This is a genomic window from Longispora urticae, assembly GCF_053902585.1.
The window spans coordinates 1-115343 of sequence record NZ_JAQZSH010000023.1; the positions used below are offsets into that span (position 1 = coordinate 1).

General features: G+C 73.7%; 100 protein-coding genes and 1 pseudogene. 47 read left to right on the forward strand and 54 right to left on the reverse strand.

The window, feature by feature from the left end:
* From PT931_RS14025 to PT931_RS14035, 3 genes are all read left to right on the forward strand, one after another.
* A partial coding sequence (locus PT931_RS14025; RefSeq protein WP_456246174.1) for a lanthionine synthetase LanC family protein occupies positions 1-1207 on the forward strand: 1207 nt, incomplete at its 5' end.
* Between the two features lie 24 nt (positions 1208-1231).
* Complete coding sequence (locus PT931_RS14030) at positions 1232-1459, forward strand: hypothetical protein (protein ID WP_456246175.1); 228 nt, start codon at positions 1232-1234, stop codon at positions 1457-1459.
* Between the two features lie 94 nt (positions 1460-1553).
* Positions 1554-4448 (forward strand): AAA family ATPase, encoded by a 2895-nt coding sequence (locus PT931_RS14035; RefSeq protein ID WP_456246176.1) that lies wholly within the window; start codon positions 1554-1556, stop codon positions 4446-4448.
* A 47-nt stretch (positions 4449-4495) separates the two neighbouring features.
* Here the strand turns inward: PT931_RS14035 and PT931_RS14040 are convergent, their stop codons facing one another.
* Together PT931_RS14040 and PT931_RS14045 are read right to left on the reverse strand one after the other, a co-directional pair.
* Positions 4496-4672, reverse strand: a complete 177-nt coding sequence (locus PT931_RS14040; RefSeq protein WP_363723851.1) for a YegP family protein — start codon at positions 4670-4672, stop codon at positions 4496-4498.
* Positions 4673-4717: 45 nt separating this feature from the next.
* On the reverse strand, positions 4718-5479 hold the full coding sequence (locus PT931_RS14045) for a hypothetical protein (RefSeq protein ID WP_456246177.1): 762 nt from the start codon (positions 5477-5479) through the stop codon (positions 4718-4720).
* A 56-nt stretch (positions 5480-5535) separates the two neighbouring features.
* Between PT931_RS14045 and PT931_RS14050 the strand changes: the two genes are divergently transcribed.
* Positions 5536-5985 (forward strand): MarR family winged helix-turn-helix transcriptional regulator, encoded by a 450-nt coding sequence (locus tag PT931_RS14050; protein ID WP_456246178.1) that lies wholly within the window; start codon positions 5536-5538, stop codon positions 5983-5985.
* Positions 5986-6123: 138 nt separating this feature from the next.
* On the opposite strand, the gene PT931_RS14055 is transcribed toward PT931_RS14050, so the two are convergent.
* Positions 6124-7989, reverse strand: a complete 1866-nt coding sequence (locus PT931_RS14055; RefSeq protein WP_456246179.1) for a hypothetical protein — start codon at positions 7987-7989, stop codon at positions 6124-6126.
* A 119-nt stretch (positions 7990-8108) separates the two neighbouring features.
* Positions 8109-9014, reverse strand: a complete 906-nt coding sequence (locus PT931_RS14060) for a LysR family transcriptional regulator (RefSeq protein WP_456246180.1) — start codon at positions 9012-9014, stop codon at positions 8109-8111.
* 88 nt (positions 9015-9102) lie between these two features.
* Here PT931_RS14060 and PT931_RS14065 point away from each other — a divergent pair, with 88 nt between their 5' ends.
* A complete protein-coding gene (locus PT931_RS14065) occupies positions 9103-10320 on the forward strand; it encodes a M64 family metallopeptidase (RefSeq protein WP_456246181.1) in 1218 nt (405 codons plus the stop codon).
* On the opposite strand, the gene PT931_RS14070 is transcribed toward PT931_RS14065, so the two are convergent.
* Positions 10313-11128 (reverse strand): hypothetical protein, encoded by an 816-nt coding sequence (locus PT931_RS14070; protein WP_456246182.1) that lies wholly within the window; start codon positions 11126-11128, stop codon positions 10313-10315. The two genes, PT931_RS14065 and PT931_RS14070, sit on opposite strands and share 8 nt — an antisense overlap.
* A gap of 217 nt (positions 11129-11345) precedes the next feature.
* Here PT931_RS14070 and PT931_RS14075 point away from each other — a divergent pair, with 217 nt between their 5' ends.
* Positions 11346-11522, forward strand: coding sequence for a hypothetical protein (locus PT931_RS14075; RefSeq protein ID WP_456246183.1), 177 nt, complete (start codon positions 11346-11348; stop codon positions 11520-11522).
* Between the two features lie 12 nt (positions 11523-11534).
* Here the strand turns inward: PT931_RS14075 and PT931_RS14080 are convergent, their stop codons facing one another.
* Entirely contained in the window at positions 11535-14306 is a 2772-nt protein-coding gene (locus tag PT931_RS14080; RefSeq protein ID WP_456246184.1) for an ATP-binding protein, read from the reverse strand.
* A 181-nt stretch (positions 14307-14487) separates the two neighbouring features.
* Here PT931_RS14080 and PT931_RS14085 point away from each other — a divergent pair, with 181 nt between their 5' ends.
* From PT931_RS14085 to PT931_RS14095, 3 genes are all read left to right on the forward strand, one after another.
* Positions 14488-15060 (forward strand): hypothetical protein, encoded by a 573-nt coding sequence (locus tag PT931_RS14085; RefSeq protein ID WP_456246185.1) that lies wholly within the window; start codon positions 14488-14490, stop codon positions 15058-15060.
* A gap of 126 nt (positions 15061-15186) precedes the next feature.
* A complete protein-coding gene (locus PT931_RS14090; protein WP_456246186.1) occupies positions 15187-16131 on the forward strand; it encodes a zinc-binding dehydrogenase in 945 nt (314 codons plus the stop codon).
* 10 nt (positions 16132-16141) lie between these two features.
* A complete protein-coding gene (locus PT931_RS14095; protein ID WP_456246187.1) occupies positions 16142-16312 on the forward strand; it encodes a hypothetical protein in 171 nt (56 codons plus the stop codon).
* Here the strand turns inward: PT931_RS14095 and PT931_RS14100 are convergent.
* Positions 16256-16729 (reverse strand): MerR family transcriptional regulator, encoded by a 474-nt coding sequence (locus PT931_RS14100; RefSeq protein WP_456246188.1) that lies wholly within the window; start codon positions 16727-16729, stop codon positions 16256-16258. The two genes, PT931_RS14095 and PT931_RS14100, sit on opposite strands and share 57 nt — an antisense overlap.
* Before the next feature lie 48 nt (positions 16730-16777).
* Between PT931_RS14100 and PT931_RS14105 the strand changes: the two genes are divergently transcribed.
* On the forward strand, positions 16778-17974 hold the full coding sequence (locus PT931_RS14105; protein WP_456246189.1) for a cytochrome P450: 1197 nt from the start codon (positions 16778-16780) through the stop codon (positions 17972-17974).
* A 79-nt stretch (positions 17975-18053) separates the two neighbouring features.
* Here PT931_RS14105 and PT931_RS14110 read toward each other — a convergent pair whose 3' ends face one another.
* From PT931_RS14110 to PT931_RS14125, 4 genes are all read right to left on the reverse strand, one after another.
* A complete protein-coding gene (locus PT931_RS14110; protein ID WP_456246190.1) occupies positions 18054-19169 on the reverse strand; it encodes a hypothetical protein in 1116 nt (371 codons plus the stop codon).
* Positions 19170-19343: 174 nt separating this feature from the next.
* Positions 19344-20465: a sialidase family protein gene (locus tag PT931_RS14115; protein ID WP_456246191.1), complete on the reverse strand. Its 1122-nt coding sequence runs from the start codon at positions 20463-20465 to the stop codon at positions 19344-19346.
* Positions 20466-20601: 136 nt separating this feature from the next.
* Complete coding sequence (gene pepN / locus PT931_RS14120) at positions 20602-23253, reverse strand: aminopeptidase N (RefSeq protein WP_456246192.1); 2652 nt, start codon at positions 23251-23253, stop codon at positions 20602-20604.
* A 111-nt stretch (positions 23254-23364) separates the two neighbouring features.
* Complete coding sequence (locus PT931_RS14125) at positions 23365-24153, reverse strand: potassium channel family protein (protein ID WP_456246193.1); 789 nt, start codon at positions 24151-24153, stop codon at positions 23365-23367.
* A 224-nt stretch (positions 24154-24377) separates the two neighbouring features.
* Here PT931_RS14125 and PT931_RS14130 point away from each other — a divergent pair, with 224 nt between their 5' ends.
* A complete protein-coding gene (locus PT931_RS14130) occupies positions 24378-25877 on the forward strand; it encodes a diguanylate cyclase (protein WP_456246194.1) in 1500 nt (499 codons plus the stop codon).
* 179 nt (positions 25878-26056) lie between these two features.
* Complete coding sequence (locus PT931_RS14135; protein ID WP_456246195.1) at positions 26057-26716, forward strand: CHAP domain-containing protein; 660 nt, start codon at positions 26057-26059, stop codon at positions 26714-26716.
* Positions 26717-26866: 150 nt separating this feature from the next.
* Here PT931_RS14135 and PT931_RS14140 read toward each other — a convergent pair whose 3' ends face one another.
* Positions 26867-29317, reverse strand: coding sequence for a penicillin acylase family protein (locus PT931_RS14140; protein ID WP_456246196.1), 2451 nt, complete (start codon positions 29315-29317; stop codon positions 26867-26869).
* Between the two features lie 95 nt (positions 29318-29412).
* On the opposite strand from PT931_RS14140, the gene PT931_RS14145 reads away from it, so the two are divergent.
* Positions 29413-30309 (forward strand): 5'-3' exonuclease, encoded by an 897-nt coding sequence (locus tag PT931_RS14145; RefSeq protein WP_456246197.1) that lies wholly within the window; start codon positions 29413-29415, stop codon positions 30307-30309.
* Positions 30310-30525: 216 nt separating this feature from the next.
* Here the strand turns inward: PT931_RS14145 and PT931_RS14150 are convergent, their stop codons facing one another.
* Positions 30526-31587, reverse strand: a complete 1062-nt coding sequence (locus PT931_RS14150) for a S1 family peptidase (RefSeq protein WP_456246198.1) — start codon at positions 31585-31587, stop codon at positions 30526-30528.
* A 402-nt stretch (positions 31588-31989) separates the two neighbouring features.
* Positions 31990-34713, reverse strand: a complete 2724-nt coding sequence (locus PT931_RS14155) for a DEAD/DEAH box helicase (RefSeq protein WP_456246199.1) — start codon at positions 34711-34713, stop codon at positions 31990-31992.
* A 307-nt stretch (positions 34714-35020) separates the two neighbouring features.
* Between PT931_RS14155 and PT931_RS14160 the strand changes: the two genes are divergently transcribed.
* Positions 35021-35752 carry an HAD family hydrolase gene (locus tag PT931_RS14160; RefSeq protein WP_456246200.1) on the forward strand — a complete coding sequence of 244 codons (732 nt, stop codon included), beginning with the start codon at positions 35021-35023 and terminating at the stop codon, positions 35750-35752.
* Between the two features lie 210 nt (positions 35753-35962).
* Here the strand turns inward: PT931_RS14160 and PT931_RS14165 are convergent, their stop codons facing one another.
* The 6 genes from PT931_RS14165 to PT931_RS14190 form a co-directional block, all read right to left on the reverse strand.
* The gene (locus PT931_RS14165) at positions 35963-36805 is read right to left on the reverse strand and encodes a diacylglycerol kinase family protein (protein ID WP_456246201.1); all 843 of its coding nucleotides are present in this window, start codon (positions 36803-36805) and stop codon (positions 35963-35965) included.
* 235 nt (positions 36806-37040) lie between these two features.
* Complete coding sequence (gene tatC / locus PT931_RS14170; RefSeq protein WP_456246326.1) at positions 37041-37904, reverse strand: twin-arginine translocase subunit TatC; 864 nt, start codon at positions 37902-37904, stop codon at positions 37041-37043.
* Positions 37905-37976: 72 nt separating this feature from the next.
* Positions 37977-38240: a Sec-independent protein translocase subunit TatA gene (gene tatA / locus PT931_RS14175; RefSeq protein ID WP_456246202.1), complete on the reverse strand. Its 264-nt coding sequence runs from the start codon at positions 38238-38240 to the stop codon at positions 37977-37979.
* A gap of 184 nt (positions 38241-38424) precedes the next feature.
* Positions 38425-38655: a hypothetical protein gene (locus PT931_RS14180; protein ID WP_456246203.1), complete on the reverse strand. Its 231-nt coding sequence runs from the start codon at positions 38653-38655 to the stop codon at positions 38425-38427.
* Between the two features lie 198 nt (positions 38656-38853).
* The gene (locus tag PT931_RS14185; RefSeq protein WP_363723903.1) at positions 38854-39792 is read right to left on the reverse strand and encodes a helix-turn-helix transcriptional regulator; all 939 of its coding nucleotides are present in this window, start codon (positions 39790-39792) and stop codon (positions 38854-38856) included.
* 67 nt (positions 39793-39859) lie between these two features.
* On the reverse strand, positions 39860-40843 hold the full coding sequence (locus PT931_RS14190) for a helix-turn-helix transcriptional regulator (RefSeq protein WP_456246204.1): 984 nt from the start codon (positions 40841-40843) through the stop codon (positions 39860-39862).
* A 30-nt stretch (positions 40844-40873) separates the two neighbouring features.
* On the opposite strand from PT931_RS14190, the gene PT931_RS14195 reads away from it, so the two are divergent.
* Both PT931_RS14195 and PT931_RS14200 read left to right on the forward strand, forming a co-directional pair.
* Complete coding sequence (locus PT931_RS14195; protein WP_456246205.1) at positions 40874-41944, forward strand: DUF3866 family protein; 1071 nt, start codon at positions 40874-40876, stop codon at positions 41942-41944.
* A 128-nt stretch (positions 41945-42072) separates the two neighbouring features.
* The gene (locus PT931_RS14200; protein ID WP_363723908.1) at positions 42073-42762 is read left to right on the forward strand and encodes an HAD family hydrolase; all 690 of its coding nucleotides are present in this window, start codon (positions 42073-42075) and stop codon (positions 42760-42762) included.
* Between the two features lie 132 nt (positions 42763-42894).
* Here the strand turns inward: PT931_RS14200 and PT931_RS14205 are convergent, their stop codons facing one another.
* The 3 genes from PT931_RS14205 to PT931_RS14215 all read right to left on the reverse strand — a co-directional run bounded on the left by PT931_RS14205 (position 42895) and on the right by PT931_RS14215 (position 45172).
* On the reverse strand, positions 42895-43080 hold the full coding sequence (locus tag PT931_RS14205) for a hypothetical protein (RefSeq protein ID WP_456246206.1): 186 nt from the start codon (positions 43078-43080) through the stop codon (positions 42895-42897).
* Positions 43081-43163: 83 nt separating this feature from the next.
* Entirely contained in the window at positions 43164-44522 is a 1359-nt protein-coding gene (gene pafA / locus PT931_RS14210) for a Pup--protein ligase (RefSeq protein WP_363723912.1), read from the reverse strand.
* Between the two features lie 38 nt (positions 44523-44560).
* A complete protein-coding gene (locus PT931_RS14215; protein ID WP_456246207.1) occupies positions 44561-45172 on the reverse strand; it encodes a dTDP-4-dehydrorhamnose 3,5-epimerase family protein in 612 nt (203 codons plus the stop codon).
* Positions 45173-45500: 328 nt separating this feature from the next.
* Here PT931_RS14215 and PT931_RS14220 point away from each other — a divergent pair, with 328 nt between their 5' ends.
* Positions 45501-46277, forward strand: a complete 777-nt coding sequence (locus tag PT931_RS14220; RefSeq protein WP_456246208.1) for a trypsin-like serine peptidase — start codon at positions 45501-45503, stop codon at positions 46275-46277.
* 46 nt (positions 46278-46323) lie between these two features.
* Entirely contained in the window at positions 46324-46671 is a 348-nt protein-coding gene (locus tag PT931_RS14225) for a DUF2304 family protein (RefSeq protein ID WP_456246209.1), read from the forward strand.
* A 24-nt stretch (positions 46672-46695) separates the two neighbouring features.
* Here PT931_RS14225 and PT931_RS14230 read toward each other — a convergent pair whose 3' ends face one another.
* Positions 46696-48282, reverse strand: a complete 1587-nt coding sequence (locus tag PT931_RS14230) for a DUF2142 domain-containing protein (RefSeq protein WP_456246210.1) — start codon at positions 48280-48282, stop codon at positions 46696-46698.
* Complete coding sequence (locus PT931_RS14235; RefSeq protein WP_363723922.1) at positions 48279-48725, reverse strand: GtrA family protein; 447 nt, start codon at positions 48723-48725, stop codon at positions 48279-48281. The genes PT931_RS14230 and PT931_RS14235 overlap by 4 nt, the downstream gene beginning before the upstream one ends.
* Positions 48726-48921: 196 nt before the next feature.
* On the opposite strand from PT931_RS14235, the gene PT931_RS14240 reads away from it, so the two are divergent.
* Positions 48922-49938, forward strand: coding sequence for a glycosyltransferase family 4 protein (locus tag PT931_RS14240; RefSeq protein ID WP_456246211.1), 1017 nt, complete (start codon positions 48922-48924; stop codon positions 49936-49938).
* A gap of 49 nt (positions 49939-49987) precedes the next feature.
* On the opposite strand, the gene PT931_RS14245 is transcribed toward PT931_RS14240, so the two are convergent.
* Complete coding sequence (locus tag PT931_RS14245) at positions 49988-50680, reverse strand: 4'-phosphopantetheinyl transferase family protein (RefSeq protein WP_456246212.1); 693 nt, start codon at positions 50678-50680, stop codon at positions 49988-49990.
* A gap of 114 nt (positions 50681-50794) precedes the next feature.
* On the opposite strand from PT931_RS14245, the gene PT931_RS14250 reads away from it, so the two are divergent.
* Positions 50795-52243, forward strand: coding sequence for a 3-hydroxyacyl-CoA dehydrogenase family protein (locus PT931_RS14250; protein WP_456246213.1), 1449 nt, complete (start codon positions 50795-50797; stop codon positions 52241-52243).
* A 38-nt stretch (positions 52244-52281) separates the two neighbouring features.
* On the opposite strand, the gene PT931_RS14255 is transcribed toward PT931_RS14250, so the two are convergent.
* The 4 genes from PT931_RS14255 to PT931_RS14270 all read right to left on the reverse strand — a co-directional run bounded on the left by PT931_RS14255 (position 52282) and on the right by PT931_RS14270 (position 56284).
* The gene (locus tag PT931_RS14255) at positions 52282-53205 is read right to left on the reverse strand and encodes a penicillin-insensitive murein endopeptidase (protein WP_456246214.1); all 924 of its coding nucleotides are present in this window, start codon (positions 53203-53205) and stop codon (positions 52282-52284) included.
* 1 nt (position 53206) lies between these two features.
* Positions 53207-53953 (reverse strand): D-Ala-D-Ala carboxypeptidase family metallohydrolase, encoded by a 747-nt coding sequence (locus PT931_RS14260; protein ID WP_456246215.1) that lies wholly within the window; start codon positions 53951-53953, stop codon positions 53207-53209.
* A 274-nt stretch (positions 53954-54227) separates the two neighbouring features.
* A complete protein-coding gene (locus PT931_RS14265; protein WP_456246216.1) occupies positions 54228-55577 on the reverse strand; it encodes a serine hydrolase domain-containing protein in 1350 nt (449 codons plus the stop codon).
* 119 nt (positions 55578-55696) lie between these two features.
* Positions 55697-56284: an FMN-dependent NADH-azoreductase gene (locus PT931_RS14270; protein ID WP_456246217.1), complete on the reverse strand. Its 588-nt coding sequence runs from the start codon at positions 56282-56284 to the stop codon at positions 55697-55699.
* Positions 56285-56371: 87 nt separating this feature from the next.
* On the opposite strand from PT931_RS14270, the gene PT931_RS14275 reads away from it, so the two are divergent.
* The 5 genes from PT931_RS14275 (at position 56372) to PT931_RS14295 (ending at position 59752) form a co-directional block, all read left to right on the forward strand.
* Positions 56372-56725 carry a winged helix-turn-helix transcriptional regulator gene (locus tag PT931_RS14275; protein ID WP_456246218.1) on the forward strand — a complete coding sequence of 118 codons (354 nt, stop codon included), beginning with the start codon at positions 56372-56374 and terminating at the stop codon, positions 56723-56725.
* A gap of 151 nt (positions 56726-56876) precedes the next feature.
* A complete protein-coding gene (locus PT931_RS14280; RefSeq protein ID WP_456246219.1) occupies positions 56877-57497 on the forward strand; it encodes an AAA family ATPase in 621 nt (206 codons plus the stop codon).
* A gap of 53 nt (positions 57498-57550) precedes the next feature.
* Positions 57551-58471: a TIGR04222 domain-containing membrane protein gene (locus tag PT931_RS14285; protein WP_456246220.1), complete on the forward strand. Its 921-nt coding sequence runs from the start codon at positions 57551-57553 to the stop codon at positions 58469-58471.
* Positions 58472-58503: 32 nt separating this feature from the next.
* Positions 58504-59304, forward strand: a complete 801-nt coding sequence (locus PT931_RS14290) for a DUF692 domain-containing protein (RefSeq protein ID WP_456246327.1) — start codon at positions 58504-58506, stop codon at positions 59302-59304.
* On the forward strand, positions 59297-59752 hold the full coding sequence (locus tag PT931_RS14295; protein ID WP_456246221.1) for a hypothetical protein: 456 nt from the start codon (positions 59297-59299) through the stop codon (positions 59750-59752). The genes PT931_RS14290 and PT931_RS14295 overlap by 8 nt, the downstream gene beginning before the upstream one ends.
* Here the strand turns inward: PT931_RS14295 and PT931_RS14300 are convergent.
* Positions 59746-60627, reverse strand: a complete 882-nt coding sequence (locus tag PT931_RS14300; protein ID WP_456246222.1) for a S1 family peptidase — start codon at positions 60625-60627, stop codon at positions 59746-59748. The two genes, PT931_RS14295 and PT931_RS14300, sit on opposite strands and share 7 nt — an antisense overlap.
* Positions 60628-60769: 142 nt before the next feature.
* Here PT931_RS14300 and PT931_RS14305 point away from each other — a divergent pair, with 142 nt between their 5' ends.
* From PT931_RS14305 to PT931_RS14315, 3 genes are all read left to right on the forward strand, one after another.
* Positions 60770-60994, forward strand: coding sequence for a hypothetical protein (locus PT931_RS14305; protein WP_363723945.1), 225 nt, complete (start codon positions 60770-60772; stop codon positions 60992-60994).
* A 60-nt stretch (positions 60995-61054) separates the two neighbouring features.
* The gene (locus PT931_RS14310; protein WP_456246223.1) at positions 61055-62962 is read left to right on the forward strand and encodes an MGH1-like glycoside hydrolase domain-containing protein; all 1908 of its coding nucleotides are present in this window, start codon (positions 61055-61057) and stop codon (positions 62960-62962) included.
* A gap of 95 nt (positions 62963-63057) precedes the next feature.
* Positions 63058-63639 (forward strand): DUF6891 domain-containing protein, encoded by a 582-nt coding sequence (locus PT931_RS14315; protein ID WP_456246224.1) that lies wholly within the window; start codon positions 63058-63060, stop codon positions 63637-63639.
* Between the two features lie 146 nt (positions 63640-63785).
* On the opposite strand, the gene PT931_RS14320 is transcribed toward PT931_RS14315, so the two are convergent.
* The 3 genes from PT931_RS14320 to PT931_RS14330 form a co-directional block, all read right to left on the reverse strand.
* Complete coding sequence (locus tag PT931_RS14320) at positions 63786-64553, reverse strand: ABC transporter permease (protein ID WP_456246225.1); 768 nt, start codon at positions 64551-64553, stop codon at positions 63786-63788.
* Positions 64554-64683: 130 nt separating this feature from the next.
* Complete coding sequence (locus PT931_RS14325) at positions 64684-65634, reverse strand: ABC transporter ATP-binding protein (RefSeq protein ID WP_456246226.1); 951 nt, start codon at positions 65632-65634, stop codon at positions 64684-64686.
* Positions 65627-66253 (reverse strand): TetR/AcrR family transcriptional regulator, encoded by a 627-nt coding sequence (locus PT931_RS14330; protein ID WP_456246227.1) that lies wholly within the window; start codon positions 66251-66253, stop codon positions 65627-65629. The genes PT931_RS14325 and PT931_RS14330 overlap by 8 nt, the downstream gene beginning before the upstream one ends.
* 96 nt (positions 66254-66349) lie before the next feature.
* Here PT931_RS14330 and PT931_RS14335 point away from each other — a divergent pair, with 96 nt between their 5' ends.
* From PT931_RS14335 to PT931_RS14350, 4 genes are all read left to right on the forward strand, one after another.
* Positions 66350-67921, forward strand: coding sequence for an MFS transporter (locus PT931_RS14335; protein ID WP_456246228.1), 1572 nt, complete (start codon positions 66350-66352; stop codon positions 67919-67921).
* Between the two features lie 181 nt (positions 67922-68102).
* Positions 68103-68819, forward strand: coding sequence for a hypothetical protein (locus PT931_RS14340; RefSeq protein ID WP_456246229.1), 717 nt, complete (start codon positions 68103-68105; stop codon positions 68817-68819).
* A gap of 129 nt (positions 68820-68948) precedes the next feature.
* Positions 68949-70283: a dihydrolipoyl dehydrogenase family protein gene (locus PT931_RS14345; RefSeq protein WP_456246230.1), complete on the forward strand. Its 1335-nt coding sequence runs from the start codon at positions 68949-68951 to the stop codon at positions 70281-70283.
* 226 nt (positions 70284-70509) lie between these two features.
* Positions 70510-71055, forward strand: a complete 546-nt coding sequence (locus PT931_RS14350; RefSeq protein ID WP_456246231.1) for a TetR family transcriptional regulator — start codon at positions 70510-70512, stop codon at positions 71053-71055.
* A 54-nt stretch (positions 71056-71109) separates the two neighbouring features.
* Here PT931_RS14350 and PT931_RS14355 read toward each other — a convergent pair whose 3' ends face one another.
* A complete protein-coding gene (locus PT931_RS14355; RefSeq protein ID WP_456246232.1) occupies positions 71110-72003 on the reverse strand; it encodes a HemK family protein methyltransferase in 894 nt (297 codons plus the stop codon).
* A 363-nt stretch (positions 72004-72366) separates the two neighbouring features.
* Positions 72367-73086, reverse strand: a complete 720-nt coding sequence (locus tag PT931_RS14360) for an SDR family NAD(P)-dependent oxidoreductase (protein ID WP_456246233.1) — start codon at positions 73084-73086, stop codon at positions 72367-72369.
* Between the two features lie 58 nt (positions 73087-73144).
* Here PT931_RS14360 and PT931_RS14365 point away from each other — a divergent pair, with 58 nt between their 5' ends.
* Positions 73145-73669, forward strand: coding sequence for a MarR family winged helix-turn-helix transcriptional regulator (locus PT931_RS14365; protein ID WP_456246234.1), 525 nt, complete (start codon positions 73145-73147; stop codon positions 73667-73669).
* A 454-nt stretch (positions 73670-74123) separates the two neighbouring features.
* On the opposite strand, the gene PT931_RS14370 is transcribed toward PT931_RS14365, so the two are convergent.
* The 7 genes and pseudogenes from PT931_RS14370 to PT931_RS14400 form a co-directional block, all read right to left on the reverse strand.
* On the reverse strand, positions 74124-75281 hold the full coding sequence (locus tag PT931_RS14370) for an acyl-CoA dehydrogenase family protein (RefSeq protein WP_456246235.1): 1158 nt from the start codon (positions 75279-75281) through the stop codon (positions 74124-74126).
* On the reverse strand, positions 75278-77227 hold the full coding sequence (locus PT931_RS14375; RefSeq protein ID WP_456246236.1) for an ATP-binding protein: 1950 nt from the start codon (positions 77225-77227) through the stop codon (positions 75278-75280). Before PT931_RS14375 ends, PT931_RS14370 begins: the two co-directional genes overlap by 4 nt.
* Positions 77224-78768, reverse strand: a complete 1545-nt coding sequence (locus PT931_RS14380) for an acyl-CoA carboxylase subunit beta (RefSeq protein WP_456246237.1) — start codon at positions 78766-78768, stop codon at positions 77224-77226. The genes PT931_RS14375 and PT931_RS14380 overlap by 4 nt, the downstream gene beginning before the upstream one ends.
* Before the next feature lie 181 nt (positions 78769-78949).
* Positions 78950-80854 (reverse strand): acyclic terpene utilization AtuA family protein, encoded by a 1905-nt coding sequence (locus PT931_RS14385; protein ID WP_456246238.1) that lies wholly within the window; start codon positions 80852-80854, stop codon positions 78950-78952.
* A 218-nt stretch (positions 80855-81072) separates the two neighbouring features.
* Positions 81073-81834, reverse strand: a pseudogene (locus PT931_RS14390) (TIGR03084 family metal-binding protein); the annotation flags it as partial.
* A 102-nt stretch (positions 81835-81936) separates the two neighbouring features.
* Positions 81937-83019 carry a hypothetical protein gene (locus PT931_RS14395; protein ID WP_456246239.1) on the reverse strand — a complete coding sequence of 361 codons (1083 nt, stop codon included), beginning with the start codon at positions 83017-83019 and terminating at the stop codon, positions 81937-81939.
* Positions 83020-83328: 309 nt separating this feature from the next.
* Positions 83329-84249, reverse strand: a complete 921-nt coding sequence (locus PT931_RS14400; RefSeq protein ID WP_456246240.1) for a sporulation protein — start codon at positions 84247-84249, stop codon at positions 83329-83331.
* 180 nt (positions 84250-84429) lie between these two features.
* On the opposite strand from PT931_RS14400, the gene PT931_RS14405 reads away from it, so the two are divergent.
* The 3 genes from PT931_RS14405 to PT931_RS14415 all read left to right on the forward strand — a co-directional run bounded on the left by PT931_RS14405 (position 84430) and on the right by PT931_RS14415 (position 87580).
* The gene (locus PT931_RS14405; RefSeq protein WP_456246241.1) at positions 84430-85161 is read left to right on the forward strand and encodes a hypothetical protein; all 732 of its coding nucleotides are present in this window, start codon (positions 84430-84432) and stop codon (positions 85159-85161) included.
* Positions 85162-85334: 173 nt separating this feature from the next.
* Positions 85335-85946, forward strand: coding sequence for a hypothetical protein (locus tag PT931_RS14410; protein ID WP_456246242.1), 612 nt, complete (start codon positions 85335-85337; stop codon positions 85944-85946).
* A gap of 143 nt (positions 85947-86089) precedes the next feature.
* The gene (locus PT931_RS14415; RefSeq protein WP_456246328.1) at positions 86090-87580 is read left to right on the forward strand and encodes a carbohydrate binding domain-containing protein; all 1491 of its coding nucleotides are present in this window, start codon (positions 86090-86092) and stop codon (positions 87578-87580) included.
* Between the two features lie 138 nt (positions 87581-87718).
* On the opposite strand, the gene PT931_RS14420 is transcribed toward PT931_RS14415, so the two are convergent.
* The 4 genes from PT931_RS14420 to PT931_RS14435 all read right to left on the reverse strand — a co-directional run bounded on the left by PT931_RS14420 (position 87719) and on the right by PT931_RS14435 (position 93581).
* The gene (locus tag PT931_RS14420) at positions 87719-89224 is read right to left on the reverse strand and encodes a diguanylate cyclase domain-containing protein (RefSeq protein ID WP_456246243.1); all 1506 of its coding nucleotides are present in this window, start codon (positions 89222-89224) and stop codon (positions 87719-87721) included.
* Between the two features lie 20 nt (positions 89225-89244).
* Positions 89245-91413, reverse strand: coding sequence for a hypothetical protein (locus PT931_RS14425; protein WP_456246244.1), 2169 nt, complete (start codon positions 91411-91413; stop codon positions 89245-89247).
* The gene (locus PT931_RS14430) at positions 91410-93095 is read right to left on the reverse strand and encodes an FHA domain-containing protein (RefSeq protein WP_456246245.1); all 1686 of its coding nucleotides are present in this window, start codon (positions 93093-93095) and stop codon (positions 91410-91412) included. The genes PT931_RS14425 and PT931_RS14430 overlap by 4 nt, the downstream gene beginning before the upstream one ends.
* A 270-nt stretch (positions 93096-93365) precedes the next feature.
* Positions 93366-93581 (reverse strand): ArsR/SmtB family transcription factor, encoded by a 216-nt coding sequence (locus PT931_RS14435; RefSeq protein ID WP_456246246.1) that lies wholly within the window; start codon positions 93579-93581, stop codon positions 93366-93368.
* A gap of 396 nt (positions 93582-93977) precedes the next feature.
* Here PT931_RS14435 and PT931_RS14440 point away from each other — a divergent pair, with 396 nt between their 5' ends.
* The 8 genes from PT931_RS14440 (at position 93978) to PT931_RS14475 (ending at position 103515) form a co-directional block, all read left to right on the forward strand.
* Positions 93978-94289, forward strand: coding sequence for a serine hydrolase (locus tag PT931_RS14440; protein WP_456246247.1), 312 nt, complete (start codon positions 93978-93980; stop codon positions 94287-94289).
* A 38-nt stretch (positions 94290-94327) separates the two neighbouring features.
* The gene (locus PT931_RS14445; protein WP_456246248.1) at positions 94328-95242 is read left to right on the forward strand and encodes a serine hydrolase domain-containing protein; all 915 of its coding nucleotides are present in this window, start codon (positions 94328-94330) and stop codon (positions 95240-95242) included.
* Between the two features lie 90 nt (positions 95243-95332).
* Positions 95333-98194 carry a glycosyl hydrolase gene (locus PT931_RS14450; RefSeq protein ID WP_456246249.1) on the forward strand — a complete coding sequence of 954 codons (2862 nt, stop codon included), beginning with the start codon at positions 95333-95335 and terminating at the stop codon, positions 98192-98194.
* 11 nt (positions 98195-98205) lie between these two features.
* Positions 98206-99459, forward strand: coding sequence for an ABC transporter substrate-binding protein (locus PT931_RS14455; RefSeq protein WP_456246250.1), 1254 nt, complete (start codon positions 98206-98208; stop codon positions 99457-99459).
* Positions 99459-100373 carry a carbohydrate ABC transporter permease gene (locus tag PT931_RS14460; RefSeq protein ID WP_456246251.1) on the forward strand — a complete coding sequence of 305 codons (915 nt, stop codon included), beginning with the start codon at positions 99459-99461 and terminating at the stop codon, positions 100371-100373. The genes PT931_RS14455 and PT931_RS14460 overlap by 1 nt, the downstream gene beginning before the upstream one ends.
* A complete protein-coding gene (locus tag PT931_RS14465; RefSeq protein ID WP_456246252.1) occupies positions 100370-101176 on the forward strand; it encodes a carbohydrate ABC transporter permease in 807 nt (268 codons plus the stop codon). The genes PT931_RS14460 and PT931_RS14465 overlap by 4 nt, the downstream gene beginning before the upstream one ends.
* On the forward strand, positions 101173-102501 hold the full coding sequence (locus tag PT931_RS14470; RefSeq protein WP_456246253.1) for a GH1 family beta-glucosidase: 1329 nt from the start codon (positions 101173-101175) through the stop codon (positions 102499-102501). The genes PT931_RS14465 and PT931_RS14470 overlap by 4 nt, the downstream gene beginning before the upstream one ends.
* Positions 102502-102504: 3 nt before the next feature.
* On the forward strand, positions 102505-103515 hold the full coding sequence (locus PT931_RS14475) for a LacI family DNA-binding transcriptional regulator (protein ID WP_456246254.1): 1011 nt from the start codon (positions 102505-102507) through the stop codon (positions 103513-103515).
* Between the two features lie 115 nt (positions 103516-103630).
* Here PT931_RS14475 and PT931_RS14480 read toward each other — a convergent pair whose 3' ends face one another.
* From PT931_RS14480 to PT931_RS14495, 4 genes are read right to left on the reverse strand one after another with little or no spacing between them, the layout of a single operon-like run.
* Entirely contained in the window at positions 103631-104698 is a 1068-nt protein-coding gene (locus PT931_RS14480) for an acyltransferase family protein (RefSeq protein WP_456246255.1), read from the reverse strand.
* Positions 104695-105333: a M15 family metallopeptidase gene (locus tag PT931_RS14485; protein WP_363724001.1), complete on the reverse strand. Its 639-nt coding sequence runs from the start codon at positions 105331-105333 to the stop codon at positions 104695-104697. The genes PT931_RS14480 and PT931_RS14485 overlap by 4 nt, the downstream gene beginning before the upstream one ends.
* Complete coding sequence (locus PT931_RS14490) at positions 105330-106436, reverse strand: D-alanine--D-alanine ligase family protein (protein ID WP_456246256.1); 1107 nt, start codon at positions 106434-106436, stop codon at positions 105330-105332. The genes PT931_RS14485 and PT931_RS14490 overlap by 4 nt, the downstream gene beginning before the upstream one ends.
* Positions 106433-107503 carry a threonine ammonia-lyase gene (locus PT931_RS14495; RefSeq protein WP_456246257.1) on the reverse strand — a complete coding sequence of 357 codons (1071 nt, stop codon included), beginning with the start codon at positions 107501-107503 and terminating at the stop codon, positions 106433-106435. Before PT931_RS14495 ends, PT931_RS14490 begins: the two co-directional genes overlap by 4 nt.
* 210 nt (positions 107504-107713) lie before the next feature.
* Here PT931_RS14495 and PT931_RS14500 point away from each other — a divergent pair, with 210 nt between their 5' ends.
* Positions 107714-108238 carry a hypothetical protein gene (locus PT931_RS14500; protein WP_456246258.1) on the forward strand — a complete coding sequence of 175 codons (525 nt, stop codon included), beginning with the start codon at positions 107714-107716 and terminating at the stop codon, positions 108236-108238.
* Between the two features lie 114 nt (positions 108239-108352).
* Here the strand turns inward: PT931_RS14500 and PT931_RS14505 are convergent, their stop codons facing one another.
* Positions 108353-110665, reverse strand: a complete 2313-nt coding sequence (locus PT931_RS14505; protein ID WP_456246259.1) for an SdrD B-like domain-containing protein — start codon at positions 110663-110665, stop codon at positions 108353-108355.
* A gap of 236 nt (positions 110666-110901) precedes the next feature.
* On the opposite strand from PT931_RS14505, the gene PT931_RS14510 reads away from it, so the two are divergent.
* A complete protein-coding gene (locus PT931_RS14510; RefSeq protein ID WP_456246260.1) occupies positions 110902-111261 on the forward strand; it encodes a DUF3224 domain-containing protein in 360 nt (119 codons plus the stop codon).
* Between the two features lie 64 nt (positions 111262-111325).
* Here PT931_RS14510 and PT931_RS14515 read toward each other — a convergent pair whose 3' ends face one another.
* Entirely contained in the window at positions 111326-114358 is a 3033-nt protein-coding gene (locus PT931_RS14515) for a helix-turn-helix transcriptional regulator (RefSeq protein WP_456246261.1), read from the reverse strand.
* Entirely contained in the window at positions 114349-114549 is a 201-nt protein-coding gene (locus tag PT931_RS14520; RefSeq protein WP_456246262.1) for a hypothetical protein, read from the reverse strand. The genes PT931_RS14515 and PT931_RS14520 overlap by 10 nt, the downstream gene beginning before the upstream one ends.
* 339 nt (positions 114550-114888) lie before the next feature.
* Between PT931_RS14520 and PT931_RS14525 the strand changes: the two genes are divergently transcribed.
* Entirely contained in the window at positions 114889-115248 is a 360-nt protein-coding gene (locus tag PT931_RS14525) for a hypothetical protein (RefSeq protein WP_456246263.1), read from the forward strand.
* The last annotated feature ends 95 nt before the right edge of the window (positions 115249-115343 follow it).

Sequence of the window (115343 nt, forward strand, 5' to 3'; positions counted from 1 at the left end):
GGCGGCGAGGCTGACCCGGGGCGCGCGCCCCGAACACGCCGTGGGCCCGGCGACCCTGGACCAGGCGCCGTCGGCCACCCCGGACCCCGACCGGCTGCTCGCCGCCGCGCGCCGGGTCGCCGACCAGCTGGTGGGGACGGCGTACCAGGGGGACGGCCGGACGAACTGGCTCGGCCTGGAGCCGCTCGACGGGCTGCACTGGGAGATCCAGCCGCTCGGCGCGGGCCTGGCCAGCGGGTACTGCGGCCCCGCCCTGTTCCTCGCCGAACTCGCCACCCTGACCCGCACCGAGCGGTACGCCGAACTCGCCCGGCAGGCCGTCCGCCCGCTGCCGGCGATCCTCGGCGCGCTCGGCGAGCACCCGCGGCACGCGGCGCTGATCGGGCCGGGCGGGTTCGCCGGCTTCGGCGGCATGGCGTACGCGCTGAGCCGGCTGGCCACCCTCCTCGACGACCCCGAACTGCTCGGCTGGGCGGACCAGGCCGTGCACCTGACCGCGAGCGCCGTCGCCGACGGGATCGACCCGGGGGTGTACACGGGCGTGGCCGGCGGGCTCGCGGCGATGGTCGCCGTGCACCGGATCACCGGGTCCGACGCGGCGTGGAAGACGGCCGGGATCTGCGCGGACTGGCTGCTTGCCCAGCGGGTGCCGACGGAGGGCGGGTTCGCGGCCGGCACGACCGGGATCGGCTGGGCGCTGCTGCGGTACGCGGCGGCCGGCGGCGGCGTCGGGTACGAAGAGGCGGGGCTCGCGGCTCTGCGCACCGCCATGGACGCGTTCCCCGAGGACGGCGCCCCGCCGCCGGACCCGTCGCACTGCCACGGGATCACCGGGCTCGGCATCGCCGCCGCGGAGGCCCTCGCAACGGTCGAGGATCCGACACTTCGGGCCACGGTCCGCCGGGCGGTGGCCGCCGTCGCCGACTACGGCCCGCTGCCCAACCACAGCCTGTGCCACGGTGAGCTGGGGATTCTCGAACTGCTGGCCGCCGCGGCGGACCTGGGGCACCCGTGGGCGGCGGCGTTGCGGGTCCGCCGCGCCGGGGCACTTCTGGCGTCTTTGGACCGTTCCGGCCCGCGATGCGGTACCCCTGAAGGGATTGCCACGCCGGGGCTACTGGCGGGACTCGCCGGAATCGGGCATGGTGTACTTCGCCTCGGCTTCGCTGACAAGGTCCCGTCCGCGTCGCTCCTCCGGCCGAGGTGAACGGGGTCCCAGAAAGGCACTGCCATGCTCAACGCCGAGCTGATCCGCTCCTGGAAAGACCCATTGTCCCGGGTCACGGGGACGGATCACCCAGCGGGGACGATCACGCTGGACGACGCTCCGCCGGCCGGGCTGCGCGCCCGCATCCTGGCGGGCAAGGCCTCCTCCGAGCAGAACCCGTTCACGCTCTCCCTCGGAAACTGCTGCCGTGATATCGCGGACTCCGGCGACGACGAGTGGTGGGACTGGTAACAACCACCGCAAGTCCGACCTCGTGCGGTGCGTGTCGGGTGATCGCACCGTTCACGAGCCGGCAAAAGTCGCCCAAGCTGGGTAGCCTGCGGACATGCAGATCAGTTCGCCGGTGGTCGTGGGGCGTGACCGCGAGTTCACGCATCTGACCACCGGCCTTCAGAAGGCTGCCCTGGGCGTCGGACAGGCCATCTTCCTGATCGGCGACGCGGGTCTGGGCAAGACCCGGCTGGTGAACGAGGCCACCTTCCGCGCCTTCGGTTCCGGCATGGCCGTTCTTCGTGGCCGAGGTGCCACGACGGGGACGGCGATGCCGCTGCGCCCGCTCAAGGAGGCGCTGGCCTCCTGGCTACGCAACAGCGAGCCCCCCTCACACCCGGAACTGGTGCCCTACCGGGCCGCACTCTCCTCGTTCATTCCGCAGTGGCGCGAGCCGGCCGCCCCACCCCACCAGCACAGCCTGTTCGAGGTGGCCGAGGCGTTGCTCCGCCTGCTGGGCTCGATCGGCGAGAACCGCGGCTGCCTGCTGGCTCTGGAGGACCTGCACGACGCCGACCCGGAGAGCCTCGCCGTCGTGGACTATCTCGTGGACAATCTGGCCCAGTTGCCGGTCCTGCTCGTGAGCACCGTCCGCCCCCAGCCCAGTGCCGGGTTCACCCTCGCGCAGGCGGCTGTGCAGCGCCGCGCCGCGACCGCGCTGCAACCCGCGCCACTGACTCCCGCCCAGGTGCAGCTCATGGCGGCAGCCTGCCTGGACACGGCACCGGCACGGGTGCCGGATCCCGTCCTGGACCGGCTGGCCCGCGACGCGGACGGCAACCCGTTCGTCATCGAGGAACTCCTGGCCGCGATGGTCACGTCGGGCGCGCTGCGCCGGCACGGCCAGGACTGGCAGCTGGACGGCTCCCTGGACGCGCGCATCCCGAGCACCGTGGTCCGGAGCGTGGCCGACCGGGTGGACCGGCTCGGAGCCCAGGCCAGGGACCTGCTGCACATCGCCGCGGTGCTGGGGCACCGTTTCCCGCTGTCCGTGCTGGAGAAGGTCGCCGGCCTGGAACACCGGGTGCTGCTCGGTCAGCTGCGGGCCGCCACGGACGCCCAGCTGATCGTTCCGGACGGTGCCGCCTCGGACTGGTACGCGTTCCGGCACGCCCTGACCGCCGACGCCCTCCTCGCCGAGTTGCTGCCCACCGAGCGGGCGACCATCGCCCGGCTGACGGCCGACGCCCTGGAACGGTCGCCGGGCGAGGACGACTGGACGCCACTCGTCGCGGAGATGCGGCTCGTCGCGGGACAGCACGCCGATGCCGCCCGGCTGCTGGCCGACTCCGGTCGGCGCGCGCTCGCGGCGGGGTCGGGCACCTCGGCCCTGGCGCTCCTGGACCGCGCGTTCGCGCTGGACACCGGCACCGAGACCCAGGAGTCCCTGGTCTACGCGCTCGCCGCGACAGGTCTGCTCGACCGCGCGCTGGAGACGGCCGACCGACTCCCCGTCGTCGGCGGTGACCCCGCCGGCATCGAACAGCGCGCCGGCCTGCACAGCAAGCTCGCCTGGGCGGCCATCATGGCGCAACGCCTCGACGAGGCCGTCGGCCAGGTGGCGACGGCCCGCCGGCTCCTCGGCGAGGACGCCGCGCCCGAGCACGTCGCCCAGTTGGACATCGTGGAGGCCCGGCTGGTGTTCATCAGCCCCGGCGACCGGGACGACCGGATCGCGGTGGCCGACCGGTTGGCCCGCCGGGCGGCGGAGGTGGCAGAGCGGGTGCCGCTGCCGGAGGTCGCCTGCCAGGCGTGGCAGCTGCTGTCGGGGCTGGCCCGCGCCAACGGGTACGAGGCGGCCGACGTGTGGCTGGAACGCATCGTCACCGTGGCCGAGAAGTACCAGCTGCCCGCCTGGCGCATCGACGCGCTGCTGAGGCTCGGGGTCAACGAGTTCATGCGGACCGGCGAACTCTCCCGCCTCCTCCAGGCGCGGGAGGCGGCCCAGCAGCTGGGTTCGATCGTCCTGGGACTGTCCAGCGAGGTGAACCTGGGGCTGCCCTATGTGATGCGGGGCGACTACGCGGCGGCCGCCGACGTCCTGGAACGCAGTGAGAAGTCGACCGCCCGGATGCAGAACCTCGGGGAACTGCAGACCGTGTTGTTCGCCAAGTCCGTTCTCGCCGCCCACCAGGGGCAGCGCAAGGCGATGGACCGCGGACTCACCGAACTCGCGCAGCACGAGAACGGGATCTCGCCCCAACGCGCCCTGGTGTTGGGGTTGTGCCGGGCGGTCTGCGCGCTACTGGAGGAGGACCCCGGACTCGCCCGGGACGAGTTGGACGCGGCCCGGGCGTGGGAGAGCGAGAACCCGACGGTGTTCTACCTGACCGGGCGGTACGGGCTGCGGTTGCTCGTCGAGGTGGCCGGCGGGCGGGCCGGCTGGGAGGCGCACGACGAGGTCACCGGGGCTCCGACGTCCACGCTGCGGTGGAACCAGCAGTTCGTGTTGTTCGCGCGGGCGATCCTGCACGGCCGGTCCGGGCGACCCGAGGAGGCCGTCGCGGCGTTCGAGGAGGCCGTGGAGGCGGCGGCGGTGTTCCCGATGGCCGCGCACCTGGGTCGGCGGCTCGTCGCGGAGGCGGCCATCGTGGACGGCTGGGGCGAGCCGGCGGTGTGGCTGCGGGCGGCGGAGGAGTACTTCCACACGGCCGAGGTGCCGGCGGTGGCCAGTGCCTGCCGGGCGCTGCTGCGGCGGGCCGGGGCGAGTGCCGTGCAGCGCCGGGCCGGGCGGGACCAGATCCCGGCGGAGCTGCGGGCGTGCGGGGTGACGGTGCGGGAGTACGAGGTGTTCGAGCTGCTCGCCGACCATCCCGGCAACCAGGGGATCGCGAAGAGGTTGTACATCTCGCCGCGGACCGTCGAGAAGCACGTCGCGAGTCTGCTGGCCAAGACGGGGCATCCGGACCGGGCGGCCCTCAGCGGCTTCGCCCGCCAGCTCCTGGCCTGAGAGGTGCGGAGGGCCCCGCGCGCGGCGGGGCCTTCCGTCACGCCGGTCTAGAGTTCGACGACCGCCGCGCCCGCCGCGTTGTTCTTGACGGACTCGACGCCCTTCAACGCGCTGGCCTTGGTCTCGTAGGCCTCGCCGACCGCGATGATCTCCCCGTTGCCGGCCTTGAGCCGGAACCGGTACTTGCCCGCCTTGTCCTCGTACACCTCGAACTTGCCAGCCACCACGACACCCCCGACAAACCGTAACAACCCTACGAAAACCTCACTTTACGCGAGTACTGCGAGGAGCACGGCGAAACTGGCGACGAGGTACCCGGCGGAGGCGACCGTCACGAGCCGGTGCCGGACGGACTCGCGCCACCGCGTGCCCGACAGCAGCCAGACGAGGGCGGGCAGCATGAGCACGGCGTGCATGGTGATCGCGTGCGCGGGCCTGAGGCCACCCGCCGTCGTGTACGCCAGCTGCGGGTTCCCCGCGTAGACCGCCGTGACGCCCCGGACGATCATCGCGGCGCCGATGCCGAGGGCGGCCATCAGCAGGACCAGTCCGACCCGGACCGCGAGGCGGGTGGACCGCGACACCGCCGGGTGGGGCCGGAACGACACGACGGTCAGGGTGCCGAAGATCGCGACCAGGACGGCGCCGCCCACCGCGAGGGTCTGCGAGACGACCGTGTTCAGCGGGGTCTCCACGTTGAAGTGCGAGGGCACGTGCCGCCAGGCCTGGAGGGACACCAGGGTCACCTCCACGACGCAGGCGACGGTGAGCGCGCCGAGGATCCGGCGTCGGGCGCGCTCGCCGAGCGGGAGCATGGTGGCCACCCACGCGGTGCTGATCAGGGTGAGGCCGAAGGACAGGCCGAACGTGGTCGGCTTGCGCCAGGACAGCGGGCCCTCCCACGGCCGGTCGTCGAGGAGGTGCACGAGGACGTGCAGCGCGCCCGCGAGCATGAGGGCCGCGCCGACCAGGTAGCAGAGCCGCTCGATCGGGCGGCCGTCGGTCCAGTACCGCCGGAGGGGTCTGGTCATGTCGCTCATGTAATCGTTTATATCATGTAACGATTTCTGGATGGTAACCTTTTCGGGTGACGTCCGCCTTCCTGCTGGCCCAGCTCGGCGCGTTCGCGGCCGGGCGGTTCGCCGAACGCATCGGCGAGCTGGGCCTGACCCCGCCCCTGACCGGCATGCTCCGGGCCATCGCCGCCACCCCGGGCATGAGCCAGCAGGAGCTGGCCCGGCACCTGGGGATGCCGCCGAGCCGGCTGGTCGCGTTCCTGGACGATCTGGAGGGCCGGGAGCTGATCGAGCGCCGGCAGAACCCGGCCGACCGCCGGCTGTCCGCGCTGCACGTCACGGAGCACGGCACGGGCACCCTGCGGCGGATCGGCGGGGTCGGCCGGGCGCACGACGCGGACATCACCGCGCCGCTGGACCCGGCCGAGCGCGAACAGCTCGCGGTGTTGCTCGGCCGGCTCGCGGAACACCACGGGCTGACAGCGGGCGTGCACCCGGGCTACCGGACCGTCCGGCACTGACCGGTGGTGCCGGACGGCGCCGACGGCTGTTGACCGCCGCCCCACACCGACCCGTGCCGACCGCCGTCCGCGAGCGTCCCCGGCCCCCGGTCACGGTTCGCACCGGGCCACGACCACGCCCGGCGTCCGGGCCGGTGGCTACGGGCGGGACACCGGCCCACCGGCCGCCGGGGCGAACAGCAACCGCGTCGCCAGCAGCGTCAACCCCCGGTCCAGCCGGCGGAAGTGGGTCGCCCGGCTGTGGTGCAACCGCTGCGCGACCCGGTCGTGCCGGACGGCCCCGGCCCGGCCGTAACACGCCTCCAGGGTTCGGCCGGCCTCCGCGTCCAGCCGGTCGTCCGCGCAGGTCAGGGCGGTGACCGCCGCCCGGAGCCAGTCGTGCAGCGCCTCGGCGGTGGTCGAGCCGGTGGCCGCGAGCAGCGGGCTGCGGGCCAGGGCCACCGGGTCGTGCAGGCCCTCGAGGGCGGCGCGCAGGTGGCGGCGCAGCCGGGCGACGTCCCCGCCGAGGGGGGTGGGTACGCCCCGGGAGACGAGGTCGTCGAGCCAGCCGGCGACGCGGTCGGGGGCGAAGCTGTGGGTGTAGACCTCGCAGGGCCGGCCGCAGCCGTACACGTCGTCGGCGGCGGCGCCCCGGTACGCGAAGCCGAGCCGGCGGACGAGCTGCTGGTACTCGGGCCACATCGTGGACACCACGACCCCGCCGTGCGCGAACGCCGGCCGGAGGATCGCCCGGAGCAGCAGGGCGTGCACCTGCGGTTCCCGGTCCTCGCAGAACGCCAGCCCCACGAACACGCCCCGGCCGTCGGCGGGGAGCTCCCCGGTCCGGGTGACGGTCTCGGTGTGCTGTTGCAGGACGGGTTCCATGCTGGCGATCGAGCGTTCGGTGATCGGCGGCACGTTGGCGACCCCGACCGCCCGGCCGTCGGGCGTGCGCGCCACCAGGAAGCCCTCGGGGATCGACCGCAGCCAGCCGTCGAGGATCCGTCCGGTGGACCGGAGGTCGAGGCTGCCGCGCCGGGCCCACCGGTGCACCAGGCGTTCGATGTCGTCGAAATCGGCGGCGGTGGCCGGCTCGACCACGGCGCGCGGGGCGCCCGCCGGGAACAGGTTGTCCCGGACCACCCGGTCGCCGGTGAGGAACCAGGACCGGAAGACCAGGCGGTGGCGGCTGCCGGTGTCCCGGGTGGTCTCCAGGAGGTGCCGGGCGTGGCCCGTCGCGCGGGTCAGGGCGACCTGGTGGGCGACGGGTTCCCGCCACCGGAACGCCTCGTCGAGCAGGGTCCGGAACGGCTCGGCCACGGCGAGGCCGCCCTCGGTGCGCACGGTCGCGCTCAGCCGGTCCAGGGCGTCGAAGGGGGTGTCGGTGAGCTGGCGGACCAGGTCTGCGTCGGCCTCGCCGACGGCGGCGAGCACGGCCAGCGCGGTCCCGGGGACGGCAGTCGGTGCGGCGGACCGGCGATCGGCGGGTCCGGGAGCCGCGACGCCGGGGGCGGCGGGGTCGACGCCGGCACCCGCGACCCCTGTCTCCGACCCGAGGCGGTCGAGGACCGCGGCGACGGCGTGGTCGGCCACGGCGCCCGGCACCTCGGCCGGCGCTCCGGCGTGCAGCGCCCGACACAGGGACACCACGAGGAGGGGTACGCCGCCGGACAGCTGGCGGACCAGGTCGAGCCCGGGCCCGGGGTGGACGTGGTGGGTGGCGGCGAGCCGGGTGACGTCCTCCTCGGACCAGGCCGGCACGTCGATCGTGACCAGGGCCCCGGCGGCCGACCAGCCGGGCAGGGACCGCAGCGGGATCCGGCCGGCCACGACCAGCGGCCCAGCCCGGCCGGCGAGCGCCTCCCCCGCCTCGGCGGTGTCCACGCCGTCGACCACGACGGGCCCGGCCAGGTCCGCCAGGAGGGTGGTCTTGCCGCCACCCAGGGGGCCGACGAGGTTCACCACCGCCGTCGGGTCCGCCCCGAAAGCGTCCTCGATCGCCCGGATGATGTCCCCGTTGCCCATGTCGCCCCCTCCCGTCCACTGACAGTCCATCGTGGTAGGACGGGGCGTCGGGGGCCATCGCCACTTCGGCCATTCCCCGGGAGCCGTCCCGGAACACCCCATATTTCCGGGTACCGGGGTCAGCGGGCCAGGCGGCGCAGGCTGGCCGCGTACACCTCGGCGGCCCAGCGGGGCAGCTGTTCGGCGTGTTCGGCGAGCGGGCCGTGCCGGTTCCACGCGACCAGGTGCCGCATCCGCAGCGGCTCCCCCGCGAGCGGCCGGACCACCACCCCGGCGACCGGCTCGAACGTGGCCTGGCAGGGCGAGAGGGCCAGGCCCCGGGCGAGCAGTTCCTGGAGGGGGCGCATCGCCCCGATCTCGTGCGGTACCCGGGGCGTGAAGCCGAGCCCGTGGCACACGTGGTGGAAGTACTCCGGCCAGCCGGCCCCGTCCGGGGGCGACAGCACCCAGGGCTCCGCGCCCAGGTCGGCCAGGGCCAGTTCGGGGCGGGCGGCCAGGGGGTGGTCCGCGCCGAGGGCCACGTGCACCGGCTCGTCGGCCACGATCCGCCAGTCGACGCCCGGGGTGGGCTGGAGCTCGTACCCGGGGTAGTCGACGACGGCGGCCAGGTCGAGCCGGCCCATGCCGACGAGGTCGACGAGCAGCCGGGGCGAGTACTCCGCGTGCAGTTCGACCTCCACCCCGGACAGCGCCGCGCCGAGCCGGTCGGCGAGCCCGACGAGGATCGGCCCGGACACGCCCCCGAGCCGCACCGCGCGCCGGCCGAACCCCGCCGGGCCGTGCCGCAGCCGGTCGGTGTCCGCGAGGATCGAACGCGCCCTGACCAGCACGTACTCCCCGTAGGCGGTGACCGTGCAGCCGGACCGGCCCCGGGCGAACACGGGGCCGCCGAGGAGGCGTTCGATCCGCTGCAACTGGGCGGACAGGGCCGGCTGGGTGGTGCCGAGGACGGCCGCCGCCCGGGTCAGGCTGCCGGCCTCGCTGATGGCGCACAGCGCCCGAAGGTGACGGAGCTCGAGATCCATACCGTGAAGCTTATGGATATCTGGGATGGGCGCACAGCGCGAGAGGGGTCCATAGTAGGTCAACCTTCACCCCTCAAGGAGGCCCCTCATGAGACGCGTCGCGGCTCTGCTCCTCAGTACCACCCTGCTGGCTCTCGCCGTCGGCAGTCAGCCGGCACTCGCGGCACCCTCCTCCGGCACCCGGCTCGAAACCCGCGAGGTCTTCAGCCCGGACGGCACGATCAGCCGGACCACGATCCGGGTGCCCAGGGTCGAACAGTCCGCCCCGTCACTGGCCGTGGCGGCCGCCACCGTCGTGCCCGTCGAGGTCAACGGCCCCAGCGAGAGCCGGTTCGACCTCGTGTTCGTCGGCGACGGCTACACCAGCGCGCAGATGGACCTCTACACCCAGCACGTGAAGTCGAAGTGGGCGGAGATCGCCGCGTTCGAGCCGTTCAAGAGCCACCGGACCCAGTTCAACGTGTGGCAGGTCAACGTCGTGTCCACCCAGTCGGGCGTGGACAACGACCCCACCAACGGGGTGCAGAAGAGCACGGCCATGGACATGGGCTTCTGGTGCGGCGGCACCGAGCGGCTGCTGTGCGTGAACCAGACCAAGGCCAACCAGTACGCGCGCTCGGCCCGCGACGTCGACCAGGTGCTCGCCCTGGGCAACAGCACCAAGTACGGCGGGGCCGGCGGCGGCGTGGCCACGGCCTCGGGCGGCAACGCGCAGGCCGGCCAGATCGCGATCCACGAACTCGGGCACTCCGTCGGCGGGCTGGCCGACGAGTACACCTACGGCAGCGGCGACTGCTACCCGTACGCCGAGCCGTCCGAGTCCAACGTGTCCAAGCTGACCGTCGCGCAGATGCAGTCCCAGCAGAAGAAGTGGTGGCGTTGGCTCGGCCAGGCGTCCCCGGACGGCGGCACGGTCGGCGCGTACGTCGGCGGGCGGTACTACACCCGGTGCATCAACCGGCCCACCGACAACTCGATCATGCGGTCGCTGGGCCGGCAGTTCAACCTGCCCGGCAGGGAGGCCATGGTCGCCGCGTTCTACCGCGAGAACGGCGTCATCCAGGCCCAGTCGCCCGCCGGCCCCGACCTGTGGGTCACGCCGGTCGGCAACGCGAAGGTGACGTGGACCGTGGACGGCGGGTCCGTCGAGGCCCTCGGCGCGGGCAGCACCGCGCTCAGCGTGCGGGGCCTCGCCCGGGGCACGCACACCGTCACCGCCACGGTCGCCGACCCGACCGACTGGGTCCGCGACCCGGAGCTGCGCAAGTTCCTGACCGCGACCGTCACCTGGCAGGTCACTACCTGACCTGGGCGTGCACCTTCGCCGCCGCCGCGCCCGCGGCGGCGGCGAGGTTCTTGCGCACCCCGGCCTTGTCCGCGACCACCGAGCGCACGGTGACCTCCACCGACAGGTAGATGTCCCCGTCGGCGATCAGCACCAGTTCGTGCACCCGGGGCGCGTCGTCGCCGCACCGGAGCGCGTACGGGAACCCCGGCACCGGGGCCGGCTCCTCCACGCACGACGACACGGCCTGCGCGTCCACCGCGTCCCGGGCCCGCTGCTCGGCCGTCAGCCCCGCGATCCCGGACGACCGCCCGTACGTGACCCGCAGCGTGCCCGACGGGTTGCCCGCGATGGCCAGGGTGCCGCGCATCGTGCAGTCCGCGAACGGCGCGCCGTCGGCCACCGGGGCGGCGGTCGGGTTCGTCTTGGCCCGGACGAAGACGTCGCCCAGCTTGTCCAGCGTCCGGTCGCACGGCGGGACCGGACGCGCCCCCGTCGCGGCGGTGCGGCTCGGGGTGATCGGGGCGGAGGCCGGCCGGTCGGGCTCCGTCGCGGGGGCCGGCCACGGTGGGTAGATGAACGCCGCGAGGAGGCCCGCGCCGACCAGGGCGAGGGCGGTGCTGGCCCCGGCGGACAGTTTCCGGGTACCGGCCTCGGTGACCTGCCCGGGCTCCTCCTCGTCCTCGTCGTCCTCGTCGTCGTCGAGGACGCTGCGGCGGACCGGGACGGGCGGGGGTTCGGTGGGTTCGTCCGCCGCGGAAGCCTCGCCGGGGCCTGTCTCGTCGGGGTCCCGGGTCGTGCCGTCCGCCGGGTCACCGTCACGCGCCACGCCGCGCACCTCCTGAGTCGCGCCCCTCCCCCCGAGGGACAGGCCGGGACCATCAGAGCATGTCCGAAGTGGACTCCGCGTGCGAGGTGTCGGAAATCCAGCAGAACGCCGCCCCGGAACCGGGCGGGGCCGACGTGTCCCCATGGTGGCCGGGAGTGTTTCGGCGGCGGCCGTCCAGGGCACTACCAGGGGAATCGACGAGCCGTTGGAGGAAGAGATGACCAGTCCCGAGCACCGCGAGCCGGAACCCGGCGTCGGCACCGACGAACTCTACCGCGAGGAGGATCTGACGGGTACGGACGCCGCGCGCAAGGCGGGGGAGGACGGCGTCGAGGAGGCCGAGCCGATGATCCTGGGCGACCGGCCGGACCCGCGGGACGGCAGTACCCCCTAAGAGACCCTTTTGTCAGCTCAGGTCTCTTTCCAACCTCGCTTCGGGGACCTCCAGGGCCTCGAAGAGGGCGTGCGCCTCGGCCCGGAGGCAGCGGCGCTCGGCCGGGTCCGCCGCGAGGGCGCCGAGGGCGGCGAGGGCCCGGGCGCGTTCGTAGCGGTCGCCGGTCCGGTCGGCGAGGGTCAGGGCGCTCCGGTGCGCCTCCCCGGCCGCGTCCGGGTCACCTCCCGGGGCTCCGGGGTCGGCGAGGGCCGCGCCGAGGTCGTTCAGCGCGGCGGCCTCCAGGTCGGCCTCACCCAGTTCCCGGGCCACCGCCACCGCCTGCCGCAGCAGGTCGAGGGCCACCCCGGACCGCCCCGCCCGGTGGTGCGCCACACCCAGGTGGTGCAGGCAGTTGCCCTCGCCGGCGCGGTAGCCGACCTCGCGGCACAGGGCCAGCGCCCGCTCGTTGTGGTCGACGGCGTCGGCGTACCGGCCCAGGAACCGGTAGGCCTCGCCCACGTTGGCCAGGGCGATGCCCTCCCCGGTGCGGTACCCGAGGTCGCGGCAGATCTCCAGGGCGCGCAGGTGGTTGTCCAGCGCCTCGGAGCTCCGGCCGACCCGCAGGTACACGATGCCCAGGTTGCCGAGCACCCCGGCCTCCCGCCGCCGGTCCCCCGCCGCCCGGTGCACGGCGAGCGAGCGGGAGTAGTGCGCGATGGCCGCCGCGTGGTCGCCGAGCCGGCGGTGCACGATGCCGAGGTTGCCGAGCACGCTGCCCTCGCCGACCCGGTCACCGGCCTCCCGGTACCGGACCAGGGCCTCGCCCAGGTGTTCCAGGGCCTGCGGGTAGCGGCCCAGTCGCCAGTAGACGACGCCGGCGCCGTGCAGGGCGCGGCCCTCGCCCGGCCGGTCGCCGAGGTCCCGGTACGCCGCGCGGGCCGCGTCGAGGTGCGCGAGGGCCTCCGGGTAGTCGCCGAGCCGGCGGTGCACCGCCCCGAGCTGGGCCAGGGCGGCGGCCTCGGCGGGCCGGTCGCGGCTGGTCCGGGCCGCGTCGCGGGCGAGGGCGTGCAGGGTGAGGGCGTCGGGGTAGCGGGAGCGGGCGTCCAGGTGGGCGGACAGGGCCGTGGCCAGGCCGAGGGTGTGGGCGGGCCAGCCGGGGGTGGCGGCCGAGGCGAGCAGGTTGGGCAGCTCGGCGTCGAGCCAGGCGCGGGCGGCGGCGGGCGACAGGGGTCCCGGAGTGACGGCCGGGTCGGAGGACCCGCCGGGGACGAGGGCGGCCGTCGCGCGTCGGGTGGCCGTCAGGTAGTGGTCGAACAGGCGGGTCAGGGCCCCTTCGCGCTCGGCGGCGGCGAGTTCGGCCGCGTACACCCGGAGCAGGTCGTGCATGCCGAACCGGCGGCCGGTGGTCGGCTCCACCAGGTGCGCGCGGGCCAGCGGGTCGAGCAGCCGGCGGGCCGCCGCCCGGTCCACGCCGGTGAGCGCGGCCACCGCGTCGAGGTCCACGTCGCCGCCGGGATGCGTGCCGAGCAGTCGGAACGCGCGGGCCACGTCCGGGTCGAGGTGCCGGTAGGACCAGGAGAACACGGCGCGCACGGCGGTGTGCCCGTCGTCGCCGGCCGCGAGCAGGTCGAGCCGGTCGCGTTCGTCGGACAGCTCCTCGACCAGTTCGGCGAGCGTCGACGCCGGCCGGGAGGCGGCCAGCTCGGCGGCGATCCGCAGCGCCAGCGGCAACCGGGCGCAGCTACGGACCAGCTCGGCGGCCTGCTCCGGTTCCGCCGCGACCAGCGGTCCGATCAGGATCCGCAGCAGGGTGCCCGCCTCGGCCGCCGTCAGCAGGTCCAGGTCCACCCGGACCGCGCCGTGCCGGGCCACGAGGGCCGGCAGCCGGTCCCGGCTGGTCACCACAACCACACATTCGGGGGTACCGGGCAGCAGGTCGCGCACCTGGTCCGACGAGTGCGCGTTGTCCAGCACGACGAGGACCCGCCGCCCGGCGAGCAGGGTCCGGTACCGGGCCGCGCGTTCGGCCACCGTGTGCGGGACCGCCGCGTCCCCGCAGCCCAGTTCGCGGAGGAACGCGGCGAGCGCCTCGGCCGGGGTCACGGGGCGGTCGTGGTCGTACCCGCGCAGGTCGATGTAGATCTGGCCGTCGGGGAACTGGTCGGCGACCCGGTGCGCCCAGTGCACGGCCAGCGCGGTCTTCCCGACGCCCGCGGTGCCGGACACGGCCGCGACCAGCACGGTCGGGGTGCCCACCCGGGACGCGGCGAGCAGCAGGTCGAGGGCCGCGAGCTGGTCGGACCGACCGGTGAACCCGGCGACATCGGCGGGCAGGTCCCGGGGCACGGGAACGGTCCCGGTCGGCGCATCGTGGCCGGAGTCGCCCGGCGTGGCCCCGGGCGAACCGTCCGGCCCGTCGGGCTGGCGCGGCGTCCCCGTGCGCGGCGGGGCCGCACCAGTCGGAAGTTCCGCCCCGTCGGCGCCCCCCGGCTGCACTGTCGCTGGCTTCCCGTCACCCGCCCGGCCCGCGCGCCGCCCGGAGTGTTCGGAGCGGGTCGCGGCCAGCCACAGGGCGCGGAACTCCTCCGGGTCCCCGGCCAGGGTCTCCACGATCAGTTCGAGCAGCCCCCACCGGGGCACCCGGGTACCGGACATCGCCACCGAGATCGTCGTGTGGCTGCACCCCACCTCGCGGGCCATGTCCCGCAGGCTCGGCCAGCCGGCCCGGTGGTGCAGCGCGTGCAGCCGGTCGAACAGGGTCCGGACCGGACCGTCCGGCAGCGTCGACTGCGGCAGCGCCCCCATGGCGACCTCCCTCGCGAACCCCTCCAGGCTCGCCCCCGCCGGCCCCGCTGTCCAGCGCGTTACCGTCCCGGCCACGCGCCGGAGGGCGCACCCGGCCAGTTCTGTCAGGATCCGTCAACCGGTTCCGGGACGGCCGGACACTTCGGAGAACGACAATGGCACACCATTCCGGGGGTACGACATGTCCGACACCATCGCACTGACCCGGTCCGCGTTCGTGGACCTCATCGAGGCCGTGGCCACCCCGGCCGGCTACGGTACCTGGCCCACCCCCGAATGGGACCCCGTCCGGGGCGTCTGGGTCCTGGTCTGGGAGAACCCGCAGCCAGCCAGGCAGGGCCCGGCCCCGCAGCCGGACTGGGCGCGGCTCGTGACCCGGGCCGTCGTGGACCGCGCGGTCACCCAGCTCCGGCTCGCCGAGTCCGCCGGGGACGCCGACGTCGCGACGGCCGTCCGGTCCGCGCGGAGCGACCTCGACCAGTTCGTGGCCGCGTTCTGCGGGGCGACCCCGCAGTGGTCGCTGCCGTGGCCCGCGCCGGGGACGTTCCGCTGGTGGCCGGACAGCCGGCTCGGCCGGGACGAACTGCCGGCCGGGGACCTGCTGACGGCGGCGGCCCAGTTCCACGCGGCGGCCGGGGACCTGGCCGGGCACCCCCTCGCCGACGGGTTCGCGGCGGCCGCCGACCGGCTGATCCAGGCGGGACTGTCCCGCCTGGCGGACGCGCGGTTCCACCACGGGTCGCCCACCGCGTGACCGCCGCGCCCGTGCCGCGCGGGACGCGTACCCGTCGAGGTGGTGGGGTTCCGGGGTTGACCTCAAGTGTGGTTGAGCCTGTTGACTGGGCCCCGGAACAGGCGGGGAACGTCGAGAGGACGAAACATGCGCGCGGTGTGGTTGCGGGAGTTCGGCGGGCCCGAGGTGCTGGTCGCGGGGGACGCGCCCGAACCGGTGCCCGGTCCCGGACAGGTGCTGGTCGAGGTGGCGTTCGCGAACATCACCTTCGTGGAGACCCAGTTCCGGGCGACCGGGGCGGGGCCCTACCGGCCCGTGCTGCCGATGATCCCGGGCAACGGGGTCGGCGGACTCGTCGCGGCCGTGGGCGCCGGCGTCGACCCGGGGCTGGTCGGCACGCGGGTGGTGACCAGCCTCGGCGGCTCCGGCGGGTACGCCGAACGGGCCACCGTCGACGCCGCACAGCTCGTCCCGGTGCCCGACGAGGTCCCGCTGGACACGGCCGTGGCGCTGCTCGCCGACGGGCGGACCGCGACGGCCCTGGTCCGGGCCGCGGGCCTGCGCCCCGGGGAGCGGGTCCTGGTCGAGGCGGCGGCCGGCGGGGTCGGCACCCTGCTCGTCCAGCTGGCCCGGGCAGCAGGGGCCACGGTCGTCGCGGCGGTCGGCGGCCCGCGCAAGGCCCAGGTGGCCCGCGACCTGGGCGCCGAGACGGTCGTGGACTACACGGCGCCCGGCTGGACCGACGCGGCCGGCGCGGTGGACGTCGTCTTCGACGGGGTCGGCGGCGAGATCGGCCGGGCGGCGTTCGGGCTGCTCGGCAGGGGCGGGCGGATGTTCACCTACGGGCTGGCCAGCGGGGCGTGGACCGACATTCCGGCGGCGGAGGCCTCCGGGCGGGGCGTGACCGTGCACGCCGGCTCGCTGGGCACCCCGGCGGAGCTGCGGGCGTTCACCCTCGACGCGCTCGGCGAGGCGGCGGCCGGGCGGCTGCGGCCGGTGATCGGGCAGCGGTTCCCGTTGGAGAAGGCGGCCGACGCGCACGCCGCGATGGGAGCACGGGCCACGGTCGGGAAGACGCTGCTGGAGATCTAGGGTCGGGAGGGTGAAAAAGTACCTCCTCCTCGATCACGACGGCGTTCTCGTCGACACCGAACTCTGGTACTACAGGGCCGGGGAACGCGCCCTGGCCGACATCGGCACCCGGGCACAGGACTTCTCACAGGCCAGACACCGGATCGACACCCTGGTCGAACTGCTGGACATCATCCTCTGACGGCTCCTCGTCGTACCAGGGACTCGTCCCGCCGTCGCGCACCGCCGCCTGGAAGCCGGGGCAGTGCAGGATGTTCTCGTGCCCGCACCGCAGCGCGTGGTGCAGCAGGTCGCGGGCGTGGTCGAGCTCCGTGAGCCGGCGCTGCACGTCCGCGAGCTTGTCCGTCACCAGCCGCCGCCACTCGAACGGCTCGTCGTGCCGCTCCCGCTTCATCCGGCCGATCTCCGCGAGGGTGAACCCGGCCGCCTGGCACAGCCGCAGCACGGCGACCCGCTGCACGTCGTCGGGGGTGTACCGGCGCTGCCCGCCCTGCCGGGTGGTCGGCACGATCAGGTCGCGGCGCTCCCAGAACCGGATCGTCGAGTCGGGCACTCCGGTGGCGGCGGAGAGCTCCCCGATCGTCATCAACTCCGTCATCGCTCCCCCATTGACTTGAACCATGGTTCAAGTCCCAGCCTGAGGCACATGAGCACACTCGACAACCTCGATCTCAAGGTTCTCGCCGACCCCGCCGTGCGCCGCGACCCCTACCCGCTGTTCGCGGCGCTGCGCGGGGCCACGCCGTTCACGGCGCTCGACGACCAGCTCGTCGTCGTGGCCGGGCACGCCGACTGCCACCGGCTGCTGCGCGACCCCGTGCTGAGCAGCGCGCGCACCCGGGCCCGGCAGGTCTCCGACGACACCACCGGGCTGCCGACCTCGTTCCTGTTCCTCGACCCGCCGGACCACACCCGGCTGCGCGGCCTGGTCTCCAAGGCGTTCACGCCCCGGGTCGTCGCCCGGCTCCGGCCCCGGATCACCGCCCTGACCGGGGAGCTGGTCGCGGCCGCCGACCCGGCCGGGTTCGAGGTGGTCGCGGGCCTGTCCCACCCGTTGCCGGTACGGGTGATCAGCGAGCTGCTCGGCGTCCCCGGGTCCGACCACGCGCTGTTCGCCGACTGGTCCAACCGGCTCGCCCGGGGACTGGACGCCGAGTTCCGGTCCGTCGAGCCCGAGGTGTTCGCCGACGCGCTGGCCGCCCGGCACGAGTTCGCCGCGTACTTCGCCGAGCTGATCGCCGCGCGGCGCGGCCGGGACGGCACCGACCTGCTCTCGCACCTGATCCGGGCCGAGGAGGGCGGCGACCAGCTCAGTACCCCCGAACTGATCGTCACCACCACGCTGCTGCTCGTCGCCGGGCACGAGACGACCACGAACCTGATCGCCAACGCCGTCCTCGCCCTGGTCCGCAATCCGGCACAGCTCGCCCTGCTGCGGGCCGACCCCACGCTGATCGACGGGGCCGTGGAGGAGTCGCTGCGGTACGACCCGGCCGTGCAGTTCACCAGCCGGCAGGTCCTCGGCGAGCCCTACCGGATCGGCGACGTCGAGGTCCCCGACGGCGCGACGGTCGCCCTGCTGCTCGCCGCCGCGAACCGCGACCCGGCCGTGTTCGCCGACCCGGACGTCTTCGACATCCGCCGACCGAACGCCGCCCAGCACCTGTCGTTCGCGGCCGGCGCGCACTTCTGCCTCGGGGCCGGGCTGGCGCGGCTGGAGGCGGCCGTCGCGGTGGGGACGCTCGCGGGGCGGTTGGGCTCGGCGGAGGTGGTCGAGCTGGAGTACAAGGAGAACATCAACCTGCGGGGGCCGCAGAGGATGGTGGTGCGGTTCGACGGGTGACCGGCTCGGCGGGGGCGGGGCGCGGGCAGCCGGGGAGGTTCGGCCGCCCGCCGTCGCGTCGGGTCGGACGGGGCCGGGGTCAGCGCGTCGGAGGCCTGAGGGTGCGCCAGGTCCGCAGATCGTCGGAGACCGCCAGAGAGTCGAGGCCGAACTCGTCGAGCACGTCTGTCGACGCGTAGCCCCCGCCGGGCAGCGGCACGAACCCGAACGCGTCCCGGGGGAAGTCCCGCACCGGAAGCGCCGTGAACGTCCGGCCGCCGTCCCGGCTGACATGGAACCGCTGGTCGTACAGGTACTCGCTCGCCACCACCAGCGTGCCGTCCGGCGGCGTCGCCACCGCGAACAGCTCCCGGCCGAAGCCCAGGCCCGTCGGGGCGAGCGACTCCCAGCTCCGACCGCCGTCGGCGCTCCGGGCCAGCAGCGGCTCGCCCTGGGGCGTCCGGGTGGCGACCGCGTACACGGTCCCGTCGGGGGCCACCGCCGCCGCCGGGCAGATGTCCGGACCGTCCGTCCACGGCACGACCACCCGGGTGGACGCGCCCCGGTCGTCGCTCACGAGCAGCAGATTCGGGTACTTCCTGCTGCCCGACAGCCACAGCCACCGGTCGTAGGCGCCGGCCGGCGACACGGTCGGACTGAGCGAACGGACCGGCAACAGCGCGGTGGCGCCCGTGGCCGGGTCACCCAGCGGGAGCGCGGGGACCTCCGCGCCGATCCGGGGTGACTCCGCCCGGCGTTCGAGCGGCACCCAGCCCGGCGGCACCGACCGCACCGTGGGCAACCCGGCGGGCGCCGCCTGCCAGGTCGCGCCCGCGTCGGTGCTCCACCAGGCGGGACCGGGCTGCGCGGCCGGCCACCACAGGCGCAGGATCGCCGGGCCGAGCACGGACAGCCGGAAGTTCGTCGCACGCCGGTCCGGCCCGTCCGCGCCGACGGTGTCCAACGGCAGCGGACGCCGCGCCCAGGTCCGGCCCCCGTCCCCGGTGGCGGCGAGGGTGAACGCGCACCGGCCCTCATCGCAGGCCAGGAATGTCGTGTACACGTGGGCCGCGTCCCAGACCGCCACCCGGGAGGCCCGGTCGCGGGCCTGGCGGAGTTCGCGGGTTTCGTCGGACCGCTCCCCGTTGTCGCTGTCGGCGACCAGAAGTGCGGCCATCAGCGCCGCCACCGAGAACAGCCGTCCACCGCGTGCCATCCGTGCTCCCCCGTGTCCCCGCCGACCCGGCGGACGCTCCATGCAGGAGGACACTAGGCGGCGCGCACGGGGTCGGCCGTCTCAGAACCGTCCCATTCCGGAGGGGCCGCGCTCAGCGCTCCGGCAGTCCGCGCCGATCCGGCTCCCGCCCGGCGGGCAGCGGCGGCGCCGGGCTCAGCGCGTCGGTGGCCGGAGGACGCGCCAGGTCCGCAGGTCGTCGGAGACCGCCAGCGTGTCGACATCGACCTCCCCGATCAGGTTCCGCGTCACGTACCCGCCGCCGGGCAGCGGCACGAACCCGGACGCGTACCGGGGAAAACCCTTCGCCGGAAGCACCGTGAACGTCCGGCCGCCGTCCTGACTGACGTGGAACCGTTCGGCGGTCGCGAAGTCCCCGCTCGCCACCACCAGCCCGCCGTCCGGCAGGACCGCGACGCAACGCACCAGGCTCACCATTCCCTGACCGGTCGGAGCGATCGACGCCCAGGTCACACCGCCGTCGGAACTGCGGGCCAAGAGGAGCACGGCCTTCGACATCTGCGACGCGGCCAGGTACACCGTCCCGTCGCGGGCGACGGTCATCTGGGGAAACGTGACGTCCCGCCCGTCCGGCCACGGCGGAACGACCTTGCTGAAGGTCGCACCCCGGTCTGGGCTCACCCGCAGGCCGCTCTCCTGCCCGCCGACCGACAGCCAGATACCCCGATCGACGGGGGCGTCCGGGGAGAGGAGGTCGCCGGAGCGCGCGGGGACCGCGAGCAGGGCCGCCGAGCCGGTGGCCGGATCGCCGACCGGCAGCCGGTGCTCGCCCTCGGGCTCGTCGTCCACCCGGATGCCGAGCGGAACCCAGCCCGGCGGCACGGACCGCACCACGGGCAGCGCGGCGGGAACCGACCGCCAGGTCGCGCCCGCGTCGGTGCTCCACCAGGCCGGTCCGGGCGCCCACTCCGGCGACCACAGGCGCAGGACATCAGGGGCGAGTACGGACAGCCGGAAGTACATCCCGCGCAGGCTCGGGCGGTCGTCGCTGACCTCGTCCAACGGCAGTGGACGCCGGGCCCAGGTCCGCCCGCCGTCACCGGTGGCCGCCAGCGTGAAGGCGCACCGGCCGTCACGGCAGGCCAGAAACGTCGTGTACACGTGTGCCGTGTCCCAGGCCGCCACCCTGGAGGCCTTGTACCGGGCGAGCTGGAGGAACGAGGTCTCCTTCGTCCGGCGGCCGTCGTCGGCAACCACCAGCCCGGCCACGAGCGCCGCCACCGCCACCGCCGCGACCAGCCGCGTGCCTCGTCCCATCCACGCACCCCCCGTATCCCGCCGACCGGCGGACGCTCCATGCAGGACGACAATAGGCGCTGCCCGCCACCGGCCGCCTGCCAGCGCCCGGCTGCCTGAGCGTCGCCGCCTGGTGACACCGGCCACGTTCCGGCCGTCACTCCCCGCTGAACCGCTCCCGGACCCGCACCGCCCGGCGCAGGTCGTCGAGCTGGTCGGCCAGCGCCCGGCGTAGCACCGGGGTCGCGTCCTCCGCCTCGTCCGCCGCCGCCAGGCATGCCTCGGCCGCGCGCATGGTGTCCGGGGTGGAGTGTCCGGCCGGGAACAGCCGACCGCCCAGCACCGAGGCCACCGAGTCCCCGCGCGCGCCCACGCCCGGCACCTCGGCGAAGTACCGCCGCAGGTACTCCCGGTGCAGGTCCTCGCCCCCCGACTGCCAGAAGCCCTGCGCGGTGGCCGTGATCAGGTACGTGGACAGCTCGCCGTCGGTGAACAGCCCCCGCCAGGCCCGTTCCTTGGCCGCGGGGTCGGGCAGCGCGGCCCGGGCCCGGGCCGCCCCCTGGTGCGCGCTGCTGCTCGGGTCGGTGGCCAGTTCGGCGAGGAGGCGGCCGTCGGTGACCGCGCCGAGGGCCGCCAACCGGGCGAGCGCGGCCCAGCGCAGGTCGCTGCTCAGCGGAGGGACCGCGGGGCCGCCGAGCGTCTCCGCAGCCGGGGCCGCCGAAGGCCGGTCACCGGCCGCCGTGGGCGGGCCCGCCGGGGCCGCCACAGAACCGGCACCGCGGGGCCGACCGTCCGGGGCCGTCGCCGGCCGGTCGGCCGGGCCGGTCGCCAGCCACGACTCCAGTTCGGCCGGGTCGGTCGCGTTGTCGATCGCCGCGCCCAGTGCGGCCAGCCGCAGCCCCGGGTCCGCGTCGGGGACGGCGAGGAGCCGGCGGGCGACCCCGGCCAGCAGGGCGTGCCCGGCGGGGCGGCGGTCCGGGGCGAGGTAGTGGCCGACGACCTTGGACCCGGCGAAGGTGAGCACGGACTGCACGATCGAGTCGGTCCGCTCGGCGGGCAGGTGCGCGGCGACCAGGTCCAGGTAGGCCGCCGGGGACAGCTCCGCGTCGCGGACCAGGTCCCGGGCGGCGGCCCAGAGCACGGCGCGGGTCAGGGGCTCGTCGATCGCGGACAGCGACCCGGTGACCGTCCGCCACGAGTCGGCGTCGAGCCGGATCTTCGCCCAGGTGAGGTCGCCGTGGTTGGGCAGCACCAGCGCGGTGCCGGGTCCCTGGCCGATCGGGGCCGCCGGCTCGGCGGGGGTGACCGCGGCCGGGGCGTCCCGCAGCCGGGCCCGGCCGCCCGGTCCCACCTCGACCTCCACCCGGCTCGTCAGCACCGGCGGTCGGCCCTCGAACACCCCGACCCCGACCAGGTGCGGCCGGCTCCCGTCGGCGACCAGTTCGGTGGCGCCGTCCGCCGACCGCTCGACCCGCAGGGTGTCCACGCCGCTGGTGCGCAACCAGAGCGAGGCCCAGCCGGGTACGTCCCGGCCGCTCGCCGTGGCCAGCGCGTCCAGCAGGTCGGCGAGGTCCGCGTTGCCGAACCGGTGCCGGGCGAGGTGCGCGTTGACGCCCTCGAAGAACGCGTCGTCGCCCAGCCACGCGACGAGTTGCCGGAGCGCCGCGGCCCCCTTGGCGTAGGAGATGCCGTCGAAGTTGGCCATCGCCTCCGCCAGGCTCTCGATGCCGCTGGCCGCGATCGGATGGGTACTGGGGCGCTGGTCGGCGTCGTAGCCCCAGCCCTTGCGCAGGGTGGCGAAGTGGGTCCAGGCGTCGGTGAACCGGGTGTTCTCGACCGCGACCCGGTAGCCCAGGTACTCGGCGAAGGACTCGTTGAGCCACAGGTCGTCCCACCAGCGCATCGTGGCCAGGTCGCCGAACCACATGTGCGCCATCTCGTGCGCGATGACGACGGCCCGGTTCGCGCGGTCCGCCTCGGTGGGGGCCGAGTGGAACAGGGACTCCTCGGCGAACACGACACAGCCCGGGTTCTCCATCGCGCCCCAGTTCAGTTCGGGGACGAACGCCTGGTCGTACCGGCCGAAGGCGTACCGGTCGGCGAAGAGTTCGTGCAGCCGGTCGAACGACGCAGCCGTGACCTCGAACAGCTCGTCGGCCTCCCGGTCGAGGTCGGCCGCGAGGGAGCGGCGGCTGTGCAGGCCGAGGGGGATGCCGTCGTGCTCGGCGTGCACCGAGTGCAGCGGACCGGCGACGACCACGGCCAGGTACGTGCTGATCGGCGGGGTGGGCGCGAACTCCCAGCGCCCGGCGGCGACCTGCTCCCCGGCCGCGTTGCCCAGGACCGTCCAGCCGGCGGGCGCGGTGACGGCCAGGACGAACGGCGCCTTGAGGTCGGGCTGGTCGAAGCACGCGAACAGGAGCGGGGCGAGGTCCGGGGCGCAGGAGGAGTGCAGGTAGGTCTCGCCGTCGAGCGGGTCGGTGAACCGGTGCAGGCCCTCGCCGGTGCGCGAGTAGGCCATGTCGGCCTCGATCAGCAGCTCGTTGTCGGCGGCCAGGTCCGCGAGGGGGAACCGGTGGTCGGCCAGGTCGGCGGGGTCGAGGACGCGGCCGTTGAGCACCACGCGGCGCAGGGCGGCGGGGCGCAGGTCCAGGAAGGTCCCGGCCCCGGGGCGGGCGCAGCCGAACCGGATCACCGTCGTGCAGCCGAAGACGTCGCCGGGCCGGGTGAGGTCGAGGTCCAGCTCGTACCGGTGGACCTCGATCAGGTCGGCGCGGACGCGCGCCTCCGTGCGCTGGAGTGGGGGCATCCCCTCATCGTGCCCGGGGCGGCCCGCTCCCGTCAGCCCCGTCCGCTGCGGGCGGAACCCCCTGGTCGGCGACCCTCCGGAGGGCCCCGGAGCCGGGCTGGGGCGGCCCGGTCAGTTCCCGGCGGCCGCCGGCGGCGGGGCCACGGGCGGCACCGTCCCGGCCCGCAGTTCCGCCACCTCCGCGCGGAGTTCCCGCACCTCGGCGAGCAACTGCGCCAGGTCGTCGCGGGCCTCCTCCGAGCCCTGTTCGACGGCGTTGAACCGCTCCACGAACCAGGACGCGAGCGAGGCGGTGATGAAGCCCAGCAGGGAGATCCCGCAGAACATCAGGGCCACGGCCACGAACCGGCCGGTGTTCGTCGTGGGGTACTGGTCGCCGTACCCCACGGTGGTGATCGTGGTGAACGACCACCACAGCGCGTCGGCGAACCCGGTGATGTTGGCGTCCGGGTTGGACCGTTCGGCGTCGAGGGTGGCGAGGCTGGCCACGAACACGAGCAGGCCGGTGGCGGCCGCGACGTAGACGCCCAGCCGGACCCGGGTGACCGCGTGCACCCGGCGGTGCGCGACGGTGACCAGCATGACCAGGCGCAGCACCCGGACGGAGCGGAGCATGGGCAGGACGAGGACGCACAGGTCGAGCAGGTGCCGGCGGACGAACCGGAGCCGGTCGGCGGCGATCGTGAACCGGTACACGTAGTCGGCGCCGAGCAGCGCCCAGATGGTGATGTCGGCGACGTCGCACGCGGTCAGCAGGGGTGCGGGCAGGTCCGGGCCGAGGATCGGGGTGGCGTAGGAGACGAGGAAGAGCACCGCCAGCGCGGTGGCCGCCGCGCCGGTCCGCCGTTCCCAGCGGGACAGTCCCGACCCCGGGTCGTCGTCCGGGTGTACTGCGGTCACGGCGCGCTCCAGGGTCGGGCCCCGGCGAGGGTCTTCGGAGCTGAGCCCGCATTGTAGGGGGCCGGGACCAGCACTTTCACCGGCGGAACCAGCCCCGTTTCCGCCGGTCGGGCACGAATCCCACGAACCCGGGCGGGTACCTGACGGGCATCTGACGGACGGGCGGGCCGCGGTGTGGCCACAGTACACATAAAGTCATGTTTTGATTGCGTAGAGTAGTTCGAGTGTCGGGCGGGAGCGAGAAGGACCTGATCGCCGTCGAGTGGGCGGCGTTCCGGGGGCTGATGGGCGACGGCCACCTCGTCGAGGTCATCGCCCTGGCCGAGCGGGTCGCGGCGGAGTCCACCGACCCGCACCGCACCGCCCAGGCGCTCAACCAGCAGCTCGCCGCCTACCTCAACCTCGGCCGGTCCGCCGGCCACGGACCGCTGCTCGACCGGGTGCACGACGCGCTGTCGGCGGCCCCGGACCCGCGCCTCGTCGGGCAGTACCACCTGCTGGCCGGCATGGTCGCGCACGAGCAGGGCTCGGTGGCCTCGGCGGTGACCCACGTCGTGCAGTCCGAACGCGCGCTGCGCCGGATGACCGAGGTCAGCCTGGGCGCGGTGGACGCCTGGCACGACCTGTGCGTGGTCTACACGGCCGTGAACTTCTACCCCGAGGCCCTGGAGGCGATGCGCCAGGCGGCCAGGGTCTGCGCCGCCGCCGGACTGGGACCGGCGCACGCGGCGTGCACGGCCTCGCAGGTCGCCGCCGCGATCGACCTCGACCACCACGGCGACACGGAGGGCTGCGTGCGCGGCCTGCGCGCCCTGGTCGCGTCGAGCCGGCCGTTCGTCGCGGAGATCCAGGGCTTCGAACGCGTCTTCCTGTTGTACGCGGCCCGCCGGCTCGGCGCGCTCGGCCACCCCACCGACGTCCCGGTCCCCCGCGAGAACTTCGCCTCCTCCAGCGACCGCAACGTGCTGGACTCGGTGGCGGTGTGCGAGGCGATCGGGGCCGGCGACCCGACCCTGGCCCTGGAGCTGCTCGACCGGCACCCGCACCTCTCGGACACGATGGGCGTCGCCGAACCGCTCCGGCTGCGGTCCCTGGCACTGTCGCTGGCCGGGGACCACGCGGGCGCGCTGGAGGTCGAGCGGGCCAGCATGCGGATGGTCGCCCCCGAGGACCGCCAGGTGCGCAACCTGTTCGCGGACAGCATCGGGGCCCGGCTGGACCAGGAGCGGCTGCGCCGGATGGCCGCCCAGTACGCGAACGCCGCCTCCACCGACCCGCTGACCGGCCTGCCCAACCGCCGCCGGATCGCCGCGTTCGTGGCCGGGCTGGGCCGGCGGGGCGTGGGCGCGATGATCGGCGCCCTCGACCTCGACGGGTTCAAGGCCGTCAACGACACCCACGGCCACCCGGCCGGCGACCTGGTCCTGCAACGGGTCGCCGGCATCTTCGCCGGGGCGGTGCGGCAGGGCGACCTGCTGGCCCGGCACGGCGGGGACGAGTTCGTGGTGATCCTGCCGGCCGCGTCGGCGGCGGAGGCCGTCGAGATCGGGGACCGGATCCGGACGGCCGTGGACTCCGAGGACTGGGGGGCGCTGGTGCCCGGGACGCCGGTGTCGGTGAGCGTCGGCTGGGCGCCGCTGGGGGCGGACGGGGAGGCCGCGCTGCGGGCCGCCGACGAGGCGCTCTACCGGGTGAAACGGGGCCGGACCGGGGTGGCCGGCTAGGCCGGCCCCGACCCGGCTCAGGCGCCGGACCGGCGCAGGTCCCAGCCCGGTGTGGCCCGGCCCGGTGTCCGGATGGCCCGGGGAGGTGTCCGGGACTGTCCCGGCCGGCCGACCACCTTCCGGCCCACCCCCCGACCACGGTCTCCTTCATCGACAACCCCACCGTCGTTGGAGGAATCGTGTTCATCAAGAAGGCAGCGGCACTCGCACTCGGCCTGGCCCTCGCCGCGGGGGGCGTGGTCGCGCTCAGCGTCACGGCCAGCGCCGCGCCCACCGGAACGGAGTCGACCGGCGAGGCGTTCACCGGCCCCGCCGAGGAGCCGACCCTTGACGCGGGCGGGCCGGGACCGGTCAACCTGATCCGGTACAACCTGGCCAAGGCGGCGGTGGCCGAGTACAACCTGAAGATCACCGAGGCGAACCGCAAGTGCGACAAGTACCTCACCAAGAGCGAGGGGAAGAACTGCGCGAAGACCGCGTGGTGCGGGGCGTTCACCCGCTACATCTGGCAGAAGAACGCCACCTCGAAGGCCCGGATCCCCGGCGGTCCGCTGTGGGCGACCAACTGGGGCTTCGCCGGCAACAACGCGCCGCTGTTCCAGCTCCGGGGCTCCGGCAAGGGCGGCACCCCGAACCTCGGTGACGTCGTCGTCTACGGCAGGCCCGGGGTGAGCGGCCACGTCTCGATCGTGGTGAAGGTGCACGCCAACGGCAACATCGACACCGTGGACGGCAACGCGTCGAACAAGGTGAACTACAAGAAGAACCTCGATCCGCGCACGGCCGTGGCCGGGGAGAGCGGCAACCAGCACATCTGGGGGTACCGCAAGCCGGCGTAACCGACACCGCGCCGGCCACGACGGCCGGGCGGTCACAGCCGAGCAGTCACGGCCGGGCCACGGTGGCCCGGCCGTCCGGTCACCCGGGTCTCGGATCCCATCGTCAGGTGACGGCCCCGGGCCTCATCGGCCGTCACGGGCGGGCCGGGGTCAGGGGCGCAGCACCTGGGTGGAGGCCGACTCCCTGCGGATCGTGGCCTCGTTCCACCGCATCGGCAGGTCCTTCCCCACCTGCCACAGCGGGAACTGGTCGTCGTAGTGGTCGTCGAACGCGTGCCCGGAGTTGCCGGTCAGCTGGATCCACCTCGAGGCGTCCAGGTCGGACATGTCCACGATCATGCGCATCGACGGCACGGCGGTGACCTCGTACCCCTCGGAGGCGTCCCAGCCGTTGGCGTTGACGATGCCGCCGCCCCCGGCGACCGGGAACGGCCCCCGGTTGAACAGCCACTCCACCGGCCCGATCCCGGACTTGCCGAACGTCTGGTTCGTCAGGGTCAGGGTGTGCAGGTCGCCCCACTTCCACACCTTCGGGTCGGACCCCAGTCGGGAGCGCAGTTCGCGCTCGGCGTCGGCCAGCGCGGCGGCCAGGATGTCCTGCTGGCTCTCGACCTTCGGGGTCCGCTTGTCGTCCCACCAGGTGGATGCCGGGTCCGCGAGGAGGTTGCGGGTCACCTCGAAGAACCGTTCACCGCCGTTGGCCGGGTGGTCCTTGCCCAGCTCGTCGAACAGCCGCGCCATCAGGGCCCGCCAGGTGGCGTTGTAGAACGCGGCCGGCGCGGAGTCGGCCGGCTGCTGGAAGTCCCACCCCTTGAGCAGGTCCCGCGCCGGGCTCGACCCGGGCACGGCCAGCAGCGCCGGCACCAGGGCCTCCGCCCCGCCGTTGCGGTTGTCGAACTGGATCCGGCCGATCGCCGCCGCGTCGAGCTTGCCGGAGCCGACCAGCAGGTCCGTGATCCGCTGCGACCGGTAGCCGAAGGCCCAGTCCCGGGTGAGCAGCCGGGGGTAGGCCGCCCCAACCACGGCCTGGTTGGCGGTGACGACATAACCCCGTTCCGGGTTGTACTCGTTCGGCAGCTCCGCGAACGGGATGAACGCCTTCCAGTCGTACCCGGAATCCCAGCCCGGGGCCGGGTAGCGCCCGTCGCCCTTGCCCCGCACCGGCACCCGCCCGGGCGCCTGGTAGCCGATGTTGCCGTCCACGTCGGCGTAGACGATGTTCTGCGAGGGCACCTCGAACCTGGCCGCCGCCGCCCGGAACGACTCCCAGTCCCCGGCCCGGTTGATCGCGAACACCGCGTCGATCGTGTGCCCCGGATCCAGCGCGGTCCACCGCAGCGCCATGCCGTACTGGCCGCCGGCCTTCGCCATCTCCTTCGACGTGTCCGACATCAACGGCCCGTGCTTCGTGCTCCGCACCGTGATCGTGACCGGCTCGCCGCCGGCCACCTCGAGCACCTCGGTCCGCTTGTCCAGGTCCAGCCACGCGCCGTCCACCTGGTACCGGTCGCCGTCGAGTTTCTCCAGGTAGAGGTCCGTGACGTCCGGGTCCAGGTTCGTGAAGCCCCAGGCGATCCGCGCGTTGTGCCCGATCACGACCCCGGGCACCCCGGAGAACGTGAAGCCCGCGACGTCGATGCCGCAGGACGAGCAGTGCAGCCCCATCTGGTACCAGATGCCCGGCATCGAGGGGCTCAGGTGCGGGTCGTTGGCGAGGAACGGCTTGCCCGTGGTGGTGCGGCCGCCCGCGACCACCCACGAGTTGGAGCCGATCCCGTCGACGCCGAGCCCGGTGGCCCTCGTCGCGGCGGCGACCTTCTCGACGCCCTCCGCGACACCCCGGATCAGCGACCCGGGCACCACGGGCGGTGGCACGCCGGTGTACTTCCCGTCGGCCACCGTGCCGGGCGTCGGCACGATCGGGGTGTGCCGGGCCTCCGGGTAGGTCGGGTACAGCTCCTCGACCCGGGCGCGGTCCATGCCGTCGGCCAGCAGCTGCGCCCGGGTCAGCTCGTCGTCCATGTTGCCGCGCAGGTCCCACGCCATCGCCTTGAGCCAGGCGAGGCTGTCCACCGGGCTCCACTTCTCGATCTCGTAGTCGCCGTTCTGGAGCCCCAGCACCGAGTACTCCAGGCTGGCCGCGCCGCCGTCGTGGTCGGCGAGCCACGCGTTGACCCCGGCGGCGTACGCGTCGAGGAAGGTCCGGGTCTCGGGGGTGGCGGCCGCGTACTCCGCCTCGGCCACCCGCCGCCAACCCATCGTGCGCAGGTACTTGTCCGTGTCCAGCTGTCCCGCCCCGAACAGCTCCGACAGCCGCCCGGCGGTGACGTGCCGGCGGAAGTCCATCTCCCAGAACCGCTCCGAGGCGTGCAGGTAGCCCTGCGCCCGGAACAGGTCCCCGGCGGACGCGGCGTAGACCTGCGGGATGCCGTGCGCGTCCCACCGCACGGTCACCGGGGCGCTCAGCCCGGCCAGCTCCAGGTCCCCGGAGCGCTCCGCCAGCGGCCGGCGCACGGTCCACGTCCCGTAGCCGGCACCGGCGAGCACGAGCACCAGGAGCGCGACCAGCGACCACAGCAGCACTCTGCGAAGCTTCCTCATGTCGCCGGATCGTACGCGCCCGGACCCCCCACCGGGACCCACGATCCGGTGCGGTCCGCCCGCCCGTGTCACACCCGGGGCCTAGGCTGGGGCACATGGCATCTCCGCTGCTGGCCCTGGACGCCCCGAGCCTCTACTACCGGGCGTACTTCGGCGTTCCCGAGTCCATCACCGCCCCCGACGGCACCCCCGTCAACGCCGTGCGCGGCTTCCTCGACGCGATGAGCACCCTGATCCGGGGTCGCAACCCGGACAGGCTGGTCTGCGCGCTGGACTACGACTGGCGGCCGGCGTGGCGGGTGGCCCTGCTCCCGTCGTACAAGGCGCACCGGGTCGTCGACGAGGAGGCCAACGCGGAGGCCACCCCCGACACGCTGTCCCCGCAGGTGCCGATCCTGCTGGACATCCTCGCCGCGCTCGGGATCCCGGCGATCGGCTCGACCGGCTTCGAGGCCGACGACGTGCTCGGCACCCTGGCGGCGCGGGGTCCCGCCCCGGTCGAGGTGGTCACCGGCGACCGCGACCTGTTCCAGCTGATCGACGACGGCGTCTCCGTGCTGTACGTGGGCCGGGGCGTCGCCAACCTGGAGGTCCTCGACGACGCGGCGGTCCGCGCGAAGTACGGGGTGCCGGCCGCCGGCTACGCGGACTTCGCGGTGCTGCGCGGCGACCCGAGCGACGGGCTGCCCGGGGTGGCCGGGGTGGGCGACAAGACGGCCGCCAAGCTGATCGCCGCGTACGGGGACCTCGACGGGCTGCTGGCGCACGTGCACGAGCAGCCGAAGGGGCTGCAGGCCAAGCTGACGGCCGCCGCCGACTACCTGAAGGTCGCGCCGGAGGTGGTGCGGGTGGCCACCGACGTGGCGCTGCCGGAGTTCGACCCGGCGCTGCCGAAGGAGCCGGTCGATCCGGACGGGCTCGCGGCGCTGGCCGAGCGGTGGGGCGTGACCGGGGCGGTCGGCCGGCTGACCACGGCCATGGCCCGGAACTGACGGGCGCGGCCCGGAGCGAGCGGCTCGGAACTGACGGGCGCGGCCCGGAGCGGAGCGGCCCGGAGCGGCCGGGGCTTCCGGAGCGGCCAGCCCCTGGCCGAGCAGCGGGACTACGGCCGGGCCGCGCGGGCCGCGTACCCCTCGGAACGGGGTTGATCGGGAACGGAGCTGAGCCGCCGGGGAGGGGACCGGCGGCTCAGCGGTTACCGGTGACCGTTACGGGATGGTCGCGCCGTAGACGCTCAACACCTCGGGCACCGGCTGGAAGAACGTGGTCCCGCCGGAGGAGCAGTTGCCGCTGCCGCCGGAGGTGAGGCCCAGCGCGACGGAGCCGGCGAACATCGAGCCGCCGGAGTCGCCGCCCTCGGCGCAGACGTTGGTCTTGATCATCTGGTAGACGGAGCCCTGGGCGTAGTTGACGGTCTGGTTGAGCGCCGTCACCGAACCGCTGCGGACCTGGGTGGTGCTGCCACTGCGCCGGACGGCCTGCCCGACGAACGCGTTACCCGCGGAGGTGATGTTCTGGCTGCCGCTGTACAGGTAGACGCTGCTGGGGTGCGCGACCGTGGACGTGTAGCGCACGATGCCGTAGTCGTTGGTCGGGAAGCTGGTGCCGACCCGGGTGCCGAGCGTGGCGGTGTGCCCCGAGTTGGACCAGAACGTGGTGCCGAGGTTGGTGCAGTGCCCGGCGGTGATGAAGTGTGCCTGGCCGCCGCGGGTCACGTTGAACCCGAGCGAACAGCGGGAGTTGCCCATGTAGATCGCCTGGCCACCGGCGATGAACGGCGTGAAGGTGCTCTTGTCGAACTCCAGGCGGGCCGCGCCGTCGAGCTTGCCGATGACCGACTTGAGCTGGTCGAGCTTCGCGCCGGTGACGGTGCTGTCGGCGGTGACGACGACCTGGTTGGTCGCGGGGTCGGTGCCCCACGCCGTGCCGGGGATCGTCGCCGAACGGGTCAGCTCGGCGGTGGCGGCGGCCAGCTGGCCCGCGCCCCGGCTGACGATCTGGGGAACGGCGCCGGCCCGGTAGACCGCCGAGGCGGCTTCCGCGTCGGTGACCGTGACGACCATCCGGCCGAGGCTGACGTCCAGGTAGGTGCCGGCCGACTTGTCGCCGAGGGACCGGGACAGGTCCGCCGAGGCGTCCGCGCCGATGCCGACCTTGATGCCCGCCTCGGCGGACAGCGCGACGGGGCCGGGCGTGGCCTGGGCGATGGTGGGGATGAGGAGGGCACCGGCGACGAGACCGGTGGCCGCGAGCAGTTTCGTGACTCTCACACGTGCCTCCCAGAGAGGGGGGTGGACGCGCCCGGGATGGCGCGCCCGACTTGGAGGCGCATCGGATTCCGCACGGCACGAGGTGCATCCGCGACAATTGCCTAATCCGATGCTGAACCGTGATGGGGATGTTTCCATGCCGCAATGTCATCAACAAGCGGCACACCAGGATCAGGGCAACACTGTGGACACCTGGACCCACAAGCTGGCCCGGCGTGACATGAGTGTGAATGTTCGGGATTCAAAACCATCAATTTCGATGGGTACGGCGACCCGCCGGCCCGGCCCCTGTCGGGCCGGGCCGTGGGGCTCACACCCGGGGTCGGGCCGGGCCTGTCCCGAGGGTCGGGCCGGGTCGGCCCGGGGGTCGGCCGAGGCCGTCCCGGGGGGCGCGCCGGCGGCTCACGCCATCGACGAGTACGCCAGCACCCCGCGCCGCATGTCGTCCATCGCCTGCCGCGCCGTGTCCCGCAGCGGCGTGTCCCCCGAGGCCTCCGCCAGCTGCCCCAGCAGGTCGATCACCTGCCGGCACCAGCGCACGAAGTCGCCGGCCGGCATCTCCGTGTCCAGGCCGTGCACACTGGACAGCACCTTGGGCAGGGCCTCGCCGCGCGCCCAGCGGTACACCGGCCAGACGAAGCCCAGGTCCGGTTCGCGGGTCAGCTGCAGGCCGCGGGCCGCCTCGTCGGACTCCACCTCGCCCCACAGCCGCAGGGTCTCCTCCACCGCGTCGCCGACCGGGCCCCGGGGCACGGAGGCCCGGTCGTCGGTGTCGCGGCGCGCCTCGTACACCAGGACGGAGGCCGCGGCGGCCAGCTCCGACGGGGACAGCCCGTCCCACACGCCCCGGCGCAGGCACTCGGCGACCAGCAGGTCGGTCTCCGCCCAGATCCGCGACAGCGTCCGCCCGGCCTTGGTGACCTGGCCGTCCGCGCTCAGGTAGCCCCGGTCGGTGAGCAGCCCGCACACCTTGTCGAACGTGCGGGTCAGCGAGCCGGTCCGGTTCTCCACCTTGTCGCGCAGGGTCTGGGTCTCCTTGTTCAGCCGCTCGCGCCGCTCCGCCCACCGGGCGTGGTCCTCGCGCTCCGGGCACTCGTGGCACGGGTGCCGGCGCATCGCGCGGCGCAGCTCGTCGAGCTGCCGGTCGTCGGCCGCCCCGGACCGGGCCCGGCGCGCGCCCCGCCGGGCGGACTGCGAGATCTCGACGTTGCGCAGGCTCGACACCAGGTCGCGACGGTCCTGAGGGGACCGGGGGTTGAAGTTCTTGGGCACCCGGAGGTGGCCGAGCGGCTCCACCGGGCTGGTGAAGTCCGTGGCCGGGATCCGGCCGGCCCAGCGGTCCTCGGTGACGATCAGCGGCCGGGGGTCGCCGAAGCCGCCCACGCCCGGGTCGATCACGATGGCCAGCCCGGAGCGCTTGCCGGTCGGTACCTTGATGATGTCGCCGGCCTTGAGGCGGGCCACCGAGGCGGCCGCGTTGGCCCGCCGGGTACTGGCCGACTCGCGGGCCAGGCCGCGTTCCCGGTCGGCGATGGCGACCCGGAGCGCGTAGTACTCCGCGAAGTCGCCGAGGTGGCACTCCATGTCGACGTCCATCGCCGCCAGGCCCTCCTCGTTGCGCACCACCTGGCGGGACGCGCCCACCACGGACCGGTCCGCCTGGAACTGCGCGAACGACGACGCCAGCAGCTCCCGGGCCCGCGCGGGGCCGACGCTGGCCACGAGGTTGACGGCCATGTTGTAGGAGGGCCGGAAACTCGACTTCAACGGGTACGTCCGGGTCGACGCCAGGCCGGCCACGTGCCGCGGGTCGGTCTCCGGGGACCACAGCACGACGGCGTGGCCCTCCACGTCGATCCCGCGCCGCCCCGCCCGCCCGGTCAGCTGGGTGTACTCCCCCGGGGTCAGGTCGACGTGCGCCTCCCCGTTGAACTTGACCAGCTTCTCCAGCACCACCGAACGGGCCGGCATGTTGATGCCCAGCGCCAGGGTCTCGGTCGCGAACACAGCCTTGACCAGGCCCCGGACGAACAGCTCCTCCACGATCTCCTTGAAGACGGGCAGCATGCCGGCGTGGTGGGCGGCGAGGCCGCGTTCGAGGCCCTCGAGGAACTCGTAGTACCCCAGGACGTTGAGGTCCTCGTGCGGCAGCGCCGCCGTGCGGCTCTCCACGATCCGGCGGATCTCGCGCCGGTCCTCGGGGTCGGTCAGCTTCAGCCCCGAGCGCAGGCACTGCTGGACGGCCGCGTCGCAGCCCGCCCGGCTGAAGATGAACACGATCGCGGGCAGCAGGCCCTCGCGGTCCAGGCGTTCGATGACGTCGACCCGGCCCGCGATCAGGTCCCGGCCGGAGCGGCCCCGCCGGCCCCGGTCGTCCCAGCCGATCTGGCGCAGCAGGTCCCGGGTGCGCCGGAGCAGCTCCGGGTGCACCTCGTGCTTGCTGGCCGCCTCCTGGTCGTGGAACAGGTCGAACATCCGCTTACCGACCAGCATGTGCTGCCACAGGGGTACGGGCCGGTGCTCGCTGACCACGATCTTCGTCTCGCCGCGCACCGTGACCAGCCAGTCGGCGAACTCCTCCGCGTTGGAGACGGTGGCCGACAGCGAGATCAGCGACACCGACGGCGGCAGGTGGATGATCACCTCCTCCCAGACCGCGCCCCGGAACCGGTCGGCGAGGTAGTGCACCTCGTCCATGACCACATACGACAGCGTATCGAGGGTCTGCGACCGCGCGTAGAGCATGTTGCGGAGCACCTCGGTGGTCATCACGACCACGGGCGCGTCGCCGTTGATGGCGTTGTCCCCGGTGAGCAGGCCGACCTTGTCCGCCCCGTGCACCGCGACCAGATCGTTGAACTTCTGGTTGGACAGCGCCTTGATCGGCGTCGTGTAGAAGCACTTGCGGCCCTCGCGGAGCGCCTGGAACACGGCGAACTCGCCCACCACGGTCTTGCCGGCCCCCGTGGGCGCGCACACCAGCACGCCGGTGCCCCGTTCCACCGCCTCGCAGGCCTCGATCTGGAAATCGTCCAGTTCGAAGTCGAGGCCCCGCAGGAAGTCGTTCAGGGCCGGGTAGGCGGCCCGCCTGCGGAAGTCACCGTACCGGTCGGCGGGGCTTGTCATGCTCTCTAGGCTAAGCCATGGTCAACTCTGTTTCGTCGCGGCGCGAACGCGGATCCCTTTCCTGACTTGCTCCTGACCGGTCCGGCGGGCACGCCGGTGGTCGTCGACCGGCGCCCGTTCCGTCGGCCGCCGGCACCCGGCGCGCCACCCGCCGGACCCGCGCCCGCCCCGTTCCGGTCATGTGGCGAGGTCAGCGCGTAGCTGTCGTGCCGTCCCGCGTCCGCTCACCGGTCACTTTCCCGTGTGCACACCCCCGAAACCGCACAGGGGACCCCCTGCCTCCGCAGTCTCGCTGCCGGGAGTCGGTATGGTGCAGAGCGTGACGCAGACAGAGCACCCCCCGAGTCCGCGCCGCCCGGTGGAGGCGGTTCTCGTCGACTTCCACGGCACGCTCGCCCAGGTGGAGGACGCCCCCCTGTGGCTCGCCGCGGCCGTCGAGGCGTGTGGCACCACCCTGGAGGGGCCCCGGGCCACCATCCTGCTCGACCGGCTGCTCACCGCGGGCCGCGCCGGTGGGCCCGCCCCCGCCAGGATCCCGCCGCAGCTCGCGGAGGTGTGGGCCGAGCGCGACCTGTACCCGCACGCCCACCGGGCCGCCTACGCCGGTCTGGCCGCCACCGTGCAGTCCCCGATCGAGGGCCTCGCCGACGCCCTCTACGACCGGGTGCTGCTCGCCGACGGCTGGGTCCCGTACGCCGACACGGTCACCGTGCTCAGCGCCCTCAAGGACGCCGGCATCCCGACCGCGCTGGTGTCGAACATCGGCTTCGACATCCGGCCGATCTGCGAGGCGCTCGGCTTCGGCCACCTGATCACCGAGTGGGTGCTGTCCTACGAACTCGGCCGGTGCAAGCCGGAGAAGGCCGTGTTCACCCACGCGTGCTCGCTGCTCGGCGTGCCCGAGGACCGGGCGCTGATGGTGGGCGACAGCGCGGCGGACGGGGCGGCCGTCGTGGCGGGCCTCCAGACGCTGCTGCTGCCCGCCTCGCCGCCCGGGGCGGTGCACGGCCTGTCCGCGATCCTGGACTTCGTGTCCTGACCTACCGGGGCCGGGACACCCTGGCGCCGCTGAGACCGGGGCCGGGACACGGGAACCCGGGCACCGCTGAGACCGGGGCCGGGACACGGGAACCCGCCCGCCGCCGGGGCCGGGGCGGGCGAATCCGCGCTCCGCGCGCGTGGGATCACGCCCGTTCGGCGGCAACAGGCACGGGCCGGGCGCGGCGACCGCGTACCCGGATGATGGTTTCTAGTGCAGCAGGGTCAGCGCGCCCGGCTCGCAGGTGACCGTCACCGGCAGCGGGCCGAGCCGCTCCCCGTCGGCGTAGCAGTGCAGGTCGGGGCCCGCGATCTCCAGCGTCCGGGCCCGCAGGGTGCGCACCGCCGGGTGCGTGACGTGCGTGCCGCCGCGCACCTTCGGCTTCAGGGTCGCCAGGGCCAGCCGCCCCGCCACGCCCAGCGTCACGTCGAGCAGCCCGTCGGCCGGATCGGCGCCCGGGCAGATCCGCATCCCGCCGCCGTAGGACGTCGTGTTGCCCACCGCGAGGAGCACCGAGTCCAGCTCCGCCGGTTCGCCGTCGATCACCAGCCGGTACCGCAGCGGGCGCAGCCGGGCCATCTCCGCGAAGATCGCCAGGTCGTACCGCAGGGGCCCGCGCGGCCAGCGCATCCGGTTCGCCCGCTCGTTGACCAGCGCGTCGAACCCCGCCGCGAGCACGCTGCCGTACCAGGACGTGCCGTGCGCCCCGTCCACCCGGGCCAGATCCACCTGACGGGTACGCCCCGCCCGGACCGCCGCCACGGCCGCCCCCGGGTCGGCGGGCAGCCCCAGTCCGGTCGCCAGGTCGTTGCCGGTGCCCAGCGGGACGATGCCCAGGGGGACGCCGGTCCCGGCGAGCGCCTGGAGGGCCAGGTGCGCCGTGCCGTCCCCGCCCATGGCCACCACGGCGGAGGCTCCCCCGGCGACGGCGGCCCGGATCGCGCCGGCCCCCTCGGGGAGCAGCTCGTGCGGGCCGAGCTGGGCGAGCAGGGCGGGCAGCAGGGCGGCGTGGCGGCCCTTGCCGGCGGTGGGGTTGGCGACGACGGCGATCACCGGGGAAACGTAGCGGGTCTCCCGGAGAACCGGAAGACCCGTCGGTAACTTACGTGCCGGTGGGCCTCGCCGAGCCGCCCGGCGGGCGTGCCGGTCGAGGCGTCTGGCGAGCGTGCCGGTCGAGGCGTCTGGCGAGCGTGCCGGTCGAGGCGCCCGGCGGGCGTCCCGCGAGCCGTACGCGACGTCCCGCGCGGACGGCGTGCGCCCCGGTGTCCCGGGAGCGCCCGCCGGCCCGCTAGATGCTGTCGTCGAACCTGCTGCGCCGGTCGAGCTTCTCCGGCTCGGCCACCGGCTCCGGTTCGGCGACCGGCTCGGGCTTGTAGTCCAGCGGCGCGGCCTCGTCGTCGGCCAGGTCCGCGTACTCGGCGGCACCGCTCTTGCGCCTGCGCCGCCGGTCGTTGAGCCACGCGATGCCGATCGCGATGAAATACATCAGGCTCAGGGCCAGCGCCAGCCCCGTCATGACGAACGGGTCGGGCGTGGGCGTGGCGATCGCGGCGAAGATGAAGAACAGGAAGACGACGGTGCGCCACCAGCTCAGCATCTTCTTCGCGCTGACCAGGCCGGCGAAGTTGAGCATCACCGCCAGCAGCGGGAACTCGAACGCCACCCCGAAGATCAGCATGAAGTTGGTGACCCAGCTGACGTACCGGGTGAGCTCGAGCGAGTTGGTCAGGTGCTCCTCCTGCGCGGGCAGCAGGAACTCCAGCCCCTTGCCGACCACCAGGTACGCCAGGAACGCGCCCGTCAGGAACAACGGCGTGGCGGCGGCCACGAACGCGTACGCCCAGCGGCGTTCCCGCTTGTGCAGGCCCGGGGCGACGAACGCCCAGATCTGGTACAGCCAGACGGGGGCCGCGACCACGAGGCCGGCCCACATGGCGACCTTGAGCTTGAGCAGGAAGACGTCGCCGACGCCCAACTGCAGCATGTCCGGGGCCTGGCCCTCGGGGAACAGCTCGCGGTACGGCTCCTGCAGGCGTTCCAGGATCTCCGTGTGCAGCTTGAACACGTAGATCGCGATGAAGCCGACGAGGATACCGAGGAACGCCTTGAACAGGCGGTTCCGCAGTTCGCGGAGGTGCTCCATGAGCGGCATGGAGCCGTCGGCGGCCGGCTTCGACCGCGCCGCCGACCGTTTACGCAGGACGGGGCTCACGAACTTCCGTCGTTAGATGCTGGTGTCGCGCGGCGGGGCGGCCGGCGGCTGCACGGCCGGGGGCGCCGGCTGCACGGCGGGCGCGGGCGGGGCGGCCGGCGGAGGCGTCTGGGCCTGCGCGGCGTTGCCGTCCTCGGCGAGACCCTTGGTCTCCGCCTTGATGATCCGCATCGACTTGCCCAGCGAACGGGCTGCGTCGGGGAGCCGCTTGGACCCGAAGAGCAAGACCACCGCAATGATGATCACAGCCCAGTGCCACGGCTGCAAACTACCCATCAGGAACCTCCAAGGCTTGTCAACGCAGTTCCATGGTACGCGTCCGCCGTCCCGGTATCGGGAGTGCGGCGACGTCGTCCCGCCGGGCAAGTGTTGCCAACTGACGAGAAAACGTCAACCTCGCGCAGGTATACGCACGGTAACCGCAGCAAGTTGTTACGTTGCCGGCGGCGTTTTATAACAGTTAAGAAGGTTTACGGTGCATCGCGGCCGCCTCGGCCTTCGCGCTGACGGCCTCGACCGTGCTCTGGAGCTGCTCGATCTTCGCCTGCAGCGCCAACGCGTCGCCCTGGCGCGCCTCCAACCGGGCCGCCGCCAGCCGCAGGGGCCGCAGCCGCCGCACCAGGGGCAGGCAGGCGAGCACGAGCAGCACGACGCCGACCACGAACCCGGCACCCAGAATCCACCACACCACGCCCAGACCCTACCCCGCACCCCCGACAGTTTCCGCCCGCCACCCGTGGCGAAACCCGACACCCGCTATCGGGGTACCGGACGGCACGCCCCTTCCCACCGCTCCGGCTCCGCACGCCGACCGGTGAGGGCGAACCCACCGTCGATGCGCCGCGCGCCGGTATCCGCAGCCGGGTGCGGCCGGGCCAGCGGCTGACGCTCAGTCGGTCGCGTACGCCAGCAGGGCCGAGCGGGCCGCGTCGCCGATCGACGCCACCAGCTCCGGCGGGGCCACCGCGCTCGCCCGCCCGCCCAGCCCGAGGATCAGCCGGTGCGCCCAGCCCAGGTCCGCCGCGCGCAGGGTCACGATCCAGTCCCCATCGGGCTGGGGCGTGACCGACTCGCAGGGGTAGTACTCCGTCACCCAGCGGGCCTCACGGGCGATCCGCAGCGTCACCAGGGGCAGTTCCGGGGTCGGCCGGAACACGCCCTGCGCGACGTCGGTCGGCACGGCCCAGGGCGGCGGGGCGCTGGGCTCCTCCAACTCGGCGAGCGCGTCGATCCGGTCGGCCCGGAACAGCCGGACGGAACAGGCGGACCGGCACCACGCCTCCAGGTACGTCCGGCCGTCGGCCAGCAGGAGGCGCATCGGGTCCACGACGCGCTCGGTGGAGGCGTCGCGGCGGGCCGTGTAGTACGTGATCCGCAGGGCGCGGCCCCGGTCCATCGCGCCGCGCAGCTCCTCGACCCGTTCGGGCTGGTCGGGCATGCGGACCGCGAACCCCTCGGCCGCCGCCACCTTCTCGATCTTCGCGAGGGTGCGGTGCACGACGTCGCGGTCCATCGCGCCCGGCGACTCGGCGAGCAGCCGCAGCGCGACGTGCAGGGCCAGGGCCTCGTCCGGGGTGAGGCGCAGCGGGCGGTCGATCCCGGCGTCGTAGGTGATGGTGACGCTGTCCTCGTCGACGGCCATGTCGATCAGGTCGCCGGGCCCGTACCCGGGCAGGCCGCACATCCAGAGGAGTTCGAGGTCCTCGCGGAGCTGGCGCTCGGTGACCCCGAGGTCGGCGGCGGCGTCGGCGATCAGGATGCCGGGGCGGGCCAGCAGGTAGGGCACCAGGTTGAGCAGCCGGCCGAGCCGGTCGGCGGACGGGGTCACGCGGCCACCTCCCGGAGGGCGCGGCGGGCCGGCGGCAGGCCCGGGCCGGACACGGTCATGGCGTCGGTCATGCCGCCACCTCCGCCGGCGAGTGCAGCCCCGCGAGCACCCGGAGCTGGTGGATCACCGCGTCGCGCACCTCGGGCGGATCGAGGACCAGCACGTCGGCCCCGTACCCGACGAGGAACTCGGCGAGCCGGTCGGCGTCGGCGTACGCCAACGTGGCCACGTCGCCCTCCAGCCGGTCCGCGCGCCGCCGGATCCCGTCGGCCCGCCCGGGGGCCAGCCGCACGGTCGCCCGCCCGGTCCGCTCGGGGGCGGGGCCGCCGGAGAACCGGGCCACCTGGGAGATCAGGTCCACCCCGTCCGGCGTCGTGTACGCCCCCGGCTCGCCCGTCGCGCGCACCGTGCCGACGATCCGGGACAGCCGGAAACACCGGGTGGCGCCGCGGTCGAGGTCGTGGCCCACCACGTACCACCGGCCGCGCCAGCAGACCGCGCCCCACGGCTGGAGCCGGCGGCGGCGCGCGGCGTCCTCGGTCGGGATCCGGTAGTCGAAGGTGATCACCCGGCGGTCGCGGACGGCGGCCGTGACGGGTTCGAAGGAGGGCTCGACGCCCAGGGTCGGCTCGACGCCGAGGGTGGCGTGCGGGTCGACGTCGATGCCGGCCGCGCGCAGTTTCGTCAGGCCGGAGGAGGCGGCGGCGGCCAGGCCGTGGTCGCGCCACAGTTTGGCGGCGATGCCGACGGTGGCGGCCTCGTCGGGTTCGAGCTGGACCTCGGGGAGGGCGTAGTCGCGCTGGGCGATCCGGTAGCCGGGTTCGGCGTCGAAGACGCTCGATGTGCCGGTCTCCAGGGGGACGCCCAACTCGCGGAGTTCGGCCTTGTCCCGTTCGAACTTGCGCTGGAACGCCTCGTGGTCCTTGCTCACCGACGGGTCATGCTCATAACCTGGGACAGTCTGCGCGATCTGGGCGGCGGTGAGGAACCGGCGGGTCGACAGCAGACAGATCACCAGGTTGACGAGGCGCTCTGTGCGGGTGCGGGACACCTGTCGACGTTAGCAGGGTAGGTTGCGGGGGTGCTGCGCTGGCGATCCGGAACCGTGCTGACCGTCCGTCGTTCCTGGAAGGGCGCCGTCGAGCTCGACGTCACCGTTGACACCAGAAACCCGGAAGATCCTCCTTTGGTACGCGCGCTGGCGTACCCCGCGATGGTCGGCGACCCGGTGCCCGGCGACCGGGTGCTGCTGAACACCAACGCGCTGAGCCTGGGCCTGGGCACCGGCGGGTACGCGCTGGTGGTCGCCCTCCCCGACCGGCTCCCCCCGGACTCCGACGCGCCGGGGCACGTGATGAAGGCGCGGTACACCCCGCAGCAGGTCACCGTCCTGGCCGCCGACGAGGAGGCGTCACCCTTCCGGGCGGTGCTGGCCGACGCCGACGACCTCGGTGGGCTCCCGGTCCTGGTGGCCGACCTGCACTCGGCGCTGCCCGCCCTGCTCGCCGGGATCCTCGCCGACTCCCCCACGGCCCGGGTCGCGTACGTGATGACCGACGGGGGCGCGCTGCCCGCCTGGTTCTCCCGGAACCTCGACGCGCTGTCGGGGCTGCTCGCCGGGGTGGTCACGGTCGGCCAGTCCTTCGGCGGGGACCTGGAGGCCACCAACACCCACACCGGCCTCCTCGCGGCCCGGCACGCGCTCGGCGCGGACGTCGCGATCGTGACGCAGGGGCCGGGCAACCTGGGCACCGGTACCCCGTGGGGCTTCTCCGGGGTGTCCACCGGCGAGGCGGTGAACGCGGCGGCGACCCTGGGCGGCCGGCCGGTCGGCTCGGTGCGGCTGTCGACGGCCGACGGGCGCGCCCGGCACCGGGGCGTGTCCCACCACAGCCTCACCGCCTACGGCCGGGTCGCACTGGCCCCCGCCGACCTCGTCCTGCCCACCGGCTGCGACCCGGCCTACGTCGAGCAGCTGGCCCCGCTGGCGGCCCGGCACCGGATCGTCCGGGTGGACCCGACGGGCCTCGACGAGGCGTTGCGCGCCCTGCCGGTGACACTGTCCACGATGGGCCGCGGCCTGGACGCCGAACACGACTACTTCCTCGCGGCGGCGGCGGCGGGCCGCCACGCGGCAGCCCTGGCCGGCTGACCCCCGGCCACCAGCCCGTTCCCCGGTCGGCCGGTGCGCCGGGCGCGCGGCAGCCTCGCGCCCCAGCGTTCACCGGCCGGACAGACTCCGGCGGGAACGGGTTCACCGGCCCGCGTCACCCTCGACGCGTGACGCTGATCCGGGGCATTCTGCTGGACCTCGAAGACACCCTGTACCCCCGTTCCCAGTTCCTCGACCAGGCCTGGCAGCGGGTGTGCGCCGTCGGTTCGACCGCCGGCCTCGATCCGGCCCGGTTGCGCCCCGCCCTCGACCGCGCGGCGGCGGGCGGCAGCGACCGGCCCGGCCTGATCGACGAGGCGATCCGCTCGATCGGCGCGGACCTGGCCCTCGTCCCCCGCCTGGTGTACGCCTTCCGGGAGTACTGGCCGACGACCCTGGTGCCCTACCCGGGCGTCGAGGAGCGGTTGGACGAGCTGTCCGCCCGGCTGCCGCTGGTGCTCGTCACCGACGGCAACCCCGCGCAGCAGCGGGCCAAGGTCGAGGCGACCGGCCTGGTGCGGCACTTCCGCGCGGTGGTGTGCACCGACGAGGGCGGCGGGCGGGACTTCCGCAAGCCGCACGGTTCGGGGTTCCGCCGGGGGCTGTCCGCGCTGGCGTGCCCGGCCGACGCCGCGATCATGATCGGTGACCGGCCGGACCGGGACGTGGCGGGCGCGAGTTCGATGGGGATCCGGTCGGTGCGGGTCCGCACCGGGGAGCACGCGGGGCTGCCCGACCACCCGGCGACGTGGCGGACGGCGGACAGCACGGTGGAGGCGCTCGACCTGGTGCTGGGGCTGACCGTCGCGGAGGTCTGACCTCCACGGCCCGGAAACACCCCAACTCGTAACCATAAAAAGCTTTTGGGGTGTACTCGACCCGAAAGGGCCTTTTCCTCGCCCGCCGGGACTCCGGGGCCGCCCGATGATCGGCGCGGCGCGCGGGTCGGGCTACGGGAGCAGGATCAGGGCCAGCCAGCCGACGAGGACGAGGGCGAGGATCGCCGCCAGGACCCAGGTGGGGATCTTGTGCCCGCCCGCCCGGTTCCGGCTGATCTCTTCGGCGATCTTGGCACGGCGCTTCTGCACCCGGCTCGTGATGAAGTCGGGGCGGCCGTTCTTCTGCTGGTCACTCATGGCGGTTCCGAGACTACCGGCACCCGGAGGGCCGCATCAAGGCGCGATCCGTGGGGCGTCGCGGTGACGCCCCACGGAACCGGTCACATGCTCGCGATCAGCTTGTCGACGCGCTCGTCGTGCGCCCGGAACGGGTCCTTGCACAGGACGGTGCGCTGGGCCTGGTCGTTGAGCTTGAGGTGCACCCAGTCGACGGTGAAGTCGCGGCGCTTCTCCTGGGCCTGGCGGATGAACTCGCCACGCAGCCGGGCCCGGGTGGTCTGCGGCGGGGTCTCCTTCGCCTCGAACACCTGGAGCTCGTTGACCACCCGGTCGACGTTGTCGCGCTTCTCGAGCAGGGCGTGCAGGCCCCGCCCGCGCCGGATGTCGTGGTAGGCCAGGTCGAGCTGGGCGACCCGGGGGCTGGACAGGGCGAGGTCGTGGCGGTTCTGGTACCGCTCGATGAGCTTGAGCTTGGCCACCCAGTCGATCTCGCGCTCGATCGCGCCGAGGTTGCCGCTCTCCACCGAGTCGAGGACCCGGCCCCACAGTTCGAGCACGCGGGTGAGGTTGGCGTCGTCGCCGCGCTTGGCGAGGAACTCGACGGCCTTGGTGTAGTACTCCCGCTGGATCTCCAGCGCGCTCGCGTCCTTGCCGTTGGCGAGCTTGATCGGGCGCCGGCCGGTGACGTCGTGCGACACCTCGCGGATCGCCCGGATCGGGTTCTCCAGGGTCAGGTCGCGCAGCACCACGCCGGCCTCGATCATGCGGAGCACGATGTCGGCGGTGCCGACCTTGAGGAGGGTCGTCACCTCGTTCATGTTGGAGTCGCCCACGATGACGTGCAGGCGCCGGTACCGCTCGGCGTCGGCGTGCGGCTCGTCGCGGGTGTTGATGATCGGCCGGGACCGGGTCGTCGCGCTGGAGACGCCCTCCCAGATGTGCTCGGCACGCTGGGACAGGCAGTAGACCGCGCCGCGCGGGGTCTGCAGCACCTTGCCGGCCCCGCAGATCAGCTGCCGGGTGACCAGGAACGGGATCAGGACGTCGGCGAGTCGGCCGAACTCGCCGTGCCGGCTGACGAGATAGTTCTCGTGGCAGCCGTAGGAGTTGCCGGCCGAGTCGGTGTTGTTCTTGAACAGGTAGATGTCGCCCGCGATGCCCTCGTCGTGCAACCGCTTCTCCGCGTCGACGAGCAGACCTTCGAGAATCCGCTCACCGGCCCGGTCGTGAGCCACCAACTCCGACACCGAATCGCACTCGGGTGTCGCGTATTCGGGGTGGGAACCGACGTCGAGGTAGAGCCGTGCGCCGTTGCGGAGGAAAACGTTACTCGAACGCCCCCACGACACCACACGGCGGAACAGGTAGCGCGCCACCTCGTCCGGGGACAGCCTGCGCTGTCCGTGGAACGTGCAGGTGACCCCGTACTCCGTCTCAATTCCGAAGATGCGCCGATCCATGAACAGACCTTACCGGTACCCACCGACAAAGTAACCGCTCAGACACCTTCCGTTTTGAGTTTGGAGTACCAGCGCACGCAGGAAGCGTATTCCGGGAGCAGTCCGGCCGCCGCCTGTTCGGCCAGGGTGGGGGCCGCCGCGTCCTTATCGGACAGGATCAGGTCGCCCCGGTCGAAGGGCAGGTCGAGCGCCAGGTCCGGGTCGAGCGGGGAGATGCCGTGCTCGGCGGCCGGGTCGTAGTGCTCGGAACACAGGTACAGGAGCGTGCTGTCGTCCTCCAGGGCGCAGATGGCGTGCCCGAGGCCCTCGGCGACGTACACGCCCCGCCGGTCCACGTCGTCGAGCCGGACGACCCGGTGCTGGCCGAAGGTGGGCGAGCCGACCCGGACGTCGATCACGAAGTCGAGCAGCGAGCCGCGCAGGCACGTGACGTACTTGGCCTGGCCCGGCGGCGTGTCGGCGAAGTGCACCCCGCGCACCGTGCCGCGGGCCGACACCGAGGTGTTCGCCTGCTCCAGGCGCACCGGGTGGCCGGTGACCCGGGTGAACAGGTCGGCGCGGTACCACTCCAGGAAGCGGCCCCTGCTGTCCGGGTGCTGGACCGGCGTCATCGTGTACGCGCCCTCGATCCCCAGCGGCTCGATCCTCACAGCCCCTCCTCCACGGGCCCGCCCGGGCGACCCGCGTCGACGTCCCGGCGGGCGGGTCCCACCCGGGGAAGCCTAGGACACCTCGCTGCCAGCGACTGACCACAACCGGACAGTCACGGACGGTCCCGGTCGCCTATGCTCGGCGCCGCCCGCCGCCCGCCGCCCGCCGCCCGCCGCACCGGCACCGGCACCGGCACCGGCACCGGCACCACCCGACCCGCCGCCGGCAGCCCAAGCCGGCCGGCCTCCGGCGCGCCGTGGCGAGCCTCTCGGAACATTCCGGGCCCGGACCCTGCCCCGGCCGCCCGCCCGGCAATAGGATCGGGCCGTGGTCCAACGGCACAAACGTCCCACCCGGCTGTCCCGAGCACGGTTCGCCCTGGTCGCAGCCGCGGTGCTGGTGTCGGCCGCCGCGGCCTGGGCCGTGTTCCCGCGCTCCGCCGTCCCGACCGCGGCCCCGCCGCCGCCCGGGCCGCCGGGCGTGGTCACGCCGATGCCGCAGGGCGAGCCGGCGGTCGGCGCGCTGTTCGGGGCGTCCGGGGAGCGGGGCTGCACGGCGAGCGTGGTGCACAGCCCGGGGCGCAACCTGGTCCTGACCGCCGCGCACTGCGTGACCGGCGACGACATGTTCTTCGCGCCCGGCTACCACGACGGGCAGCGGCCGTCGGGCACGTGGCAGGTCGTCGACCGGTTCCTGGACGACCGGTGGGACTCCGACGGCGACCCGGACTTCGACCTCGCGTTCCTGCTGGTCCGCGACGCCGACGGCGACCGGCTCGTGGAGGACGTGGCCGGGGCGCACGAGCTGGCCACCGAGGGCCCGTTCGACCAGCCGGTCCGGATGACGGGCTACCCGGCCGACCTGGACCACCCGATCAGCTGCGACGGCCTCAGCCAGCGCTGGGAGGACACCCAGTTGCGGATCGCCTGCGCGGGCTTCACGGACGGGACGAGCGGCGGCCCGTGGGTGACGGCGTCGGGCGCCGTGGTCGGCCTGATCGGCGGGTACGAACAGGGCGGCGGGACGGCCGACATCTCCTACAGCCCGTACTTCGGCGAGGGCGTGGCGGCGCTGTACCGACGGGCGACCGGCGGCGCGCGCTGATAGGGTTCGCCCCGCGCCCGCAACCTCTGGTGGAGACGGAATTCTCATGAAACTCACGATCGTCACCGCGACGACGGGGCTCATCCTGGTGGCCGTCATCGTCGAGTTGCTGCGCCGCCGGCAGCTCCGCGAGAAGTACGGCATGCTGTGGCTGGCCGTCGGCCTCGTCGTGGTGCCGTCCGCGTTGTTCCCGGGCACGCTGGACCGGTTCGCCCGGACGATCGGGATCGCGTCCGGAATCAGTCTGGTGCTGTTCCTCGCGGTGTCGTTCCTGCTGCTGGTCTGCATCCACCTGTCGTGGGAGGTCAGCCGGCTGGAGGAGGAGACCCGGGTGCTGTCCGAGGAGGTCGCGTTGATCCACGCCAGGTTGGGCGCGGACGAGGAACAGCGCTGACCCCCCACTGGGGACCGTGACCGGTCAGCGCCCCGCCCCGACCGGCTCGGCCGACGCCCGGGGCCGCAGCACACCGGCCACGATGGTCGGCTCCGTCAGGTCGGGCCACGCCGCCGCCCGCCGCGGCGCCCGCCAGGTCAACCACCCGAGCAGCGCGAGACCGAGCACCATCGCCAGCAGCGGCAGTTCGGGGCCGAGCGGCGGCGTCCACGCCCCGCCGAACGGGTTGAGGTCGGCGATCCCCGGCCGGTTCACCTTGATGCCGCGCTGCCAGCGGATCATCGTGAACCACAGGAACACCAGGTGGATCGGCAGCAGGACGACGGCGACCATCCGGGTGAGCTTGCGGGCCACGTCGGCCCCGACGCCGCGCCGTTCGATGACGAAGGCGCCGAGCAGGGGCACCGCGACGAGCAGCGGCATCATGTACCGGGCCTGGGTGATGAACCCGTAGCTGTTGACGTTGACGACCTGGATCAGGGACAGCAGCCCGCCGCCCCCGGCGACGAGCGCGAGGATCCGCAGCCGGTCGGCCCGGGTGCCGAGCGCGAACCCGGCCAGCACCAGCCCGCCGGCGACGCAGGTCCACACGGCGTAGAACGGGCCGGGGATCTCGGTGTCGAGCCAGCCGGTGACGCCGACCAGCTGGTCGAGGTAGTGCTGCCAGCGGGTGATCTCCGCCCACAGCGCCTGGGTGGGCCGCAGGGGGGTGGCCGCCTTCAGGGGGACCAGCACGGAGGACTTCATGACCACGATCCACGCGACGGACAGCAGGGCGGCCGCGCCGATCGCGAGGCCGCACCACCGCAGCAGGGGTGTGCGCCACAGGGTGACGATCCGGCGCCAGCCCAGGGGCATCAGCAGCGTGACGAGCGCGATCGCGCCGAACAGCGGGCCCATGGAACGCAGGGTGACGAGCAGGATCGCACTGATCCCGATCAGCCAGACCAGGGGCCGGGCCGGGCCGCGCGCCGGGCCGAGGAACAGCGGGATGCCGGCGGAGAACAGGGCGATGCCGGCGGAGATCTCCAGGCCGCTCGGGTTGATCGCGCCGGACATGTGTCCGACGATCGGGCTGGTGACCGCGATCAGGCCGCCGAGCATCAGCCCGTACCGGGACCAGCGGGCCAGGACCGTGAACGCGCCGGCCAGCAGCGCGGCGGACAGGGCGGCGCTGATCAGCCGGGCGAGGATCAGGCCGGGCCAGCCGGGCCACAGGCGCAGCGGGCCGCCGACGAGCGCGTAGTACAGCGGGTTGTAGCGGCCGGCGCTGGTCGGCTTGGACACGAGTTCGCGGTCGGCGGTGGGCGCGAGCGCGCAGGCGGCGGGCAGGGCGGGCTGGCCGTGGTACCAGCAGCCGGTCTCCAGGGTGCCCCGGATCCCCTTCGGCACCCTCTGGAACGCCCCGGTGCCGGCGAACGCGTCGGCGGGCTCGGGCATCACGTCGCCCCCGGCCACCCCGGCGGCGCGGACGGAGTGCGCGGGCTCGTCGGGCGCCCCGTCGTACGGCGCGGCCACGGCCCAGGAGCCGATCAGCAGGAAGAAGCCGACGAACGCCAGCAGCCACAGCCGGCGGCCACTCGGGCGGGCGGTCGTTTCGGGGGAGGTCACGGTGACGCCTTCACTTCCGTGCGATCGGGACGGGCGGCCGGGGTGGTGTAGATCCACCGGCGGGAGACCAGGTAGTTCATGACGAACAGGCTCGCGGTGACGACGGCCTTGGCGTAGCGGTAGTCCAGGCCCAGTTTGCTGATCCACGGCACGAGGACGACGGTGAGGCCGAGGTTGACGAGCACGAGGCATACGTACCGGGCGAAGTGCCGGACCGCGCCGCCGCCGGTGGCCGAGAAGACCCAGATCCGGTTGAGGAGGAAGTTCGCCAGGAACGCCGCCCCGTAGGCCAGGGCGGAGGCCAGGGAGAGCCACAGGCCCGCGACGCCGTGCAGGAGGATCAGGATCGCCTCGTCGAGCAGGAAACACGCGCCACCCACTAGCGCGAACCGGACTCCCGAGGTGCGGGCGAGGATCCCGATCCGGTCTGGAATATCCACCACGGACGAGTCCCTTCCGGTCAACCCACGAGAGGCCCCCGAAAGTGTAAACGGTGTTTCGCACCACACCGCATAGGGGTGTCGGACAACTCCCCCTTATGTGGATCACAGATAAATGCCTTGTTTGTTCATAAAAGTACTGTGAGGATCCGCGCCACGCTATCCTTTGTGGGTATTTGTCCAGTTCTAGGGGGCGCAGATGCGGATCGTGATCATTGCCACGCGGGATCCGCGCAACCAGATCGCGGGTTCCGCCGAGCGGTACACCCACGAGATCGCGCGCCGGTGGGCCGCCGGGGGCCACGAGGTCCGGATGTTCGCCCAGGCGGTGCCGGGTCGGCCACCCGAGGAGGACCACGAGGGGGTACGGGTGGAGCGCGCCGGCACCCCGCACACGGTACGCCGCGAGGCCCGCCGCTGGTACGCCGAGACCCGTCCCACCCCCGACCTCGTCCTCGACCTGCTCGGCCCGCGCCCGTTCGGCTGCCCGGCCTGGGTGACCGACGCCCCGGTGGTCGCCCTGGCCCTGGGCGTGCGCCGGTTGCACGGCATCCGGCTCCCGCTCGTCGCGCGCTGGCGGCTGCGCGGCTACCGGGCGGTGCCCACGCTGACCGTGTCCGCCTCCGCCGGCGCCACCCTGCGCGCGCACGGCCTGACCGACGTGGCCGTGGTCCCCGCCGGGGTCGAGCCGGTGCTGCTCCCCGCCACGCGCCGCGAACCGGCCCCCACCGTCGTGTACGCCGGCCGCCTGGCGGGCCCCGGCCCCCGCGAGGCGCTCCGCGCCCACCAGCTGCTCCGGGCCCGGATCCGCGACGCCCAGCTCTGGTTCGTCGGCGCGGGCCCCGACGCGGCCCGGCTGACCGGCCCCGGGGTGCGGGTGCACGAGCCGGCCCGGCGCGCGGAGCTCACGGCCCGGGCGCACGCGCAGGTGCTCACGGCGGCGGTCGAGGACTGGCCGTTGGCCGTGGACGAGGCGGCGGCCCTGGGCACCCCCACCATCGGGTACGACCGGCCGGGGCTGCGCGACGCCATCCCGGCCGCGCGGGGTGTCCTGACCGCGCCCACCCCGGAGGCCCTGGCCGGCGGGCTGCTGCTGCACCTGCCGGGCTGGACGGTGCGGCCGGCGGCCGGGGGCTGGGCCGGCGGGGCGCTGGCGTGGGACGCGGTGGCCGAGGCGGTCCTGCACGCCGCGACCCGGCCCCGGGCGACGGCGTGACGGATCGGGCCGGCACCGGGGCGGAGACCCCAGGGCGGCGCGGGCGGCCTCAGGCCCCGAGCAGCGGCCCCGCGTCGTGTTCGGTGACCCCGGTCAGCGGGCCGAGTACGGTCAGCGCCGCCGCGTACCCCGCGCCCGGGTCCAGGTCGATCATCGCGGCGTCCAGGGCCACGCCGCCCGGGTACTCCAGCAGCCGGGGCGCCTCGCTCGGCGGGGAGACGTGCAGCTCGGCCATCGGCGCGTACAGCCCGTCGCCGGTCGCCTTGACCACGGACTCCTTCCGCGTCCAGTACGTGTAGAAGGCGCCCTCGCGGTCCGCCTCGGGCAGCGCGCGCCAGGCGGCCAGCTCGGCCGGGGTGAGCACCGCGTCGGCGACCCCGTCCCGGTCGCGGCCCTCGGCCCGCTCGACGTCGAGGCCGAGCTCGACCCCCGTGGCGAAGGCGACGCCGATCCGGTCGCCGGAGTGCGACACCGAGAAGCGCAGGTCGCTGCCGACGAGCCGGGGCTTGCCGTGCGGGCCGGCGCACCGGGTGCACTCCCGGTCCAGCTCGATCTTCTCCGGCGGGGTGCCGGTGAGCTGGGACAACACCAGGCGGACGATCGCGCAGCCGACCGTGAACTGCTCGCGTGCCGAGGCGACCCGGAACCGGTCGTGCCGGTCGCGCTCGACGTCGCTGAACAGCTCGACGTGCGCCGGCCTCGCCTGGTCGGCCCGGCCCCACCACACCTGTACGTCCGTCACGGGCCCAGCTTACTGCGGCGGACATCACAGGCGGCCCGGGTGGCTCGCTGTACACAATGGACGGTCGACAAGATCGAAAGGATTGCCACTATGACCGCCCAAAGTACTACCAGAGTGGGAATCATCGGCGCCGGGGCCATGGGCACCGGCATCGCACTGAGTTACGCCCTCGCCGGCCGCGACGTCCTGGTGCACGCCCGGAGCGCCGCCGGGGCGACCGCCGCGACCGCCACCGTCGGCCGGCTGGTCGACCAGCTCGTCCGGCTCGGCCAGCTCCCCGGGCACCGCGCCGACGGGGTCCGCCGCCGGATCAGGGCCGTCACCGGGCTCGGCGGGGTCGCCGAGGCCGACCACGTGGTCGAGGCGGTCCCCGAGGACCTGGCCACGAAGCGCGACCTGTTCGCCGAGCTGGACCTGCTGGCCCGCCCCGGGGTGCTGCTCGCCTCCACCACCACCGCGCTGCCGGTCACCGGGATCGCGGCCCGATGTCGTCGCCCAGAGCGGGTGCTGGCGACCCATTTCTACCTCCCGGCCCACCTCGTACCCCTCGTGGATGTCGTGCCCGGGGAACGCACCGACCCGGCGGCGCTGGCGGCGGCCGGCGACCTGCTGACCGCGATCGGCAAGACCCCGGTGCTGTTCGGCTCGGACGCGCCCGGCACGGTCGGGCCCCGGTTGCAGACGGCGCTGCTCGGCGAGGCGTTCCGGATCGTCGGCGAGGGGGTGGCCACCCCGGAGATGGTGGACCGGATCCTCACCCACGGCATCGGCCGCAGATACGGGGCGACCGGGATCTTCGACCGGCTCGACCTCGCCGGCCTCGACACCGTCGTCGCGATCCTGGAGGGCCAGGGGAAGCCGGTGCCGGGCGCGTTGCGCGCGCTGGTGGACGCCGGCCGGTTCGGGGTGAAGAGCGGGCACGGGTTCTACGACTGGACGGGCGGCCGCGCGGAGGCGGCCGAGGAGGAACTGGCCCGGCACCTGGTGGCGGCCCTGCCCACCCCGGTGCCGTCCCGGTCGGTCGTGCTGGGGGCGGGGGTGCTGGAGCCGTTCCTGGCCGCGGCGGCCGAGGAGTACGCGGCGTGCACGCCCGAGTACCCGCCGTCGTGCTTCGCGGTGCTCGTCGGCCGGGACACCGGGGAGGAGTACGTGGTGGAGCGGGTCGTGTTCGGCCGCAACGTCCGCGACATCGACGAGGTGGCGACGGAGGAGTACGCGGAGACCATCGTGCCCTGTTTCGGCGCCGCGTACGCCAACGCCCGGCGCGGGTTCTGGTGCGACGCCAAGGACCTGCTCCGGATCAGCCGGGACGCCGACGACGACGGCCTGGACCTGCTCGGCTCCGTGCACCTGCACCCCGACTGGCACCGGATCGGCCCGGAGGGCGAGCGCGGCCTGGCGATCAGCGAACGACCCACCCCGATGGACGGGTACGTGCTGGGCCAGACCGGCTGGCCGGTGAACCTGATCTGCTACCTGGACCGACCGGCGGACCAGCTGCGCTACACCCTGGGCGCGTGGTCGCCGGAGGGGTCGGCCCTGACGCTGCGCCAGGCGCTCTGACCAGGGGGCGGGCCCGGCCACCCGGGCCCGCCGGCCGCTCAGTGGTACCGGATGTGCAGGTGGTTGTCGTGGTTCGGGTACTGGGTGGTCAGCCCCTCGGCGATCAGCGTCGGGTCGTTGAAGTACACCAGGGTCACGTGCCCCGGGGCGGCCGCCCGCAGGGCCTGGACCAGCTGGCGGGTGGCCGCCCGGTCGTAGGTCGCCGACTGCCAGGTGATCCGGCCGGCCGTGCACTGCGCCGAGTCGGTCCGGACCGGCCACACGTCGATGTCGAGCCCGACCTCGTGGCTGGCGTGGCCGGGGATGTCCCCGCCGTGTTCGAACGAGGCGTCCCCGAGCGGCACCCGGCCCTGCCCGGTGGCCGCGAAGGACCGGGCCGCGGCCTCCAGCTGGCCGATCGCGCCGCCGGTGGCCCAGTTGGCGGTGCCGTTGCCGTCCGGGTCCTGGTCGCACAGGTCGCCGAACGCCGGGTAGGCGTAGTGCCAGAGCAGGTTCTTCCAGGTGGTGGCCCCGACGACCCCGTCGGCCGCGATGCCCATGTGGCCCTGGAGGGTGCGGACCGCGCTGTCGGTGCCCGCGCCGAACACCCCGTCGACGGCGAGGGCCAGCCGGCGCTTCTTGTTCAGTTGCGCCTGGAGCGCCTTCACGGCCGCGCCCGAGGAGCCGGACCGCACCGTGACCACGAGCGCGCCCCAGGTGGCGGCCCCGACGACGCCGTCGGCGGCCAGACCCTTGCCGGCCTGGAAGGACTTTACCGCGTTCTGGGTACTGGCCCCGAAGTTCCCGTCGGCGGGCGCGCCGTACCCGTGCTGTTGCAGCAGGTACTGCACCGCGAGGGTGTCCACGCCCAGGTTGCCCCGGCTCTGGAGCGGGTACGCCGCGCTCGGGTGCGCGACGGCCGGCGCCGCCAGTCCGGTGACCACGAGCGCGACGGTGGCGACGAGCACGGTCAGCCGGCGCACGTCACACCCCGCAGTTCGGCGCGGACCAGGACCGGCCCGGGCGGATGTCGACGTGCACGTGGTCGTTGTGGTCGGGGTACCCGGGGCCGAAGATGCCGTTGAAGCCGGCGTACCGGGCGCGCTGGGCGATCTGGCACAGGGTCACGCCGCTGCCCACCAGGTCCAGGGCCGTGCCGTACGTGTGCTGCCCGGTGCCGGAGCCGCCGACCGAGGAGTCGCACGCCCTGCTCCGGAACCCCGAGGTCACCGTCAGCGGGTGGTCGCCGAGCTGGTGGCGGAGCGCCTCGGCCTTCCACATGGCGCGCAGCAGGTTCGCCTGCACGGTCGCCGCGGACACGCTGCCGCCCGCGTAGCCGCCGGCCCCGCAGCCGCCGTCGACCTCGGACCACGCGAAGTGCAGGGGGGTGCAGTCGTTGTCCTGGAGTTCGTACAGCTTGGCGAACGTGGCGGGGCCGGCCACCCCGTCGGCCCCGAGCCCGTACGCGGCCTGGAAGCGCTTCACGGCGGCGGCGGTCGCGGCCCCGTACGCCCCGTCGACCGCGATCACCTCGCCGTAGCCGCCCCAGCCGGCGACCCGGATCTGGAGGGTGGTGACGTCGCCGCCGGACATGCCCTGCGAGAGGGTGCGGTTCCAGGTGTAGCAGGCGTCGGCGTGCGCGGGCGCGGCGGTGCCGAGGCTGACCGCGCACACGGCCGCGAGACTCAGGGCGAGGGAGACGAACGTGCGGAATACCTTGTGGAGGGACATGGCGCTCCTTGTCCTAGCAGGACCCCGAATGCGCACATCGTGGCCGCACGGATCCAGCTAGGTCAATGGCCTTGATCGATTCTTCACGAACCGGACGCCCGGGGGACAGCACGGCGCCCCGCCTCCTGCGAGGTGGGGCGCCCGGGGTTGGCGGGCCCGATGGCGGGTTGCGGCCGGTACCACCTCCGAGCCCCGGACAACCGTAGATCGATCCGGCCGCAACTCCAAACCGTAGAGCCGTCGTGTACAGATAGTGACAGAACTGTGGGACGAATCAGGGCAAGTCCACAGTGCCCGCACCCCAACCCTCCCCGGGGTACGGCTCCCGCGTGAACCGGAACGTGCCCAGTTCCAACACCTCCGGCGACCCGTCCGCGCCCCGGACGACGGTGAGCGTCTCGCCCGCGAAGTAGCCCTCCAGCCCCGTCCAGCCGCCCGCGTCGTCCGGCCGCAACCGGGTGCCCCGGCCCGCCGCGCCCAGCGGGGCCAGCTCGAACGTCCGGTCCGGGCCGAGGCGCAGCGTGTGCGGGGTGGGCCCCCAGTACCAGGTGCCGGTCAGCGCGACCAGCGACGGGTCGGCGGCCGGGTCGGGCGCCCAGGCGGGCAGCGGCGGCTCGTGTTCGGCGAGGAGATCCAGCAGGTCCGTGGCCAGGCCCGGCATGGCGGCGTTCGTGGCGTTGGCGGCCACCGCCACGCCGGTCCGTTCGGCCGGGTCCGCCCACACGACGGCGACGAAGCCCGGCATCGAACCGGTGTGCCCGGCGAGCCGGCGGCCGTCGCGGCGGGCGAGCTGCGGGCCGAGGCCGTGCCCGATCAGCCAGTGCGGGCCGTCGTCGACGCCGATCGGTTCGCGCATCTCCGCGAGGGTGTCGGCGGACAGCACTCCCCCGGTGTCCCCGGCGAAGAACGCCGCCCAGCGGGCCAGGTCGGGCAGCGTGGACCAGAGCTGGCCGGCGGGGGCCATCGCGCCGCTGTCGTGCGCGGGCTCGGGCAGCAGGACGTCCGCCCACGGGTGGGTGGCCCAGCCCCGGGCGTGCCCCGGCCGGGGCAGGTAGCTGGTGCCGGTGAGCCCGAGGGGGCGGAGGATCTCGGCGTCGACCGCCTCCGACCAGGTCACACCGCGCAGCCGGGCGACGAGGTGGCCGAGCAGCGCGTACCCGGTGTTGGAGTAGTGGAACCGGCGGCCCGGCCGGAACGGCGCCCTGTCCGGGCCGAGCATGGCGAGCAGGGCGGCGGTGTCGAAGCCCGGCGCGCGTTCCCACCAGTCGCCGTCGGGCTCGGCGCGCAGGCCGGCGGTGTGCGACAGCAGCTGGCCGACCGTGACGTGTCCCACGGCGGTACCCGGGACGTGCCTGTCCAGGGGGTCGTTCAGGTCGAGCCGGCCCTCGTCGCGCAGCCGCAGGACGAGGACCGCGACGAAGGTCTTGGTGATCGACCCGATCCGGTACTGGGTCTCCCCCGTCGGCGCCGCCCCGTCCACCAGGCCGCGCGCCCCGGACCACACGGTCACCCCGTCCCGGACCAGCGCGCCGACCAGGGACGGCACCCGGGCGTCGGCCTGGGCGGTCGCGAGCCGGGTGAGCAGGGCGCGGGCGGTGCCCGGGAGCACGGTGTCAGGCGTCATACCCCGGAAACTACCGGCCCGACGGGTACGGAACGACGAGGTTTCGTACCCGGCGGGCCGGGGTCAACTCCGGGGCGGCCGTCGGGCTCGCGGGCGGCGTGGGCCGGGCGCGCGGACGGTCAGGCGGCGACCAGGGCGTCGAGGGCCTCCCGCTCGCGGTGCGCGCCCGCCATCTGCCCGGTGGCGTCGAGCACCCGGACGTTGTGGATGCCGAGGAAGCCGAGGAAGTGCCGGACGTACCCGGTGAGGAAGTCCACCGGCGAGTCCAGCGGCACCCCGTTGCTGCTCACCGCGACGTACGCCTCGCGGATGTTGTCGACCAGGCCCACCGGGCCCGCCTCGGAGTAGCTGAAGGTGACGCCGGCCTGGGCGACCTGGTCGAAGTACGCCTTGAGGGAGGCCGGGACCGAGAAGTTGTACATCGGGGCGCCGATCACCAGGTAGTCGGCGGACCGCAGCTCACTGATCAGGTGCCGCGAGCTGGACAGCAGCTGGCGGTGGGCGTGGGTCCGGTCACCCTCCGGGGTGTAGATGGCCTCGATCTGGCCCTCGCTGACGAACGGCACGCCCTGGGCGACGTCGCGGTCGACCACCTCGGCGTCCGGGTGCCGGCGCAGCAGGTCGGCCACGACGGCCTCGGTGAGGCGGCGGCTGCTCGCGTCGGCGTACCGGGCACTAGAGTTGATCTTGAGAATGCGGACGGACACTGGTGCCTCCGGGCTCGGGGGTTAGACTACTTACGAAAGATAAGCACTTACGGAAGATAAGTGCAAGGGGGAGCTAGAATTTTGGACGTGACCCAGGCGACAGGACCGGACTTCTCGGCGGGCTACTGTCCGCAGGTCCAGTTCGCCGCCGAACTCATCGGGCGACGCTGGACCGCGGCGATCATCGCCGTGCTCAACGAGCTCGGCCACGCCCGCTTCAAGGACATCCGCTGCCGGGTGCCCGGCCTGTCCGACCGGCTGCTCGCCGACCGGCTGGAGGAGCTGGAGTCGGTGGGCGTCGTCGCCCAGTGCCCCGAGTCCATCGGATACTCGATCACCGCCAAGGGCCGCGAGCTCGGCCCGATCCTCAACGAGCTCGGCGCCTGGTCGGACCGGTGGTGCGCGGAGCTGGGCGACCGCCCCGGCCGCCGGGCGTCCTGAGCCGCCCCGGAGCCGTGCCCCTTCGGGCAGTCCTCACCGTTTCGGCCGACCGGCCGCCGGCCCCACGTTCGATAAACTGCGCGCGCCGGGTACCGGCACCCGGCGGCCGACCCGCCGCCGCCCCACCCCCGCACCGACAGGGAGCCCAGCCGTGAGCACGCACGACCTGCGCGGTCCCGGCGAGCCGACGACTCTGCACTACCCGGCCGGCACGGTCGTCGTGGTCGCCGGCATCCCCGGCGCGGGCAAGACGACGCTGCTCCGCCGGCTCTTCGGCCTCACCGGCCAGGAGACCGGGCCGGTCGCGCTGCCCGGAGGGGCATGGCTGCTCGACTCGGAGCAGGCCCGCAACCGGTGGCGGGGCCGGCTGGGCGACCGGGTGCCGTACGCGGCGTACCGGCCGCTGGTGCACCTGACCCACTACCTCGCCGTGTACCGGGCGGTCCGCGCCGGCCGGGGCGTCGTCCTGCACGACTGCGGCACCCGGCGCGCCCTGCTGCGGTTCCTCACCGGGGACCGGGCGCACCTGGTCGCCCTGGACGTGTCGGCGGCCGACGCGCGGGCCGGCCAGTACGCCCGGGGCCGGCGGGTGCGGGGCCGGTCCTTCCGCCGGCACGACCGGGCCTGGCGGTTCCCCGCCGACGGCGGACTGCCCCCGGTCGCCGAGGGTTACCGCAGCCTGGTGGTGCTGGACCGGGTCGCCGCTGACCGGATCGCGGCAATCGTCCTGGGCGGCCCGATCAACTCTCCGACAGCGGCTATCGTGCTGTAGCTTCCTGCCCCCACAATGAGGTCCACCGTAGCCACACCACCCGGGGGCCCTCGATGGCGGACGACACACTCGTGTTCGCGTTTATCCTCTCGGGGGCGGCCCTGCTCGCCCTCTCCGTCGTGGTGCGCGGCCGGCTGTTCGCCGGCGGCGGAGGACACCACCTGCCGGTCGACCCGATCGACGTCGCCGCGCTCAAGGGCGGTCCCGCGCTCGCCGAGTTCGCCGCGCTCGCGGCCCTGCGCGCGTCCGGGGCACTCGGCGCCAACGGCGCGCCCGGCCCGCTGCCCGCCGGCCTGCCCCGGCTCGCGCAGGTCGCCCACCAGGGCATGCTCCGGGGCTCGAACCCGTGGGAGGCCCTGCGCCTGCCCGACGCCCGCGCCGCCCAGGCCCAGATCCGCGCCAAGCTGGAACGCCAGGGCCTGCTGACCAGCCGGGGGCAGCGCGCCGGCGCCCGGATCCTCCCGCTGGTCCTGCTGTGCGCGGCGGCCGTCGGGATCGCGCTGGCCACCCGTTCGGCGGCCGACGAGCACACGGTCGCGTTCGTGCTGGGCTCCGCCGTCCTCGCGATCGTCGGCGTCCTGTCGCTGCGCGCCCCGCGCCTGACCCGGGCGGGTCGGATGATCCTGCGCGACCAGTTCCGGCGCAACGGTCACCTGCACCCGCGCAACCGGCCGTCGTGGGCGACGTACGGGCCCGCGGGGGCGGCGCTGAGCGTGGGGCTGTTCGGGACGGCCGCGTGGTGGGCGTCGGACCCGGAGTACGCCCAGTACCTCGGGCTGGGGCGCGCCGCCCTGGTCTCCTCCGGCGGGTACTACACGTCGAGCAGCTCGTGCGGCAGTTCCTCGTCGACGTCCGGGTGCTCCAGCTCCAGTTCCAGCGACAACAGCTCCTCGTGTTCCTCGTCGTCGTCGTCGAGTTGCAGCTCCGGGTCCAGTTGCGGGTCGAGCTGCGGGGGCGGCGGAGGCGGGGATTGACCGGCGGCGCGGCGACCGACGGGCTCGGGCGGATCGCCGGGGTCGGGATCGGGTGGCGGCCCGAGATCGCCGGGTTCGTCGCCGGGCTCGCCGGGCTGCGGTTCTGCGAGGTGATCGCCGAGACGATCGGCCCGGCCGTGCCGGAGGCCCTCGCCGGGCTGCGCGACCGGGGGGTCGCCGTCGTCCCGCACGGGGTGGCGCTGTCCCTCGGCGGCGCGGACCCGGTCGAACCCGCCCGGGTGGCCCGGCTCGCCCGGTGCGCCGCGCTGTTCGACGCGCCGCTGGTCAGCGAGCACATCGCGTTCGTCCGGGCCGGCGGGGTGGAGGCCGGGCACCTGCTGCCCGTGCCGCGCAGCCGGGAGGCCCTGGCGGCGCTCGCGGCCAACGTCCGGCGGACCCAGGGCGAACTGCCCGTGCCGCTGGCCCTGGAACCGATCGCGACCCTGTTCGACTGGCCGGACGACGAGCTGACCGAGGCGCAGTTCCTCACCGAACTCCTCGACGCGACCGGCGCGCTGCTGCTCCTCGACATCGCCAACGTGTACGCCAACGCGCGCAACCGGGGCCACGACCCGCTCGCCCTGCTCGACGCGCTGCCCCTCGACCGGGTCGCCTACGTGCACGTGGCCGGCGGGTCCGCGCACGCCGGGCTCTACCACGACACGCACGCCCATCCGGTACCCGTCGAGGTGTTCGACCTGGTCCGGGAGTTGTGCGCCCGGCACCGGCCACCGGGCCTCCTCCTCGAACGCGACGACCGCTACCCGCCGGCCACCGAACTCCGCGCCGAACTCGACGCGATCGCCGACGCCTCGGGGCATCCCCGTGTCTGAGCCGGTCCCCACGCCCCCGCCCGCCGGCCCGCCGCCGCCCCGGCCCGGGCTCGCGGAACGGCAGGCCGCGCTCGTGGCGGCGCTGGTCGGCGGGGCCGGGCCGCCGGACGGTTTCGACCCCGAACTGCTCGCGGCCACCACGGCCGGGCTGCTCGCCAAGCGTGCCGGCGACGTCGCCCGGGCCTGGCCGGAACTCGCCCGGAGCCTCGGGCCCGACTGGCGGCGGTGGTTCGCCGGGTGGGCGGCCGGTCGACCGCCCGGCGGGTCGTACGCCGACGGGCTCGCCGCCGCGCGGGACCGGGCCGCCGCCGGTGAGCTGGTCGGGGCGGCGGCCGTGGAGCTGGCGGTCCGCGAGGTCGGGCGGCTGCCGTGGTGGGCGGTGCGCTGGGACCGGGCCACCCGGGTGCTGCGGGTGGCCGGCCGCACGTTCGTCCTGGCCGCTCAGTAGACGGTGACGCCGTACAGGGACTGGGCCCGGGTGACCGAGGCGTAGAAGGTGGTGCCGCCCGAGGAGCAGTTCCCGGAGCCCCCGGACAGGATGCCGATCGCGACCGACCCCGCGTACAGCGGACCGCCGCTGTCCCCCGGCTCGGCGCAGATGTTCGTGCGGATCAGACCGACGACCGACCCGCCGCCCGGGTAGTTGACCGTGGCGTTGAGGCCCGTGATCGACCCCGCGCGCACCCCGGTGGTCGGGCCGCTGCGCCGGACGGCCTGCCCGACGGAGCCCGAGGCTGCTGAGGCGATGTCCTGGACCCCGGCGCCGTACAGGGTGACGTCGCCGGGGTGCGGGATCGCCGGGTTGGTGTAGCGGACCAGCGCGAGGTCGTAGCCGGTGTTGACGGACGTGACGACGCCGAGGACGACGGTGAGGGCCGGGTCGGCGTACACCGTGCCGCCGACCTTGGGGACGCAGTGCGCGGCGGTGAGGAAGGAGTAGGTGGTGCCGGAGCGGACGTTGAACGCGACGGCGCACCGGCCCGGGTAGAACGGCTCGCCGCCCCGCAGCCGGGGGGCGAACAGGCCCGGTTCGCGGACCAGGGTCGCGCCCGCCCGGTACGCGGCGGCGGCCACGGTGGACAGGTCGGCGCCGGTGACCGAGTCGTCGGCGGCCGCGACCAGCCGGCCGGTCGCGGGGTCGGTCCACCAGGCGGTGCCGGGGACGCGGGGCGAGCGGGCCAGCTCGGCGTACCCGTCGAAGGTCGTGGATCGTGCCGGATCGGCGGCGGCGGGTTCGGGTGTCGGGGCCGCGAAGGCCACGGAAGGGCTGGTCAGGGCCGTGAGGAGGAGGGCGAGGACGGTGAGGGAGCGGGCGGTGCGCACGGAGGGGCCTCCCGGAACATATCGATGGACGTCAGTCAATTGCAGCGGCCCCGGCCCCGGGTGACAAGGGACGCACCATGCCGTCATGCGGGTTCCCCATATTGGCGTCATACTGGGTCGACAAATCCGTCAGATGCGTATGATGACGACGCCGAAGCCCGGTGACCTGCTGGTTCTCGACCGCGACGCCTCGCCCCAGTTCGCCGGGCGGCCGCTGACCGTCCGGGTGATCCGGATGACGGATCGACGGTCCTCCGTGGGCGGCTGGGGGTGGGCCGAGGTGTACGTGCTGGACCCGGGGGGTAACGCGACCGGCAAGCGCGAGGTCTTCCTCCACCTCGCGGGGCTCCGTCCACGGGTGAGCTAACCGAACCCGAATGATATTTTACGTTCGTTCATGATCGGCGATAAATGTACGGGGGGCGCGGTGGACGAGTTCGCCAACGTGCTGAACCTCGTCGGCGTGCCCGCGCGGGCCCGGCCGGCCGACCGCAACCCGCTGACCGTGTTCGCCGATCTGGGCGCCTGGCACGGGTACGGGCTGCCGGACGCCGGGCACGCGGGCGGCTTCACCGGGCCGCTGTACGTCGCCGAGGAGTACCCCTGGTGGCTGGCGGCGGTCTTCAGCCGGCTCGGCCTGACCGACCTGGACACCGGCGAGCCCGTCGACCTGGCCCTGGACAGTGCCGACGCGCTCCCGGGCCGGCTGCGGCAGGTGTGCGTGGGCGGCGGGCTGACCGTGACGCTGGGCCTCTGGTACACCTCGCACCGGGGTGCCGTGGTCGAGGCCCGGGTCCGGCACGACGGGGACGGCCCCCGGCGGCTGGCGGTGTCCTGGACGGGCGCGCTGCTGCCGCACGAGTACGCGCCGACCCTGCGCGGCACCGACACCGGGGTGGCCGCCGACTTCCGGGAGGTCCGCGACCGGCACGCGTTCCTGTCCACGACGGACGCCCGCTTCGAGGTCCGCCATGACGCCCCCGTGATCACCGTCGTCACCGGCGGGAGCTACCGCACCGACCGGGTCGCCCCGCTCGTCGTGCACGGCGAGGTCCGGCTGACCTGGCAGGAGAGCTACACGTTCACGGCCGGTGAACGCGACCGGCTCGCGGCCCGCACCGAACCGCCGGACGCCCGGTGGGCCCGCTACCTGGCCCGGGCCCTCGACGGGGTGGCTCCCGAGCGCCGCCGGCTCGCCGTCAAGGCCGTCACCACCCTCGTCACCAACTGGCGCAGCCCGGCCGGCGCCCTCCGCCGGGACGGCGTCACCCCGTCGCTGAGCTCGGCCGCGCACAACGGCTTCTGGTCCTGGGACTCGTGGAAGCACGCCGCGGGCGTGGCCGCGTTCGACCCCGCGCTCGCGGCTTCGGTGATCGAGTCCGTGTTCGACCACCAGCGCGACGACGGCATGGTGCCCGACGCCGTGTTCTACAACCGCGACGGCGCGAACTGGAACGAACGCAACACCAAACCGCCCCTGGCCGCCTGGGCCGTGTGGCAGGTGTACCACGCGGGCCGCGACCTGGCCTTCCTCCGCCGGCTGTACCCGCGCCTGGTCGCCTACCACCGGTGGTGGTACGACGCGCGGGACCGGTGCGGCTTCGGGATCTGCTCCTACGGGGCCACCCTGGACCCGGCCAACGACACCGACAAGGCCGTCGCGGAGGCCGCCTCGTGGGAGTCGGGCACGGACTCGGCGCCCCGGTTCGACGACGTGACCGTGCTGCCGGGCCGGACCGGGTTCACGATCGACCAGGAGTCGGTGTGCCTGAACGCGTACCTGGCCGCCGAGAAGGACCACCTGACCCTGATCGCGCGCGCCGTGGGGGCCTCCGACACGTTCCCGTCCAAGCAGGTGGCCAGCTACGTCCGCGACCGGATGTACGACGCCGGCACCGGCTGGTTCTACGACACGATCGACGGCCAGCCGCTGGTGGAACGCGGCAAGGGCGTCGAGGGCGTCATCCCGCTGTGGGCCGGGATCGCGACCCTGCCGCAGACCGTGGCGGTCCGGGCCGCGCTGCTCGACCCGGGGCGGTTCGGGACGCCGGTGCCGTGTCCGTCGGTGGCGGCCGACAGCCCGGCGTTCGCGCCCGAGCGGCAATGGCGGGGGCCGGTCTGGCTGGACCAGCTCGCCTTCGCCGTGGAGGGGCTGCGGCGGGCCGGGTTCTCCTGGGAGGCCGACGCGCTGACGGAGAAGTTGTTCGCCAACGCCGACGGGCTGGCCGGGGACGCGCCGCTGCACGAGAACTACCACCCGCTGACGGGGGCGCGGCAGGGGGCGCCGAACTTCAGCTGGTCGGCGGCGGCGGTGCTGCTCCTGCTCCGGGGCTGAGAAGACCCTTTTCCTGGTACCGGAGCGCGGGGCTGTTCGCCGGTGGGGCGGGCACTGTGGAGAGGCGTGTCGCACCCGGGTTGTAGGGTGCCCGGATGATCGACGAAGAACTGGCCGAGGACCTGCGCGAGTACATCCGCACCGCCGTGCGCTCCGGATACGACGACCCCGCCGAGATCCCCGAGGAAGCCGCCGAGAACGTGGACTCCGAGGACGATCCGGAGGTGCTCGACCTCGCCGAGCGGATCCTCGCGGAGGAGTCGGCCGCGCTCGCCGCCGAGCAGGCCGGCTGGCCGGCGGTCACCGACTGCGACCGGATCGACGCCGCGTTCGCCGCCCTCGACGCGGCCGGTGTCGTGGCCCGCGCGCACTTCACCTGCTGCGGCACCTGCGCGAACGCAGAGATCGGCGCGGAACTGGCCGGGCACCCCGCGCCCCGGGGCTTCGTCTACCACCACGTCCAGGACACCGACCACGCCGTCGCCGGCGGCGGCCTGATGCTCGGCTACGGGTCGGTGGCCGACGGCGAGGAGGCGGTGACGGCGATCGGTGACGAGGTGGTGGCCGCGCTGCGCGCCCAGGGCTTCGAGCCGAAGTGGAACGGGTCCGCCCAGACCCGGATCGAGGTGCCGATGGTCTGGCAGCGCCGGGTTCCGGCCGGGTCGCCCACCGGCTGACCTGCCGGGCGGCGTGGACCGCTGTTCCGGGCTGCGCGGCTCGGTGTCCCGGGCGGCGTGGCTCGGTGCCTCGAGGCGGGGCGGCGCGCTGTCCCGGGGCGGCCGGAGCGGGATGCCCGCCCTCGTCGGCGTGCGGAGCGGCCCGGTCAGTCGATGGCGCGGCGGTGGAAGCCCTTCAGGCCGGTGGCGGTGAGCACCGTCCCCGACAGGACCAGCACCGACAGGCACAGACACGGGGGCAGGTGCGGCACGTCGGGGACGAGGGCGGCGCGGACCCCCTCGGACAGGTACGTCAGCGGGTTGAACGCCGTCACCCACTGGAACCAGGGCAACGTGTCGAGCGACTTCCACGGGTACTGCGTCGCGCCCGTGAACATCAGCGGGGTCAGGATCACGGCGAACCCGACGCTGATCCGGTTCGGCGGCATCCAGGTGCCCACGTTCATGCCGAGCGCGCCGCCGACCCAGCCGCCGAGCAGCAGCGCCACGAGCAGCAACGGCAGCCCGGCGGTGCGCCACGGGGCGTGGCCGAGGACCAGCGCCCCGATCGGGAACATCAGCACGGCGGCCACCATGGACCGGATCACGGCCATGCACAGCTTCTCCACGGCGACGAGCGCGATCGGCAGCGGGGCCAGCAGCCGGTCCTCGATCTCCCGGGTGAACGAGAACTCCATGACCAGCGGGAACGCCACGCTCTGCAGCGCGGTGAGGAACGCGGTCAGCGCCACCATGCCGGGCAGCAGCAGCCGGCCGAAGTCGGCGGAGACGTAGCCGGCCGCGCCGAGCACCTTGGCGAACACGAACAGCATGAACAGCGGTTGCAGGGCCACCTGGAGGAGGAAGACCCAGAACTCCTTGCCCGTGACGAACAGGTCCCGCCACAGGATCGCGAAGAACGCCGTCCGGGTCACCGGGGTCCCCTTCCGGTCGGTGACGGCGGCACCGCGGGGCCGCAGCCGGTCGGGGGGAACGTCGCCGCGGGGCCGCTGGTCGGGGGGAGCGTCGCCGCGGGGCCGCCGGTCGGGGGGAGCGTCGCGCGGTTCACCGCAGTCCCCTGCCGGTCAGGTTGATGAACACGTCCTCCAGGCTCGGCTCGCCGAGGTGCACGTCCGACAGGCCGGCGTCGTGCGCGCCCAGCAGGGTGGCCACGGGGGCGAGGAGGTCGGGGCCGGGCCTCGTCAGGTACAACCGGAGTCTCTGGTCCTTGATCTTCTCGACCCGGTCCACGCCGTCGAGGTCGGCGACGAGGCCGATCAGCGCCGGGTCGTCCCGGGTGACCGTGAGCTCCAGGACCGACTGCCCGGACAGGCTGTGGGTGAGGGCCGCCGGGGTGTCCAGGGCCAGCAGGGCGCCGTGGTCGATGATGCCGACCCGGTCGCTCATCTCGGCCGCCTCGTCCATGTCGTGCGTGGTGAGCACGATGGTGGTGCCCCGGTCGCGCAGCTCGCGGACCCGGTCCCAGAGGAACAGCCGGGACTGCGGGTCGAGCCCGGCGGTCGGCTCGTCGAGGAACAGCACCTCGGGCTCGTGCATCAGGGCCCGGGCGATCATGACCCGCTGGACCATGCCCCCGGAGTACTGCTCGATCTTGTCGTCCGCCCGGTCGGCCAGCCCGAACTCCGCCAGCAGCGCCGCCGCCCGCGCGCGCCGCTCGGCCCGCGGCACCCCGTGGTAGGCGGCGTGGAAGGTCAGGTTCTGCCGGGGGGTGAGCGAGCGGTCCAGGTTGCCGCGCTGGGGCACGACGGCGAGCTTGGTCCGCGCCAGCACCGGGTTGCCGATCACGTCGACCCCGCCGACGCTCGCGGTGCCGCCGGTGGCCCGGACCCGGGTGGTGAGCACGCCGATCGTGGTGGACTTGCCGGCGCCGTTCGGCCCGAGCAGGCCGAAGATCTCGCCCCGGCGCACCTCGAAGCTGAGGCCGTCGACGGCGTTGACGTCCCGCTTCGGGTAGCGCTTGACCAGGTCGGTGACGACCACTGTGGCGTCAGCCATCCGCGTCGCTCCGGGCGGGGTAGTTGACCCCCGCCGCGAGCAGCAGGAACGCCCGGTCGAGGCAGTCGGACAGCGGCACGGACCGGTCCCGCTCGTGCCAGGTCATCGCGACCTGCACCGTGGTGACGGCCACCGACGCCGCGAGGTAGGCCCGGGGGTCGTCGTCGGCCACGCCCATCCTGCCCGCCAGGCAGCCCGCCAGCTCGTCCGTCCGCGCGGAGCTGAAGGCGCGGCACCGGGCGGCCAGCGCCGGGCTCGCCGCCATCAGGCTCTGCATGCAGGACACCTTCTCCGGGTCGAAACCGTGCGTGCCCTGCTCGGCGGCGCGGACCACCTCGACGGCGGCGTGCCGGACGACGTCGAGCACGGCCTCGCCGGCCGGCCGGGCGCGGATCAGGTCGAAGAGGAGCTCGAACTGCTGCTCCTGGATGGTGAGGAGGAGGTCGTCCTTGCCCTCGAAGTACCGGAAGAAGGTGCGGGCGGAGACCTCGACGGAGTCGGCGATCTCGTCGACCGTGGTCGCCTCGAAGCCCTTGCGCTGGAACAGGCCGAACGCGGCGTCGACCAGCGCCTCCCTGGTGCGCTGCTTCTTCCGCTCGCGCAGGCTCGCCGTCTCCATGCGCCGAAGTGTATCCCATGGTCAGTTGATGACTAATGTCACAGCTCAACCTTTGTCAGTTGACAGCAGATGTCAGCCGCTGACAAATTACTCGGCATGACACTCACGCTCGACGCCCCGGCCCCCGCGGCCCCACGACGCGGCAGCGCCAACCCCTGGCTCACCCTGGCCGCCGTCGCGATCGGCATCGCGATGGTCGGCCTCGACGCGACCGTCGTCGCCATCGCCAACCCCGCCATCGCCCGCGACCTCGACGCCGGGCTGTCCGGCCTGCAATGGGTCACGAACGGCTACCTGCTCGCCCTCGCCGTCTCCCTGATCATCGCCGGCCGGCTCGCCGACCGGTTCGGCCGCAAGAGGCTCTTCCTGCTCGGCGTCGTCGGCTTCGCGGTCGCCTCGGTGGCGATCGGGTTCTCCGACAGCATCGGCGCCGTGATCTTCTGGCGGGTCGTCCAGGGCCTCGCCGGGGCGCTGCTCCAACCGGCCAGCCTCGCGATCCTGCGCAACGCCTTCCCCGCCGAGAAGCTCAACATGGCCATCGGCATCTGGGGCGGCACCTCGGCGCTGTCCATCGCCAGCGGCCCGATCGTCGCCGGCCTGCTCGTCGAGAACGTCGACTGGCAGAGCGTGTTCTTCCTCAACGCGCCCCTGGCGGTCCTCGCCGTCCTGCTCGGCTGGTTCGTGATCCGCGAGTCCCGGGACCCGGGCGCCGCCGGCTCGTTCGACCTGCCCGGGGTGGTGCTGCTCTCCGGGGCGTTGTTCTCCCTGGTCTGGGGCCTGATCAAAGCCCAGGAGCACGGCTTCGGCGACGCGTTGCCCCTCGGGTTCATCCTCGGCGCCCTCGTGCTGCTCGCCGGGTTCGTCGTCCGGGAGTCGAGGACGCGGCACCCGCTGCTGCCGCTGAGCCTGTTCCGCAACGTCTCGCTGTCGGCCGGTACCGCGCTGGTGACCCTCGCCTTCTTCTCCCTGTTCGGCGCGTTCTTCTTCCTCACCCTGTACCTGCAGCAGGTGCACGGCATGGGACCCGTCGAGGCCGGCGTGCGGCTGCTCCCCCTGACCGCCACGTTCATGTTCTCCGCCCCCGCCGCCGGGGCCCTGACCGCGCGGTTCGGGCCGCGCCTGCCGCTGGCGGCCGGCATGACGCTCACGGCCGTGGCGCTGTTCGGGCTGTCGCTGGCCGAGGTCGACGCCGCGTACCTGACCCTGTGGCCGTGGTTCGTCCTGCTCGGCCTGGGCTTCGGCCTGGTCATCGTCGCCGGCACCGAGGCGATCGTCGGCAACGCGCCCGTGGAGCTGTCCGGGGTGGCCGGCGGTCTCCAGCAGACCGGCGCGCAGCTCGGCGGGGTACTCGGCACGACCGTGTTCAGCACCATCATCGCCAGCCGGGTCGGGGACCAGCTCGTGCCGAGGCTGGTCGAGTCCGGGGTACCCGCCGAGCTGGCGCCCCGGTTCCAGGAGGCGGAGCAGTACGTGGCGCAGGGGGTCGCGCCGGTGCCGCCGGGGACCCCCGGACCGCTGGCGCGGGCCATCACGGACGGGGCGCACCTGGCGTTCATGGACGGGTTCCACACGACGCTGACCGTGGGGGCGGTGGTGGCGCTGGTCGGGGCCGTGGTGGCGCTCGTGGTGCGCAGGGGGGAGAACGCGGGGGCCGGGGTGGCGTTGTAGACCCCCGGGGGCGCTCCCTCGCGGGGCTCCGGGACGACCAGGTGCGGGCCGGTACCCGGAGAGTGGGGTTCGGGGTTTCGCGCCACAAGCGGCGTCGAATATGGACAAGACGCCGTGCAATGGTTACCGTCGATGCACCTTTAGTAAAGTTTCCTAAAGGTCACTTGATGGAGGACCCCTCATGAAGAAGCTCATCAGACACGGATGGGTCGCCGGCCTCCTCGCCGGCGCCCTGTTCATGCTCGGGCTCGGCGTCACCGGCAACTCCGCCACCGCGACCACGGCGGTCGGGCCCGGGACGTCGAGCACCGTCGTCGGCGGCCCCGACACGTTCACCCAGGTCCAGCCCACCGGGGCACCGTCGGAGTACAACAAGCCCCTCGAACGGTGCGCCAACGGCACGAGCCACCCGATCTCCGGACCGAACCCGATCCTGTCCGAGCCGGCCACCACGAAGTTCACCAGCAACCTCCCGCTGACCCTCAGCGTGCGGACCAGCGGTGACATCTGGTGGGGCCAGACCGCCCTGGTGTTCACGAACCGGTCGAGCACCGCGTTCCACATCGACTGCGCCGTGATCACCTTCGTCGCCCCCTCCGGCTCCGGTGACCACAACTTCCAGAACACGGTCACCTTCGGCCACCCGCAGCAGGACTACGTCGAGGTCCCCAAGGGCGGCGGCAACTCGTACTACATCATCCGGCTCGGCTTCCACGACGTGCCGCTCGCGCAGCGGATCGCGCAGCCGGGCAAGCCGTTCGAGTACCAGCTCAACGGGCCGGGCAGCTCCATCACCCGCGAGGCCATCCGGGACTCGGTCCGCTTCGTCGGCGACCTGGACCTCAAGGCCAACGACGCGCTGGTGAAGAAGTACGGCACCGACCGCCTGACCAACTGACCGTCGGCGGGTAGCGGAGGTGGCGTGCCGGGTGGAGCGGCACGGCACCCGCACCCTTGTTGGTCCGGGGCGGCGCACTTCATTCCCGGTCGCTCCGCGCCGGACGGAGCGGCGCGGCACACTGGTCGGATGGACATCATCGTGATCGGACTGGGCGTCGGCGGCGAAGAAGTGGCCGGCCGGCTGGCCGCGTCGGGGCTGGACGTGCTCGGCATCGAGAACCGCCTGGTCGGCGGCGAGTGCCCCTACTGGGGCTGCATCCCCAGCAAGATGATGATCAGAGCGGCCAACGCCGTCGCGGAGGCCCGCCGGGTGCCGACGTTCGCCGGGGACGCGACGGTCCGCCCCGACTGGGGTCCGGTGCACGCCCGGATCCGCGACGAGGCCACCGACAACTGGAACGACCAGGTCGCCGTCGACCGGTTCACGGGCAAGGGCGGCACGTTCCTCCGGGGGCGCGGCCGGCTGACGGCCCCCGGCCGGGTCCGGGTCGGCTCCGAGGAGTACGAGGCCACGAAGGGCGTCGTCATCGCCACCGGGACCACCCCGGCCATCCCCCCGATCCCCGGCCTCGCCGACAGCCCGTACTGGACCAACCGCGACGCCATCGAGGCCGCCGAACTGCCCCGCTCCCTCACCGTGCTCGGCGGCGGGGCCATCGGCCTGGAACTCTCCCAGGTCTTCGCCCGGTTCGGCGTCGCCGTCACCGTCGTGGAGGCCTCCGACCGGATCCTCGCCCTGGAGGAACCCGAGTCCTCGAAGGTCGCCCGCGAGGCGCTGACCGGCGACGGCGTGACCGTGCACGTGGGCCGCAGGGCCGTCAAGGTCGACGGCACCACCGTGTACCTCGACGACGGCACCGAGGTCACCTCCGACCGGATCCTCGTCGCCACCGGCCGCCGGGTCGACCTCGCCGGCCTCGGCCTGGACACCCTGGGGCTGGACCCCGGCGCGCGCAACCTCGACGTCGACGAGTGGATGCGGGCCGGCGAACGCCTGTGGGCCGTCGGCGACGTCACCGGGCGCGGCGCGTTCACCCACATCGCGATGTACCAGGCTGACATCGCCGTTCGCGACATCCTCGGCCAGGGCGGTCCGGCGGCCGACTACAAGGCGCTCCCCCGGGTCACGTTCACCGACCCGGAGATCGGGGCGGTCGGGCTCACCGAGGCCCAGGCGCGCGAGCGGGGGCTGACGGTCGGCACCGGGTACTCCCCTCTGGGGTCCTCGACCCGGGGTTGGATCCACGGGGTCGGTGACGAGGGGTTCATCAAACTCGTCGTGGACACCGACCGGGGGGTGCTCGTCGGGGCGACCTCCGCCGGGCCGGCCGGGGGCGAGGTGCTGGCCGGGCTGGCCGTGGCCGTGCACGCGGAGGTGCCGGTGGAGACGCTGCGCAGCATGATCTACGCGTACCCGACGTTCCATCGCGCGATCTCCGAGGCGGTGCGGGCGATCCATTAGTGTAGGGGGTGTGACGGGTGCCGGAGGTGTGGGGAGTGCCGGGGGCGCGGCGGGTGCCGTGGGGGCGGCCGGGGGCGCTCCGGCTGTGGCCGGGTCTGCTCCGGGCGTGGCCGGGGACGCTCCAGGCGTGGCCGGGGGTGTGACGGGTGCCGCGGGTGCGGCCGGGTCCGGGGGTGTGACCGGGCGGCGGGAGCAGGAACGCAGTCGGCAGACACGGCTGCGGCTCATGCGGGCCACCGCCGAGTGCCTCGTCGAGCTGGGCTGGTCCGGCACCACCACGACGGCGGTGTCCGAGCGCGCCGGCGTGTCCCGGGGCGCCCAGCTGCACCACTACCCGACCCGCGCCGAACTGGTCGTGGCCGCCGTCGAACACGTCGCCGTCGCGCGCACCGAGGAACTGCTCCGCACCGCCGACACGCTGCCCGGCGACGAGCGGCGGACCCTGGCGGTGCTGGAACTGCTCGCGGAGCTGTACACGGGGCCGTTGTTCGAGGCGGCCGTCGAACTGTGGGTCGCGGCGCGCACCGATCCGCAGTTGCACGCCGTGGTGGCACCGTTGGAGGACCGGCTCGGTCGGGAGGGGTACCGGCTGGCACTGGAACTGCTCGGCGTGGACGACGCGCGGCCGGAGATCCGGGACGCGGTGGGCGCGACGCTGGATCTGGTGCGGGGGTTCGGGCTGGCCAACCTGCTCAGTGACGACCGGTCGCGGCGGAGTCGGTTGCTGCGGCAGTGGGCGGCGATGCTCGACACGGTCCTCGCGGGTCCGTAGCCGCGGTGGCCGGGCGGTCACGGGTGCCGTGGTGGCCGGGCGGGTGCCGGGCGGTCACGGGTGCCGCGGTGGCCGGGCGGCCGGGCGGGTGCCGATCACCACGGTCGCGGACAGCTCGTCGCAGGTGACGATCCGGGAGTCCAGGCCGTGGCGGGTGAACAGTTCCAGGGTGGCCGGGGCCTGGTGCTCGCCCGTCTCGACCAGCAGGTGCCCGCCCGGGGCCAGCCAGCGCGCCGCCCCGGCGGCCACCCTGCGCTGCACGTCGAGCCCGTCGGAGCCGCCGTCGAGGGTGACGTGCGGTTCGTACAGCCGGGCCTCCGGGGGCATCAGGTCGATGGCGTCCGTCGGCACGTACGGCGCGTTGGCGACCAGTACGTCGACCCGGCCGCGCAGGGTGCCGGGCAGCGGGGCGTAGAGGTCACCCTCGTGGACGGTGCCGCGCGCGCCCAGGTTGCGGCGGGCGCACCGCACCGCGGCGGGTTCGATGTCGGCGGCATGCAGCTCGACAACACCCGACCGTGCGGGCTCCGGTCCGGTGCTGGCGGCGGAGGGCGCGGTGGCAGTACCCGGCGGATGGTTGTCGCCAGCCGTGTCGGCGGCCCTTTCCTGTGGGAGGGCCGCGAGGAGGGCCGCGCCGACCGCGCCGGAGCCGCAGCACAGGTCGACGACGACGGCCCGCCCGTGGCTGGTCAGCGCGGCACGAGTCAGGGCGATCGCCCGGTCGGCGAGGAAGGCGGTGCGGCGGCGGGGCACGAACACCCCGGGGTCCACGGCGATCCGCAGGCCGTGGAACTCCGCCCAGCCCAGGACGTGTTCGAGCGGCAGGCCGGCGACGCGGCGGTCCACGAGGGCGGCGAGTTCCGCCGGGGTACGTGCGGCGGAGACGAGCAGGCGTGCCTCGTCCTCGGCGAAGACACAGCCGACGGCGCGCAGGCGGGAGACGATCATGGATTCGGAGTGCGGTGACAGCGACATGCGAGAGCCTTTCGGGGGTACCGACGGGCGCTCACCCGGTCGACTACGTCCGGCGGACCGCGCGGCCGTACGAGGGGAGCACCCGGCCTGGACCAGCAGTCATGGGTTCCCACCTCCTCGATATGTCCAGCTCCGACGCAGGTGACGTTACATGATCCACAGGACCCGGCACAAACACCGCACCCGGCTCACCGGCCATCGGTCCACTGCCGCCCCGGGCGCGATCCGTGCGGCGAGCAGGTCCCGCCACACGCCGGCCCGAGAACCGAGCCGTGTCTACCCGGGGCGACACGAGCGCGACCCCCTCCTGCGTACCCGACGAAGGGTTTTCGCTGTTCAGCGGCCCAGGTACGCACCGCCGTTGACGTGCACGACCTGGCCGGTCAGGTGACCGGCGGCCGGCGAGGCGAGGAAGTCCACGGTCGCGGCGACGTCGGCGGTGGTACCGGGCCGGCCGTTGCGGGTGGCGGCGACCCGCTGGGCGACCCCCTCCTCGGTCATCCGGTCGCGGAAGAACTCGGTGGCCACGATCAGGCCCGGGGACACGACGTTCGCGGTGATGCCGCGCGGGCCGAGCTGGCTGGCGAGCGACGCGGTCCACGCCTCGACGGCGGCCTTGGCCGCGCCGTAGGAGTTGGCGCCCAGTCGCGCGGCGATCGACCCGATCGTGACGATCCGGGCGTCGTCGGCGAACCGGGGGGTCAGCGCGGTGGTGACGAGGACGGCGGACAGCAGGTTCGCGTCCAGGTTGGCCCGCCAGTTCGCGGCGAGCGCGGCCAGGTCGTCCCCGTCGTCGGGCCGGTCGAAGTCGGTGTTGCCGCCGGCGTTGTTGACCAGCACGTCGATCCGGTCCGGCAGCAGGGACAGCGCGGCGGTGACGGCGGCCGGGTCAGCGGCGTCGAACGGTACGGCGGTGGCCCCGAGCCGGGCGGCGGCCTCCTTCAGCGGCGTCTCGCGGCGGCCGGTGACCACGACGCGGTCGCCCGCGCGGGTGAAGGACTCCGCGACCGCGTACCCGATCCCGGTCGCGCCCCCGGTGACGACGACAGTGCGCATCCCAAACTCCTTTAGACCTAAAGTAGTATCCGTGGCACGTTAACACGAGGAGAGCCGCATGGACGACGCCGTCGACCTGATCCAGTCCGCCTGGGCCCGCGAGCGCCCTGGCACCCCGGTGGCGTCGATCGGCGTGATCACTAGGGTCTGGCGGATCGGCAAGCTGCTGTCCGACGAGCGGCGGCGGACACTGACCCGCCTCGGCATCGACGCGGCGACCCTCGACCTGCTCAGCACGCTGCGCCGCGCCGGGGTTCCGTACCAATTGCCGCCGGGCGAGCTGGCCCGGTTGTCCCTGGTCAGCGCTGGAGCGATCTCGCAGCGGGTCGCCCGGGCCGAGTCGGAGGGGCTGGTCCGCCGGGAGAAGACCGGCCCCGACGGTCGGTCCGTACTGGTCACCCTCACCGACCACGGGCACCAGCTGCTGGACCGGTCCGTGGACGACCTGCTCCGGCATGAACAGAGTCTGCTCGGCTCGCTCACCGAGGCTCAGTGTGAGCAGCTGTCGGACCTGCTCCGGGTACTGCTCGCGGGCCTGGGTGGCCTTCGCGACCGGGAGGCGCCGGAGCCAACCGCGCTGTGACTGAGCCGCACGGCCACCGACGGACGGCCACCCGGCCCACCTGGCTCGGGGTGACCCGGGCCTGCACGGTTGGCGTGACGGCCCGCCCGGCCCGGCGCGCCCGTGCCGACTCGGCACGCCCGAGCCGGGCGGGGTGGCCGAGGCGGCACGGGGTGGCCGAGGCGGCACGGCACGCCCGAGCCGGGCGGGGTGGGGTGGCCAAGGCAGCACGGCTGACGCGACCGAGCCGGCACGGCTGACGTGACCGGGCCCGGCACGGCTCGGCGTAACCGACCCTCCCGGCCCGGCGTGACCCGTACCGACACGACTCCGCGTGACCCGGGCCGGCACGACTCGACGTGACCCAGGCCCACCCGCCTCGGCGTGCCGGGCTGGACGGCATCAGCATCAGCCGGCAGGGAGTGCCGCACGGCCGGCGTCAGCCGTGAGGCCCTGGCACCCGGAACGGATCGGGTCAGTAGGAGCGGGGAAGTCCCAGCGTGTGCTGGGCGACGTAGTTGAGGATCATCTCGCGGCTGACCGGCGCGACCCGGGCCACCCGGGAGGCGACCAGCAGGGCCGCGATCCCGTAGTCCAGGGACAGCCCGTTGCCGCCGAGGGTCTGGATCGACTGGTCGACGATGCGCGCGGCGGCCTCGGCGGCGGCGTACTTGGCCATGTTCGCCGCCTCACCCGCCCCCTCGTCGTCCCCGGCGTCGTACAGCCACGCGGCCTTCTGGGTCAGCAGCCGGGCCTGTTCGAGTTCGATCGCGCACACGGCGAGGGGGTGCGCGATGCCCTGGTGCGCGCCGATCGGCCCCTGCCAGACGGTGCGGGTCTTGGCGTAGTCCACGGCGGTGTCGAGGGCCTGGCGGGCCATGCCGAGGCTGAACGCGGCGACCATGATCCGCTCGGGGTTGAGGCCGGCGAACAGTTGCAGCAGCCCGGCGTCCTCGTCGCCCACCAGCGCGTCGGCGGGCAGGGCCACGTCGTCGAGGAACAGCGCGAACTGCTTCTCCGGCGCCACCAGTTCCATCTCGATCGGCTGCCAGGTGAACCCGGGCGCGTCGGTGGGCACGATGAACAGCGCGGGCTTCAGCTTTCCGGTGCGCGCGTCGGCGCTGCGGCCGACGACCAGCACGGCGTCGGCCTGGTCCACGCCGGAGATGAAGACCTTACGACCGTTGAGAACCCACCCGTCGTCGGTGCGGGTACCCGTCGTGGTCAGGTTGTGGCTGTTCGAGCCGGCCTCGGGTTCGGTGATGCCGAACGCCATCGTCACCGTGCCGTCGGCGATCCCGGGCAGCCACCGACCCTTCTGGGCCTCCGTGCCGAACCGGGCGATGATCGAGCCGCAGATCGCCGGGGACACGACCATCAGCAACAGCGGACAGCCGGCCGCACCGAGTTCCTCGCACACCGCCGCGAGATCCGCGATGCCGCCACCCCCGCCGCCGTACTCGGCCGGGATGTTGACGCCCAGGTAGCCGTAGCGGCCGGCCTCCTCCCACAGCTCCGTCGCCCGTTCGTTGGTGCGGACCTTGTCGCGCATGTACCGGTGCCCGTACCGCTTGCCGAGTTCGGCCACCGCCGCCCGCAGGGCGCGACGCTCGTCCGTTTCGTGGAAGTTCACTGTGCCTCCAGGACCGCGAGTGGGGTGTCGGTGTCGACCTGGTCGCCCACCGTGACGTGCAGGGACGTGAGGGCGCCGTCGACGCCGGCCGTGACCGGGTAGCGCATCTTCATGGCCTCGAGTTCGAGCAGGAGGGCGCCGGCGGCCACCCGTTGCCCCTCGGTGACGTGCACCGCGACGACTGTGCCCGGCATCGGGGCGAGCAGGGAGCCGGCGGCCAGGTCCGGCCGGGGCAGGGGGAACCTCTCGACGGGGACGAGGGACACCGCACCGAGCGGAGAGTCCACGCACACGAGGCCGGGGTACGTGGACACCTCGAAGGTGTGCCGGAGGCCGTTGCGGGTGAGCACCACCCGGTCGGGGGTCGCCGAGACCAGGCGCACGCCTGCCAGGTCGGGGCCGGGGTGCGCCGCGAGGCTGGGCCCGGGGTGACCGGAATCGGGGCGGTGGGTGGCTTCCAGGGTGTCGCGGGTCAGGTGGTAGGTGACCTCGTGCCCCACGAACGCTCTGACCTGTCGGGTGGAGGGCACGTTGCGCCAGCCGGACGGGATACCGCCCAACACCGGGGCCTCCGCCCGGTTGCGCGCGGCGACGGCCAGGGCGGCGGCCAGCACCGACAGCGGGTCGGCCTCCGGCGCCGCGGTCAGGTCGTGCCGGCCGAAGAAGCCGGTGTCGGTGGCCCCGGCCAGGAACTCCGGGTGCCGCAGCGTACGGACCAGCAGGTCCCGGTTCGTGGTCAGGCCGTGCACCGCCGCGCCGGCCAGTGCCGAGGCCAGCCGACGGGCCGCCTCCTCCCGGGACGGGGCCCAGGCCACGACCTTCGCGAGCATCGGATCGTAGTGGACACTGACCTGGTCCGCGCCGCCGTCGTCGACCCGGAGACCGAAACCGACGGGTACCGCGAACCGGGCGTCGATCCCCGGGAACTCGCACCGGTACAGAGCGCCCGCCTGGGGCAGCCAGTCCCGGGCCGGATCCTCGGCGTACAGCCGGGCCTCGATCGCGTGGCCCGTCCGGACCGGTGGCTCCGGGGGCAGTGCGGCGCCCTCGGCGATCCGGAGCTGCCAGGCGACCAGGTCCAGCCCCGTCACGCACTCGGTCACCGGGTGCTCGACCTGGAGCCGGGTGTTCATCTCCAGGAACCAGAACTCGCCGGACGGTGCGACGAGGAACTCGACGGTGCCGGCGCCCACGTACCCGATGGCCTCGCAGATCCGGACCGACGCGGCACAGAGCCGGTCGCGCAGCGCGGCGTCGACGAACGGGGAGGGAGTCTCCTCGACCACCTTCTGGTGCCGGCGTTGCAGGGAGCACTCGCGCTCACCCAGGGTCCAGACGGTGCCGTGGGTGTCGGCGAGCACCTGGACCTCGATGTGGCGGCCGTCGGCGACGTAGGGCTCGACGAAGACCTCCGCGTCGCCGAACGCGGCGGCGGCCTCGGCGCGGGCGGTGACCAGTTCTGCGTCGAGTCGGGCCGGGTCGCGCACGATCCGCATGCCCCGGCCGCCACCGCCCGCGTCGGCTTTGATGAGGACCGGGAACGTCGCACCCGACAGGACCGGGACATCCGCGTCCGTGGCGAGTTTCTTCGCCGCCAGTTTGGAGCCCATCGCCGCGATCATCTCCGCCGGCGGCCCGACCCAGGTCAGACCGGCATCGTGTACCCGCAGCGCGAACTCCGCGTTCTCCGACAGGAAGCCGTAGCCGGGGTGCACGGCGTCCGCGCCCGCCCCGAGCGCCGCCGCGATGACCAGGTCCCCGCGCAGGTACGTGTCGGCCGGTGTGACCCCCGGCAGCCCCACCGCCAGGTCGGCCTCCGCCACGAACGGTGCGGCGGCGTCGGCCTCGGAGTACACCGCCACTGTCTCGATGCCCAGGTCGCGGCAGGTCCGGAAGATCCGGCGCGCGATCTCACCCCGGTTGGCGACCAGCAGTCTGGTGATCACGGTCGGAACACCCCGTACCCGTCGGTGCCCTTGACCGGGGCGGAGTGGATGGCGGACAGGCAGATGCCGAGGACCGTGCGGGTGTCGCGCGGGTCGATCACCCCGTCGTCGTAGAGCCGCCCGGACAGGAACAGCGGTAGGGACTCCGCCTCGATCTGGGCCTCGACGGCGGCGCGCATCATGGCGTCGCGGCCCTCGTCGTACCGGTCGCCGGCCGCCTGGCGCGCGATGATCGACAGGACCCCCGCGAGCTGTTGCGGACCCATGACCGCGGCCTTGGCGCTGGGCCAGGCGAACAGGAAGCGGGGGTCGTACGCCCGGCCGCACATGCCGTAGTGGCCCGCGCCGTACGAGGCTCCCATCAGGACGGACAGGTGCGGCACCCGACTGTTGGATACCGCGTTGATCATCATGGCACCGTACTTGATGATGCCGCCCCGTTCGTATTCCGCGCCGACCATGTACCCGGTCGTGTTGTGCAGGAAGACCAACGGGGTGTCGGAGGAGTTCGCCAGCTGGATGAACTGCGCCGCCTTCTGGGACTCCTCCGCGAACAGCACGCCGCGCGCGTTGGCCAGGATGCCCACCGGGTAGCCGTGCAGCCGTGCCCAGCCGGTGACCAGACTCGGCCCGTACAGCGGCTTGACCTCGTCGAACTCCGAGCCGTCCACGATCCGCGCGATCACCTCACGCGGATCGAACGGGGTCTTCAGGTCCTCCGGGATCAGGTCGAGCAGATCGTCGGCGTCCAACAGCGGCGGTCTGCTCTCCCGCGGCGGCGGCCCCTGTTTGCGCCAGTTCAACCGGGCCACGATCCTGCGCCCGATCCGGATCGCGTCCCGCTCGTCCTCCGCCAGGTGGTCGGCCAGGCCCGACACCCGCGCGTGCATCAGCGCCCCGCCCAGCGACTCGTCGTCGGACTCCTCGCCGGTGGCCATCTTCACCAGCGGCGGGCCGGCCAGGAACACCTTCGACCTGTCCCTGATCATCACCACGTGGTCGGACATCCCCGGGATGTACGCCCCACCGGCCGTCGAGTTGCCGAACACCAGGGCGATCGTGGGCAGGCCGGCCGCCGACGCGCGGGTCAGGTCGCGGAAGACCCGGCCGCCCGGGATGAAGATCTCCTTCTGGCTCGGCAGGTCCGCGCCGCCCGACTCGACCAGGTTGATCAGCGGGAGGCGGTTCTCCATCGCGATGTCGGCCGCCCGGAACGTCTTCTTCAACGTCCACGGGTTGCTCGCCCCGCCCCGGACCGTCGGGTCGTTGGCGATGATGACGCACTCCACGCCCTCGACCACCCCGATGCCGGTGACGACGCTGGCGCCGACCGGATACTCGCTCCCCCAGCCCGCGAGGGGCGACAACTCCAGGAACGGTGAGTCCTCGTCGACGAGGAGCTCGATCCGCTCCCGGGGCAGCAGCTTGCCCCGGCCGTGGTGCCTGTCGGTGTACTTCGCGCCGCCACCCGCCACGGCCTTGGCGTGTTCCGCGTCGAGCTCGGCGAGCTTGGTGAGCATGGCCGTCCGGTTACCGGTCATGGGGTAGTCCTGTTCGCGGTGGGTGGGTGGGACTGGGCTGCGTTCCAGGATGGCTCCGGTCGCGCCGGGGGTGACAGTGCCGTTCGGCACCCCTGCGGGCGGGGTCCGGGGAGTTCGACCGTGCCGTTCGGCACTGGGCGGGCGGGGTGGCCGGCCGGCACTGTGGAGGGACCGACGGCGGTCACAGGAGGTCCTCCGGAATGTCCACGAGACGCGAACGCAGCCACTCCCCGACCGCCTTGCCCTGTGGGTCGAACCGGGCGCCCTCCGCGACCCCGCTGCCGAGCAGCCCGTCGATGACGAACAGTGCCGCGTGCAGGTTGGGGAGCAGGTGCCGCGTGATCGGGTGCACGGCGGTTTCGGGGAGGAGGTCGCGGAGCCGGTCGGTGGTGAGGGTCGCGGTGAGCCAGGGCCAGGCGCGCGGGTCACGGACCCAGACGCCGAGGGTGACCGCGCCGCCCTTGTCCCCGGAGCGGGCCCCGACCAGGGTGCCCAGCGGCAATCGTCGGGTCGGGGCGAACTCCGCTGTCCGATCCGCGCCGTCGCTGGTCCCTTTCTCACCGATGTCCCACGGAGTCCTCTCCGGAACGACGGGCCCTCCCTCAGAGGTCTCGACCGGCGCTCCGAGCACTCCCGGGGCGACACCGGCGAACGGCTCGGTGTCCGGCCGTGGTGGCGTGCCAGCTCCCTGGTCCGATCCACCATTCAGACCGCTCGAAACCGCCCCCAAATCAGGCCGACCCGTCGGAGGAACCATGACGACCGGAACGACCGGAACGACCGGAGCGGCTGGGGCGGCCGGGGCGGCCGGGGCGGCCGGAACGATCGGGGCGATCAGATGACGGGTCGCGTCCGGGAGAACCAGCACCTGCTCGACGGCGGACGCGGGGATGAACTCCGCGCGGTAGTCCCCATAGGGCACCGCCTCACCCGGCAGGGACGCCAGATGGAAGCCCGGGACGCTGCCCAGGGCGAGTTCCACGACGCGGGCGCTGAAGGCCTTCCCGACCAGTTTCGGGTCCGGCCCGCGCACCACGCACCGGAGCAGCGCGCTGGCCTCCTCCTGCACGTCGGCGTCGGCGCGGTCGGTGCGGGCCAGGGTCCAGCGGGCCTCGGGCAGGTCCAGCTGCGACCGGACCAGCGCGGCCTTGGCCTCGACGTCCAGGCCGGTCAGGACGAAGAGCGCCTCGTTGCGGTACCCGCCGACGGAGGTCACCGCCACCTTCAGCGTCCCGGGCGGCGGCTCGCCGCGCACGCCGCTCATCAGCACCCGGTCGGAGCCGTCGGCGGTGAGCGCGGTCGTGTCGAAGTGGGTGGTCACGTCGGGGCCGGCGTAGCGGGGGCCGGTGATCTCGTACAGCAGTTGGGCACGGACGGTGTCGACCGTGACCGCGCCGTCCGTGCCCGGATGTTTGGTGATCAGGGCCGAGCCGTCGGCGCGCACCTCCGCGATCGGGAAGCCCGGGTGGCGGAGGGCAGGAAGCTCGGTGAAGAAGGCGTAGTTGCCGCCGGTGGCCTGGGTGCCGCACTCCAGGATGTGCCCGGCGACGGTGGCCCCGGCGAGGACGTCCCAGTCGTCGCGCGCCCAGCCGAAGTGCGCGGCCGCCGGGCCGACCACGAGCGAGGCGTCGGTGACCCGGCCGGTGACCACGATGTCCGCACCGGCGGCGAGCCCCTCCGCGATCCCCCACGCGCCGAGGTAGGCGTTCGCGGTCAGCGCCCCCGGGAACCCGCCCCGGACGTCGTCGCCCTCGACATGCGCCACGGAGACCGTCACGCCCAGGGTCTCCGCGAGGGTCCGCAGCGCCGCGGCGAGCCCCGCCGGGTTGAGGCCGCCCGCGTTGGTGACGATCCGAACCCCCTGGTCGACGGCCAGGCCCAGGCACTCCTCCATCTGGCTGAGAAACGTGCGGGCGTACCCGAGGGACGGGTCACGCAGCTGGTCACGGCCCAGGATGAGCATGGTCAGTTCGGCCAGGTAGTCGCCGGTCAGCACGTCGAGGTCGCCCCCGGTGAGCATCTCGCGGACGGCCGAGCGCCGGTCACCGTAGAAGCCCGACGCGTTCCCGATCCGCAGCACCGTCACCGGGCACCCCCTGCCGGACCCGGCATGTGTTCCCCACCCTGGCCCGGCATGTGCTCCGCACCCGGACCCGGCGCAGGTTCCCCGCCCAGGACCGGCGCAGGTTCCCCACCCTGGCCCAGCGCGTGCTCCCCACCCTGGCCCGGTGCGTGCTCCGCTCCCAGGCCCGGTGTGGGTTCCCAACCCCGACCCGGCGCGCGCTCCCCACCCAGCCCCCGGGGGCGGCCCGGGCCAGGGGGCCCGGCGAAGGCCTGGGCGATGTCCAGCCAGCGGTCGGCCCCCGCCCCCTCGGCGCGCACCGCCACGTCCGCACGATGCCGACGCTGGGTGACCAGCAGGCAGAAGTCGAGGGCCGGTCCGGTGACCCGGTCGGCGGCGTCGGACGGGCCCCAGGTCCACAGGTCGCCGTCCGGGGCGGTCAGTTCGACGCGGGGCTCGGCGGGCGGTGGTTCGAGGCCACGGACGGCGAACCCGAATGACCGGGTACGGACACCCAGGTGGGCGATGTGCCGCAGCCGGCCGGTGGGTGGACGTGACACGCCCAGCGCGTCGGCGACGTCCTCGCCGTGCGCCCAGGTCTCCATGATCCGGGCGGTGGCCATGGAGGTGCCGCTCATGGGCGGGCCGTACCAGGGGAATCGGGTGTTCAGGGTCCCGGCCAGCGCTTCGGCGAGCCGGGCGCGGGTGGCGCGCCAGCGGCTGAGGAGCGTGGCGGGGGCGAGGAGGGCGCCGGCGTCCGCGCCCTCGTCGACGAACCGGGCCGGGTCGACGGTCGCCAGTTCGGCCAGGAAGCCGTCCGGGTCCGTCACCGCGAGCAGGGCCCGTTCGTCGGTCCAGGCGAGGTGCGCGACCTGGTGGGCGACGGTCCAGCCGGGTGCCGGGGTCGGGCGGCGCCAGGTGGCGGCGTCGAGCGGTGCGACCAGGGCGTCGAGGCTCTCGCTCTCGTGGCGCAGGTCAGTCAGGACGTCCGCGAGCTCGACCATGGCGTCTCCACTGTGCCCGTGGGGCTACGACCTCTCGACCATCCCATTCTCGTAGCCGAAAAACAAGCTGCTCTGATTGTTTTTTGCGTTCACGGCCGACCGTCAGCGTCCCGAGGGACCGTTCGGGCGCGGGGCGGGCCACAGCGGGCGGCCGTCGGGGGGCGGGTCGATCGCGCCCCGCAGCCGCGGCCCGAGGCGGGTGAACCACGCCCGCAGCCGCTCGGCGACCACCACCAGCAGACCGAAGCCCAGGCCGATCCACACGGCGACCAGGCTGGTGACCGCGTCCTCGTCCGCGGCGTTGACCAGCGGGTTGCCGGCGAGCGCGGTGAACAGGTCGGCGAGTTGGAAGCCGTACATCGAGAGGAGGAACAGGACGACGAACACGACCGGGAAGACCACCCCCAGGACGAGCGCGAGGCCCGCGTAGGCCAGCCAGCCCACCGGAGCCGGCCGGTCATGCGCCAGGGCCACGAACGCCGCGAGCAGTACGCCCGCGAGGACGAGGACCTCGGGCATCCGGTCCCCCGGCGGCAGGAACCGCAGGTACGTCACGGCTCCCGCGGCGGCCAGGGTCACGACGACGGCGGACAGCACCCGGCCCCGGGTCCGCGACGGGGCGGCCGCGACCGCCAGCGCCACCGCGAGGACCGCCGCCAGGACGCCCACCCCCAACGACATCCAGGTGAGCCCCGCCTCGGTGTCCGTCGGGGATTCGATGGTCGCGACGATCGGGACCAGCGACGCGGGCACGGAACCGGCGATCAGGAGCGGCGCGCGTTCGGCCCCGGTCGAGTACCGCCCGGAGATCTCCCGGAGGCCCACGACGGCCACGGCGGTGACGAGGACGACCACCAGCACAGCGGTCACGGCCGCCGCCACCGGACCCTCCACGTCGAACCGGTCCAGCGCGATGTCCACACCGAACCAGGCGACGCCGCCGCACGTCGCGAACGCGGCCCAGCGCCGGTCGCCCCGGAACGCCAGGACCAGACCCGCGACCACCAGCGGAATCGCCGCCCAGCGCAGGTCACGCGCCCAGTACGTGTTGTTCTCCCCGGACAGGTCGTGCCAGGGTTTGTCAGGCTCCGTCAGCGGTTGCAGGAGTGTCAGGTCGACCGACCACAGCACCACGCCGCCCCACGCGCCCAGCAGTCCGACGATCGTCCTCCACCAGCTCAGCATCGGGCGAAGGTATCCGACGATCCGGACATCGCCAAGGCCCGACGATCCGGCCTCCGACCCGGCGGACACAACACGGAGCCCTGGCCACACCGCCAGGGGCGGACACAAGACCGAGCCCCGGCCACACCGCCAGGGCCGATCACAATCACCGAGCCTCCGGCCACACGGCCAAGGCCGGGCACAAGACCGAGCCCCGGCCACACGGCCAAGGCCGGGCACAAGACCGAGCCCCGGCCACACCTCCAGGGCCGAGCACAAACACTGAGCCCCCGGCCACACGGCCAGGGGCTCAGCACACATCAGTCCGGACTAGTCGAAGATCTCGCCGAGGATGCCCCCGCCGCCACGCCGCCCGTGCCGGTACCCGTGGCCGCCGCCGTGCCCGTAGTTCGGCTGCTGGTGGCCGTAGTTCGGCTGCTGCGGGTAGTGCGGCTGCTGGAAGTGCTGCTGGTGCGGGCGGCGCGACGCGGCCTGCCGGACCCAGCCGTCCACCACGGCGGCCCAGTCGGTGGAGTCCACCGAGCGGTAGTCCACCTGGTAGGTGTTGATCACGTCGGTGCCGCTGGTGAACAGCCCGCCGCGCTTGTCGAACTCGAGGACGACGGCCATGCCCTGCGGGTTCGCCAGGAAGGTGACCTCGGCGGAGTTGATCCCCTGGTACTGCCCCGGCGGGTAGAACTCGATCTCCTGGTAGAACGGCAGGTGCTGCTGCACGCCCCGGATGTGGCCGCGCTCGCAGTCGGCGCCCTTGAACCGGAAACCGAGCCGCGCGAACGCCTCGATGATCCGCTCCTGGGCCGGCAGCGGGAACACGTTGACCTGGTCGACGTCGCCCTTGTCCACGGCGCCCGCGACGGCCAGCTCGGTGCGCAGGCCCAGCGTCATCCCGTGCAGCCGCTGGCCGCCCTGGACGTTGGTCAGCGGGGTCTCCCACGGCATCGGGAACTGGAACGGGATCGAGATCGGCTGACCCGGCCCGACCTGGAACCGGCCGGCGACGTTGAGCTTGTGGAACTCCGTCAGCTGGTTGTACTCGCTGTCGCCGCTCTCCACCTCGATCTTGGTGATGAGGCCCAGCGACACGTACTCGATGTCCACCAGGTGGTCGCCACCGGTGATGTTCACCCGACCCTCGAGGTTCAGGCCGGGCCGGGTGTTCGGGTTGGTCAGGACCGTGTCCACGGTCGGACCGCCCACACCGAACGCACGCATCATCTTCTTGAAGACCACCGGTGACTCCTCCTGTCGAACAACTCCCCCGAGGTTAGCCGAGCCACGCCAGGATTCCAGCAGGCCCGAGGCCCGTGCTGGGGCTTTCGGGCACGATTGCCCCGCTGCAGAAATGCGTCAGGAATCCGACGGTGCACGACGGGGCAGCGGGAATACCACCCGGCCCCTACGGTGTGCGACATGTCCCTCGCACGCGTCCGGGTGATCTACGCCGTTTTCCCGCCCCAGGGGTGGTTGTTCCTGCTCGGGTGGTCGGCCACCGTCGTCGTCAAGTTTCTCGCGCTGCGGGTGCTGCCCGAGACGCCGACGAGCGACTTCGCCTACATCGCGCGGGCGCTGGGCTCCCTGGCCCTGATGGTCGGGGTCATCGTGCTGTACGCGGCGCGGGCGCGCGCCACCACCCCCGCCCGGTTCGTCGCGCGCGGGGGCGCGTTCGTCGCGGGGCCCGCCACACACGTCAAGGCCGTTCCCGCGTTCGGCCTGGCGCTCTGGTGGGGGTACGCGTTCGACGCCCTGCCCATGACGGGCATGTGGCTGGGCGTGCTCGGCGCGGCCCTGCTCGCCGCGACGGTGGTGACCTTCGTGCCCCGTCCGGCGGTCGTGCTCACGCCCGTCGGGGTCGAGTTCCGGAGGCTGTGGAAGGTCCGGCGGGCCGCCTGGGACGAGCTCACGGCGGTCGAGTTCCCGCTCGCGGTCCGGGTCGGGCCGGCGACGTGGTGGCGGCTCCGCGAGTCCCTGCTGCGGGTCCACCCGGGCTACACCGCCGACGCCATCGGGTACTACGGCCTGCACCCCGAACACCGCCCCGCGATCGGTACCGAGGCCGAACAGGTCCGCCTGCACGGCGCGCTGTCCCACATCTGGCTCCGCCGGTTCCACGGCCTCGGCGGACGCGGTCCGGGCCAGGCCTGAGACACGGCCCAGGCCGGGCCTGAGACACGGCCCAGGCCGGCCTGGGACACGGCCCGGGGCCAAGCGCGAGGCACGGCCCAGGCCGAGCGCGAGTTGCGAACCAGGCCAAGTGTGAACACGAGGAACTGTCATACCTGACGGCTACGGTGCGGGTGAATCCTGGAGGAGGAACCATGCACAGCCTGCCCCTGTCCGACCCCGACCGGCCCCACGCCCGGATCCGCTGGCTCGATCTGCCCGGCGACGACGAGCGCCCGGTGCGGGTGTTCGTGCCCGGCGCGGGGGTCGGGGACGGCGCGGTCGACCACGTGGAATCCGCCCTGCACCCGGCGCTGGTCGGCCACCGCACCCTCCTGGTGGACCTGCCCGCCCCCGACCGGGCCACGGCGGCGGACCCGGCCGGCACGGCGCGGACCCCGGCGTCCAGGTCCGCCGGGGCGCTCGGCGCGCTCCTCGACCACCTCGGCCTCACCGCCGTCGAGGTCATCGCGCACGGCTCGGCGGCCCCGGCCGCCATCGTGCTCGCCGAGCTCCGCCCGGAGCTCGTCAGCCGGCTCGTCGCCGCCGCGCCGGACCTGACCGGCCACGGCGGGACGTTCGCGAACCTGAAGTGCCCCCGGGCGTTCGTGGTGGGTGGCCGCAACCGGCCGGCGCCCGAGGAGGAGCTGGTCAGGGCCGCCGGGGTGCCGATCGTGGAGGTGCTCGACGCAGGCCGTGACCTGGTCGGCGACAACCCGGCCGGCTACCCGGAGTCCATCGCGGCGGCCCTGCTCGTGGCCCGCTGAACCGCCGGCCGACCGGCCCCCACCGCCCACAGGGATCGACTGCCGTTGTCGGCCCGACTCCTTGACCCGGGGTCGGGCTGGCGATAGATTGCCCTCACTGTTTATTTAGGAAACCTATCTATTTATTAACAGTGAGGCCCCTCATGCAGCTCCGTACCCCTCTGCTCGCAGCCGTGGGTGCGGCGGTCGTCTCCGTCGGCGCGATCCTCGCCGTCTCGACCCCCGCCCAGGCCGCGAATCTCGTGACCAATCCCGACTTCGAAACCGGGAACCTCTCCGGCTGGTCCTGTTCGAACGGATCCGTCGTCTCCAGCCCCGTGCACGGCGGGTCCAAGGCCCTCCAGGGCGGCGCGAGCGCGTCCGACATCGGGAAGTGCACGCAGACCGTCAACGTCGCGCCCAACACGGCGTACACGCTCTCCGCCTGGGTCCGGGGTAGTTATGTCTACCTCGGAGTGACCGGCGGGGCGTCGACGTGGACCCCCTCGGCCACCTCCTACTCGAAGCTCACGATCGCGTTCACCACGACCGCGAGCCAGAGCAGCGTCCAGATCTACCTGCACGGCTGGTACGCGCAGGGCGCCTACAACGCCGACGACATCGCGCTCGACGGCCCGGGCACCCCGCCCACCACGGCACCGCCGACCACGCCGAACACCAGCCCGAAGCCGACGACCCCGCCGCCGACCACGGCACCGCCGACCACCCGGCCGCCGACGACGGCTCCTCCGACGACGACGCCGCCGGGGAACTGGCACGAGGCCGCGCCGTACCTGTACTTCGGCTGGGGCGAGCCGCCGGCACCGTCCACGGTGATGACCGCGACCGGGATCAAGCACTTCACCCTCGCGTTCATGCTCTCCGGCGGCGGCTGCGTGCCGAAGTGGGACAGCCAGCGCCCGCTGACCGGGGGCGTCGACCAGCAGAACATCAACGCGATCCGCGCCGCGGGCGGGGACATCGAGATCTCGTTCGGCGGCTGGAGCGGTAACAAGCTCGGCCCGAACTGCTCGAGCGCGGCGGCCCTGGCGGACGCGTACCAGCAGGTCATCAACGCGTACAGCCTCAAGGTGATCGACATCGACATCGAGAACACCGACGAGTTCGAGAACTACACGGTGCAGGACCGGATCCTGGGCGCGCTGAAGATCATCAAGGCGAACAACCCGGGCATCAAGACGGTCGTCACGTTCGGCACGGCGACCTCCGGCCCGACGGAGCACGGCGTGCGCCTGATCAACCAGGCCAAGGCGTTGAACGCGAACATCGACGTGTACACGATCATGCCGTTCGACTTCGGCAACGCCAGCACCAACATGTACACCGCGACGGTCAGCGCGTCGGAGGGGCTGAAGAACCAGCTCAAGTCGACGTTCGGCTGGTCGGACGCCGTGGCGTACAGCAAGATGGGCATCTCCGGGATGAACGGCCTCAGCGACACCAACGAGACCACCTCGGTCGCGCAGTGGACGCAGATCCGGGACTGGGCGAACTCCAAGCACCTCGCCCGGCTGGCCTTCTGGTCGGTGAACCGGGACCGGCCGTGCCCCGGCGGCGGCCTCCAGGAGACCTGCTCGGGCATCGCCCAGCAGAACTGGGAGTTCACGAAGATCTCCGCCGGCTTCACCGGCTGACGGAACAGGTGGGGCGGCCACTCGCGGGGCCGCTCCACCGCCCGTCCGCCCCACCCGGGCGCCCCGGGCAGGACACCGACACCTTGAGAGAACACACAAAATCGACAGCACGCGACGGGTACCGTCCACAGAGAGCGGTCAGGCCGCCCGCGACCCGTTCCGCGCCCGCTTGATCCGGTAGAGCGCCTCGTCGGCCGCCCGCAGCGCCGCGTCCGCGTCCTCCCCCAGCACCGCCCAGCCGATGCTCACCGACACCGGTGTCCCGGGCACCAGCGCCGACCAGTCCTCGGCGTCGACCGCCGCCCGGATCCGGTCCCCGATCTCGGTGGCCTCCTCGGCCGACGTGCTCGGCAGGATCACCACGAACTCGTCCCCGCCGTGCCGGGCCAGCAGGTCGCCCTGCCGCACCGCCCGGGCGAAGATCCCCGCGATCCGTTGCAGGACCAGGTCCCCGGACGGGTGGCCGTGGGTGTCGTTGACGGCCTTGAACCCGTCGAGGTCCAGTACCCCGAACATGGCGCTGACCCCGCGTCGGCCGAGTCCGGCGACGAACGCCGCGATCCGCCGCCGGTTGGGCAGGCCCGTCAGCGGGTCCGTGGAGGCCGCGCCCGCGTACTGGGCCGCGACCCGGCGGAGTTTGTCCTGGTCGAGCCGGGCCCCGATGCTGTCGGTGAACAGTTCCCGCAGCTGGCGGTCCTCGGCGGTCATCATCCGGACCCCGGCCCGCTCGGCGGCCAGCGCGCCCTCGTGGTCCCCGGCCACGGTCAGCGCGATGGACCGCAGCCGCAGCGGTTCGACCATGCCGAGGGCGTCGCCCGCGTGCGGGGCGGAGTCGAGCAGCCGCAGCGCCCGGGGCGGGTCGCCGGCCGCGATGGCCTCGCACACCTCGGCCAGGTCGTTGACGTGCTGGAGGATCAGGTCGATGTCGGGGTCCGTGTCGTGGATGACCTCGAGGTCGACGGGGTGGCCGAGGGCCGCGAGCCGCTTGACCGCGTACCGCAGGTAGACCCGCTCCATCACCACCAGTTCGCCCATCTGGGCGCCCGAGGCGACGAGCGCGCGGAGTTCCCGGATACTGCCGTCGGTGTCGCCGCGCTGGTCGAGGAAGATCGCGGCCTGCACCTGGGTGGACATGTTCGCCGAGAACGACATGGGCAGGCCGGCCGCCGCGCAGATCCTGGCCCCCTGGCGCATGGCCGCGATGGCCTCGACGTGGAACCCGAGCCAGGAGTACGCCATGGACAGGTCGTGCCAGGTGTCCACGGCCGCGAGGTTGACCTCGGTCATCCGGCGCAGGGACCGCTCGGAGTGCACGAGGTGCGTCATCGCGGTGCCCAGCGAGCCCTGCTCGTACGCGATCAGGCCGGCCATGGTGTGGAACTCCCCGACCAGGCGGGGGTCCGGGGCGCGGCGCAGGGTCGCGTAGATGTCGTCCAGCAGCGGGCCGAGGCCCGACGTGTGGCCCAGGTTCATGTAGGCGACGAGCTTCTCGATCAGCGCCTGGGCGACCCGGCGGGTGTCGCGGGACTCCGCGATGATGCGCTCGGCGAGGGTGATCACCTCGGCCGAGCGGCCCGCGCCTGTCAGGTCCCGGAACACCACCCATTCGGCGGCGACCGGGTCCTCTTCATTCCCGTGCGACATAGGCAACTACTCTACGCAACCTAACGACAACTGTACGTGAACTCCCCCGCCGCCTCCGTCGGGTTCGGCCCGAGGATCCGGAGGGTGGCCTTGGCCTGGTACTCGCCCTTTCCGCTGAACTTCCAGTGCAGGTGCAGCGGGACCGACTTCGTGCCCGACGGCACGCTCTGGCTCAGTTCCTGGGTGGCCTCGCCGTCACTGCGCAGCCACTGGTACGTGATCGTGCCGGGCCGGCCGTTCGTGGTGACCGTGCCGACCACGTCGACCGTGACGTCGCACGCCGTACCCGGGGCGGTCGCGGGGGCCACCTGGGCGGCGGTCACCTTCAACGGGTGCGCGTTGTACCACCAGAAGTAGCCCACCACCCCGCCGATGATCGCGCCCGTGACCAGGCCACCGACGATCCGCCGCCACCGCTTGCCGGCCTTCTTCCCCGGCTTCGGCGGCGCGGGCGGACCGGCCTTCCACGCCTCCTCGACCCCGGCCGGGATGCCCGCGCCGAACCGCAGCCGCACATCGGAGCCGTCCCCGGGGCCGACGACGGGCGCGGACCGGGTACCCATCCGGGTCGCCTGGTCCTGCCCGCCTCCCGGCTGGGTCGGGTAGCCGGTGGGGGCGGCGCCGGGCTGGGTGGCCGTCGGGGTGCCGTAGGCCGTCGGCGGCCCGGTGTGCGGCGCGTAGCCGGTGGGCGCGCCGCCCGGCTGGGTCTGGTCGCCGAAGGTCGCACCGGGCTGGGCGGCGGGGGCGGGGCGCACCGACCCGGGCCGGATGACGGTCGATTCATCGGTACGCATCGTGAGCTCGTCGATCGCGCGCGCCGCCTCGGCCGCGTCGGGCCGGCGCCCGGGGTCGACGGGGCCACCGTGCGGACCAGGGGTGCCGGGGGCGGGCGCGGAGCCGGCGACCGGGGCCGGCGACCCGACCTGGGGCCCGGTGGCCGGCCATAGGGGCACCTGCGGGTCGGCGGCACCCGGGCCACCGTAGGCACCCGGAACACTCGGTGCGCCGGGCGCTCCGGGACCCGCGACAGCACCGTGCGCGGCGGCAGCGCTGGGCCCGGCGGGGGCACCCGGACCAGCGGGAACGCCAGAGCCGGCAGCGCCCGGCCCCTCGACCCGGACCGTCGGAGCCGACCCGAGCGTCATCGTCGGCCCACCCCCCGGAGCCTGGGGCGGCGGCGGGGGAATCTGCGCCGTCGAGCCCGTCCCGACGGTCTCCTCCGGCTGGAACTGCCGCGTCTGCTCCAACCCGCCCGGGCCGGGCACCCGCACGGTCGGCGAGAGCGGCGGCACGGGCGCGGGCCCGGCGGGCGGAACCCCGGGCCCGGCGGGCGGCACCGGCGCGGCCCCGGGAAACGGTCCACCGGGCGCGGCGGGCCCGGCGGGAGCCGTACCCGGCAAGGGGTTCTGCTCTCCCACCCGGACGGTCAACTCAGCGGGCAAGGGCACGCCCGGAGGCAGCCGCACCGTCGACTCGGCGGCGGGCACCCGCACCGTGCGGTCGGCGTTCCCCCGCACCCCCGGCGGCAGGAACACGGTCGGCTCGGCCAGCGCGGGCCCGGTCAGCGCGGGCCCCGGGTCGATCCGGGACAGCTCCTCCAGCCCGGCGGCGAGGCCCGAGGTCTCGGCGACCCCGGCGGCCCGGGTCAGCCCCGGGTCCCCCCACCGCCCGGCGAGGACCCGCAGCAGCGCGGCCCAGCTCCGGACGTCGGCGGCCCGCTCGCCGGGCGCGAGCGCCACCTCGATCAGCGCGGCGGCCCCGCTGCTGGCCAGGACGACGCTGTGCGCGCCGAAGTCGCCGTGCGCGAGCCCGCCGTTGTGCAGGGTCAGCAGGGTCTGCCCGGTCCACAGCGCGACGGCGATCGCGTCGTCGCCGTCGTGCGCGGAGTCCGAGGCGAGGAGTTCGGCGACCGTGGGCGAGGCCGGTTCGGCGGTGACCATCCAGACCTTGCCGTACTCGGTGACGACGTCCACCACGGGCAGCACCCCGGGCACGGCGAGCCCCCGCACGGCGACGACCTGCGCGACGAGGTGGTCGAGGGCCGGCCCCTGGCTGATCGCGGGGTCGAGGAGCAGCGCGCCCCGGGTGGCCCCGGCGTGCGTACTGGCCGTCCACCAGGTGCCGAAGCGGCTGCGTCTCGAGGGTTCGGCGAGCCGCAGCCCTGAGACGATCGTGGGCTCGTCGGTCATCGGAGTACTCCAGCGAGTCGTCGTCCGAGCCTGAGCCAGACGGGGAACAGGGCGACCATGATGACACAGCCTAGGGCGACCAGGCCCCACGGCGGTGGAAGATAACGCTGGGTGAGCTCCGAAAGGCGGGACCGCCAGGCCAGCAGGGCCATCAGGACGAATCCGGCGGTTCCCAGCAGAGCGGTCAGACCGTACGCGACGAGGCCCAGTTGGCGGCGGCCGGGGCGGGTCCGCAGCCACGCGCCGGAGAACAGGTACCCGAAGGACTCCTCCCGCAGCCGGGGCATCCGGAGCACGTCGGACAGGGCCTGGTACCCGTCGAGCGGCAGCAGCGGGTTCAGGTTGTACAGCGTGTTGAGGTACAACCCGAACGCCAGCTGGTAGCACAGCCCCGAGGCGACCGGGTCGGGCACGGCAGCGGCCCCGACGGCGGCGGCCCCGGCGAGCGCGGCCGTGGACAGCGGCCCGGCCAGCGTCACCACCAGCCGGGACCGCCGGTCGCCGAACCACATGTCGCTGGTGTCCACGAACGCGAACGGCAGCCCGAACATCAGCATGAACCCGGCCCGGGTCACGGTCCGGCCGTAGGACTTGACGGCCAGGGCGTGCGCGGCCTCGTGCAGCACGAGCGCGCCCAGATAGGCGAGCGCGACCCCGACCGCCCCGACCCAGCCGGCCCCGGCGGTGTCGAACAGCCGCTGCCGCCCGGCCGCGAACCCGAAGGCCACCAGCCCGACCACGATCGACACCCACAGCACCGCGATCGAGGTACGGGTGAAGAACCGCCACCCGCCCCCCTGGTAGAGCCTGTGGAACCTCGCGTCGAGCCCCGTGATCGCCAGCTCCATCCGGGCCCACCGCCGCCACCGGGCCCGCTTCCCGGGGGCCTGCCCGTGCAGCCCGCGCACGAACTCGTGCGCGCCGAGGGTGTGCAGGGTGCGCTCGATCCGGGGCAGCGCCAGCTCGCCGTACTCCTCCGCGAACGCGAACAGGAGGTCACGCACCGTGTTGCGCCCGTCGAGCAGGTGCCAGAGGAAGACGTCGCGGTCGTCGAGTTCGAGATACCGGCCGGTACGCGTGTTGCGCAGTACCCAGGTGCCGCCGCCGGGGACCTCCTTGAGGGCCCAGTGGCCTCGGCGGCGGGGGCGGATGCCGAGGGGTTCGGTGGCGGTGGGGGCCGGTTCCGGGGGGCCGCCGGGGGCGGGGTGCCCCGGCGGGGAAGCCGACGTGGCGTGGTCCGCTGACGTGGCCAGCGACGTGTGCTCCGTGCCCCGCACCATCGTCCGGCCGCCGACCGCCGCCGACCGGGGCTGCTCGAACCGCACCGGCACGTCCCCGATGTACAGCTGGGTGCTGTCCGGCAGCAGGGCCGAGTCGGCGAACAGGGTGCGGTCGGCGACCCCGGTCCCGTTGAAGGACCCCAGATCCTCGACCGAGAATCCCTGAGGGGTACGCGCCACCCGCGCGTGCCGGCGCGACACACTCGGATGGTCGATGACCAGGTCGTTGTCCCCGGCCCTGCCGATGGTGGTGACCTCGCGGTCCAGCGGGTACGCCCTGCCCTCGTGCCGCAGGTGCGGTGCCTCGAACTCCGCGATCAGGACTCCGGTGCGTAAGGTGCCACACCGCAGGCAGTACGGAAAGTCCCGCCGCAGGTGCACGTGGCAGGCATGGCAGAGCATCGGGGGCCTTCCGGGACGGGCGAGGGTGCGGTGAGCCTAGATCGTTCTCACCGTGCGTGAGGTCACCAAGTTGACAGTGTCCTGCGCCGGCCCCACTCGTTACAAGACGCCCCGGCCGCTGATCCGCAACGATGTCCGGCCCGAGCCGGGTGGGACGGGCGGGGAGCCGCGCGCTGTGACCACGGGCCACCCCGGCATGGCGACGTCCAGCGCGCCGCCCGGCGGGGCCAGCCGGCGCTCAGCTCGAACAGCCGGTAGGTGCCCCGTGGGTCACGTCCCCAGGAGGGCCGCTCCCGCGCCGGTCACCGTGTGTCGCACGGACTTGCCGACCCGCGCCGTGCTCAGCAGGCCCGCGGCCCGGAGCACCGCCGCGTGCTGGGACGCCGACGCGGGGCTGATCCCGACCCGGGTGGCGAGTTCGCCCGTGCCGGCCCCGGTGAGGTAGCGGCGCTGAGCTGTAGCCGGATCATGCCGGCAGCATCTCACCCGGCAGTGGGTTCGACCAGCGGTTTCACCCCCGCCACGACCCCGACACCCGCAGCCCGACACGGCGTGGCACGGCACTACGCGGCGCAGCCCGACACGGCGTGGCACGGCGCAGCGCGGCCCAACCCGACGCGGCCCGGCACAACGCGGCCCGCGCCCGGCCGGCACGACTCCGCCCGGCTCACCCACGCCCGCGGCAGCGCCCACGGATACCGGTACCGACGCGGCCCGAGGGCGTCTCATCCGCAGGTGCCGCACGCTCCCACTACTTCGGACGGAGCCCACCGCCCGCCCTGCGACCTTGTGCTGACGGTCCCGCTCAGCACGAGGTCCGACGCGGTGCACGCCCCCGGCGTCCAGGCTGAACGCACTGCCCCCTACCTGAGGAGTACCCGGATGAGGCGCACTCTCGCGCTCGTCGTCGCGGCCACCGTGACGGCCACCCTGCTCGTCCCCGCCACCGCCCACGCGACCCCGCCGGCCCGGCCGGGCCTGGAGCGCGCACTGGCCGACCTGGTCGGGACGGGCCCACCCGGCGCGCTGGTCCAGTACCGCGACGCGCGGGGGGCGTGGACCGGTTCGGCCGGCGTCGCGGAACTGGGCCGGCCCGGCAGGGTCGACCCGCACGGCGTGTTCCGGATCGGGAGCGTCACCAAGACGTTCACCTCGGTCATGGTCCTGCAACTGGTCGGAGAGCGTGCCGGCTGAGCCTGGCCGATCCGGTCGAGCGTTGGCTGCCGGGGCTGGTGCCCGGCGGGGACCGGATCACGCTGCGCCAGCTCCTCGGCCACACGGCCGGGTTGTGGGACTACACCGACTCCCTCGGCGACTACCCGGACCTGCTCCGCGACCGGGACAAGCAGTGGCGTCCGGAGGACCTGCTGGCGTTGGCCACCTCGCACGAGCCGCTGTTCGAGCCCGACACGTCGCAGGCCTACTCCAACACCGGCTACCTGCTCCTGGGCATGGTGCTGCGCAGCGCCACCGGACACTCCTACCAGGAGGAACTCAGCCGGCGGATCACCGGGCCGCTGCGGCTGGAGCACACCGCGATGCCGGCGGACTCGACACTGCCCGGTCCGCACGCGCACGGCTACGTGGAGATCGACGGGGCGCTGGCCGACTTCACCCGGTTGACGCCGTCGTGGGCGTCGAGCGCCGGCGGGCTGGTGTCGACGGCCACCGAGCTGAACAAGTTCTTCGCGGCGCTGTTCGCCGGGCGGCTGCTGCGGCCGGCCGAGCAGCGGGAACTGTTCCTGCCGGTGGGCGCGGCGGACTTCTACGGCCTCGGCGTGTACCGGGTGGACCTGTCCTGCGGGCAGAGCGCCTGGGGGGCACGACGGTTCGATCCCCGGCTTCGAGACCTGGGCGTTCGGGACCCTCGACGGCCGCCAGCAGTTGACCCTGTCGTTCACCACGGCCCGGGGCGATTTCGGGGCGGCGGTGACCGCCGTCCTGGACAAGGCCTTCTGCCCGAGCTGACCCAGGCACCCGAAGGCCGAACCGACCCAGCGTGCCCCGGGCCGAACCGTTCCGGGGCGCCCCGGGCCGAACTGACCCGGGGCACGCTGGCGCGCCCGCGTACCCATCGACGATCCCCACTCGGTCCGGGTGCGGCGAAATCGGAAGAGAGCGCTCTCTCACGGCCCCGAAACCGGTGAAACATCACCGGGAAACATTGACGACACAGTGTGGTCACGCTAGCGTCCCCGGCAAGAGAGCGCTCTCACCTCCTCCCCTCAGGAGGCACGATGAAACCGTCCCGCATCCTCATCGCCGCTGTCGGCGCGGCCCTCGTCGCCGGCACCCTCACCCACGTCCTGAGCACCGGCGCCCAGGCCGATCCGGTCGGCGCCGGCAGCTACACCACCACGCCGGCCGGTCCCCTGCCGACCGGCTGCGGCAACCTGTCGACCAACCCGCGGCAGTTCGTGACCGCCAACGCGCCCGCCGGCCCCGTGCCGACGAACGACTGGTGGTCGACGATCCTGTTCAAGAAGACCGACTGCGCGTTCGGCGAGCCGTTGCACGCGCACCCGGTCTCGTTCGACACGTTACCGGGTGGCCTGGGCCTCTCGGCGAACACGACGCCGCAGATCAGCGGCACGAGTACCGGGGTGGGCGAGTACCACTTCCCGTACGTGCAGGACCTCCAGGTGGGGGTCGCCGGGCTGAACGCGCCGAACGTGAAGGTCGACGGCTGGACCGACTGGACCGTCAGCCCCTACTGGACGGACGGCGCGCGCACCCTGCGGGCCACGATCGGCCACGGGCTGCCGTTCAGCTACTACCAGGTCACGGGCGGCAACGCGCAGCTCACGGTGAACGCGCCGCAGGTCTGGTCCAACTCCGGCGCCACGATCGGCTTCACGGCGAACGGCCACGAGTACGCCGCCTACGCCCCGGCGGGCGCGACCTGGCAGGTCAGCGGGGGGACGATCACGTCGAGCCTCGCCGGCAGGGGCTACTTCTCGGTGCTCGCGCTGCCGCCGGGCGACCGGGCCGCGCTGGCCACGAGCCTCGGGCGGTACGCGCACAACCATGTGACCGGGACGAAGGTGGCCTACGCCTACAACCCGGCGACCAGCAACGTCGCGACCACCTACTCCTTCACGACCACGGCGCGGGAGGCCGGGTCCGCCGGCACGGTCGCGGCGCTCTACCCGCACCAGTGGCGCGCGCTGACCGGGGCGACCCCGCAGGCCTTCACCTACGTCTCGGCGCGCGGCACGATGAAGGTCCTCGCCGGGATCGGCCAGTTCACCACGGGCATGGCGTTCCAGGGGGTACTGCCCGAGATCCCGGCCGTCGCGGACAACGCGGGAGCGGACCGGGCGACCCTCGACGCGTACCTGGCGCAGGTGGCCGGCAACCCGACCGACTTCCGGGGCGACGACACGTACTGGACCGGCAAGGGCCTCGGCCGGGCCGCCCGGATCGCGGAGATCGCCGACCAGCTCGGCAACACCGGCACCCGGGACGCGGCGCTGAACGCGATCCGGACCCGGCTCACGGACTGGTTCACGGCGAGCCCCGGCAAGACGTCGCGGCTGTTCTACTACGACCAGAACTGGGGCACCCTGATCGGCTACCCGGCCTCGTACGGGTCGGACCAGGAGCTCAACGACCACCACTTCCACTACGGGTACTTCGTCGCGGCGGCGGCCACCCTCGCCAAGTTCGACCCGCAGTGGGCCACCACCGGTAGGTACGGCGGCATGGTGGACCTGCTGATCCGGGACGCGAACAACTACGACCGCGCGGACAACCGGTTCCCGTACCTGCGCGACTTCGACATCTACGCCGGGCACGACTGGGCCTCCGGGCACGGTTCGTTCGGGGCGGGCAACAACCAGGAGTCCTCGTCGGAGGGGATGAACTTCGCCAACGCCCTGATCCAGTGGGGCCAGGCGACCGGCAACACGGCGGTCCGGGACGCGGGCGTGTTCCTCTACACGACCCAGGCGGCGGCGATCCAGGAGTACTGGTTCGACAGCCGCGACGCGAACTTCCCGGCGGCGTTCGGCCACAGGACGGTGGGCATGGTGTGGGGCGACGGGGCCGCGTACGCGACCTGGTTCAGCGCCGAGCCGGAGATGATCCAGGGCATCAACATGCTCCCCGTGACCGGCGGACACCTGTACCTGGGCAACAACCCGGCGTACGTACGGGCCAACTACGCCGAGCTGACCACGAACAACGGCGGCCCGCCGAGCGTGTGGCAGGACATCCTGTGGGAGTTCCAGGCGCTCGGCGACGGGGACGCGGCGCTGGCGAACTTCCGGAACAACAGCGGCTTCACCAGCGAGGAGGGTGAGAGCAAGGCGCACACCTTCCACTGGATCCGCAACGCCGCGGCGCTCGGCAACGTCGACACCTCGGTGACCGGTGGCCATCCGCTGTCGGCGGTGTTCACGAAGAACGGGGCGCGCACCTACGTGGCCTCGAACATCACGAACGCCCCGATCACGGTGACGTTCTCCAACGGCTGGACGCTCCAGGTCCCGGCGGGGAGGACGGCGACGAACGGCGCGTACACGTGGAGTGGTGGCAGCGCCGGCGGCGGCACCAACCCGACGCCGAGCCCGACACCGTCGCCCACCACCAGCCCCACCGCGGGTCCCAGCCCGACGACCTCCCCCACCGGCAACCCGTCGGGCCGGACGCTGTACCTCCAGTCCAACGGCACCCTCGGCGGTACCGCCCCGGCGGGCACGGCCCCCGTGGCCTCCGCCGGCGGGACCAACCACGACGGCGTACCCGCCAATGCCTCGGTCTTCACCGCCTCCGGCCTGAACCTGACCCGTTCGGCCGCCACCACGACGTTCGACCTGTTCGTCGACGCGGGGAGCACCGTGGCCAACGGCACCCAGGTCCGGGTGTCCTACGACCTGACCGGGGACGGCTCCTGGGACCGCGTGGAGACCTACCGGTACTTCGCCACCGACCCGGCTCCCGGGTGGGAGCACTACACCACCTCCGTCGGCCTCTCGTCGGCCACCGGCACGCCGGGCAACCTCACCAACGGCCGCGTGCGGCTCGAGGTGTGGAACGCCATCGGCAACGGGCCCAGCACCGTGGGCACCGGCAACCAGTCCGTCATCACCCTCTAAGGAAGGTCATCATGCGTCGCGTCCTCGCCCCGCTCCTCGCGATCTGCCTGCTCGCCTCCGCCGCCGCGTGCGGCAGCAGCGACGAGAAAGCCGAGAAGGTCAAGCTCACCATCGGGCTCTTCGGCGACTTCGGCTTCAAGCCGTTGTACGAGGAGTACAAGGCCACCCACCCGAACATCCAGATCGAGGAGCGGGTCTCCGAGTTCGCCGCCCACCACCAGAACGTCACCGCGCACCTGGCCACGAACACCGGCGCGGCGGACATCGAGGCGATCGAGGTGGGCTACATCAGCCAGTTCACCGCGCAGCCGCAGAAGTTCCACAACCTGCTCGACCGGGGCGCGGGGAACCTGGAGGGCAGGTTCCTGCCGTGGAAGTGGCAGCAGGGCCTGTCCGGTGACGGGAAGTCCCTGGTCGGGCTCGGCACCGACGTGGGCGGCATGGCCATGTGCTACCGCAACGACCTGTTCGCGGCGGCCGGGCTGCCCACCGACCGCGACGCGGTGTCCAAGCTCTGGCCCACCTGGGCGGACTACGTGAAGGTCGGCAAGGAGTACAAGGCGAAGAAGCCCGAGTCGGCGTTCTTCGAGAGCTCCGGCAACATGTTCCGGGCCATGGTCGAGCAGGGCTCGCAGGGCGTCTACGACAAGCAGAACAACCTGGTCGTGGACTCCAACCCCGGGGTGCGCGCCGCGTGGGACACCTCGGTGGACGCCATCAACGCGGGCATGTCGGCGAAGCTGACCGCGTGGACCCCGGAGTGGACGGCGGCCTTCGAGAAGGGCTCGTTCGCCACGATCGTGTGCCCCGCGTGGATGACCTCCTACATCCAGACCAACGCCAAGAACGCGTCCGGCAAGTGGGACGTGGCGGCGGTCCCCGGCGGGGCGGGCAGCATGGGCGGCACGCACCTGACGCTGCCGAAGCAGGGCAAGCACGCCAAGGAGGCGTACGAGCTGATCTCGTGGCTCACCGCGCCCGCCCAGCAGGCCAAGGTGTTCAAGGCGACCGGCAACTTCCCGTCGACCCCGGAGCTGTACAGCAGCCCCGAGATCACCGGGTTCAAGAAGGACTTCTTCAACAACGCGCCGATCGGGCAGATCTTCTCCGACTCGGCGAAGGCCGTGAAGCCGCAGTACATGGGGCCGCGCACCGGTGACGTGTTCACCACGATCGGCTCCGGGCTCGGGCGGATCGAGAACGGTCAGCAGAAGGCCGACGACGCCTGGAAGCAGGTACTGTCCGACGTGGCCAAGCTGAAGTAATGGCCCCCGACCGCCTGTACCGCTGGGACCTGAAGGCCTCGCCGTACCTGTACATCGCCCCGTTCTTCCTGCTCTTCGGGGCCTTCGGGCTGTTCCCGCTGCTCTACACGGCCTGGGTGTCCCTGCACGACTGGACGCTGCTGTCCGAGGAGCACCCGTTCGTCGGGCTGGGCAACTACCGGGAACTGTTCGGCGACCCGTACTTCTGGAACGCGCTCGGCAACACGCTCTCGATCCTGGTGCTGTCCACCGTCCCGCAACTGCTGTTCGCGCTGGTCCTGGCGCACCTGCTCAACCGGCCGCTGCGGGGCCGGACATTCTTCCGGCTCGGGCTGCTGCTGCCGAACGTCACCTCGGTGGTCGCGGTGGCGGTCATCTTCTCGCAACTGTTCGGGAGGGACTTCGGGCTGATCAACGGCATCCTGGAGTCCCTCGGGGCGGGCCGGATCGACTGGCAGAACGGCACGGCCAGTTCGCACGTCGCCATCGCCACCATGATCGTCTGGCAGTGGACCGGCTACAACTCGCTGATCTACCTGGCGGCGATGAAGGCCGTGCCCCGGGAGCTCTACGAGTCGGCGACGCTGGACGGGGCCACCGGCCTGCAACAGCTGACCCGGATCACGATCCCGATGATCCGGCCGACGATCATCTTCACGGTCGTGGTGTCCACGATCTACGGGTTGCAGGTCTTCGCCCAGCCGCAGCTGTTCGGGGGCGGCGGGCCGAACGGGATCACCGGGGGCACGGACCGGCAGTTCCAGACGCTGTCCCTCTACCTCTACGAGCACGCGTTCACGAAGGGCTTCCAGTTCGGGTACGCCTCGGCGACCGCCTGGGTCATGTTCGCCGTGATCGTGCTGGGCGCCGGGCTCAACTACCTGTTCGTCCGCAGGATCAGGAGCAGCTCGTGACGCGCAGACTGGTCTACCTGAGCCTGACGGCCGTGGTGTTCTTCTCGGCCTTCCCGCTGTACTTCAGCGTCGTCGTCGCGTCCTCGGACACCTCGGCGCTGAGCAGCGCGCGGCTGCTGCCCGGCGCGCACCTGCTGGACAACGTCCGCCGGGTGTTCGAGACCGTGCCGTTCGGGACGGCGATGCTCAACTCGGTGCTCGTGTCGCTGTCGATCACGGTGTCGGTGGTGCTGTTCTCCACCCTCGCCGGGTTCGCCTTCGCCCGGTTGAGGTTCCGGGGGCGCACCGCGTTCCTGGTGTTCATCGTGGGCACGATGATGGTGCCCACCCAGTTGGGCATCATCCCGCTGTACATCCTGATGGCGAAGATCGAGTGGACGGACTCGCTCCAGGCGGTCGTGGTCCCCGCGCTGGTCAACGCCTTCGGGGTGTTCTTCATGACCCAGTATCTCTCGGAGGCGCTGCCGAAGGAGCTGCTGGAGGCGGGCCGGATGGACGGCTGCTCCACCCAGCGGCTGTTCTGGCACGTGGTGCTGCCGGTCGCCCGGCCGGCCGCGTCCGTCCTCGGCATGCTCACGTTCCTGGCCGCGTGGAACGACTACTTCTGGCCGCTGGTCGTGCTGTCCTCGCCGGAGAACCACACGGTGCAGGTCACGCTGTCGCAGCTGCGCAGCGGCTACGTCACCGACTACGCGTTGTCCCTCACCGGCACGGTGCTGGCCACCCTGCCGCTGCTCGTCGTGTTCGGCCTGCTCGGCAAACAGATCATCGGAGGAATCATGCAGGGGGCGGTTAAGGGATGATCACTTTCCCGGAGGGTTTCGTGTGGGGGGCCGCCACGGCCGCCTACCAGATCGAGGGCGCGGTCGCGGCGGACGGCAGGGGACCGTCCATCTGGGACACGTTCAGTCACACGCCCGGCAGGGTGGCCGGCGGCGACACGGGGGACGTGGCGTGCGACCACTTCCACCGTTACGCCGAGGACGTGGCGCTGATGGCCGACCTGGGCCTGCCGGCGTACCGGTTCTCGGTGTCCTGGGCCCGGGTCGCGCCCGACGGCCGGGGGCTGAACCCGCGCGGCCTGGACTTCTACGACCGGCTCGTCGACCGGCTGATCGAGACCGGCATCGAACCGATCGTGACCCTGTACCACTGGGACCTCCCCCAGCCGCTGGAGGACACCGGCGGCTGGACGGCCCGGGACACCGCCGAACGCTTCGCCGACTACGCCGCGGCCGTCCACGACCGGCTCGGTGACCGGGTGCCGACCTGGACCACCCTGAACGAGCCGTGGTGCTCGGCGTACCTCGGCTACGGCAACGGCGTGCACGCCCCGGGGCAGCGCGACCCGGGCAAGGCGTTCGCGGCGGTGCACCACCTCCTGCTCGCGCACGGGCTGGCCACCCGGGCGCTGCGGGCGGCCGGGGCGCGCACCATCGGACTGACGCTCAACCCGGCCTCGGTGTCCCCGGTCGACCCGGACGACCCGGGTGACGTGGCCGCCGCGCGCCTGGTCGACGGGTTGCAGAACCGGATCTTCCTCGACCCGGTGCTGCGCGGCGAGTACCCGTCGGATGTCCTGGATCTGGTCGCCGCGCACATCCGCGACACCGACCTGAAGGTGATCTCCGAGCCGATCGACCTGCTGGGCGTCAACTACTACATGCCGCTGTACGTGCGGGCCCGGCCCGGCGCGACCGGCGGCGGCGAGGCCTACCCGGGCACCCGGGACATCGAGTTCCTGCCGGCGGCGGGCCCGGTGACCGACATGGGCTGGCAGATCGAGCCGGCCGGCCTGACCCGGCTGCTGGAACGGATCGCGCGCGACTACCCGGGCACCCCCCTGATGATCACGGAGAACGGCGGGGCGTTCGCGGCGGGCACGGCCGACGCGGACCGGATCTCCTACCTCGACGGGCACCTGCGCGCGGCCCACGAGGCCATCGCCCGGGGAGTGGATCTGCGCGGCTATCTCGTATGGTCACTCCTGGACAACTTCGAGTGGGCCGAGGGCTACCGTAAGCGGTTCGGGATCGTGCACGTCGACTACGACACGCAACGCCGGGAACCGAAGGACAGTGCCCTCTGGTACCGCGACGTGATCCGCCGGAACGGCCTGGAGGGCTGAGGAATGAACGCGTCACGGGGGCGGCCCACGCTGGAGCAGGTGGCGGCGCGGGCCGGCGTGTCGCGGGCGACCGTCTCGCGGGTGGTGAACGGCTCGACCTCGGTCGCCGAGTCCATCCGCGAGGCGGTGAACCGGGCGATCGGCGACCTCGGCTACGTGCCGAACCTGGCCGCCCGCAGCCTCGTCACCCAGCGCACCGACTCGATCGCGCTGGTCCTGCCGGAGGCCGCGACCCGGGTGTTCTCCGACGACCAGTTCTTCCCGAGCGTCATCCGGGGGGTCAGCCAGGAGCTGGAGGCCGCCGACAAGCAGCTCGTCCTGATGCTCGCGGGTTCGCCGGCCAGCCACGACCGCGTCGAGCGGTACGCGGCGGCCCGGCACGTGGACGGGGTGCTGTTCGCGTCGATGCACGGCTCGGACCCGCTGCCCGGCAAGCTGGCCCGGATGGGCATCCCCGTGGTGTGCAGCGGTCGTCCGCTCGGCCCGGCCACCGTGCCCTACGTCGACGTGGACCACATCGGCGGCGTGACGGCGGCCGTGCACCACCTGCTGGCCCTGGGCCGGACCCGGATCGCCACCATCGCCGGCCCGCAGGACATGGTCGCGGGCATCGACCGGCTCGCCGGCTACCGGGGCGCGCTGCGGGACTCCCCCAGCCGGTCCATCGTCGCGGTCGGGGACTTCACCCGCGAGTCGGGGGCGGTGGCCATGCGTCAGCTCCTCGACGACGATCCCGCGCTGGACGCCGTGTTCGTGGCCTCGGACCTGATGGCGCACGGCGCGCTGGGCACGTTGCGGGCGGCCGGCCGGCGGGTGCCGGAGGACGTGGCCGTGGTCGGGTTCGACGACATCGAGCTGGCCCGGTACACCGATCCGCCGTTGACGACGGTGCGGCAGCCGATCGTGGACATCGGGCGGGAGATGGCCCGGCAGGTGCTGCGGTTGGCGGCCGGGGAGGCGGCGGAGCCGGCGATCGTGCTCCCGACGGAACTGGTGATCCGCCAGTCGGCATAGCAACCCTCGACGGGTACGCGTCCGCGCGGCCGGCGGCCCGGTGCGCTGTCGCCCGACGGACGGCGGCTCGCCGGGCGGGCGGTGGTGCCAGCGTGGGCCGCACGGGCAAGGGGCCTCACCCCGTCCGGGCCGGCACCCGGGCCGCCTTGTCGAGCCGCGCCTTCAACCGGGGCGCCAGTGGGCGTTCCACGCCGATGTGGATGCCCCAGGCGAGCAGCCCCATCGCGGCCGTCAGCCCCGCGACCAGCGCGTACCTGTTCACGTGCGGGCCGAGCCAGGCCAGAACCACGAAACCGACGTGGGCGTGCACCAGGTACAGCGGGTAGGTCAGGGAGCCGGCGTGTGCCATCCAGGGCCGGCCGAGCGTCGCCGTCCGGCGCAGGGCCACCAGCAGCATCACCGCGAACACGGCCGTGATCACGACGCACACGACCACCGGCGAGAACGCGGTCGCGTACCGGTCCCCCACGCCCGCCGCGAACCCCACGCCCCGGTAGAGGGCGTTGCCCCAGCACAGGGCGAGGATCGCGCCCAGTTCCCAGGTCGGGCCGGAGCGGTAGACGAGGCCGAGGGCCATGCCCGCGATGAAGTAGTGCGCGAACGTGGACTGGCCGAGCAGGTCCACGAACCCGGGCAGCAGGCCGAGCTGGGTGCCCAGGGTGACCGCGAGCCAGGCCCACAGCGCGAGGAGGACCCGGCGGCGGGTCAGGCCGATCAGGACGAGGACGAACACGAGCAGGTAGAAGCGGAGCTCGGCCCACAGGGTCCAGTACACGACGTCGATGTTGGCGATGTCGACGGCCGGGTTGAGCATGGTGAGGTTCGCCAGGTACTGGCCGGGGCCCACCCGGAACCTGCCCGACAGCACCGACACGAGCGCCGTGAGGGTGACCGCGACCCAGAAGGCCGGGTAGAGCCGGACCACCCGGGACACGGCGAACCCGCGCGCCGTGCGGCCCCACGCGCTGAGCAGCACCACGAAGCCGCTGATCACGAAGAACAGGTCGACGCCGAGGTACCCGTAGCGCGTCACCTCGCCGAGGCCGGGGAAGCGCGCCGGGCTCAGGCCCTGCATCCAGCCGGAGAACGTGTAGTGGAAGACGACGACGGCGACGGCGGCGCCGATCCGGAGCAGGTCCAGCTCGTGCAGCCGCCGACGCTCGGGAGCGGCGCCCGCCGTCACAGTTCGACGGGCCCGTACCGGGTCGCGGCGGCCCGGGTGCTCAGCGCCCAGTACCGGTCCCCGAACGACCAGTGCCACCACTCCGTCGGGTAGTTCACGAACCCGGCCGCGCCGAGCACCGTCCCGAGCACGTCGCGGTTCCCCCGGGCGGCGGCGGACACGGCCGACCCGGTGAAGCACGCGTCCCCGCTGGCCAGCGGGCTGTCGTTGACCAGGGTGCCCATGTCCAGCTCGACGCCCTCGGCGGTGCACAGGGTCAGGTCGACCGTGCCGCCGGTGCTGTGCGGGGCCACCTCGGGCGGGGACACGTACTTGCTGGCCTCCACGTGCAGCCGCGCCGGGTCCCAGTCGGGATAGCTGAGGCGCAGCTCGTCGCGGTACCCGTCGAAATAGGTCTTCTGCAGGCCCAGCGGCCGGTAGCCCTCGACGACGAGCAGCCGCAGGCCGTCGGGCAGGGCGCGTTGCGCGGCGAGCAGGCGGTCGACGGCGTTCTCCCGCAGGTGGGCGTAGGCGCCGGCGGGGTCGGCGAGCCGGGGGTCGACCAGCAGGTCGGGGACCTCGCGCAGGTCGACGAGGGCCTCGCCGTTGTCGCGGAGCGGGACGGCCGCGACCCGGGGGTCGGACAGCAGGATCACGACATGCCCCGCTTGCGGGCGTGCCGCTCGAACGCGAGGGCGATCAGCCGGTCCAGCAGGTCCTGGTAGGACACCCCGGAGGCCTGCCACACCTTCGGGTACATCGAGTGCGCCGTGAACCCGGGCATCGTGTTGAGTTCGTTGACGTAGAGCGTGTCGGCGGCCTCGTCGTAGAGGAAGTCGACCCGGGCCAGGCCCCAGCCGCCGACCGCGCGGAACGCCGCCACGGACAGTTCCCGGGTCCGGGCCTCCACGTGCGGGGGCAGCACGGCGGGCACGATCATCGGGTCGAGGGTGCCCAGGTACTTCTGGTCGTAGTCGAACCAGCCGCCGCTGACGGTGACCTCGCCGACGCAGGACGCCTCGGGCTCGAAGCCGCCGAGCACCCCGCACTCGATCTCCCGGCCGGTGACGCCCTGCTCGACGACCACCACGGGGTCGTATTCGAGGGCCTTGTCCACGGCCGCGACCAGGTCGGAGGGTTCGACCACCCGGCTGATGCCGATCGAGGAGCCCATGTTGGCCGGCTTCACGAACAGCGGGTACTCCAGGCCGTCGGCCAGCGACAACGGGTCGGCCATCCCCCGCCAGCGGACCTCGTCGACCCACACGTGCGGGGTGACGGGCACGTCCTCGGCGAGGAACGCGCGCTTCATCGCCACCTTGTCCATGCCGACCGCCGAGGCCGCGATGCCGCCGCCGACGTAGGGCACGCCGAGGAACTCCAGCAGGCCCTGGAGCACGCCGTCCTCGCCGAACGGGCCGTGCAGCAGCGGGAACACGACGTCGAGGTGCGCGACCGGGTCCCCGTCGGCGAGCACGGCGACGCCCGGCCGGCCGGGCCGCAGCTCGACCAGGGGGCCGACGACCTCCAGGTGGTCGTCGATCGCGCGCACGCCGGCGGGCGGGGTCATCAACCCCTCCACCACGTCTTCGGGTACGAGCCGGAAGTCGCCCTCCCGCGTCACCCCGACCACGACCGGCGCGTACCGGTCCCGGGGCAGCGCCCGCACGACCGCCAGGGCCGAGGAGCAGGACACCGCGTGCTCGGCCGAGGGGCCGCCGAAGAGCACCCCGACCCTGATCCGCGCGTCGCCGGTCATACGGTGGCCTCCTGGGAGTAGGTGCCGGCCGGGTGGCCGGGGTGGGTGCCGGCCCGGTGGCCGGTGCTGGTGCCGGCCGGGTGGCCGGGTGCGGTCGGGTCCGCTGTCGTCAGGATCCCGGCGAGGGTGCCCGGGTCGATGTTGCCGCCGGTGAGGACCACGCCGATGTCGCCGAGCCCGCCGGCCGCCGCGAGCTGGAGCGCCCCGGCGAGCGCGGCGGCGGCCGACGGCTCGACCAGCAGCTTCGCCTCGTACAGCGCGAGCCGCACGGCGTGCGCGATGGCCGCGTCGTCCACCCGGACCACGGCGGACACCACGTCCCGGACGAGCCGGAAGGGCAGCCGGCCGACCTGCGCGGGCCGCAGCCCGTCGGCGAGGGTCGGTTCGGGGACCACGGTGACCCGGTTGCCGCTGACCAGGCTCCGGGCGAGGGAGTCGTTGCCGACCGGCTCGACCCCGTACACGGCGAGGTCGTGGCCCTCGGCGGCCAGGCAGGCCCCGGCGAGGCCGCCCGCGCCGCCGACCGGCAGGACCACGGCGTCGAGGCGCGCGCCCCGGGTGCGGACCTCGTCGAGGAGTTCGAGGGTGGCGGTGCCCTGGCCGCAGATCACGTCCGGGTGGTCGTACGCGTCGAGGACGGCGTGCCCGGTGGAGACCCGGAGCCGTTCGACCACCTCCAGCCGGTCGGCGAGGGTGTGGCCGGCGAGCATCACGTCGGCCCCGGCGGCGTGCACCAGGGCGATCTTCGCCGGGGAGGCGTCGACGGGCAGGACGGCGACGGCGCGCAGGCCGCGTTCGCGGGCGGCGAGCGCGACGGCCACGGCGTGGTTCCCGGTGCTCTGCGCGATCACCCCGGTGTGCCGGCCCTCGTCGGCGATCCGCCCCACGGCCAGGGTCGCCCCCCGGTACTTGTACGAGCCGCCGCGCTGCAGGTTCTCGGCCTTCAGCCACAGCCGGGCCCCGGCGAGCGCGTCGAGGGCGGCCGACCGGACCACCGGTGTCCGCACGACCCGCCCCGCGAGCCACGCCCCGGCGGCCAGGACATCCCGACCACTCAGAGTTATCATGCTTGTCGCCGTAGTCACCGCGATGTGCCCTCCCCGTCCTGAACCGGCTGGTGAGGCCACACTGCCGGGCCAATATGCCCGCCCCGTCCCCGCCGTGTCATGAACCGGTAACAACACACGGAGAGTGACCACGGCGCGTTGGCACGAAGCGGGGATCAGACCGCTGGCCGGCATCTCCTATGGTGTGCGCAGACGCGAGAGGGAGCAGAGATGGCAGAGATGGACGACTGGAGCACGGACGAGCCGGCCGAGGTGGTCGTCGTCGACCACGCTGGTGGCGGCCACGAGACGATCACGGACACCGACCACGACGGGTACGCGGACTCGGTCGCCGTCGACGCCAACGACGATGGCCTCTCCGAGGTGGTCTACACCTCCGAGCACGGCGACGGGACCACGCTCGACACGGCCTCGGTGGACACCGACGGTGACGGTCAGATCGACGCGGTGTACGCGGACACCGACCACGACGGCCGGGTCGACTCGCTGATGGTGGACCGCGACGGCGACGGCCAGGCGGACGCGATCTACCTGGACACCAACGGCGACGGCATGGTCGACCAGGTCATCCTGGACACCGACTTCGACGGCAACGCCGACTACGCGGCGGCGGACACCAACTTCGACGGGGTCGCCGACGTGACGGTCACCGACACGAACTTCGACGGCACGTACGACACGGTGCACTACACCGAGGCCGGCCCGCGCGGGCTGGACCCGTTCGGCGCGAACTAGTACGAGGGTCGCGGCGGCCACGCCGCCGCGACGCATCCGCCCGGCCGGCGCCGGAGCGGGCGACGACTGTTTCTAGCGGCCCGGCCCCGGCGGCCCGGCCCCGGGACCCGCCGGTCAGTCGAGGCGCATCCGGCGGCGGGCCGCCACGAACATGCCGGCCCCCACCCCGAGGAACGCCAGCCCGGCGGCCAGCCCGCCGAGGATCCACGTCGTCCCCGTGCCGGCCAGCGCGTCCGACCTCCGGTGCGGCGCGCCCACCGCGGCCGGGGTGCCGGAGGGACCGGGCGGGACGTCGTACCCCGCGTCGAGGGTGTGGTCGTTGTGTCCCGCCGCCCCCGTGGTCAGGCGCACCGACCGGCCGGGGGGCTCCGGGCCGGCCCTGGTCGCCAGCAGGGTCCCGGGGGCCGGCCTGCCCGGGAGGGCCGAGGTGTCGGCCGTGGTCACGTCGAACGTCAGCTGGTACTCGGCGCCCGGACCGACCGCGAACAGGTACTCGCCCCGGGAGTTCGTCGTCGTCGACGCGAGCTTCTTCCCTGCCGCGTCGAGCAGCGTCACCGTCGCCGCGGGCAGCGGTTCCTCGGACGGGTCCTGGCGGCCGTCGCGGTCCCGGTCGAACCACACCCGGCTGCCGACCTGCACCGGCGGCGGGTCGCAGAGCAGTTCGAGGTCGCCGAGCCCGTTGGCCCGCCCGAAGGAGCCCCGCCCGCCGTCGACCGGGAAGTCCTGGCCGCCCTCGCCCGTCTTGTTGTCGAACCTGCGGACGCCCACCGGGGCCACCATCGTCGAGGCGGTGCCGGTGAACCGGGGCGCGAACGCCAGCCCGCCCATCGCGCCCTCGGCGTGCGTGTCGTCGGTGTAGTCGCCCGGGTAGTACTCCTGGACGCCCGGCTGCGGGGGGCCGCCGCGCACGCCGCCGACGTGGCTGGGGCAGGTCAGGCCGTCGCCGTCCCACACGTAGCCGTCGCCGGTCCGGCAGACCCGGGTGATGTCGCCCATCGCCGCGTCGAGCGAGCGCCGGCCCGTGTCGACCGCGCCGACCGGGCCGGGCGCGTCGAGGCCCGCCTGGTCGCCGAGCCGGTCGCGGAAGCCGAGCACGATCGAGCCGTCCCGGTCGAAGACCAGGTCCGACAGGATCGGCTGCGGGCGGTTGGCCTCCCGGAACCACCCTCTCTTGGGTACGTCCGGGTCGTCGAACCTGCCGTCCGCGCTGTTGTACGGCTCGTACGTCGGCTGCCACGGCCGCCAGTACCCGTCGCGGCCGCCCCGGCGGTGCTCCAGGTTGTGCGCGACGACCGTGGTGAACGCCGCGCCGTCGAGCCGGAGCACGTACGCGCGCAGGTCCTCGCGCCGCTGGCTGCCCTCGGCGGCGCAGACGCCGCCCACGTACATCGCGCCGTCGTGGTAGCCGAGCCCGTACGGCCGCCAGTCGGCCGGGCCGGTCGGGCAGCCCGGGTCGGGGATCGGGACCGTCCGCTGGGGAGCGCCGGCCGTGGTGCCGGTCGCGTCGTAGAGGTAGAGGGCGCGGGCCCGCAGGCCGACGGCGTACAGGGTCCGGCCGTCGGCGGACAGGTCCAGGTCGCCGAGCCCCTCCTTGCCGACGGCGTTGTTGACCGCGAGGCTGTCGCGGTCCAGGTCGGCGGCGTGCGCGGCGGCGCCCGCGTCGGGGACGGTCGCGAAGGTGGTCACGGTCCTCGTGGCCCGGTCGATCAGGTAGATGCCGCCGGGGCCGGCCGGGCCGTAGGGGGTCATGCGTTTGGTGAGGGCGCCGACGAAGAGGCGGTCGCGGTCGCGCTGGTAGGCCAGGCCGTAGGTCGCGCCGATCTGGGAGGTCACGGCCTCGACGGTGGCGCCCGATGTCCCCGGGGCCGGGGCCGCGCCGGGCTGGTCGAGGGGCCAGGACACCAGTGCCCGGCTGTCCGGGGTGGCCGCCGCGCCCTGCCGCGCGCACGGGGTGGCCAGTTCGGGGGTCGCGTGGCAGTAGTCGGCCGGGTCGTGCACCCCGGTCAGCACCGTGGCGTTCCTCCCGCCGCGCACGTCCACGAAGCTGACCAGCGCCGACAGGGTCGGGTCGGGGCCGCCGACCGGGGCGGGCCGCAGATGGGACCTGGTGGTGGGCACGACGACCTCCACGCGGTACCGGCCGCCGGACAGCCCGCCCTCCGCCGGGTCCAGGGTGGCCACCCCGCCCGCGTCGGTGGTCGCGTCCCGGGTGGCCCCGGCGTCGTCGGTGAGCCGGACCAGCAGGCCCGGCTCGCCGGGCTCCAGCGCGGGGGTGTGGCTGCCGTCGGAGTTGACGTCGCGGACCACGGTGACGGTGACCTGGCCGTCGCCGGTGTCGGCCCGGGCGGGGGTGGTGCCGGCGAGCAGCCCGACGACGAGCGCGACGCCCGCCGCGACCCGCGCCCTGTGTCCCCGCGTACCCGGCAACTGCCGCCCCCTCCCGGAGCAGGACCAAAACAGACCTAAGTTACATTCCAGACCCTCATCGGGTACGGGACACGCTCACACCCGGCCGCCCGGCACCGTTGGTGAAGCGGGGCGGGCCACTCCGTCGCGCCCGGTCGCCCGGAGGCCCGGAAAGTGTCGGGGGTGGTGGTTAGGGTCGGCGGAAGTCGGTCGAACGAGGGGGTCGGGCAGTGGGTCAGGTCGCGCACAGCACATTCGTGGCGGGTTCACAGGACGCGGGGACGGTCCCGTGGGAGGGCGGCCAGATGAGCCGCACGCACTGGGACAAGACGTTCACCGGCGACCTGGCCGGCACCAGCGCGGTCGAGGCGGTCATGCTCGGCCTGGACGACGGCGGCCCCTCGATCTACGTCGGGATCGAGCGGATCGAGGGCACGCTGCACGGCCGGGCCGGCAGCTTCGTGCTGCTGCACTCGGCGACGCACCACGAGAGCGGCGGGCTCGCGGAATGGGTGATCGCGCCGGGTTCGGGCACGGGCGAGCTGACCGGCATCTCCGGCACGGGGCGGATCCTGCCGGGCCACGAGTTCACCCTGACCTACGACCTGGAGCCCTGATCCCACCAGGTAGCCGCATGGTGCGCCCCGGGCACCCGGACACGGCCGGAGCCGACCACCAGGGTCAGCCCCGGACGAAACCCCGACCCGTGGCGTACCGGGCGAGCGCCCCCCGGTCCGCGCAGCCGAGTTTCGCCAGCATCGCCGAGACGTGCTTCTCCACGGTTCGCGGCGACAGGAACAGCCCCCGGCCGATGTCGCGGTTGCCCAGCCCGGTGGCGAGCAGCCCGAGCACCTCGTACTCGCGGACCGTGACGCCCCGGTCCCGCAGTGCCGGGGGGACCGCCTCCCAGCCCGCGCGCCGCCGGCCGACCGGCGTACCCGCCCCGCGCAGCAGCCCCCGGCACGCGGCGGCCACGGCCCGCTGGCCGGAGTCGTGGAAGTACTGTTCGGCCTGGCGGGTCCAGGCCTGCGGGTCGCCCCAGTCCGCCGCGTAGGCCGCCTCCGCGACCAGCCGGAGCACCAGGTGCCCGGCCAGCGGGAACACCTCGGCGGCCCGTCGGGACCGTCCCATCGCCCGGGTGGCCGCCCCGGGCCGGCCGGCGCGGCCGTGCAGCACGCCCTCGGCGGCGGCCACGAACTGGCGGTTCCACCGGTAGCCGGACCGGGGATCGGCGAGGACCGCGTCCACGTCGGACAGGTCCCGGTCGCCGTCGAGGACGCCGAGCAGCAGGTCGAGGCCGTACCCGCCGGACAGGCCGTACGGGGAGCCCGCCGCCCGCTCGTGCTCACGCGCGCGGGCCAGGTCGGCGCGGGCCCGGGGCCGGTCCTCCTCCAGCAGCGCGCACACCGCCCCGCCCAGGCCCCAGGCGATCGGCAGGTAGTGGGTGTCCGCGCCGCCCTCCTCGGCGAGCGCGGCGACGTGCCCGTCCATCTCGGGCCGGCGGCCCCGGTGTCCCGCGTGCACGGCCGACGCGAGGGTCAAGTACCGGCCGAGCTGGCGGTACCCGAGCCGGCCTGTCAGCTCCCGGCACGGACCGAACAGCTCGGCGAGCCGGTCGTGCTCGCCCCGCAGCACCGCCAGCATCGCGCGCAGGCTGTCCACGGCGCACTGGGTGCCCGGAACCCCGAGCTCGACGGCGGCGGCGCGCGCGGCGTCCAGGTGGCCGTACTCCCCGTCGCGCAGCATGTCGTTCGTGCCCAGGTACGCGAGCGCGTCCAGCCGCCACCCACCCAGGCCGTGCTCCTCCGCCGTCCGCAGCACCAACCCGAACTCCGCGTCGGACTCGGCGAACGACCTGCTCCGGGCGGCCAGACCGAGCACCTCCCCCGCCCGGCAGGCGAGTTCCGGCAGCCCGGCCGCACGGGCGGTGGCGGCGGCGCGCCGGGCGAGGTGCTCGGCACGGCCGGGCGGCGCGTCGGGGGTCTCGGTGAGCACGAGCGACTCCAGAACGTCCACGGCGGCGAGGTCGGCACGTGACGCGGCGGGGGCGAGGTCCACGTCCGACCCGGCGGCGGCAGGGTCGGCGTTCGACGCGGTGCCGGTCCCGGTTCCGGCGGGCGGATCGGGAGTGGCACCGTCCGGATCGGCAGTGAGCAGCGCGCGGACGGTGGCGATCCGGTCCCTGCCGTCCGCCCACCGGCCCGTCGCCACCGACGCCTCCGCCAGCCGCAGGTGCAGGCCCGCGAGGACCACCGGCGGCGCGACCAGCCCGTGCACGGCGTCCGCGAACGCCAGCGCCCCCTCTGGCCGGCCCGCCGCCCGCAGCGCCCGCAGCAGCGGCTCCAGCAGGTCCGGCGGGTGGTCCCCGCGCAGGTCGGCGGCGCGTTCCAGCAGCGTGACGGCGGCCCGCGCCCGGCCCAGGTCGAGGGCCCGTCGGCCGGCCGTGGCCAGCAGGTCGGCGGCTCCCCGGGGGTCACCGGCCCGTTCGCGCAGGGCGGCGACGCGTTCGCACCACTCGCCGGGCAGGCCCGGTTCGGCGCGCGCCACGGCCGCGGCGACCCGCGCCGCGAGGGGGGCGAGGGCGGACGGCGGCAGGTCCGCGAGCAGCGCCTCCCCGGTGAGCGCGTGCCGGAACCGGTACCAGCCCGGGGTGGTCGGGTCGGGCGTGACGAGTCCGGCGTCGCGGGCCGCGCGCAACAGCCGGTCCACCTCGGCCCCGTCCCGGTCCGCCGCGTCGGCCAGCACCGCGGCGGGGAACTGCCGGCCCAGCAGCGCGGCGATCCGCAGGGCGTCGCGCAGGTCGGCCCCGCCGGCCCCGACCCGGTCCGCGACGGCCCGGCTCACCGGGACCGGCACCCGGTGCAGCGGCTCGCCGTTCGCTTCCCGGCCGCGCGGGCCCGGCGGCCCGGGCGCCCCCGCGAGCCCCGACATCCGGCGCGGCCCCGCGATCCCCGGCGCCACCGGGGCGGCCATCCCGGCGAGGAGTTCCTCCACGACGAACGGGTTGCCCTCACCGTCCCGGCGCAGCCGCTCCAGGACCGTGGCCGACGGGGCGGTCCCCAGGCAGCGCGTGGCGAGGACCGCGACCTGCCCGGGGCTGAGCGGGCCGAGTTCGACCAGGTCGGCGACCCGGCGGCGGTGCGCGGCGGCGAACAGGTCCAGGGCGGGTCCCCGCAGGTCGCGGGCCGTGGCGAGCAGCAGTACCGGATGGCGGTCCAGGTTGTCCATCAGGTACTCCACGGCCCCCAGCGTCTCGGGGTCCGCGTCGTGCAGATCCTCCAGCACCAGCACGCAGCCCCGGGGCCGGCCGACCACGGCGAGCACCCGCAGCACCGCCTCCGCGACCACGAGGGCGGAGTCCGCGCGGCCCGGGTCGCCCGGGTGGCACCACCGGGGCACCATCCGGCCGAGCACGGGGCGGAACCCGTCCAGTGCCGGGTCGTCGGGCGGCGGGCCGGCGGGGAAGGCGGACACCAGCGCCTCGGCGAGCGGCCGGTAGGCCACGGACAGCACCGGCGAGCCGGCCCGGCCACGCAGGACGGGCAGGTCGGTCCGCCGGCAGACCTCACCGACCAGCCGGGTCTTGCCGATGCCCGCGTCCCCGAGCACCACGACGGCCGCGCCGGTACCGGTGGACGCGACGTGGCCGAGGGCGGCCGTGAGGACGGCCAGTTCGGGGTCCCTGCCGACCAGTACCGGTGAGGTCAGTCGCACTCGGGGTCTGCGGCGAGCGGCAGCGCCATCCAGGGGCCGGTCACGGTGCAGAGGCCGACCCCGGGGCAGGTGCTCAACGGCGGGTAGTCGGGATCGTCGGAACGGGCCACCACGATCTCCCCGGCCGGGTGTCCGGTACCGGTCCGATGGTCGGGGTCCTTCCAGCTCCGCACCAGTTCCTCGACGGTCATCCGGCCTCCTCGGTTCACTGCGTGGCCCGGGTCGCACCCGGGTTCCCGGCCCAGGTCGGGCACGGGTCCGTGGCCCCGGGTCTCTCACCCGGTTACCGAGAGCCTGGTGGCCCGACCGCCCCCTGTCATGGGGGCGGCGCACCCAGATTCCGACCGCCGCCCGGCCATGTCCGAATTTCTCCATCCACATCGGACTTCGGTTGTCCTCACCTGCGACGCCGCCGTCGGACGGCACCCGGTTACCCGCCGCCGGCACCCGGCCACGCCCGCGGGCGTTGTCCGGGGCCCGCCCGCCGGGCTTGACTCCGTCCGACACATCCCCTCCGGAGAGGAACACCCATGTCGAAACTCCGCCACCGGGTCGGCGTCGCCGCCGCGGCCCTGGCCACCGCCGTCACCGGGCTCACCGTCGCGGCGGCGGCCCCCGCCCAGGCCGCCCCGAACTGCATCGCCATCTTCGACGTCTACTACTACAACGGCGCCATCGAGGGCTCAGGCGACGTGGCGTGCCCGTACGGGCCGGGCGAGGAGTACCTGCTCTGGATCACCATCGACCGCAAGGACCCGGCCACCGGCACCTGGTCCGCCGTGAGCACGGGGTACGGCTGGGCGTCGTACGTGTGCAACGGCACCGCGCTGACCACGTACCGGGTGGGAACCGGGATACGGGGGCGACAGGTCACGGCCAACTGCGGCTGAGCTGGGGCGGTGGCGTGCGGGGACGCCGCCGGGACACGGACAGGCCCCGGACCGCCGCCCTCCAGCGGGGCGGTGGCCGGGGCCCGGAGCCGGCG

What these genes read in the sequence shown, in the direction of transcription:
- PT931_RS14030 (WP_456246175.1), top strand. Translation starts at nt 1,232, where the DNA reads ATGCTCAACGCCGAGCTGATCCGCTCCTGGAAAGACCCATTGTCCCGG.
- PT931_RS14035 (WP_456246176.1), top strand. Translation starts at nt 1,554, where the DNA reads ATGCAGATCAGTTCGCCGGTGGTCGTGGGGCGTGACCGCGAGTTCACG.
- PT931_RS14045 (WP_456246177.1), bottom strand. Translation starts at nt 5,479, where the DNA reads ATGACCAGACCCCTCCGGCGGTACTGGACCGACGGCCGCCCGATCGAG.
- PT931_RS14055 (WP_456246179.1), bottom strand. Translation starts at nt 7,989, where the DNA reads ATGGGCAACGGGGACATCATCCGGGCGATCGAGGACGCTTTCGGGGCG.
- PT931_RS14060 (WP_456246180.1), bottom strand. Translation starts at nt 9,014, where the DNA reads ATGGATCTCGAGCTCCGTCACCTTCGGGCGCTGTGCGCCATCAGCGAG.
- PT931_RS14065 (WP_456246181.1), top strand. Translation starts at nt 9,103, where the DNA reads ATGAGACGCGTCGCGGCTCTGCTCCTCAGTACCACCCTGCTGGCTCTC.
- PT931_RS14075 (WP_456246183.1), top strand. Translation starts at nt 11,346, where the DNA reads ATGACCAGTCCCGAGCACCGCGAGCCGGAACCCGGCGTCGGCACCGAC.
- PT931_RS14080 (WP_456246184.1), bottom strand. Translation starts at nt 14,306, where the DNA reads ATGGGGGCGCTGCCGCAGTCGACGCTGCCGGACGGTCCGGTCCGGACC.
- PT931_RS14085 (WP_456246185.1), top strand. Translation starts at nt 14,488, where the DNA reads ATGTCCGACACCATCGCACTGACCCGGTCCGCGTTCGTGGACCTCATC.
- PT931_RS14090 (WP_456246186.1), top strand. Translation starts at nt 15,187, where the DNA reads ATGCGCGCGGTGTGGTTGCGGGAGTTCGGCGGGCCCGAGGTGCTGGTC.
- PT931_RS14100 (WP_456246188.1), bottom strand. Translation starts at nt 16,729, where the DNA reads ATGACGGAGTTGATGACGATCGGGGAGCTCTCCGCCGCCACCGGAGTG.
- PT931_RS14105 (WP_456246189.1), top strand. Translation starts at nt 16,778, where the DNA reads ATGAGCACACTCGACAACCTCGATCTCAAGGTTCTCGCCGACCCCGCC.
- PT931_RS14110 (WP_456246190.1), bottom strand. Translation starts at nt 19,169, where the DNA reads ATGGCACGCGGTGGACGGCTGTTCTCGGTGGCGGCGCTGATGGCCGCA.
- PT931_RS14115 (WP_456246191.1), bottom strand. Translation starts at nt 20,465, where the DNA reads ATGGGACGAGGCACGCGGCTGGTCGCGGCGGTGGCGGTGGCGGCGCTC.
- pepN (WP_456246192.1), bottom strand. Translation starts at nt 23,253, where the DNA reads ATGCCCCCACTCCAGCGCACGGAGGCGCGCGTCCGCGCCGACCTGATC.
- PT931_RS14140 (WP_456246196.1), bottom strand. Translation starts at nt 29,317, where the DNA reads ATGAGGAAGCTTCGCAGAGTGCTGCTGTGGTCGCTGGTCGCGCTCCTG.
- PT931_RS14145 (WP_456246197.1), top strand. Translation starts at nt 29,413, where the DNA reads ATGGCATCTCCGCTGCTGGCCCTGGACGCCCCGAGCCTCTACTACCGG.
- PT931_RS14155 (WP_456246199.1), bottom strand. Translation starts at nt 34,713, where the DNA reads ATGACAAGCCCCGCCGACCGGTACGGTGACTTCCGCAGGCGGGCCGCC.
- PT931_RS14160 (WP_456246200.1), top strand. Translation starts at nt 35,021, where the DNA reads ATGGTGCAGAGCGTGACGCAGACAGAGCACCCCCCGAGTCCGCGCCGC.
- tatC (WP_456246326.1), bottom strand. Translation starts at nt 37,904, where the DNA reads ATGCCGCTCATGGAGCACCTCCGCGAACTGCGGAACCGCCTGTTCAAG.
- tatA (WP_456246202.1), bottom strand. Translation starts at nt 38,240, where the DNA reads ATGGGTAGTTTGCAGCCGTGGCACTGGGCTGTGATCATCATTGCGGTG.
- PT931_RS14205 (WP_456246206.1), bottom strand. Translation starts at nt 43,080, where the DNA reads ATGAGTGACCAGCAGAAGAACGGCCGCCCCGACTTCATCACGAGCCGG.
- pafA (WP_363723912.1), bottom strand. Translation starts at nt 44,522, where the DNA reads ATGGATCGGCGCATCTTCGGAATTGAGACGGAGTACGGGGTCACCTGC.
- PT931_RS14225 (WP_456246209.1), top strand. Translation starts at nt 46,324, where the DNA reads ATGAAACTCACGATCGTCACCGCGACGACGGGGCTCATCCTGGTGGCC.
- PT931_RS14240 (WP_456246211.1), top strand. Translation starts at nt 48,922, where the DNA reads ATGCGGATCGTGATCATTGCCACGCGGGATCCGCGCAACCAGATCGCG.
- PT931_RS14260 (WP_456246215.1), bottom strand. Translation starts at nt 53,953, where the DNA reads ATGTCCCTCCACAAGGTATTCCGCACGTTCGTCTCCCTCGCCCTGAGT.
- PT931_RS14265 (WP_456246216.1), bottom strand. Translation starts at nt 55,577, where the DNA reads ATGACGCCTGACACCGTGCTCCCGGGCACCGCCCGCGCCCTGCTCACC.
- PT931_RS14285 (WP_456246220.1), top strand. Translation starts at nt 57,551, where the DNA reads ATGGCGGACGACACACTCGTGTTCGCGTTTATCCTCTCGGGGGCGGCC.
- PT931_RS14305 (WP_363723945.1), top strand. Translation starts at nt 60,770, where the DNA reads ATGACGACGCCGAAGCCCGGTGACCTGCTGGTTCTCGACCGCGACGCC.
- PT931_RS14315 (WP_456246224.1), top strand. Translation starts at nt 63,058, where the DNA reads ATGATCGACGAAGAACTGGCCGAGGACCTGCGCGAGTACATCCGCACC.
- PT931_RS14325 (WP_456246226.1), bottom strand. Translation starts at nt 65,634, where the DNA reads ATGGCTGACGCCACAGTGGTCGTCACCGACCTGGTCAAGCGCTACCCG.
- PT931_RS14330 (WP_456246227.1), bottom strand. Translation starts at nt 66,253, where the DNA reads ATGGAGACGGCGAGCCTGCGCGAGCGGAAGAAGCAGCGCACCAGGGAG.
- PT931_RS14335 (WP_456246228.1), top strand. Translation starts at nt 66,350, where the DNA reads ATGACACTCACGCTCGACGCCCCGGCCCCCGCGGCCCCACGACGCGGC.
- PT931_RS14340 (WP_456246229.1), top strand. Translation starts at nt 68,103, where the DNA reads ATGAAGAAGCTCATCAGACACGGATGGGTCGCCGGCCTCCTCGCCGGC.
- PT931_RS14345 (WP_456246230.1), top strand. Translation starts at nt 68,949, where the DNA reads ATGGACATCATCGTGATCGGACTGGGCGTCGGCGGCGAAGAAGTGGCC.
- PT931_RS14350 (WP_456246231.1), top strand. Translation starts at nt 70,510, where the DNA reads ATGCGGGCCACCGCCGAGTGCCTCGTCGAGCTGGGCTGGTCCGGCACC.
- PT931_RS14355 (WP_456246232.1), bottom strand. Translation starts at nt 72,003, where the DNA reads ATGATCGTCTCCCGCCTGCGCGCCGTCGGCTGTGTCTTCGCCGAGGAC.
- PT931_RS14360 (WP_456246233.1), bottom strand. Translation starts at nt 73,086, where the DNA reads ATGCGCACTGTCGTCGTCACCGGGGGCGCGACCGGGATCGGGTACGCG.
- PT931_RS14365 (WP_456246234.1), top strand. Translation starts at nt 73,145, where the DNA reads ATGGACGACGCCGTCGACCTGATCCAGTCCGCCTGGGCCCGCGAGCGC.
- PT931_RS14380 (WP_456246237.1), bottom strand. Translation starts at nt 78,768, where the DNA reads ATGACCGGTAACCGGACGGCCATGCTCACCAAGCTCGCCGAGCTCGAC.
- PT931_RS14395 (WP_456246239.1), bottom strand. Translation starts at nt 83,019, where the DNA reads ATGCTGAGCTGGTGGAGGACGATCGTCGGACTGCTGGGCGCGTGGGGC.
- PT931_RS14405 (WP_456246241.1), top strand. Translation starts at nt 84,430, where the DNA reads ATGTCCCTCGCACGCGTCCGGGTGATCTACGCCGTTTTCCCGCCCCAG.
- PT931_RS14410 (WP_456246242.1), top strand. Translation starts at nt 85,335, where the DNA reads ATGCACAGCCTGCCCCTGTCCGACCCCGACCGGCCCCACGCCCGGATC.
- PT931_RS14415 (WP_456246328.1), top strand. Translation starts at nt 86,090, where the DNA reads ATGCAGCTCCGTACCCCTCTGCTCGCAGCCGTGGGTGCGGCGGTCGTC.
- PT931_RS14420 (WP_456246243.1), bottom strand. Translation starts at nt 89,224, where the DNA reads ATGTCGCACGGGAATGAAGAGGACCCGGTCGCCGCCGAATGGGTGGTG.
- PT931_RS14425 (WP_456246244.1), bottom strand. Translation starts at nt 91,413, where the DNA reads ATGACCGACGAGCCCACGATCGTCTCAGGGCTGCGGCTCGCCGAACCC.
- PT931_RS14430 (WP_456246245.1), bottom strand. Translation starts at nt 93,095, where the DNA reads ATGCTCTGCCATGCCTGCCACGTGCACCTGCGGCGGGACTTTCCGTAC.
- PT931_RS14440 (WP_456246247.1), top strand. Translation starts at nt 93,978, where the DNA reads ATGAGGCGCACTCTCGCGCTCGTCGTCGCGGCCACCGTGACGGCCACC.
- PT931_RS14450 (WP_456246249.1), top strand. Translation starts at nt 95,333, where the DNA reads ATGAAACCGTCCCGCATCCTCATCGCCGCTGTCGGCGCGGCCCTCGTC.
- PT931_RS14455 (WP_456246250.1), top strand. Translation starts at nt 98,206, where the DNA reads ATGCGTCGCGTCCTCGCCCCGCTCCTCGCGATCTGCCTGCTCGCCTCC.
- PT931_RS14460 (WP_456246251.1), top strand. Translation starts at nt 99,459, where the DNA reads ATGGCCCCCGACCGCCTGTACCGCTGGGACCTGAAGGCCTCGCCGTAC.
- PT931_RS14470 (WP_456246253.1), top strand. Translation starts at nt 101,173, where the DNA reads ATGATCACTTTCCCGGAGGGTTTCGTGTGGGGGGCCGCCACGGCCGCC.
- PT931_RS14475 (WP_456246254.1), top strand. Translation starts at nt 102,505, where the DNA reads ATGAACGCGTCACGGGGGCGGCCCACGCTGGAGCAGGTGGCGGCGCGG.
- PT931_RS14490 (WP_456246256.1), bottom strand. Translation starts at nt 106,436, where the DNA reads ATGACCGGCGACGCGCGGATCAGGGTCGGGGTGCTCTTCGGCGGCCCC.
- PT931_RS14495 (WP_456246257.1), bottom strand. Translation starts at nt 107,503, where the DNA reads ATGATAACTCTGAGTGGTCGGGATGTCCTGGCCGCCGGGGCGTGGCTC.
- PT931_RS14500 (WP_456246258.1), top strand. Translation starts at nt 107,714, where the DNA reads ATGGCAGAGATGGACGACTGGAGCACGGACGAGCCGGCCGAGGTGGTC.
- PT931_RS14520 (WP_456246262.1), bottom strand. Translation starts at nt 114,549, where the DNA reads ATGACCGTCGAGGAACTGGTGCGGAGCTGGAAGGACCCCGACCATCGG.
- PT931_RS14525 (WP_456246263.1), top strand. Translation starts at nt 114,889, where the DNA reads ATGTCGAAACTCCGCCACCGGGTCGGCGTCGCCGCCGCGGCCCTGGCC.